Source organism: Brevundimonas lutea (assembly GCF_003704105.1).
Taxonomy (GTDB): domain Bacteria; phylum Pseudomonadota; class Alphaproteobacteria; order Caulobacterales; family Caulobacteraceae; genus Brevundimonas; species Brevundimonas lutea.
The window spans coordinates 1-114,695 of sequence record NZ_QUOQ01000006.1 but is presented as its reverse complement, the minus strand read 5'-3'; the positions used below and the strand labels follow the sequence as shown (position 1 = coordinate 114,695).

At 67.2% G+C, this 114,695-nt stretch carries 103 protein-coding genes, 1 tRNA gene and 1 pseudogene; 58 read left to right on the top strand and 47 right to left on the bottom strand.

All coding sequences use genetic code 11. The features are described from left to right. Positions 1–63 precede the first annotated feature (63 nt). A complete protein-coding gene (gene ligA / locus EES48_RS11945) occupies positions 64–2,379 on the top strand; it encodes an NAD-dependent DNA ligase LigA (protein WP_122467593.1) in 2,316 nt (771 codons plus the stop codon). A 6-nt stretch (positions 2,380–2,385) separates the two neighbouring features. Here ligA and bioB read toward each other — a convergent pair whose 3' ends face one another. Continuing rightward, positions 2,386–3,384: a biotin synthase BioB gene (gene bioB, locus EES48_RS11940; protein ID WP_240623339.1), complete on the bottom strand. Its 999-nt coding sequence runs from the start codon at positions 3,382–3,384 to the stop codon at positions 2,386–2,388. Further along, positions 3,371–5,632 (bottom strand): S9 family peptidase, encoded by a 2,262-nt coding sequence (locus EES48_RS11935; RefSeq protein WP_122467189.1) that lies wholly within the window; start codon positions 5,630–5,632, stop codon positions 3,371–3,373. Before EES48_RS11935 ends, bioB begins: the two co-directional genes overlap by 14 nt. A 147-nt stretch (positions 5,633–5,779) precedes the next feature. Here EES48_RS11935 and efp point away from each other — a divergent pair, with 147 nt between their 5' ends. The 4 genes from efp to EES48_RS11915 all read left to right on the top strand — a co-directional run bounded on the left by efp (position 5,780) and on the right by EES48_RS11915 (position 8,411). Further along, positions 5,780–6,346, top strand: coding sequence for an elongation factor P (gene efp / locus EES48_RS11930; protein ID WP_122467186.1), 567 nt, complete (start codon positions 5,780–5,782; stop codon positions 6,344–6,346). A gap of 93 nt (positions 6,347–6,439) precedes the next feature. Next, positions 6,440–7,243 (top strand): inositol monophosphatase family protein, encoded by an 804-nt coding sequence (locus tag EES48_RS11925; protein ID WP_122467184.1) that lies wholly within the window; start codon positions 6,440–6,442, stop codon positions 7,241–7,243. 80 nt (positions 7,244–7,323) lie between these two features. Continuing rightward, positions 7,324–7,764 carry a VOC family protein gene (locus EES48_RS11920; protein ID WP_122467181.1) on the top strand — a complete coding sequence of 147 codons (441 nt, stop codon included), beginning with the start codon at positions 7,324–7,326 and terminating at the stop codon, positions 7,762–7,764. A 29-nt stretch (positions 7,765–7,793) separates the two neighbouring features. Further along, a complete protein-coding gene (locus EES48_RS11915; protein WP_122467179.1) occupies positions 7,794–8,411 on the top strand; it encodes a DUF6655 family protein in 618 nt (205 codons plus the stop codon). Between the two features lie 39 nt (positions 8,412–8,450). Here EES48_RS11915 and EES48_RS11910 read toward each other — a convergent pair whose 3' ends face one another. Continuing rightward, the gene (locus EES48_RS11910) at positions 8,451–10,607 is read right to left on the bottom strand and encodes a glycoside hydrolase family 97 protein (protein WP_240623338.1); all 2,157 of its coding nucleotides are present in this window, start codon (positions 10,605–10,607) and stop codon (positions 8,451–8,453) included. 140 nt (positions 10,608–10,747) lie between these two features. Here EES48_RS11910 and EES48_RS11905 point away from each other — a divergent pair, with 140 nt between their 5' ends. From EES48_RS11905 to EES48_RS11880, 6 genes are all read left to right on the top strand, one after another. Then, positions 10,748–11,758, top strand: coding sequence for a LacI family DNA-binding transcriptional regulator (locus tag EES48_RS11905; RefSeq protein WP_122467176.1), 1,011 nt, complete (start codon positions 10,748–10,750; stop codon positions 11,756–11,758). An 82-nt stretch (positions 11,759–11,840) separates the two neighbouring features. Continuing rightward, positions 11,841–12,617 (top strand): peroxide stress protein YaaA, encoded by a 777-nt coding sequence (gene yaaA, locus EES48_RS11900; protein ID WP_122467173.1) that lies wholly within the window; start codon positions 11,841–11,843, stop codon positions 12,615–12,617. 74 nt (positions 12,618–12,691) lie between these two features. Then, positions 12,692–13,549, top strand: coding sequence for a 3-hydroxybutyrate dehydrogenase (locus EES48_RS11895; protein WP_122467171.1), 858 nt, complete (start codon positions 12,692–12,694; stop codon positions 13,547–13,549). Positions 13,550–13,558: 9 nt separating this feature from the next. Continuing rightward, positions 13,559–14,521 (top strand): glycosyltransferase family 9 protein, encoded by a 963-nt coding sequence (locus tag EES48_RS11890; RefSeq protein WP_122467168.1) that lies wholly within the window; start codon positions 13,559–13,561, stop codon positions 14,519–14,521. Between the two features lie 149 nt (positions 14,522–14,670). Then, on the top strand, positions 14,671–15,192 hold the full coding sequence (infC, locus tag EES48_RS11885; RefSeq protein ID WP_122467165.1) for a translation initiation factor IF-3: 522 nt from the start codon (positions 14,671–14,673) through the stop codon (positions 15,190–15,192). Positions 15,193–15,280: 88 nt separating this feature from the next. Next, complete coding sequence (locus EES48_RS11880) at positions 15,281–17,206, top strand: alpha/beta hydrolase family protein (RefSeq protein WP_122467163.1); 1,926 nt, start codon at positions 15,281–15,283, stop codon at positions 17,204–17,206. A gap of 68 nt (positions 17,207–17,274) precedes the next feature. Here the strand turns inward: EES48_RS11880 and EES48_RS11875 are convergent, their stop codons facing one another. Then, entirely contained in the window at positions 17,275–18,855 is a 1,581-nt protein-coding gene (locus EES48_RS11875; RefSeq protein WP_122467161.1) for a response regulator, read from the bottom strand. A 312-nt stretch (positions 18,856–19,167) separates the two neighbouring features. Here EES48_RS11875 and rpmI point away from each other — a divergent pair, with 312 nt between their 5' ends. The 8 genes from rpmI to EES48_RS11835 all read left to right on the top strand — a co-directional run bounded on the left by rpmI (position 19,168) and on the right by EES48_RS11835 (position 23,167). After that, positions 19,168–19,365, top strand: a complete 198-nt coding sequence (rpmI, locus tag EES48_RS11870) for a 50S ribosomal protein L35 (RefSeq protein ID WP_029416075.1) — start codon at positions 19,168–19,170, stop codon at positions 19,363–19,365. A 111-nt stretch (positions 19,366–19,476) separates the two neighbouring features. Beyond that, positions 19,477–19,830 carry a 50S ribosomal protein L20 gene (gene rplT, locus EES48_RS11865; RefSeq protein ID WP_122467158.1) on the top strand — a complete coding sequence of 118 codons (354 nt, stop codon included), beginning with the start codon at positions 19,477–19,479 and terminating at the stop codon, positions 19,828–19,830. Between the two features lie 103 nt (positions 19,831–19,933). Next, a complete protein-coding gene (apaG, locus tag EES48_RS11860; protein ID WP_122467155.1) occupies positions 19,934–20,344 on the top strand; it encodes a Co2+/Mg2+ efflux protein ApaG in 411 nt (136 codons plus the stop codon). A 42-nt stretch (positions 20,345–20,386) separates the two neighbouring features. Beyond that, on the top strand, positions 20,387–20,944 hold the full coding sequence (locus tag EES48_RS11855) for a NifU family protein (RefSeq protein ID WP_122467152.1): 558 nt from the start codon (positions 20,387–20,389) through the stop codon (positions 20,942–20,944). Positions 20,945–20,962: 18 nt separating this feature from the next. Beyond that, positions 20,963–21,553 (top strand): helix-turn-helix domain-containing protein, encoded by a 591-nt coding sequence (locus tag EES48_RS11850; RefSeq protein WP_122467149.1) that lies wholly within the window; start codon positions 20,963–20,965, stop codon positions 21,551–21,553. Positions 21,554–21,613: 60 nt separating this feature from the next. Continuing rightward, positions 21,614–22,000 (top strand): helix-turn-helix domain-containing protein, encoded by a 387-nt coding sequence (locus tag EES48_RS11845; RefSeq protein ID WP_122467147.1) that lies wholly within the window; start codon positions 21,614–21,616, stop codon positions 21,998–22,000. Between the two features lie 28 nt (positions 22,001–22,028). Then, a complete protein-coding gene (tsaB, locus tag EES48_RS11840) occupies positions 22,029–22,706 on the top strand; it encodes a tRNA (adenosine(37)-N6)-threonylcarbamoyltransferase complex dimerization subunit type 1 TsaB (protein ID WP_122467144.1) in 678 nt (225 codons plus the stop codon). Further along, positions 22,703–23,167 (top strand): GNAT family N-acetyltransferase, encoded by a 465-nt coding sequence (locus tag EES48_RS11835; protein WP_205679454.1) that lies wholly within the window; start codon positions 22,703–22,705, stop codon positions 23,165–23,167. Before tsaB ends, EES48_RS11835 begins: the two co-directional genes overlap by 4 nt. On the opposite strand, the gene EES48_RS11830 is transcribed toward EES48_RS11835, so the two are convergent. The 5 genes from EES48_RS11830 to sdhC all read right to left on the bottom strand — a co-directional run bounded on the left by EES48_RS11830 (position 23,142) and on the right by sdhC (position 26,986). Then, a complete protein-coding gene (locus EES48_RS11830) occupies positions 23,142–23,462 on the bottom strand; it encodes a 2Fe-2S iron-sulfur cluster-binding protein (RefSeq protein ID WP_122467142.1) in 321 nt (106 codons plus the stop codon). The two genes, EES48_RS11835 and EES48_RS11830, sit on opposite strands and share 26 nt — an antisense overlap. Positions 23,463–23,542: 80 nt before the next feature. Further along, the gene (locus tag EES48_RS11825; RefSeq protein ID WP_122467139.1) at positions 23,543–24,340 is read right to left on the bottom strand and encodes a succinate dehydrogenase iron-sulfur subunit; all 798 of its coding nucleotides are present in this window, start codon (positions 24,338–24,340) and stop codon (positions 23,543–23,545) included. A gap of 2 nt (positions 24,341–24,342) precedes the next feature. Further along, positions 24,343–26,145, bottom strand: coding sequence for a succinate dehydrogenase flavoprotein subunit (gene sdhA, locus EES48_RS11820; protein WP_122467580.1), 1,803 nt, complete (start codon positions 26,143–26,145; stop codon positions 24,343–24,345). Then, positions 26,142–26,543: a succinate dehydrogenase, hydrophobic membrane anchor protein gene (gene sdhD, locus EES48_RS11815; RefSeq protein WP_122467137.1), complete on the bottom strand. Its 402-nt coding sequence runs from the start codon at positions 26,541–26,543 to the stop codon at positions 26,142–26,144. Before sdhD ends, sdhA begins: the two co-directional genes overlap by 4 nt. Then, a complete protein-coding gene (gene sdhC / locus EES48_RS11810) occupies positions 26,540–26,986 on the bottom strand; it encodes a succinate dehydrogenase, cytochrome b556 subunit (protein WP_205679452.1) in 447 nt (148 codons plus the stop codon). The genes sdhD and sdhC overlap by 4 nt, the downstream gene beginning before the upstream one ends. A 197-nt stretch (positions 26,987–27,183) precedes the next feature. Between sdhC and EES48_RS11805 the strand changes: the two genes are divergently transcribed. Continuing rightward, positions 27,184–27,816: a hypothetical protein gene (locus EES48_RS11805; protein ID WP_162998141.1), complete on the top strand. Its 633-nt coding sequence runs from the start codon at positions 27,184–27,186 to the stop codon at positions 27,814–27,816. Here EES48_RS11805 and EES48_RS11800 read toward each other — a convergent pair. Genes EES48_RS11800 through EES48_RS11790 form a run of 3 tightly spaced genes read right to left on the bottom strand, consistent with a single transcriptional unit; the run spans position 27,800 to position 30,032 of the window. Beyond that, positions 27,800–28,225: an HIT domain-containing protein gene (locus EES48_RS11800; protein ID WP_122467132.1), complete on the bottom strand. Its 426-nt coding sequence runs from the start codon at positions 28,223–28,225 to the stop codon at positions 27,800–27,802. The two genes, EES48_RS11805 and EES48_RS11800, sit on opposite strands and share 17 nt — an antisense overlap. Positions 28,226–28,255: 30 nt before the next feature. Further along, on the bottom strand, positions 28,256–28,537 hold the full coding sequence (locus tag EES48_RS11795) for a SemiSWEET family sugar transporter (protein WP_122467129.1): 282 nt from the start codon (positions 28,535–28,537) through the stop codon (positions 28,256–28,258). A 34-nt stretch (positions 28,538–28,571) separates the two neighbouring features. Continuing rightward, positions 28,572–30,032 (bottom strand): amidase, encoded by a 1,461-nt coding sequence (locus EES48_RS11790; RefSeq protein WP_122467126.1) that lies wholly within the window; start codon positions 30,030–30,032, stop codon positions 28,572–28,574. 115 nt (positions 30,033–30,147) lie between these two features. Between EES48_RS11790 and EES48_RS11785 the strand changes: the two genes are divergently transcribed. The 4 genes from EES48_RS11785 to EES48_RS11770 all read left to right on the top strand — a co-directional run bounded on the left by EES48_RS11785 (position 30,148) and on the right by EES48_RS11770 (position 33,288). Further along, complete coding sequence (locus tag EES48_RS11785) at positions 30,148–31,449, top strand: amidohydrolase (RefSeq protein WP_122467571.1); 1,302 nt, start codon at positions 30,148–30,150, stop codon at positions 31,447–31,449. A 374-nt stretch (positions 31,450–31,823) separates the two neighbouring features. Beyond that, complete coding sequence (locus EES48_RS11780; protein WP_122467123.1) at positions 31,824–32,306, top strand: DUF421 domain-containing protein; 483 nt, start codon at positions 31,824–31,826, stop codon at positions 32,304–32,306. Between the two features lie 31 nt (positions 32,307–32,337). Further along, positions 32,338–32,844: a DUF421 domain-containing protein gene (locus EES48_RS11775; RefSeq protein WP_122467121.1), complete on the top strand. Its 507-nt coding sequence runs from the start codon at positions 32,338–32,340 to the stop codon at positions 32,842–32,844. A 60-nt stretch (positions 32,845–32,904) separates the two neighbouring features. Next, entirely contained in the window at positions 32,905–33,288 is a 384-nt protein-coding gene (locus EES48_RS11770; RefSeq protein WP_122467118.1) for a hypothetical protein, read from the top strand. Between the two features lie 422 nt (positions 33,289–33,710). Here the strand turns inward: EES48_RS11770 and EES48_RS14905 are convergent, their stop codons facing one another. From EES48_RS14905 to EES48_RS11760, 4 genes are all read right to left on the bottom strand, one after another. Continuing rightward, positions 33,711–34,088: a hypothetical protein gene (locus EES48_RS14905; RefSeq protein WP_162998140.1), complete on the bottom strand. Its 378-nt coding sequence runs from the start codon at positions 34,086–34,088 to the stop codon at positions 33,711–33,713. Then, positions 34,085–34,723 carry a hypothetical protein gene (locus EES48_RS14900; RefSeq protein WP_162998139.1) on the bottom strand — a complete coding sequence of 213 codons (639 nt, stop codon included), beginning with the start codon at positions 34,721–34,723 and terminating at the stop codon, positions 34,085–34,087. Before EES48_RS14900 ends, EES48_RS14905 begins: the two co-directional genes overlap by 4 nt. 66 nt (positions 34,724–34,789) lie before the next feature. Further along, a complete protein-coding gene (clpB, locus tag EES48_RS11765) occupies positions 34,790–37,381 on the bottom strand; it encodes an ATP-dependent chaperone ClpB (RefSeq protein ID WP_122467115.1) in 2,592 nt (863 codons plus the stop codon). Positions 37,382–37,517: 136 nt separating this feature from the next. Continuing rightward, the gene (locus EES48_RS11760) at positions 37,518–39,851 is read right to left on the bottom strand and encodes an outer membrane beta-barrel family protein (protein ID WP_240623337.1); all 2,334 of its coding nucleotides are present in this window, start codon (positions 39,849–39,851) and stop codon (positions 37,518–37,520) included. Positions 39,852–40,098: 247 nt separating this feature from the next. Here EES48_RS11760 and EES48_RS11755 point away from each other — a divergent pair, with 247 nt between their 5' ends. Beyond that, on the top strand, positions 40,099–41,724 hold the full coding sequence (locus tag EES48_RS11755; RefSeq protein WP_122467112.1) for a serine hydrolase: 1,626 nt from the start codon (positions 40,099–40,101) through the stop codon (positions 41,722–41,724). A gap of 9 nt (positions 41,725–41,733) precedes the next feature. Here EES48_RS11755 and EES48_RS11750 read toward each other — a convergent pair whose 3' ends face one another. Then, positions 41,734–43,050, bottom strand: coding sequence for an ammonium transporter (locus EES48_RS11750; RefSeq protein ID WP_122467109.1), 1,317 nt, complete (start codon positions 43,048–43,050; stop codon positions 41,734–41,736). Positions 43,051–43,177: 127 nt separating this feature from the next. Here EES48_RS11750 and EES48_RS11745 point away from each other — a divergent pair, with 127 nt between their 5' ends. From EES48_RS11745 to truA, 3 genes are read left to right on the top strand one after another with little or no spacing between them, the layout of a single operon-like run. Next, complete coding sequence (locus EES48_RS11745) at positions 43,178–44,059, top strand: alpha/beta fold hydrolase (RefSeq protein ID WP_122467106.1); 882 nt, start codon at positions 43,178–43,180, stop codon at positions 44,057–44,059. A 37-nt stretch (positions 44,060–44,096) separates the two neighbouring features. Next, complete coding sequence (gene fmt / locus EES48_RS11740; RefSeq protein ID WP_122467104.1) at positions 44,097–45,008, top strand: methionyl-tRNA formyltransferase; 912 nt, start codon at positions 44,097–44,099, stop codon at positions 45,006–45,008. After that, the gene (gene truA / locus EES48_RS11735) at positions 45,008–45,760 is read left to right on the top strand and encodes a tRNA pseudouridine(38-40) synthase TruA (RefSeq protein WP_122467101.1); all 753 of its coding nucleotides are present in this window, start codon (positions 45,008–45,010) and stop codon (positions 45,758–45,760) included. Before fmt ends, truA begins: the two co-directional genes overlap by 1 nt. Here truA and EES48_RS11730 read toward each other — a convergent pair. After that, positions 45,745–47,187 (bottom strand): aldehyde dehydrogenase family protein, encoded by a 1,443-nt coding sequence (locus tag EES48_RS11730; RefSeq protein ID WP_122467098.1) that lies wholly within the window; start codon positions 47,185–47,187, stop codon positions 45,745–45,747. The genes truA and EES48_RS11730 overlap by 16 nt on opposite strands. A 250-nt stretch (positions 47,188–47,437) precedes the next feature. Here EES48_RS11730 and EES48_RS11725 point away from each other — a divergent pair, with 250 nt between their 5' ends. Continuing rightward, entirely contained in the window at positions 47,438–48,799 is a 1,362-nt protein-coding gene (locus EES48_RS11725) for a tyrosine-type recombinase/integrase (RefSeq protein WP_122467093.1), read from the top strand. A gap of 1,376 nt (positions 48,800–50,175) precedes the next feature. Here EES48_RS11725 and EES48_RS11715 read toward each other — a convergent pair. Next, positions 50,176–50,403 carry a hypothetical protein gene (locus EES48_RS11715; protein WP_122467088.1) on the bottom strand — a complete coding sequence of 76 codons (228 nt, stop codon included), beginning with the start codon at positions 50,401–50,403 and terminating at the stop codon, positions 50,176–50,178. Between the two features lie 240 nt (positions 50,404–50,643). On the opposite strand from EES48_RS11715, the gene EES48_RS11710 reads away from it, so the two are divergent. Then, a complete protein-coding gene (locus tag EES48_RS11710) occupies positions 50,644–52,584 on the top strand; it encodes a DUF3363 domain-containing protein (RefSeq protein ID WP_122467085.1) in 1,941 nt (646 codons plus the stop codon). A 16-nt stretch (positions 52,585–52,600) separates the two neighbouring features. Here the strand turns inward: EES48_RS11710 and EES48_RS11705 are convergent, their stop codons facing one another. Both EES48_RS11705 and EES48_RS11700 read right to left on the bottom strand, forming a co-directional pair. Next, the gene (locus tag EES48_RS11705) at positions 52,601–52,888 is read right to left on the bottom strand and encodes a hypothetical protein (protein ID WP_122467083.1); all 288 of its coding nucleotides are present in this window, start codon (positions 52,886–52,888) and stop codon (positions 52,601–52,603) included. A 217-nt stretch (positions 52,889–53,105) separates the two neighbouring features. Continuing rightward, the gene (locus tag EES48_RS11700; RefSeq protein WP_240623336.1) at positions 53,106–53,897 is read right to left on the bottom strand and encodes a HEPN domain-containing protein; all 792 of its coding nucleotides are present in this window, start codon (positions 53,895–53,897) and stop codon (positions 53,106–53,108) included. A 322-nt stretch (positions 53,898–54,219) separates the two neighbouring features. Here EES48_RS11700 and EES48_RS14895 point away from each other — a divergent pair, with 322 nt between their 5' ends. After that, positions 54,220–55,593 carry a WD40 repeat domain-containing protein gene (locus EES48_RS14895; protein ID WP_162998138.1) on the top strand — a complete coding sequence of 458 codons (1,374 nt, stop codon included), beginning with the start codon at positions 54,220–54,222 and terminating at the stop codon, positions 55,591–55,593. A 76-nt stretch (positions 55,594–55,669) separates the two neighbouring features. Here EES48_RS14895 and hsdR read toward each other — a convergent pair whose 3' ends face one another. Genes hsdR through EES48_RS11680 form a run of 3 tightly spaced genes read right to left on the bottom strand, consistent with a single transcriptional unit; the run spans position 55,670 to position 60,665 of the window. Further along, positions 55,670–57,982 carry an EcoAI/FtnUII family type I restriction enzme subunit R gene (hsdR, locus tag EES48_RS11690; RefSeq protein WP_122467074.1) on the bottom strand — a complete coding sequence of 771 codons (2,313 nt, stop codon included), beginning with the start codon at positions 57,980–57,982 and terminating at the stop codon, positions 55,670–55,672. Further along, on the bottom strand, positions 57,979–59,172 hold the full coding sequence (locus EES48_RS11685) for a restriction endonuclease subunit S (RefSeq protein ID WP_162998137.1): 1,194 nt from the start codon (positions 59,170–59,172) through the stop codon (positions 57,979–57,981). Before EES48_RS11685 ends, hsdR begins: the two co-directional genes overlap by 4 nt. Beyond that, the gene (locus EES48_RS11680; protein WP_122467070.1) at positions 59,169–60,665 is read right to left on the bottom strand and encodes a class I SAM-dependent DNA methyltransferase; all 1,497 of its coding nucleotides are present in this window, start codon (positions 60,663–60,665) and stop codon (positions 59,169–59,171) included. Before EES48_RS11680 ends, EES48_RS11685 begins: the two co-directional genes overlap by 4 nt. Before the next feature lie 285 nt (positions 60,666–60,950). On the opposite strand from EES48_RS11680, the gene EES48_RS11675 reads away from it, so the two are divergent. The 7 genes and pseudogenes from EES48_RS11675 (at position 60,951) to EES48_RS11645 (ending at position 66,462) form a co-directional block, all read left to right on the top strand. Then, positions 60,951–61,814 (top strand): abortive infection family protein, encoded by an 864-nt coding sequence (locus EES48_RS11675; protein ID WP_122467067.1) that lies wholly within the window; start codon positions 60,951–60,953, stop codon positions 61,812–61,814. 48 nt (positions 61,815–61,862) lie between these two features. After that, positions 61,863–62,555: pseudogene (locus EES48_RS11670) on the top strand (IS6 family transposase). A 146-nt stretch (positions 62,556–62,701) separates the two neighbouring features. Further along, a complete protein-coding gene (locus EES48_RS11665; protein WP_122467065.1) occupies positions 62,702–62,995 on the top strand; it encodes a putative quinol monooxygenase in 294 nt (97 codons plus the stop codon). 109 nt (positions 62,996–63,104) lie between these two features. Continuing rightward, complete coding sequence (locus EES48_RS11660) at positions 63,105–63,524, top strand: GlcG/HbpS family heme-binding protein (protein WP_122467062.1); 420 nt, start codon at positions 63,105–63,107, stop codon at positions 63,522–63,524. Positions 63,525–63,830: 306 nt separating this feature from the next. Continuing rightward, a complete protein-coding gene (locus tag EES48_RS11655; protein ID WP_122467059.1) occupies positions 63,831–64,970 on the top strand; it encodes a glutathione-independent formaldehyde dehydrogenase in 1,140 nt (379 codons plus the stop codon). A gap of 28 nt (positions 64,971–64,998) precedes the next feature. After that, positions 64,999–65,571: a type 1 glutamine amidotransferase domain-containing protein gene (locus EES48_RS11650; RefSeq protein WP_205679451.1), complete on the top strand. Its 573-nt coding sequence runs from the start codon at positions 64,999–65,001 to the stop codon at positions 65,569–65,571. A gap of 198 nt (positions 65,572–65,769) precedes the next feature. Next, the gene (locus tag EES48_RS11645; RefSeq protein ID WP_122467057.1) at positions 65,770–66,462 is read left to right on the top strand and encodes an IS6 family transposase; all 693 of its coding nucleotides are present in this window, start codon (positions 65,770–65,772) and stop codon (positions 66,460–66,462) included. A gap of 171 nt (positions 66,463–66,633) precedes the next feature. On the opposite strand, the gene EES48_RS15315 is transcribed toward EES48_RS11645, so the two are convergent. Further along, the gene (locus EES48_RS15315; protein ID WP_420807951.1) at positions 66,634–66,915 is read right to left on the bottom strand and encodes a 4-fold beta flower protein; all 282 of its coding nucleotides are present in this window, start codon (positions 66,913–66,915) and stop codon (positions 66,634–66,636) included. Positions 66,916–67,183: 268 nt separating this feature from the next. Continuing rightward, positions 67,184–67,260: transfer RNA gene (locus EES48_RS11635), tRNA-Arg, on the bottom strand. A gap of 73 nt (positions 67,261–67,333) precedes the next feature. Between EES48_RS11635 and EES48_RS11630 the strand changes: the two genes are divergently transcribed. Next, positions 67,334–68,659, top strand: coding sequence for a hypothetical protein (locus EES48_RS11630; RefSeq protein WP_240623335.1), 1,326 nt, complete (start codon positions 67,334–67,336; stop codon positions 68,657–68,659). Here EES48_RS11630 and hisN read toward each other — a convergent pair. Together hisN and EES48_RS11620 are read right to left on the bottom strand one after the other, a co-directional pair. Continuing rightward, positions 68,656–69,447, bottom strand: coding sequence for a histidinol-phosphatase (hisN, locus tag EES48_RS11625; protein WP_122467051.1), 792 nt, complete (start codon positions 69,445–69,447; stop codon positions 68,656–68,658). The genes EES48_RS11630 and hisN overlap by 4 nt on opposite strands. A 37-nt stretch (positions 69,448–69,484) precedes the next feature. Further along, positions 69,485–69,865, bottom strand: a complete 381-nt coding sequence (locus EES48_RS11620) for a helix-turn-helix domain-containing protein (protein WP_122467049.1) — start codon at positions 69,863–69,865, stop codon at positions 69,485–69,487. 168 nt (positions 69,866–70,033) lie between these two features. On the opposite strand from EES48_RS11620, the gene EES48_RS11615 reads away from it, so the two are divergent. Continuing rightward, positions 70,034–70,282, top strand: a complete 249-nt coding sequence (locus tag EES48_RS11615; RefSeq protein ID WP_122467047.1) for a GlsB/YeaQ/YmgE family stress response membrane protein — start codon at positions 70,034–70,036, stop codon at positions 70,280–70,282. Positions 70,283–70,355: 73 nt separating this feature from the next. On the opposite strand, the gene EES48_RS11610 is transcribed toward EES48_RS11615, so the two are convergent. The 3 genes from EES48_RS11610 to typA form a co-directional block, all read right to left on the bottom strand. Then, entirely contained in the window at positions 70,356–71,066 is a 711-nt protein-coding gene (locus tag EES48_RS11610; RefSeq protein WP_122467045.1) for a hypothetical protein, read from the bottom strand. Positions 71,067–71,215: 149 nt separating this feature from the next. After that, a complete protein-coding gene (locus EES48_RS11605) occupies positions 71,216–71,734 on the bottom strand; it encodes a hypothetical protein (protein ID WP_122467043.1) in 519 nt (172 codons plus the stop codon). Positions 71,735–71,877: 143 nt separating this feature from the next. Continuing rightward, the gene (typA, locus tag EES48_RS11600; RefSeq protein WP_122467558.1) at positions 71,878–73,710 is read right to left on the bottom strand and encodes a translational GTPase TypA; all 1,833 of its coding nucleotides are present in this window, start codon (positions 73,708–73,710) and stop codon (positions 71,878–71,880) included. 262 nt (positions 73,711–73,972) lie between these two features. On the opposite strand from typA, the gene EES48_RS11595 reads away from it, so the two are divergent. From EES48_RS11595 to EES48_RS11580, 5 genes are all read left to right on the top strand, one after another. Next, positions 73,973–76,255 carry an NADP-dependent malic enzyme gene (locus EES48_RS11595; RefSeq protein ID WP_122467040.1) on the top strand — a complete coding sequence of 761 codons (2,283 nt, stop codon included), beginning with the start codon at positions 73,973–73,975 and terminating at the stop codon, positions 76,253–76,255. 51 nt (positions 76,256–76,306) lie between these two features. Continuing rightward, a complete protein-coding gene (locus tag EES48_RS14890; RefSeq protein ID WP_162998136.1) occupies positions 76,307–76,477 on the top strand; it encodes a hypothetical protein in 171 nt (56 codons plus the stop codon). A 75-nt stretch (positions 76,478–76,552) separates the two neighbouring features. Beyond that, positions 76,553–77,209, top strand: coding sequence for a nicotinate-nucleotide adenylyltransferase (locus tag EES48_RS11590; RefSeq protein ID WP_122467038.1), 657 nt, complete (start codon positions 76,553–76,555; stop codon positions 77,207–77,209). A 118-nt stretch (positions 77,210–77,327) separates the two neighbouring features. Beyond that, positions 77,328–77,744, top strand: a complete 417-nt coding sequence (gene rsfS / locus EES48_RS11585) for a ribosome silencing factor (RefSeq protein WP_122467036.1) — start codon at positions 77,328–77,330, stop codon at positions 77,742–77,744. Positions 77,745–77,757: 13 nt separating this feature from the next. Further along, entirely contained in the window at positions 77,758–78,984 is a 1,227-nt protein-coding gene (locus EES48_RS11580) for an FAD-dependent oxidoreductase (RefSeq protein WP_122467034.1), read from the top strand. On the opposite strand, the gene EES48_RS11575 is transcribed toward EES48_RS11580, so the two are convergent. Beyond that, a complete protein-coding gene (locus tag EES48_RS11575) occupies positions 78,968–79,684 on the bottom strand; it encodes a TetR/AcrR family transcriptional regulator (RefSeq protein WP_122467031.1) in 717 nt (238 codons plus the stop codon). The two genes, EES48_RS11580 and EES48_RS11575, sit on opposite strands and share 17 nt — an antisense overlap. A gap of 200 nt (positions 79,685–79,884) precedes the next feature. Between EES48_RS11575 and EES48_RS11570 the strand changes: the two genes are divergently transcribed. The 8 genes from EES48_RS11570 to EES48_RS11535 all read left to right on the top strand — a co-directional run bounded on the left by EES48_RS11570 (position 79,885) and on the right by EES48_RS11535 (position 89,511). Next, entirely contained in the window at positions 79,885–82,209 is a 2,325-nt protein-coding gene (locus tag EES48_RS11570; RefSeq protein ID WP_122467029.1) for a TonB-dependent receptor, read from the top strand. A gap of 135 nt (positions 82,210–82,344) precedes the next feature. After that, positions 82,345–83,883: a spinster family MFS transporter gene (locus tag EES48_RS11565; protein WP_205679450.1), complete on the top strand. Its 1,539-nt coding sequence runs from the start codon at positions 82,345–82,347 to the stop codon at positions 83,881–83,883. Positions 83,884–83,928: 45 nt separating this feature from the next. Further along, positions 83,929–85,371: a tRNA (N6-isopentenyl adenosine(37)-C2)-methylthiotransferase MiaB gene (gene miaB / locus EES48_RS11560; protein WP_122467027.1), complete on the top strand. Its 1,443-nt coding sequence runs from the start codon at positions 83,929–83,931 to the stop codon at positions 85,369–85,371. A gap of 1 nt (position 85,372) precedes the next feature. Further along, positions 85,373–86,392, top strand: coding sequence for a PhoH family protein (locus EES48_RS11555; RefSeq protein ID WP_122467025.1), 1,020 nt, complete (start codon positions 85,373–85,375; stop codon positions 86,390–86,392). After that, complete coding sequence (ybeY, locus tag EES48_RS11550; protein ID WP_122467023.1) at positions 86,389–86,835, top strand: rRNA maturation RNase YbeY; 447 nt, start codon at positions 86,389–86,391, stop codon at positions 86,833–86,835. The genes EES48_RS11555 and ybeY overlap by 4 nt, the downstream gene beginning before the upstream one ends. Then, positions 86,832–88,418 (top strand): apolipoprotein N-acyltransferase, encoded by a 1,587-nt coding sequence (gene lnt, locus EES48_RS11545; RefSeq protein WP_122467021.1) that lies wholly within the window; start codon positions 86,832–86,834, stop codon positions 88,416–88,418. The genes ybeY and lnt overlap by 4 nt, the downstream gene beginning before the upstream one ends. Positions 88,419–88,443: 25 nt before the next feature. Beyond that, positions 88,444–88,983, top strand: coding sequence for a helix-turn-helix domain-containing protein (locus EES48_RS11540; RefSeq protein WP_162998135.1), 540 nt, complete (start codon positions 88,444–88,446; stop codon positions 88,981–88,983). Between the two features lie 111 nt (positions 88,984–89,094). Continuing rightward, positions 89,095–89,511, top strand: coding sequence for a helix-turn-helix domain-containing protein (locus EES48_RS11535; RefSeq protein WP_122467017.1), 417 nt, complete (start codon positions 89,095–89,097; stop codon positions 89,509–89,511). 4 nt (positions 89,512–89,515) lie between these two features. Here the strand turns inward: EES48_RS11535 and EES48_RS11530 are convergent, their stop codons facing one another. Continuing rightward, positions 89,516–90,028 carry an S-type pyocin family protein gene (locus EES48_RS11530; protein ID WP_122467015.1) on the bottom strand — a complete coding sequence of 171 codons (513 nt, stop codon included), beginning with the start codon at positions 90,026–90,028 and terminating at the stop codon, positions 89,516–89,518. Between the two features lie 103 nt (positions 90,029–90,131). On the opposite strand from EES48_RS11530, the gene dut reads away from it, so the two are divergent. Both dut and EES48_RS11520 read left to right on the top strand, forming a co-directional pair. Next, complete coding sequence (gene dut / locus EES48_RS11525) at positions 90,132–90,584, top strand: dUTP diphosphatase (RefSeq protein ID WP_122467013.1); 453 nt, start codon at positions 90,132–90,134, stop codon at positions 90,582–90,584. 106 nt (positions 90,585–90,690) lie between these two features. Beyond that, the gene (locus EES48_RS11520; RefSeq protein WP_162998134.1) at positions 90,691–92,529 is read left to right on the top strand and encodes a peptide MFS transporter; all 1,839 of its coding nucleotides are present in this window, start codon (positions 90,691–90,693) and stop codon (positions 92,527–92,529) included. Between the two features lie 87 nt (positions 92,530–92,616). On the opposite strand, the gene EES48_RS11515 is transcribed toward EES48_RS11520, so the two are convergent. Further along, on the bottom strand, positions 92,617–94,716 hold the full coding sequence (locus EES48_RS11515) for a TonB-dependent receptor plug domain-containing protein (protein ID WP_122467009.1): 2,100 nt from the start codon (positions 94,714–94,716) through the stop codon (positions 92,617–92,619). Positions 94,717–94,901: 185 nt separating this feature from the next. Between EES48_RS11515 and EES48_RS11510 the strand changes: the two genes are divergently transcribed. Next, a complete protein-coding gene (locus EES48_RS11510; protein WP_240623334.1) occupies positions 94,902–96,344 on the top strand; it encodes a glycoside hydrolase family 125 protein in 1,443 nt (480 codons plus the stop codon). 6 nt (positions 96,345–96,350) lie between these two features. On the opposite strand, the gene EES48_RS11505 is transcribed toward EES48_RS11510, so the two are convergent. The 6 genes from EES48_RS11505 to EES48_RS11480 all read right to left on the bottom strand — a co-directional run bounded on the left by EES48_RS11505 (position 96,351) and on the right by EES48_RS11480 (position 103,742). After that, positions 96,351–97,385: an OmpA family protein gene (locus EES48_RS11505; RefSeq protein WP_122467007.1), complete on the bottom strand. Its 1,035-nt coding sequence runs from the start codon at positions 97,383–97,385 to the stop codon at positions 96,351–96,353. After that, positions 97,382–97,975, bottom strand: a complete 594-nt coding sequence (locus EES48_RS11500) for a hypothetical protein (RefSeq protein ID WP_122467005.1) — start codon at positions 97,973–97,975, stop codon at positions 97,382–97,384. The genes EES48_RS11505 and EES48_RS11500 overlap by 4 nt, the downstream gene beginning before the upstream one ends. A gap of 84 nt (positions 97,976–98,059) precedes the next feature. Next, positions 98,060–99,415 (bottom strand): glutamate--cysteine ligase, encoded by a 1,356-nt coding sequence (locus tag EES48_RS11495; RefSeq protein WP_122467003.1) that lies wholly within the window; start codon positions 99,413–99,415, stop codon positions 98,060–98,062. A gap of 78 nt (positions 99,416–99,493) precedes the next feature. Then, the gene (locus tag EES48_RS11490) at positions 99,494–100,216 is read right to left on the bottom strand and encodes a 16S rRNA (uracil(1498)-N(3))-methyltransferase (protein ID WP_122467001.1); all 723 of its coding nucleotides are present in this window, start codon (positions 100,214–100,216) and stop codon (positions 99,494–99,496) included. Positions 100,217–100,233: 17 nt separating this feature from the next. After that, positions 100,234–102,258 (bottom strand): TonB-dependent receptor, encoded by a 2,025-nt coding sequence (locus EES48_RS11485; RefSeq protein ID WP_122467548.1) that lies wholly within the window; start codon positions 102,256–102,258, stop codon positions 100,234–100,236. A 65-nt stretch (positions 102,259–102,323) separates the two neighbouring features. After that, complete coding sequence (locus EES48_RS11480) at positions 102,324–103,742, bottom strand: UDP-N-acetylmuramate--L-alanine ligase (RefSeq protein WP_122466999.1); 1,419 nt, start codon at positions 103,740–103,742, stop codon at positions 102,324–102,326. 87 nt (positions 103,743–103,829) lie between these two features. Between EES48_RS11480 and EES48_RS11475 the strand changes: the two genes are divergently transcribed. Then, positions 103,830–104,660, top strand: a complete 831-nt coding sequence (locus EES48_RS11475) for an LD-carboxypeptidase (RefSeq protein ID WP_122466997.1) — start codon at positions 103,830–103,832, stop codon at positions 104,658–104,660. A gap of 7 nt (positions 104,661–104,667) precedes the next feature. Here EES48_RS11475 and EES48_RS11470 read toward each other — a convergent pair whose 3' ends face one another. The 7 genes from EES48_RS11470 to EES48_RS11440 form a co-directional block, all read right to left on the bottom strand. Beyond that, a complete protein-coding gene (locus EES48_RS11470) occupies positions 104,668–105,054 on the bottom strand; it encodes a DUF1801 domain-containing protein (RefSeq protein WP_122466995.1) in 387 nt (128 codons plus the stop codon). Next, entirely contained in the window at positions 105,051–105,476 is a 426-nt protein-coding gene (locus tag EES48_RS11465) for a DUF1801 domain-containing protein (protein WP_122466993.1), read from the bottom strand. The genes EES48_RS11470 and EES48_RS11465 overlap by 4 nt, the downstream gene beginning before the upstream one ends. A 34-nt stretch (positions 105,477–105,510) precedes the next feature. Continuing rightward, a complete protein-coding gene (locus EES48_RS11460; RefSeq protein WP_122466990.1) occupies positions 105,511–106,674 on the bottom strand; it encodes a zinc-dependent alcohol dehydrogenase in 1,164 nt (387 codons plus the stop codon). 62 nt (positions 106,675–106,736) lie between these two features. Next, the gene (locus EES48_RS11455) at positions 106,737–108,938 is read right to left on the bottom strand and encodes a histidine kinase dimerization/phosphoacceptor domain -containing protein (RefSeq protein WP_122466988.1); all 2,202 of its coding nucleotides are present in this window, start codon (positions 108,936–108,938) and stop codon (positions 106,737–106,739) included. Next, on the bottom strand, positions 108,935–109,522 hold the full coding sequence (locus EES48_RS11450) for a biliverdin-producing heme oxygenase (RefSeq protein ID WP_162998133.1): 588 nt from the start codon (positions 109,520–109,522) through the stop codon (positions 108,935–108,937). The genes EES48_RS11455 and EES48_RS11450 overlap by 4 nt, the downstream gene beginning before the upstream one ends. After that, the gene (locus EES48_RS11445) at positions 109,519–110,880 is read right to left on the bottom strand and encodes an HlyD family type I secretion periplasmic adaptor subunit (protein ID WP_122466983.1); all 1,362 of its coding nucleotides are present in this window, start codon (positions 110,878–110,880) and stop codon (positions 109,519–109,521) included. The genes EES48_RS11450 and EES48_RS11445 overlap by 4 nt, the downstream gene beginning before the upstream one ends. Continuing rightward, the gene (locus EES48_RS11440; RefSeq protein ID WP_122466981.1) at positions 110,877–112,622 is read right to left on the bottom strand and encodes a type I secretion system permease/ATPase; all 1,746 of its coding nucleotides are present in this window, start codon (positions 112,620–112,622) and stop codon (positions 110,877–110,879) included. Before EES48_RS11440 ends, EES48_RS11445 begins: the two co-directional genes overlap by 4 nt. A gap of 197 nt (positions 112,623–112,819) precedes the next feature. Here EES48_RS11440 and EES48_RS11435 point away from each other — a divergent pair. Further along, positions 112,820–114,695, top strand: a 1,876-nt coding sequence (locus EES48_RS11435; RefSeq protein WP_205679449.1) for a M10 family metallopeptidase C-terminal domain-containing protein, incomplete at its 3' end; no start/stop codon positions are given.

Here is a 114,695-nt window from a genome sequence, read left to right as displayed (position 1 = left end):
CCCGTGCCGAACGACATCCTCTTTGCGCTGGCTCGTGCGGGCGCCGCCGCGCTAGATCGCCACATGGCTGAGCCGAAACCCCTGACCGAGCCCCAGGCCCGCGATCGCCACGCGGAGCTGGCCGCCGAGATCGCCCGCCACGACGCCCTTTATCACGCCGAGGACGCGCCGGAGATTTCCGACGCCGACTACGACGCATTGCGCCGCGAACTGCTCGACCTGGAGGCCGCTCATCCGACCCTGGCGGCGGCCGATGGCCCGGCGAAACAGATCGGCGCCGCGCCCTCGACCCAGTTTGCGCCGGTCCGCCACGGCGTGCCGATGCTGTCGCTCGACAACGCCTTTGACGAGGGCGAGGCGCGTGACTTCGCGGCCCGGGTGGCGCGGTTCCTGAAACTGCCGACCGAGGAGCCGGTGGCCTTCGTGGCCGAGCCCAAGATCGACGGCCTGTCGGCCAGCCTGCGCTATGAGAGCGGCGTGCTGGTGCGCGGCGCAACGCGCGGCGACGGCCGGACCGGCGAGGATGTCACCGCCAATCTGCGCACCCTCGACGAGATTCCCGAACGACTGTCGGGCAAGGGCTGGCCCGAGATGATCGAGGTGCGCGGCGAGGTCTATGTCTCGAACGCCGACTTCGAGGCCTTCAACCAGGCGGCGGTGGAGGCGGGGTCGCGGACCTACGCCAACCCCCGGAACTTCGCAGCCGGGTCGCTGCGCCAGAAGAACCCGGAGATCAGCCGGGCGCGCCCCCTGCGCTTTTTCGCCTACGCTTGGGGCGAATCTTCGGACGATTTCGCTGAGACTCAATGGGGGGCTCTGCAAAAGCTTCGCGACTGGGGTTTCCCGGTCAATGACCGTGCCGAGCGTGTCGAGGACGCGGAAGGGTTGATCGCCATCTATCGCGGACTGGAGCGCGACCGGGCGGCGCTGGGCTATGACATCGACGGGGTGGTCTACAAGGTCGATCGGCTGGACTGGCAGAAGCGCTTGGGCTTTGTCGCCCGCAGCCCGCGCTGGGCCATCGCCCACAAGTTCGCCGCCCAGCAGGCCACCACCGTGCTTGAGGGTATCGACATCCAGGTCGGCCGCACCGGCAGCCTGACGCCGGTGGCGCGGCTGCATCCGGTCACCGTCGGCGGCGTGGTGGTCAGGAACGCCACCCTGCACAATGAGGACGAGATCGCGCGCAAGGACGTCCGCGTCGGCGACACCGTCACCCTGCAACGCGCCGGCGATGTGATTCCGCAGATCGTCGGCGTGGTTGACGCCGACCGCCCGGATCGTGGCCCGGCCTATGTGTTTCCCACTGAATGCCCGGTGTGCGGCTCCGAGGCCGTGCGCGAGGAGGGCGAGGCGCGGCGGCGCTGCACCGGCGGCCTGATCTGCGACGCCCAGATCGTCGAGCGGCTGAAGCATTTCGTGTCTCGCCGCGCCTTCGACATCGAGGGCCTGGGCGAAAAACAACTGATCGCCTTTCACCAGCGCAGCTGGCTCAAGGAGCCGGCCGACATCTTCCGCCTGGCGAAGGACGAGGCGCGGCTGGACGAACTGCGGACCGAGGACGGCTATGGCGACTTGAGCGTCCGTAACCTGGTCGCCGGCATCGAGGCCCGGCGCGTTATCGCCCTGGAACGGCTGATCTTCGCCCTGGGCATTCGCGAGATCGGCGAACAGACCTCGCTGCTGCTGGCCCGCGAATTCGGCGACTGGAAAAGCTTCCATGCCGCCGCGCTGGAGGCGTCCGAGGGCGTGCCGTCGCCCGAATGGTCGCGCCTGTCTGAAACCCATGCGGTGTCGCCGCGCGTCATGGCCATCCTGGCCGAGGCGACGCCGCCCGCGACGGACCCCTGGCCCGACGCGCCGCTGGATCAGAAGATCGCCCTCGCCTTTCCCGGTCTCGCCGCCCCTGCCCGGCGTGGGCTGGCTGCGCTGGCCTCCGAGTGGGCCGGGATCGTCGAGCTGACGCGCGTGGCGCGCGAGGATGGGCCGCACCCGACGTTGAACCGGATCGCCGGAGTGGCTGGGGTCGGCCCGGTGGCCGCACGCGCCATCGCCGAATTCTTCCACGAGCCGCACAACCGCGCGGTGGTCGAGACCCTGGTCGCCGAACTGAAGACCATCGAGGACGCCGAACGCCCCCAGGCCGACAGCCCGGTCAGCGGCAAGACGGTGGTGTTCACCGGCAGTCTGGAGCGCTTCACCAGAGACGAGGCCAAGGCCCGCGCCGAAAGCCTGGGCGCCAAGGTTTCGGGCTCGGTGTCGAAGAAGACCGATTATGTCGTGGCCGGTCCCGGCGCGGGATCTAAACTGGCCGACGCCGAAAAGCACGGCGTCACAGTGCTGACCGAGGAGGCGTGGCTGGACCTGATTGGCGGCTGAGGCCGATCAGGCGGCGGCGTCCTCACGGTCGGCGATCATCGGCCTGAGGTCCAGTTGCGCGAACAGGGCTGTGTCCGCGTCCTCTCCCGCGTTGGGCGCGGTCAGCAACTTGCCGCCGACGAAGATGGAATTGGCACCAGCCAGGAAGCACAGCGCCTGTGTCTCCACGCTCATCGACTCGCGCCCGGCCGACAGCCGAACCACCGAGCGCGGACAGACCAGACGAGCCACCGCCACGGTGCGCACGAACTCGATCGGATCGATGGTGGGGGATGCGCCCGCCCGGTCACCCAGAGGGGTGCCGGCCACGGGCGCCAGGGCGTTGACCGGCAGGCTGTCCGGGTGAACCGGCAAGGTGGCCAGGGCGTGCAGCAGGCCGGCGCGGTCACGGCGACTCTCACCCATGCCGACGATGCCGCCGCAGCAGGTCTTCATCCCCGCCGCCCGGACATGGTCCAGGGTGTCGAGCCGGTCCTGGTAGGTCCGGGTGGTCACCACCTCGGCGTAATATTCCGGTCCGGTGTCGAGGTTGTGGTTGTAGAAGTCGAGGCCGGCGGCTTTCAGCTGCCGCGCCTGATCGGCGGTCAGCATTCCCAGGGTGGCGCAGGTCTCCAGACCCAGGGCCTTCACCCCGGCGATCATGGCCGTCAGCCTGGGTGTGTCGCGATCCTTAAGCTCGCGCCACGCCGCGCCCATGCAGAACCGGTCGGCGCCGCCGTCACGCGCGGCGCGGGCCTCGGCGAGCACCGCCTCGGCGTCCATCAGCTTTTCGGCCTTCACCCCTGTCCTGAAGTGGGCCGACTGGGAGCAGTAGCCGCAATTCTCGGCGCATCCGCCTGTCTTGATCGACAGCAGCTGCGCCTTCTGGATTTCCGATGGGTCGAACCACCGCCGGTGCGTGCTTGCCGCCTCGAACACCAGCTCCATGAAGGGTCGCGCAAACAGACCCTCGACCTCGGCGAGCGTCCAGTCGTGGCGCGGCTGGGCGGGATCAGTCGGCGACACGGCGCTCACCGATCGTGCGGTCCAGGAAGTCGAGATAGGTGCGCCACTGCTGCAGCTGGCGCGGGTTGCCGCGCACGCCGTGCCGCTGGCCGGGATAGAGCATCATCTCGAAAGGCACGGAGTCTTCCTGAAGCGCGTCGATCACGCGAGTGGCGTTCTCGAAGATGACGTTGTCGTCGGCCATGCCGTGCAGCAGCAACAGCCGCCCGGTGAGTTGGTCTAGGCGATCGACCACGTCTGAGCGGGCGTAGCCCTCGGCGTTCTCCTGAGGCTTGCCCATGAACCGTTCGGTGTAGTGGGTGTCATACAGGCTCCAGTCGGTCACCGGCGCGCCCGAGATGGCCGAGGTCAGGGCCATGCCCGGTTCGGTCAGCATGTGCAGGGCCATGAAGCCGCCGTAGCTCCAGCCCATCGCCGACATGCGGCTGTCGTCAACATAGGGCTGGTCACGCAGCCAGTTCGCGGCCAGCACCTGATCCTCGACCTCAGGCACGCCCATGCGGTGATACAGCGCCCGCTTGAAGGCCGCCGAGCGGTAACCTTCGCCGCGATTATCCAAACGGAAGACGACATACCCGGCCTCGGTCAGCAGCTGGGTCGTCGGCGGCAGCCAGGCGTTCTTGACGCCCCCGCCAGACGGCCCCCCATAAACCTGCATCACCACCGGATACTGCCGCGACGGGTCGAAGCCCGGCGGCTTGGCCATCATCCAGACCAGCTCCTCACCGTGGCTCTCCAACGTGCCGAACTCGACGTCGGGCCGACGCGAGACATAGGGCCAGAACGGATGGGTCTCATCCAGCCGGTTCTCCTCGATCCAGCGCACGAAGGTTCCGTCGGCCTGATACAGGCCGGTGCGGGCGGGCGTCTCCAGATCGGTGTAGCCGCCGACGAAGGCGGTGCCCGGCCGGTTCATGCTGGCTGACCACCAGCCGCCCTCCGGCGTCACCGCTACCGGGGCGGCGCGACCTTCCAGTGACACGCGGAACAACTGCTGTTCGGTGGGCATCTCTCGGCCATCGCGCATTGAGGCGGTGAAGAAGACCTCGCCGGTCTCCTCGTTGACGCCTTCCAGCGCCTTGACCGGCCAGTCGCCCTCGGTGATCTGGTGAACCACCCGGCCGTTGGCGTCATGCAGATAGAGGTGACGCCAACCGTCCTCTTCCGACGACCAGATGAACCGGCCATCCTGCAGCGCCTTGAAGTCGTGGGTCAGCTCGACCCAGGCGCGGTCGCGCTGGGTGGCGATGACCCGACCCTGGCCTGTGGTCGGATCGACCGCCAGCAGGTCGAGCCGCTTCTGATCGCGCGACTGGCGCTGGACATAGAGGGTGTCGCCGTCCGCGCTCCAGTCCACCCGGGCCAGATAGATGTCGGTGTTGTCGCCCAGGTCGACCTTGACCCGGTCGCCCGAGCGCAGGTCGCGAACATAGAGCTCGACCACCGCATTGGCCTCTCCGGCGCGGGGATAGCGCTGGTCGATCGTCGTCGATCCCTCACCGGAGATGTCCAGCCGCGGGATGACGGCGACCGGGCTCTCGTCGGTGCGCTGCAGGGCGATGAAGCGCTCGTTGGGGCTCCACCAGTAGCCGGTGTCGCGGTCCATCTCCTCCTGGGCGATGAATTCCGCAGTGGCCCAGGTGATGACGCCATCGCCGTCATTGGTGATCGGGGTCTCGGTTCCAGTCGCCAGGTCGAGCACCACCAGATCCTGGTCGCGGACGAAGCTGACGTAATTGCCCTGGGGCGAGACCTTGGCGTCGATCTCATCGGCCTCGGTCTCGGTCAGGCGCCGCACCGACCCGTCGGCGCGCGTCGCCAGGAAGATGTCACCGCCGATCGGCGCCAGGATGTAGCGGCCCTGCTGGTCCCAGGAATACTCCACCACCCCGCTTTGGGAGATGCGCATGCGCTCACGGCGAGCCGTCTCGGCCTCCGACAGTTCGCCTTCGTCGGGCACCAGGGCGCGGGCGTCGATCAGCTTGGTCGGTTCGCCCTGGCCGGTCGGCGCGGCCCACAGGTCCAGCACATTCACGTCGTCCTCACGCGAGCGGAGGAAGGCGACCAGTTCCCCGTCCGGCGACAGGGTGACGCCCCGCGCCACCGGCCCGGCCAGGCTGGGATCGGCGAAGACGCGTTCAGGGGTCAGGATCGCGGGATCGGCGGCCGTCCCGGTCTGGGCCAAGGCCGACCCGGCGATCAGGGAGAGGGCGGAGGCGGCTGTCAGAGCCGAGGTCATCTTGCGCATGCGGCCAAGCTAGCGAGCCTCCGCGCCGGCGTCACCTGCCGGATCGCCGCGCCTTGCCCGAAGGCCGCTGTTCCTCTAGGGGTCGCGCCCGCAATTCCCTATCCGCGCGCGTGTCGAATAGCGCCCGCGCCAGCCCCCGCGATCCCGATGAAAATCAACGGCAACACCATCAAGCCCGGCATGGTCCTGCAGCACAACGGCGGCCTTTGGGTCGTCACCAAGGCCAGCCACGTCAAGCCCGGCAAGGGCGGCGCCTTCGCCAACGTCGAAGCCAAGAACCTGGAGACGGGCAACAAGCTGGCCGAGCGCTTCCGTTCGGAAGACAAGGTCGAGCGGGTGACGTTGGAGCAGCGGGACTACAGCTATCTGTATGACGGCGGCGACACGCTGGTGTTCATGAACGACGAGAACTACGAGCAGATCGAACTGCAGAAGGACTGGGTAGGCGAAGACCGCATCCCCTATCTGCAGGAGGGCATGAAGGTGGTAATCGAGAGCCACGAGGAGCGCCCGATCGGCCTCAGCCTGCCCGACCAGGTCGTCCTCGAGGTCGCCGAGACCGAGCCGACCGTGAAGGGTCAGACCGCGTCGTCGTCGTACAAGCCGGCGACCGCCTCCAACGGCGTTCGCATCATGATCCCGCCCTATATGTCGGCCGGTGAGAAGATCGTCGTCGACACCTCGACCGGCGAGTACGTCCGCCGCGCCGACTAAGGACACCCTGGCCCGATCCCGGGCGGAAACCGAACTTCTCCGCATGCCCGGGCTATCGGCCTTTCGAGGACATGCGGACCAGGAGATTTGACGATGGCTCTCTCTTCCGCCCTGCTGCAGGTCATGATGGACGCGGTTCGCAAGACCGCGCGGCCTATGATGCGCGACTTCGGCGAGGTCACCGAACTGCAGGTGTCTCGCAAGGGCCCGGCCGATTTCGTGACGGCCGCCGACATCAAGGCCGAGCAGACCCTGTTCGAACTGCTGGCCAAGTCGCGCCCCGGCTATGGCTTCCTGGGCGAGGAGCGCGGCATGGTCGAGGGGACGGACAAGTCACACACCTGGATCGTCGATCCGATCGACGGCACCACCAACTTCATGCACGCCATCCCTCACTTCGCCATCAATCTGGCGCTGGAGCGGCGGGCCCCCGACGGCTCGTCGGAGATCGTCGCCGGGGTGACCTACAATCCCGTCACCAACGAGATGTTCTGGGCCGAGAAGGGCAAGGGCGCCTATCTGAACGACAAGCGCATCCGGGTCTCGGGCCGCAAGGATCTGGCCGACAGTCTGGTGGCGACCGGCCTTCCGTTCCTGGGGAAGACCGGTCATGGCCAAGCCATCAAGGACGTGCACGCCGTGGCCCAGCGCGTCGCCGGGATCCGCCGCTTCGGCTCGGCGTCGCTCGATCTCGCCTGGACCGCCATGGGTCGCTACGACGCCTTCTGGGAACGCAATCTCAATCCCTGGGATGTGGCGGCGGGTCTGCTGATGATCACCGAGGCCGGCGGCGTGGTCTCGACCATCGACCGAGATGGCGACGTCAGAACGGGGGCCCAGATCGTCGTCGGCAATCCCGACATCCAGCCGCTGGTGCGCAAGGCCCTGATCGGCTGAGCCGTGTGGCCATGCTGTGGCCGAAGTCATGCCTCAAGTGAGGCCTCTCGCGGGTCAGGGCCGCGATCACGGAGCCTCCCATGCGCTATCTTCACACCATGGTCCGGGTCTCGGACATCGACGCCTCGTTGCGCTTCTACTGCGACCTGCTGGGGCTGGAAGAAGTCCGTCGTATGGACAATGAGAAGGGTCGGTTCACCCTGATCTTCCTGGCGGCGCCGGCGGACAAGGCGCGTTCGGCCGCCGAGCGATCGCCGGAAGTCGAGTTGACGTACAACTGGGATCCGGAAGCCTACGACGGCGGTCGGAATTTCGGCCACCTCGCCTACAAGGTCGACGACATCTACGCCGCCTGTCGGCGGCTGATGGACGGCGGGGTTGTCATCAGCCGTCCGCCGCGCGACGGTTACATGGCCTTCGTCCGCTCCCCGGACGGCATCTCCATCGAACTGCTCCAGGAAGGCGAGGCCCTGGCCCCGGCCGAACCCTGGGCCTCCATGCCCAACACCGGGGCGTGGTGAGCGAAACCCGAGGACACGCCCCCGCCGTGATGACCCGCGCCTTTCTTCCTCTCGCCGCCGCCGCCGCCGCCGCGACCCTGGCCGCCTGCGCCTCGACCACCGAGACCTATCCGTCGCGCACCGCCACCGAACAGCTGCTGGTCTCGCGCGCGTCCGAGAAGGCCGTCGAGGGGCTGGTCCTGCCGGTCGAGCCGGGCAAGCGGGTGTTCATCGACGACAGCTATTTCCGCGCCGAGGCCTCGCCCTACGCCGTCAGCGCCATTCGAGAGTCCCTGTCCGAGGCCGGTTACCGGCTGGCCCGCGACCGCAACCAGGCCGATGTGATCTTCGAGATCCGAGCCGGCGCCCTTTCGCTGGAGCAGATGCGTCGGTTGGTCGGTCTGCCGGCCATGACCGTGCCGGTCGAGTCGCTGAACTTCGTCAGCATCCCGGAGCTCAGCCTCTACAGCCGCCGCGACCGGGTCGGCGTCGCCGAGTTCTCCGGCTTCGTCTATGACGCCCAGACCGGCGAGCCCCTTGGCGCGGTCGCTCCCATGATCGGCGAATACCGCATCCGCAGCCACCGCATGCTGATGATGGTCACCTGGGGCCAGCAGTCGGCCACCCCCGGCGAACGTGATCCGGGCGACAGCTGGCGCGAGTTCTAAGGAACTGGAGGCGGACCGCAGGCCCGCCTCCTGCTCAGATCACCGCCGCGCGCGGCCTTGCGGCACGAAGCGGATGGCCTGACCGCCACCGGGAGCCAACTGCAGGTCCAGAGTGTCGCCGGCGGTCACCGTGCGCTCCTCGATGACGATGTCATAGGGATTGGCCTGCCAGTCCGCCGTCGGCCCGTCGCGATAGATCTGGGCGGTGTAGCGGCGGCCCTCGTCCAGGAACGACAGACTGGCCGGCAGCACGCGGCCGAACTCGTCCGACACGGCGCCGATGTACCAGTCGTCGCTGTCGCGATCCTTGCGCGCCATGACCACGTAATCGCCGATCTCGCCCGACAGCACCCGCGTGTCGGCCCAGTCGGTCGGCACGTCCTTGATGAACTGGAAGGGCTCCGGATTGGCCTCATAGTGCTCGACCAGATCGGCCAGCATCTGGATGGGGCTGTAGATCACCACATAGTCGGCCAGCTGCTTGGCCAGGGTGGTCTGCACGCCCGAACCCGGATTGGTGTTCATGCGAAAGATGCCGGGCGTGAAGTCGAACGGCCCCGACAGCATGCGGGTGAAGACCAGATTGGCCTCATGCTCGGGCGGGTTGGGCGGCTGGCCCCACGCCGCGTATTCCAGCCCCCGCGCGCCCTCACGCGACACCCAGTTGGGATAGGTCCGGCGCAGGCCGGTGTCCTTGACCGGTTCGTGCGGATTGACCGCGATCTCGTGGCGGGCGGCGACCTCGACCACGCGCAGATGGTGGCGCACCATCTCCTGGCCGTCGTGCCAGCCCCAGGCCACCGTCCCGTCCGAGGTCAACACCTGGGCCTGGCCGGCGTCGGCGACATAACCCGTCTTGACCGCGTCGACGCCGTTCGCCTGGTAATAGGCCATGGCGTCTTCGAGCTGGCGCTCGTAGTGGGCGGCGTTGCCCCCCGTCTCGTGGTGCCCGACCAGCCGCACGCCCCGCTCCTGAGCGTAGTTGGTCAGATACTCCATGTCGAAGTCGGGATAGGGCTGGTCGAAGTCCATATCGGCGCCCGAGCCGAACCAGTCCCCATCCCAGCCGACGTTCCATCCCTCGACAAGCACGCCGCGAATGTCGTGTTTGGCCGCGAAGTCGATGTAGCGCTGGACGTTCTCTGTGGTGGCGCCGTGGATCGGACCGGAGGCCCAGGACCATGTGCCCAGATGCATGCCCCACCAGATGCCGACATATTTGAACGGCTCGACCCAGTCGACGTCGCCCAAGGCGTTGGGCTCGTTCAGGTTCAGGATCAGGTCGGACATGTAGAGTCCGGGGGCGTTGTCGGCGATCTGCAGCGTCCGCCATGGGGTGGTGAAGGGTCCGGTGCGCACCACCGCCGGCGCGCCGTTGGCGCCGGGCGCCAACTGGGCGCGGAAGCCCGTGGTCTCGGTCCGCCGCAGCCACATGCCGGAATAGTCGACCAGCGCCGCCTCATGGAAGGCGATGTGCAGACCGGAGTCGAGCTTGACCGTGATCGGCGTGTGGGCCCGGCCGACGCTGGAGATCGGGGTCTTCTGATACAGGTACTCGTACCGGTTCCATTCCCCGGCCGGGATCCACCAGGCCTCGCCGTCCGAGGCCAGATTGAACTCGGTCAACTCGTCGGCGATGCGCATTTCGCCCTGATTTTCGGTGAATTCGTAGCGGAAGCCGAGGCCGTCGTCATAGAGGCGGAAGACTACGTCGAACTGGCGGCCGCCCGGCGCCTTGGTCTCCGCGAAGGTGACGCGCAGCTCGTTGTAGCGATTGCGCACGAACTGGCGCTCGCCCCAGGGCTGCTCCCAGGTGTCGTCGTGCGAGGAGGTCGCTTGAGCCGCGATGGTGAAGTTGCGCTCCAGCTTGGGCGCGTCGGCCAGCAGGAAGCCCAGGCGGCTGTCGGTCAGCACCGGCGTACCCTGCCGCATCAGGCGATAAAGCGGCCGGCCCTCGCCGGTCAGAGAGGCCTCCAGTGACAGCACGCCATTGGGCGACTGGACGCGGGCCACCGGCGCCGGGGCCGGGGCGGCCGGGGTCTGGCTGACCTCAGACTCGGTGCGCGGCGCGTCGGACTGAACCGTCGTGGTCTGGGTCGTCGTTTCCTGAGCAAGCGCGGGGGCCGCCGACAGCGCCAAGACCCCGGCCAGAGCGGTGGTGAGCCTGAGGCCAGGCGCTGTCATTCTGAAGGTCACGGCGGCGTCTCCCATTGTGTTTTGATTGTGGCTTGAACCCTTCTTGCCAAATCGCGCGGGGCATGGACTAGAGGGTTCGAAACTTTTGCAACAAAATTTGCGCTGGAACCGAGCGGTCCGAGGCGCGAACGGGGACCGGCTTGGCGCGACGCACCACACGACTGGAGGATCTGGCGACGCTCGCGGGCGTGTCGATTTCGACCGTGTCACGCGCGCTGAATGACAGCCCCTCGATCAACCAGCGCACCAAGGAAAAGGTCTGGGCGCTGGCGCGCGAGCACGACTATCCCTTCCGCCGCTACATGGCCGCCGCCCCTAGCGAGACCCCGACCATCGCTGTTGTGGTGCCCCAGCCCCAGGGTCGCGAGGGCTGGCTGTCGGACCCCTTTTTCCTGGAACTGTTCGCCGGCGTCGGCGAGGCGGCGCGCCAGCGCGACTGCGACTTCACCGTCAGCCATGTCGCGCCGATGTCCTATGAGGACCTCAAGGACCTGATGAGCACGCTTCGCGCCGAAGGCGTGATCTTCCTCGGTCAGGCCGACCTGCACCCCCATCTCAACCGTCTGGCCGAAACCGAGCACCGCTTCGCCGTCTGGGGGGCGCAGTTGCCGGGCCAGAACTATTGCTGCATCGGCTCCGACAACCTGCTGGGCGGACGGCGTGCGGCGCTGCATCTGGCGCGTCTCGGCAGAAAGCGCATCGCCTTTCTCGGCGACACCGAACCGCCGGAAGCCGAGCAGCGCTGGCGGGGCTATCAGGCGGGACTGGTCCAGGCCGGCCTGACGCCCGACCCCGACCTGTCGGTCCCGGCCCATTTCGAGGTCGAGAGCGCCGAGGCCTCGGTCGACGCTCTGATCCGCAAGGGGGTTGAGTTCGACGGCGTGGTCGCCGCCTCTGACCTGATTGCGCTAGGCGCTATCCGCGCCCTCAAGCGGTCCGGCCGCAAGGTGCCGAGCGACGTCTCGGTGATCGGCTATGACAACGTGCCCTTCGCCCGCTACTCGAGCCCGGCTCTGACCACGGTCGCCCAAGATGTGTCGCGCGCCGGGCGGCTGCTGGTCTCCAAGCTACTGGATCACGGCGGCGAGGGGGCGATGAGTTCGGAACGCGTGCCCACCGACCTGATCGTACGTGAGAGCTGCGGCGGCTGATCGCACCGCCCTTCATTCCGCCCGCCAATCGCCCTATCTGTCCCCGCCGTAAGCGAGGGGGCCCCAGGTCGGGTATGGTCGATTGCTGTTTGTGATTTCCCCGGCCAAGCGGCTGGACTTCTCTCCGCCGTCCGTCGAGGTCGCCGCCACCCGTCCGCGTTTCGACACGGACACCACCGAACTGGTCGAGGTGGCGCGGCGCCAGACGCGTGCGGATCTGAAGCGGCTGATGTCGATCTCCGACGACCTGGCGGAGCTGAATTTTCAGCGGTTCAAGGCGTTCAACCCGCTGCGCCGCAAGGATCAGATGCCGGCCGCCTTCGCCTTCGCCGGCGACGTCTATCAGGGTCTCGCGGCGCGCGATCTGACCGCCGAGGATCTGGACTGGGCCCAGGGCCGGCTGCGGATTCTGTCGGGTCTCTATGGCCTGCTGCGGCCGCTGGACCGGATCCAGCCCTATCGGCTGGAGATGGGCTCCCGCCTCCGCACCGAGCGCGGCGCCACCCTGTATGATTTCTGGGACGGCAAGATCGCCGAGCGGCTGACTGGCGACGCGCGTGGCCATGCGGACAAGACCCTGGTCAATCTGGCGAGCCAGGAATATTTCGGCGCCGTCGACGCCAGGGCGCTCAAATTGCCGGTGCTGACCATCCAGTTCCGTGAGGCCGACGAGACGGGCGACAGCCGCATCATCTCCTTCTTCGCCAAGAAGGCGCGCGGCCTGATGGCGCGCTGGGCGATCCAGAACCGGGTCGAGGACAGGGACACTCTGAAGGGTTTCGATGTCGACGGCTACGGATTCCAGCCGGACGCCTCCAGCGATCACGAGTGGATCTTCACCCGTCGCGGGAATTCCTGATCGCCCATCTGTCGCCATGACCGGCGGGTCGGGCTAGGGTCGGCGCGACGCCTGATTTCGTGAGACGAGACCCCATGTTCCCCTGGCAGAAAAACGATCCGAAACAGCCCGCCACGGACGACACCCGCCCCGTTCGGCGCGACCCGCAGGACCTGTCCGGCCAGGTGGCGGTGATCTCGGGATCAACCTCCGGCATCGGCCTGGCCCTGGCCAAGGCCACCGCGGCGCGCGGCGCCGATGTGGTGATGAATGGTCTCGGCGACCCGGCCGAGATCGAGCGGGTCCGCGCCGGGCTGGAAGCTTCGTGCGGGGTGCGCGTCCGCTACCACGGCGCCGACATGAGAAACGGCGACGAGGTCGCCGATCTGGTCGCCTTCGCCAAGCATCAGCTCGGCCGGCTGGATATCCTGGTCAACAACGCCGGGGTGCAGCACGTCGAGGCGATCGAGAAATTTCCCACCGACCAGTGGGAGCGGATCATCGCCATCAACCTGTCCTCGGCCTTCTACGCCACCCGCGCGGCGGTGCCGATCATGAAGGCCCAGGGGCGTGGCCGGATCGTCAATGTCGCCTCGGCCCACGGCCTGGTCGCCAGTCCATTCAAGTCGGCCTATGTCGCGGCCAAGCACGGCGTCGTCGGCCTGACCAAGACGGTGGCGCTGGAGCTGGCGCGCGACAACATCACCTGCAACGCCATCTGCCCCGGCTTCGTCGAGACGCCGATCGTGGAGCAGCAGATCGCCGACCAGGCCCGGACGCATGGCATTTCCAAGGAGCGGGTGCTGGACGAAGTCATCCTGAAGAAGCAGCCGACCAAGCGGTTCGTGACCACCGACGAGCTGGCGGGTATCTACCTCTATCTGGTGTCGGACCTCGGCGCTTCGGCCAACGGCGCCTGTTTCTCCATCGACGGCGGCTGGACGGCGGAGTAGGCCCCGGCGATGACCGCGCCAAAGGCCCTGTTCGTCAGCTCCAATCGCATCGGCGACTGCGTCATCTCCTCGGGCGTGATCCGCGAGATCGGCCGCCTCCTCCCCGGCGCCGAGATCACCGTGGCCTGCGGTCGCCCGCCCGCGCCGTTGTTCCGATCCGCACCAGGCGTTGGGCGCGTGATCATCCTCGACAAGAAGAAGCTGGCTGGCCACTGGTTCGACCTGTGGGGTCAGGTGCGAGACACCCGCTGGGACATGGTGGTCGACATCCGCGGCTCGGCCCTGGCCTACGCGCTGCGGGCCCGCGACCGCCGCATCTACAATCGCCGCTGGGAGACGGGCCTGAGGAAGGTCGAGATGGTCTCGCGGCTGATGGGGTCCGAGACGCCCCTCGCGCCCGAAATCTTCCTCGACGATCAGGCTCGCGCCGAGGCGGCCGCCGTGATCGACCCGCAGCTGACGGCCCGCGCCGGGCCCGGACCGATCCTGGCCCTGGCGCCCATCGCCCATCAGCCGGGCAAGAGCTGGCCGGCCGATCGCTGGGGCCAACTGGTCGCGCGGCTGAAGGCCGAGCCGCGCTTCGGGGGCTGGCGGTTCATGCCCGTCGGCGGGCCCGGCGACCGACCGCCGGCGACCCCTGCGCTGGAGGCCGCCGGACTGCGCGGCATCGATTTCGTCGGCAAGGGCGACATACTGGCATCCGCCGCCGCCATTGATCGGGCGGCCCTGTTCGTCGGCAACGACTCCGGCCTGATGCACGTCGCTGCCGCCGCCGGCCGTCCGACACTGGGTCTGTTTGGGCCCACCGAATGGTGGCTCTACGGTCCCTGGGGCCCGAGGACGGCGACCGTCGCTTCCAACGAGACGCGTGGTCAGTTCGCGCCAATCGAGGACCTGACGGTCGACCATGTGTTCGACGCCGTCATCGCCCTTCATGACCGATACGCAGGCGCGACCGCCCGCCCCGCTTGATGTCACGGCCCCGTGAGCGCATATAGTCGGACCTGGAACGCGTCCGGCCGGTCGCGCGCTTTGTCACGCGAAGCGGGTTTCGGCCAGCCCTGTCCCAGCCGACCAGACGACCCATCCACCTGAAGGAAACGACGCCCATTCGCCGTCAGATGAACCAGCCGCCCGTCAAGGACGGGCCGCCCATGAACCAGGATATCCGCGCCCCGCGCGTTCTGCTGATCGATCAGAACGGCGAGAAGCAGGGGGTGATGCCCACCTCCGCAGCGCTTGAGGCCGCCGAGGAGGCAGGCCTGGACCTGGTGGAGATCGTCTCCAATTCCGAGCCGCCCGTCTGCAAGATTCTGGACTACGGTAAATTCCGGTTCCAGGAGCAGAAGAAGAAGGCCGAGCAGCGCAAGCGCCAAAAAATCGTCGAGCTGAAAGAGATCAAGCTCCGTCCGAACATCGACACCCATGACTACGAGGTGAAGGCCAAGGCCATGCACCGCTTCTTCGACGAGGGCGACAAGGTGAAGGTCACCCTGCGCTTCCGCGGTCGCGAGATGGCCCACCCCGAGCTGGGCATGAAGCTGCTGAATAAGGTTCAGGCCGACTTCGACGAGGTCGCCAAGGTCGAATACGCCCCTCGCATGGAAGGGCGGCAGATGATCATGATCCTGGCGCCGAGGTAGACCGCCAGGATAACCTCGGGGGAGGACAATGCCAGGTCACCGTTCCGCGCTGCGTCTGCTCTCCGCGTTAATCGCGGCGACCGTACTCATGGCGCCGGGTCTCGCGACCGCCCAGGCGGTCGAACCGCCTCCCCTCAGAGCCTACGGCGCCCTGCCGTCTTTGGAACTTGTCGAGCTGTCGCCATCCGGCGACCGCGTCGCCTTCATCGGCGTATCCGGCGAGCAGCGACGCCTCGTCTTGGTCGACCTCAAGGCAGGCACTTCACTTAGCAACGTCGATATCGGCGCGATCAAGATGCGCGGTCTCCGTTGGATCGGCGAGGATCGCGTTCTGGTCATCAGCACACAGACAGCTGCGGCGCGCCATCTCGGTATCGACGACAGCGAGATGACTGCGGGTCAGATTTTCGACGTGGGGTCCGGCCGGGTGACGCAGATGCTGGCCAATATGCGCGGCACGCTTCCCGTCCTGATGAGCCGGGTATACGTCAGCACCGCGCAGGGCGATCCTCAACTGCTGGTCCGCGCCTTCTCGACCCAGCATCCCGAGCGGGTCGATCTGTACCGGGTCGATCCTGAGACAGGACGAGGCCGCTTGGCCGAAATCATGTTTCCGGACGTCGATGACTTCGTCTTCGATCCGATGGCTGATCGCACGTCGGCGCGCGGCGAGTACAACAGCCGCAGCGGTGAGTGGACGCTTCGCGTGCGTTCTGACGGCGGCGCGTATCGCCAGGTCTGGCGTACGAACGCGCCAATCGACGTTCCTTCGCTGGTGGGACTTGGCCCCGGCGGCGACAGCGTGATCGTGGCGGCCGATCGCCCAGACCTCGATGACGCCGGCTCGAAAAGCACCCGCGTATTCGATGTCCGCTTGAGCTCAGGCGAGTGGCGACCGCTGGATTTCGAGTTCGAGCCCGACTCTCTCGTCTTCCATCCGCTGACGGGTCGCCTCATCGGCGCTGAGCGGATCGACGACGATCGTCGCAGCTACCTGTTCACAGACACGGACGCCGATCGTCTTTGGAAGCATGCCGAAGGTGTTCTGGCCGACAAGTCGCCGACTATCGTCAGCTGGAGCGACGATCTTCGCCAGGCCATCCTGTTCACCAGCGGGGCGGGCGACTCGGGCACCTATTATCTGCTCGACCTCGACTCCGTCGCCTTGAACGAAATCGGATCGGCCTATCCGGACATCGCCCCCGAGAGCGTGGGGTCGATTCGCTCCTTTAGTTACAATGCGGCCGATGGGCTCGAGATACCGGGCTACCTCACCCTGCCCCCGGGCGAGAGCGGCGCGCGGAACCTGCCGCTTGTGGTGCTCGTGCATGGCGGGCCGGCGTCGCACGACACGCTCAGTTTCGACTGGTGGGCGCAGGCGATCGCCTCACGCGGATACGCGGTGCTTCAGCCAAATTTCCGCGGCTCGACAGGTTATGGCGACGACTTCATGGAGGCGGGCTACGCGGAGTGGGGCCGCAAGATGCAGACCGACCTGTCGGACGGCGTCCGGCGGCTCGCGGCCGACGGTGTGATAGACCCAGCGCGGGTGTGCATCATGGGCGCCAGTTACGGCGGCTACGCGGCCATGGCCGGGCCGACACTGGATCCCGGCGTCTATCGCTGCGCGGTCTCGGTGAACGGGGTGTCCGACCTTCGCCGCATGGTGAACGACGAGGCCCGTGTGCGCGAGCATCGCGACAACGAGACCGTCCGCTATTGGAACCGCTTCATGGGGGCCGAACGGCTGGGCGACCGCTCGCTCGACGCCCGATCGCCGGCGAAGGTGGCGGCCCAGGCCGATGCGCCCATGTTGCTGATCCACGGCCGCGACGACACGGTGGTGCCGATCGAGCAGAGCCGGGTCATGGCCCAGGCCCTGAGGATTGCAGGCAAACCGGTCGAGATCGTGGAGCTGGACGGCGAGGATCACTGGCTGTCGCGCTCGGACACCCGTCTTCGCATGCTGAACGAGACCATAGCGTTTCTCGACCGTTACAACCCACCGAACTGACCGCACGGTCGAGCTCTGTCGGCGGATCGAAGGCTCACTACGGGTCGGCTATGACATGTTTTCCGTTGTCAGGCCGCCGACGCCGCTGCGACGGGGGTCATCGCCCGGCGGATGGCGTCGAGCAGCAGGTCTGGGCGGATGGGCTTGGCGACGACGCTGTCCATGCCGGCTGCCAGATAAGTCCGCTGGTCGGCTTCATCGGCGTTGGCGGTCAGCGCGACGATGGGGCCGGCGTATCCCGCCGCGCGCAGGCATCTCGTGGCCTCGACCCCGCCCATCACCGGCATCTTGATATCCATCAGGATGAGATCGAAGCGGCTTGCCCGCCCCACCTCCACGGCCTCGGCGCCATTCTCGGCGGTCTCGCTGGAGCACCCGAATGTCTCGAGCAGCTTTGCCGCGACAAAGCGGTTCGTCGCGTTGTCGTCGACGACCAGAATATGCAGCGTGTCGTGCGGCGTGGGCTCGGCCATGGTCCGGTCGTGGCCCTCGTCCGCCCGCTCCAGGGTGACGGCAAAGCGAAACACCGCGCCTTGCCCCAGCTCAGGCGGCGCCAGCGCCAGCGTGCCGCCCATGGACTCCACGATCTGCCGACAGATCGCCAGACCCAGGCCGGCGCCGCCACGCTTGGCCTCACCGGTGCGGAATGGCTCGAAGATGTGTTCGACCTGATTCCTGGGAATGCCCGGCCCGGTGTCGGCGACCTCGCCATGGAGACGGATTCCTTCGGCCGTATCCTCGACCCGCAGACGCGCCGTCACCGACCCAGCCATCGTGAACTTCAGGGCGTTGCCGACCAGATTGTTCAATACCTGCTTCAGCCGAACGGCGTCACCGACCAGTCGAGTCTCCTGATCGGACTCGACCCTCACGGACAGGGTGATGTTCTTTTCCTCCGCGCGCGGGCGCCACAGACACTCCAGGTCCCGACCCAGTTCATCAAGCGCGAAGGGCGCGGGGTCCAGTTCGATGCCGCGCGCCTCGGCTCGCGACAGATCGAGCGCGTCGTTCAGGAGGCGTAGCAGGCTCTCGCCGGACTCAATCACCGTCTGGACATAGGGACGAAGCTCGTCCTGCTCGAGCTTCTTTTCGATCAGCTGAGCCACGCCGAGCACGCCGTTCAGGGGCGTGCGGATTTCATGGCTCATGACGGCTAGGAACTCGGACTTGGCCCGGCTTGAAGCGCGGGCCTTGGCCTCGGCCTCGGCCAAGTCGGCGTTCAGTCGGCTCATCGCCTGTACGCGCTGGCGATGAAGAGCGCTGCCGGCCTGGAGGATCTGAAGCGCCGTTCCGATGCCCACATAGCGGCCGTCGCGTACGGCGATGAACCCGTGCAGAAGGTCGGCGAAGTCGGCCTGCCCGCTCTCGTCGAAGAAGAGGTCGGCCTCGGCGTCCGCGTCGGCCAGGGCCGGGGCGTCGTCCATCAGGGTGGCGATCGGCCTGCGAGCGTAAAGGGCGCGTCCGAACTCGGCCGCCATCTTGAGGATGAAGGCGTTGCGCTCGATCAATCCGACCGGCCGCAGGTCGTCGTCGACCACGGCGATGGCCAAGGTGTTGGGCTCGGTCAGAAATCGATCATAGACCTCGGCGCCGGGCGTCGACGGGGTGACCGGCTCCAGACGCGCGATGAATTCCCCGATCTTCGGCACCCCACATCCCCCTAATCGCCTGGTTCGGTGCGATTAGCGGGGTCGGAGCTTAACGACGGCTTTCTCCGCGCGAGACGATTTCGCGAAGTTTCCGTGACGATTCCGCCGGTTACGGATTATTTTGGGCGAAGCGCCGCGGCGGGCCCTGGGTCGGTTCGCGCTTGCCAATTCTCTTCGCTTACTCTAGAAGCCCCGCCTTCGCGTAGACCGGATCGCCGGGCGAACAGGCATGCCTGGGCGATCCTAAACAGCGCTCCGCTCCTCGGGCTCTAGCAGTCCGACAGGACGGTAGCCCACCAGAGAGAGTGAAAAATGCCGAAGCTGAAGACGAAGTCGGGCGCCAAGAAGCGCTTCAAACTGACGGCGACTGGAAAAGTGAAGGCTGGCGTGGCGGGCAAGCGTCACCGCCTGATCAGCCACAATTCCAAGTACATCCGCCAGAACCGCGGCACCTCGGTCATGGCCGACGCCGACGCCAAGAAGATCAAGTCCTACATGCCCTACGCCTGATCGGCGCACGGCAGGATCGATCATCAACCGCACATCAGTTTGAACATCAGCCCCTCATGCAGTGAGCCGCCGCGCGGCGAACGTTAGGGGCTCTTCTCGAAGAGACACATCATGGCTCGCGTCACCCGGGGGGTCACCTCCCACGCCAAGCACAAGAAGGTCCTGAAGCAGGCCAAGGGCTTCTACGGCCGCCGCAAGAACACCATCCGCACCGCCAAGGCCGCCGTCGATCGCGCCGGGCAGTACGCCTATCGCGACCGCCGCGTGAAGAAGCGCAACTTCCGCGCCCTGTGGATCCAGCGCATCAACGCCGCCGCCCGCGCCGAAGGCTTCACCTACTCCCAGTTCATGCACGGCCTGGGCAAGGCCGGCATCGAGCTGGACCGCAAGGTTCTGGCCGCCATCGCCGCCGACGAAACCGGCTTCAAGGCCGTGGCCGACAAGGTTCGCGCCGCCCTGGCCTGATCGCAGGACCAAACGCCTGAACTCAAAACGCCCGTCGGTTTCCGGCGGGCGTTTTCACGTCCGACCCTTGCGACGCACCAACGCCCGTGACACCTCAGCGGCGATGACCGACGCCCGCCCCGATTCCCGATATGAAGCCGAGACCAAGGGCATCCGCGTGCGCGTGCGGCCGCGTTTTCTGGCGGACCGGTCCGGACCGGGGCAGTGGGTCTGGGCCTACCGGGTGGAGATCGAGAACCGGGGCGAAGAGACAGTGCAGCTGGTGTCGCGCCGCTGGATCATCACCGACGCCGCCGGCAAGGTCGAAGAGGTCGCCGGGCCTGGCGTGATCGGCGAGACGCCCGTGCTGGGGCCAGGCCAGAGGTTCGCCTACACCTCGGGCTGCCCGCTCACCACGCCGTCGGGATCGATGCACGGGGCCTATCAGATGAAGGACGCCAAGGGCCGCGCGTTCGAGGTCGAAATTCCAGCCTTCGTGCTGGAAACGCCGGGCCAGCGGCGGGTGCTGAACTAGCCCGGCATTGCATCGGGCCCCGTGAGGTCGCATCTGAGCGCCATGTTCATTCAGACCCAGCCGACGCCCAATCCGAACACGGTCAAGTTCCTGCCGGGCCGCGAGGTCTCGCCCGATCAGCCGCGCGACTTCGCCGACATCGACGCGGCGACCGCCTCGCCCCTGGCCGAAGCCCTGTTCCAGATCGAGGGTGTGACAGGCGTCTTTTTCGGCGAGGACTATGTGTCGGTCAGCCGTCAGGATCACGGGCCTGACTGGAGCGGGCTGAAGCCAGCCATCCTGGGCGTGGTCATGGACCACTTCACATCGGGCCAGGCCCTGATGCGCGCCGGCAGTGAAGCCGAGACGTCGTCCGAGCCCGACAGCGAGGTGGTGGCCGAGATCAAGCAACTGCTCGACACCCGCGTCCGCCCGGCGGTGGCCCAGGACGGCGGCGACATCCAGTTCGACCGCTTCGATGAGGCCGACGGCGCGCTGTATCTGCGCATGCGCGGCGCATGCGCCGGCTGCCCGTCCTCGGCCGCCACGCTCAAGTCGGGTATCGAGACCATGATGCGCCACTATGTTCCCGAGGTGACGCGGGTTGAGCAGACCCTCTGACCGGGGGCGGGAGGGGCCGTGGCGCGGTTCGAGAGCGACGACGACATCCGCCGGCTGGCCGCCGCCTTGGCTCGTCTGCGCCAGGCCGCCGGTCTCAGCCAGGCCGAGGCGGGTCGGCGTGCCGGCATGACCAGCCAAGGCTGGAGCGCCTATGAGTCCGGTCGCCGCGCCGGTCTGTTTCGGCCGGACGTCCAGCGCCGCCTGACCACGGCCCTCGGCGTCGACCCCGAGACTTTGGCGCTGGAGGCGGCGAGTAGCCCGAACGGCGTGGCGACTTCTTCTGCGAGCCCCGGGGGCGTCGAGGGCCGCGGCCGAGATTGGAGCGGCGTCGAGCCCTCCGATATGCATCGCCTCACCCTCGCCGACGATCGGCTCGCACCCTGGGCCGGCCGCGGCGTCGTTCTGGAGTATCGGTTTGGGGTCGAGCCCCGTGCCGGTCAGGGTCTGGTGGCGGTTTTGTCCGATGGCGAACAGGTTGTCGGGATCGTTCAGCACATGCGGGACACCGAGATCGCCATCCGACCATCGACGACGGTGTCCGAAGACCGCCTATTGCAACGCGCCGACATCGTCAGGCTCGGCGCCGTAACCGCGCGCATCGACAAATGAAACATTTTCGTTGCAACACGCGGGGATTGTTGTCTAGGGTTGTCTCAACTCGGAATACGGATGAGGGTGACCATTGTGGACGAAAACGCGATCGACCGGGCGGTGGGCGCCCGCATCGCCCTGAGGCGCCAGGCCCTCGGGCTGACGCAATCGGACCTGGCGCGCGGCGTCGGCATCAGCTTCCAGCAGATTCAGAAGTACGAGCGCGGCGAGAACCGGGTTTCGGCGTCACGCCTCTACGGCATAGCGGCGACCTTGCGCGCCACGCCGGCCGACTTCCTGCCGTCGAAGACCGACCTGGAACTGGGCGAGGACTGGCTTGCCGATCTGCGGGGCCTGACCACCCTGCCCGAGGGACGCGCGATGGCCCTGGCCTTCCCCGCCATCGCGGACGCCGATCTGAGGCGCTGCCTGTCCCGTGTGGTCGAGGCCCTGGCCACACGCTGACCGCCGCCGCAAGCCCGTGGGCGCGTCGATGAAGGTTCTGGTGATCGATACGGCGCTCGGCGCCTGCACGGTTGCGGCCTTCGAGGACGACCGCCCGCTTCTGGTGCGCTCGGAAACGATGGATCGGGGCCATCAGGAACGCCTGGGTGGTCTGGCCCGCGACGTCATGGCCGAGGCCGGCGCCATCGACCGTATCGGCGTCACTGTCGGACCCGGCTCGTTCACCGGCTTGAGGGTCGGCCTGGCCTTCGGCGAGGGACTGGGCATGGCGCTGGATCGCCCGGTGATCGGCCTGTCGACGCTCGACGCCCTGGCCGCTTCAATCCGGGGCGATGGCCCGGTGCTGGCCGCGATCGACGCCCGCCGGGGCCAGGTCTATGCCCGCGCCTTCTTGGACGGCGTCGCTCAGGGCGAGGGCCGAGCCCTGACAATCCCCGACGCCCAGGCCCTGATCCGCGACCTCAGCCGCAGGGGCCGCGTCACCGTGGTCGGATCCGGCGCGACGGTGCTGGCCGAAGGATTTCACCCTGGCGAGTTCGACCTCCATCCCCTGCCTGCCCCCACCGCTGAAGCACTCGCCCGTCTCACACGTGCGGCCGGGGCGCAGGCGACAGCGCGACCGGTCTATCTGCGCGCACCCGACGCCGCCGTGCCGACCCGCAAGCCGGGCCAGCCGCGACCGCTGCGCGACGGCGCGCCCCGGTGAGCATCCTGGAGACGGCGGAGACGCTGGCCAACCTTCACCGCGCCGCCTTTGCCGAGGTCGGCGAGCGGCCTTGGACGACCCCGGAGTTCGCCAGCCTGCTGACCACGCCCGGCATCCGCTTCGGCCTCCGCGAGCAGGGGTTCGTCGCGGTTCGGGTCGCGGCGGACGAGGCCGAAATCCTGACGCTGGCGGTCGATCCAGGAGCGCGTCGTCAGGGCCTGGCCCGCGCCCTGGTCGAGCAGGCTCTGGCCGAAGTGGCGGGCGCCGGCGCTGTTCGCGTGCTGCTGGAGGTGGCGGTCGACAACACCGCCGCGCGAGGCCTGTACGACAGCCTCGGTTTCGTCGAGGCCGGACGGCGGGCGCGCTACTACGGCCGGGCGGACGGCCGCCGGGTCGACGCCCTGGTGCTGGCCCTCGACCTGGTCCCGCCGACCGCTAGTGCTGGTTCTCCGGCAGCCTGACGACCAGGCCGTCCAGGGCGTCGCTCACGCGGATCTGGCACGACAGCCGGCTGTTCGGCTGCACCTCCTCGGCGAAATCCAGCATGGATTCCTCCATGGCCGACTGCCCGCCCGTGGCCTCGCGCCAGGCCTCGTCGACATAGACATGACAGGTGGCGCAGGCGCAGGCGCCGCCGCAGTCGGCGTCGATGCCGGGGACATTGTTGCGGATCGCCCCTTCCATCACCGACAGGCCGGGCTTGACGTCCACGACATGCTCGCGCCCGTCGTGCTCGATGTAGGTGATCTTGGCCATTGAGCCCTCAAGTAGCGAAGCGGTAGGGCGAAGAAACTGAGCGTCAGCCCTCAAGTAGAGAAGCGTTGGGGCACGTTAAATCACGCCGCCGATTTCTTGCGGCTGGGGGCGACCATCAGCTTCTTGGTCTCGGCGATCGCCTTGGCCGGGTTCAATCCCTTCGGGCACACCTGGGCGCAGTTCATGATGGTGTGGCAGCGATAGAGCTTGAAAGGGTCCTCGAGGTCGTCCAGCCGGTCCTGGGTGGCGTCGTCGCGACTGTCGGCGATCCAGCGATAGGACTGAAGCAGCGCCGCCGGGCCCAGATAGGTCTCCTGGTTCCACCAGTAGCTGGGGCAGGAGGTCGAGCAGCAGGCGCACAGGATGCACTCGTAAAGCCCGTCCAGCTTCTCGCGGTCCTCGGGGCTTTGCAGCCGCTCCTTCTCCGGGTCCGGCTCGTCGGACTGGAGCCAGGGCTGAATGGAGTCGTACTGGGCGTAGAACAGCGACAGGTCGGTCACCAGGTCGCGCACCACCGGCTGATGCGGCAGGGGGGAGATGGTGATGTTGGACGACGAGCACTCGTCCCAGCCCTTGGTGCAGGCCAGGGTGTTGCGGCCGTCGATGGTCATCGAGCAGGAGCCGCAGATGCCCTCGCGGCACGAGCGCCGGAACGCCAGGGTCGGGTCGATGGTGTTCTTGATGTGGATCAGGGCGTCCAGCAGCATCGGGCCGTGATCGTCGGCCGAGACCTCATAGACGTCCCAGCGCGGGCTCTCGTCGGTCGTCGGGTCATAGCGATAGACCTTGTAGGTCTTGACGTTCTGGGCGCCGGCCGGGGCCTTGTGGACCTTGCCTTGGGCGGGCTTGGAGCCCTTGGGGAGGGTGAGCTGAACCATGCTCAGTACTTCCGTTCCTTGGGCGGGATGTAATCCACGTCCTCGCTCATGGTGTAGCTGTGAACGGGGCGGTAATCGATTTTCGACCGACCCTTGTCCTCGTCCAGCCACGCCAGGGTGTGTTTCATCCAGTTGGCGTCGTCGCGGTCGGGATAATCTTCCCGCGCATGGGCGCCGCGGCTCTCGGTGCGGTTCAGGGCGCCTTCGATGGTGACCACGGCCTGACCGATCAGGTTGTCGTATTCCAGCGTCTCGACCAGGTCGGTGTTCCAGATCATGCCCCGGTCGGTGGTCTGAATGTCCTTGCCCTTGGCGAAGATGTCGTGGAGGCGATCGACGCCCTTCTGCAGGGTCTCGCCGGTGCGGAAGACGGCGGCGTCCTCCTGCATGGCCTTCTGCATGTCCAGACGCAGTTCGGCGGTCGGGGTCGAGCCCGAGGCGTGGCGGAAGCGGTCCAGCCGCGCCAGATGCGCGTCGGTGGCCGTGGCCGGTGCGTCGGGCACGGCCGCCGCCTTGTCCACCACTTCGCCGCAGCGCAGGCCGGCGGCGCGGCCGAACACCACCAGGTCGATCAGCGAATTGGAGCCCAGGCGGTTGGCCCCGTGCACCGAGACGCAGGCCGCCTCGCCCACCGCCATCAGGCCCGGCACCACGGCGTCGGGGTCGTCGCCGACCTTGGTGAGCACCTCGCCATGATAGTTCGTGGGGATGCCGCCCATGTTGTAGTGGACCGTCGGCAGGACCGGGATCGGCTCCTTGGTGACATCCACCCCGGCGAAGATGCGGGCGCTCTCGGAAATGCCCGGCAGGCGCTGGTGGATGATCTTGGGGTCGAGGTGATCCAGGTGCAGGAAGATGTGGTCCTTGTTCGGGCCCACGCCTCGCCCTTCACGGATCTCGATGGTCATGGATCGGCTGACCATGTCGCGCGGGGCCAGGTCCTTCACGGTCGGGGCATAGCGCTCCATGAACCGCTCGCCCTCGGAATTGGTCAGATAGCCGCCCTCGCCACGCACGCCTTCGGTGATCAGGCAGCCGGCGCCGTAGATGCCGGTGGGGTGGAACTGCACGAACTCCATGTCCTGCAGCGGCAGGCCGGCGCGCAGCACCATGGCGTTGCCGTCGCCGGTGCAGGTGTGGGCCGAGGTGGCCGAGAAATAGGCGCGGCCATAGCCGCCGGTGGCTAGCACCACCATCTTGGCGCGGAACCGGTGCAGGGTGCCGTCGTCCAGCTTCCAGGCCGTGACGCCGGTGCAGACCGGCGGGCCCGAGCCCTGCTCCTGCATGATCAGGTCGAGCGCGAAATACTCGATGAAGAACTCGACGTTCCTGCGCACCGACTGACCGTACAGGGTGTGCAGGATGGCGTGGCCGGTGCGGTCGGCGGCGGCGCAGGTGCGCTGCACCGGGCCTTCGCCGAAGTTCTTGGTCATGCCGCCAAAGGCGCGCTGATAGATCTTGCCCTCATCGGTGCGCGAGAAGGGCACGCCCCAGTGCTCGAGCTCGTAGACCGCCTTGGGGGCGTTGCGGCACAGGTATTCGATGGAGTCCTGATCGCCCAGCCAGTCCGACCCCTTGACGGTGTCGAACATGTGCCAGCGCCAGTCGTCCTCGCCCATGTTGCCGAGCGCGGCCGAGATGCCGCCCTGGGCCGCCACGGTGTGCGAACGTGTCGGGAAGACCTTGGTGACGCAGGCGACCTTCAGCCCCTCGTGCGCCGCGCCCAGCGCCGCGCGCAGGCCGGCGCCGCCGGCGCCGACGACGACGACATCATATTCGTGATCGACGAACGCGTAAGCCATCAGAACCCTAGCCCGGCCGGCAGCGGCGCGGAGCCCAGCGCCAGCCGCACGATGAAGAAGACCCCGGCCGCGGTGGCCAAAAGGCAGACAATGTTGACCAGACCCAGCAGCAGCGCCTTGTTCCCGGCGCGGTGGATATAGTCCTCGATGATCACCTTCCAGGCGATCGAGATGTAGCCGAAGAAGACCACCAGGGTCAGGCCGGCCAGCACCGCGTTCAGGGGGTTGGCGAACCAGTCCATCGCGCCGTCGTAACCGGAACCGGCCAGGGTGAAGGCGCTGGCCGCGACCCACAGGCCCAGCACGACCAGAATGGCCAGGGCGATACGCTCGATCTTCCATTCGCCGGAGCCGTGGCGCTCGGAGACCTTCACGCGGTTCTTGAACCTGGGCTCACTCACAGCACAGCCCTCCCGGTCGCGAACAGGGCAGCCCAGAAGAGGACAGCCAGAACCACCGGCCCCCAGACGCAGAGGCTGGCCAGGGTGTTGGCCGTCTTGAGGCTCAGCCCAACGCCCAGGTCGTTGGTCTCGTGCCGCGCGCCGTTGAGGATGAAGGAGAACAGCACCACCGTCAGGCCGAAGCCGATGAACAGGCCGAACGGCGAGGCGGCGACCGTCAGAAAGCCGGTGTAGGCCTCGGGCCCGAAGGCCAGGGCCGCCAGCCACCCCAGCACGATCAGGGCGCCGACGCTGACGGCGCCGATGGTCACCCGGAACAGGATCGAGGCCAGCATGGTGACATGCCAGCGCCACACCTGCAGATGCGGCGACAGGGGGCGCGGCTTGCCCGGAACGGCGAAGCGACCGGTCTGGTCGTCCTTCGCATCGGCGGCTTGCGACATGCGAACGGTTCTCAGAAAGCCCTTTGAATTCAGGGCGAGACAATAGGTGATCAGGCTTTACGGACGGCCGGGCGGCGGTGTCAACGAAGGCCGGGTCGAAGCGGCCTTGCCGCGCAGCAAATGGCGAGGATTGGCCGGCGGCGTGGTCTTTCGGCGCCGTGGTTGCGCGTCAGGGCTGGCTTGTTAGGCTGTCCTCCATGACCCGTGTTCGACTCACACTCACCGTGATCGCCGGCGTCGGGCTGATGGCCGGACCCGTTCTGGCGCAACAGGGCCCAACGCCCTATGCGGAAGCCTCCGGCGGCGCCGAGCTTTACGCCCCGCCGCCGGTCAGGCCTTTCGAAGCGCCGTCGGATTTCGGCCTGGAGGCCGATCAGGGGGACGCCAAATGGACCGGCCCGCGCCCGCCGCTGATCATTCCCGTGGCCGTTGGGGACTATCGCAGCCAGTACGAGCATCCTCCGGCCAGCGCCGACGTCGCCTACGACCAGGCCGTGGCCGAACATGAACTGCGCGCCGACGGCATGATGGGCTCCCTGGACGGCCGCTGGCTGGCGTCGGATGCCTCGGGGCGGGCCGTGATGGAGCTGGACCTGCGCGATCCCGGCGACGGGCCGCGTATCGAAGGCGCCTGGCGCGACCTGACCGCGCCGGCGGCCACGCCCGGTCGGACCGGGGTGGTGCTCGGGGTGCGCGCCGTCGATGGCGCGGTGAGGGCCGGTCTGGAGGACGGCGCCGCCCTGTCGATCCGGCGCGGCGTCGACGGCGTGACGGCGCGACTGGAACGGGACGGCGCCGAGACGCCCCTGACGCTCAGACCGGCGGGCTGAACCCCGCGATCAGGTCGAGAAGGCGCCGTCGCTCGGCCTGCGGCCACGGCCGCGCGCCCGGTCGGCCCCAGACCGGATCGGGCCACAGGCCATCGTCGCGCCGGCGCCCGACCACATGCAGATGCAGCTGTGAGGTGACGTTGCCGATGGCGGCCGTGTTCAGCTTGTCGATCGGCCGGTCGATAGCCTGACCCAGAGCCCGCGCCAGCCGCCCTGCGGCCACCGCCTCCTCTAGCAGCCGCACCCGGTTGGACGCGGCAAGGTCGTCGATCTCAACCAGCCCCGCTAGGCGCGGGATCAGGATCAGCCAGGGGAAGCGCCCGTCGTCCTGCAGCCGCACGTGGCTGAGCGGCCAGTCGGCTGCCGCCACGGAGCCAGCTTCGAAGGCGGGATCGAGCGCGAAGGTCATGCCCCCGCGTCGCGCGCTGATCGCCTGCGGTCAAGCGGCCCGGCGGCCGCCGCGCGAGAAGCGCCACTTCATGGCCAGCACCCCCGCCGACATCACCAGCGCCAAACTGTTGGCGACCGTCACCGGCCAAGCGCCGCTCATCACCCCATAGACCACCCACAGGGCGAAGCAGCTGACCGTCAGGGAGTAGGTCTTCAGGCTGATGGCGTCGGCGTCCTTCTCCTTCCAGATCTTGATCATCTGGGGGGCGAAGCTGGTCACCGAACAGGCGGCGGCGGCGACCCCGAAGGCGTTGGCGATCATCTGGCTCATGAGCGCGGCAACAGCGCCGCTTGGCGCTTGTTCCTCACTCGGCCCCGGCTACCGCTCCGGCGTAGGCCTCGTCCTCGCCCACGGTGGCGAGGAAGCGCGGCGGGCGGAGGGCTTGGGTGGCCTGTTCGAAGGCGTAGCCGTAACTCAGCACCCGGGCATCCTCCCAGCGGCCGCCGATGAAGCTGATCCCCACCGGCAGGGGGCCGACAAAGCCCATCGGCACGGTCAGGTGCGGATAACCGGCCACCGCCGCCATCTGGCTGGCCGAGCCGCCGAAATGGTCGCCGTTGACCAGATCGGTCGGCCAGGCCGGACCGCCTGTTGGCGCGATCAACACCGTCACTCGGTGCTCGGCCATCAGCGTGTCGATGCCCTGCTCGCGCGCCAGACGACGGCTGGTCGCCAGGGCCTCGCGGTATTCGGGATCGTCGAGACCCTTGGTGGCCTCGGCCATCTCGAAGATGTCCTGATCGAAGATCGCCAGTTCGCGCGGCTCGCCGCGGTTGAAGGCGATGATGTCGGCCAAGCTGCGATACGGGACCTGGGCCGGGTCGGTGGTAGCCAGATAGGCGTTCAGCCCGGCCTTGAACTCGGTCAGCAGCACCTGGAATTCGGCCTGGCCCAGGGCGCCGCGATCCGGACCGCCCTCGGTGATCTCGACGATCTCGGCGCCCTGGGCCCGCAGCGCCGCCAGCGCCTGATCGAAGACGGCGTCGGTCGGGGCGGAATAGCCCATCAGGTAGCGCAGCACGCCGATCCGCGTCCCCCTCAGCGAGCCGGCGTCAAGCGCGGCCGCATAGTCGACCCGGCGGGCGTCGGCTTCGGCGGTGGCGGGGTCGGCGGGGTCGCCGCCGGCGATGGCGGTCAGGACCAGGGCGGCGTCGCGGACCGTGCGGGTCATGGGGCCGGCGGTGTCCTGGCTCTCGGAGATCGGCACCACATGGGTGCGCGACACGAGGCCGACCGTGGGCTTGAAGCCGACGATGCCGTTGGCCGCGGCCGGGCAGGTGATGGAGCCGTCGGTCTCTGTGCCGATCGCGGCCGGGACGATCCCCGCCGCCACGGCCGCCGCGCTGCCGGCCGAGGAGCCGCAGGTGTTGCGATCCAGGGCGTGCGGATTGCGGGTCAGCCCGCCCACCGCGCTCCAGCCGCTGGTCGAGCCGGTCGAGCGGATATTGGCCCATTCCGACAGGTTGGCCTTGCCCGCGATCACCGCCCCGGCTTCGCGTAGCCGGGCCACCAGCGGCGCGTCACGACCGGGGGCGTTGTCGATCAGGGCCAGCGATCCGGCCGTGGTCGGCATGTCGCGAGTCTCGATATTGTCCTTGATCAGGATGGGCATGCCGCTGAGCCCGTCCTCAGGCGACCAGCCGGTGGTCGAGACGCCGGGCGCCCAGGCGATGACGCTGTTCGTGGGATCGCTCGGCGCCGTGGCGCAGGCCCCCAGCAGGAGCGCGGCGCCCGCCGCCGCCAGCCAGCCGTTCAGTCGTGTCATGAGAGCCCTCCCCTGTGTCGCGCCCCACCCTAGCGGCGCGCCCGGCCCTGTCACCCCGGATTGCGCCGGTCGCTCGATCCGGCCCATGATCGCGGTCAGCAGAGGGGACCGCCGCATGAGACACCGCCTGATCGCCGCCGCCGTGATGAGCCTGGCCGCCACACCGGCCTTCACTCAGGACGAGCTGGCCACGCGGGTCGCCGCCGCGGCCGAGGCGGTCAATCCGCAGGTGATCGAATGGCGGCGCGACCTCCACGCCAACCCTGAGCTGGGCTTCGCCGAGACGCGCACCGCCGCCCTGGTGGCCGAGCATCTGCGTGGGCTGGGGATGGAGGTCCGGACCGAGGTCGGCAAGACGGGCGTGGTCGGGGTGCTGACCGGCGGCCGGCCGGGCCGGGTCGTGGCCCTGAGGGCCGACATGGACGCCCTGCCGGTGAAGGAGGCCACGGGGCTGCCCTTCGCCTCGACCGCCACCGGAACCTACATGGACGAGACCGTGCCCGTGGCCCACGCCTGCGGCCACGACGCCCATGTCGCCATGCTGATGGGGGCGGCGACCGTGCTGGCGGGGATGAAGGACCAGCTGGCCGGGACGGTGGTCTTCATCTTCCAGCCGGCCGAGGAGGGCGCGCCTCCCGGAGAGCCGCTGGGCGGCGCCGCTCTGATGATCCAGGAGGGCGCCCTCAAGGACCCGGCGGTCGAGGCCATCTTCGGCCTGCATGTGGTGCCGGGCGCGCCGGGCACGATCTTCTATCGGCCCGAGGGCTTCATGGCGGCGTCGGACCGGGTCGACATCGCCCTGACCGGCCGCCAGACCCACGGCGCCTGGCCGTGGAAGGGCGTGGACCTGAGCGCCACCATCGCCGCCATCATCCAGACCATCAACACCATCACCGCCCGGACGATCGATCCGACCACCACCCCGACGGTCTTCACCATCGCCACGATCGACGCGGGCGTGCGCTACAACATCATCCCCGGCGAGGCCTCGATGAGCGGCACGCTGCGCACCTTCGACACCGATCAGCGGGACGCCCTGGTCGCCCGCGCCCAGCAGGCCGTGCGCGACACCGCCCACGCCCACGGCGCCGAGGCCGAACTGACCGTCCGCCAGAACGCCGCCCTGGTCTATAATGACCCCGAGCTGTCGGCCTGGCTGGCCCCGGTGCTGACCGAGGCGGCCGGCGAGGGCCAGGTCGAGGCGGCCAGCCCGCCGACCACGGTGGCCGAGGACTTCTCCTATTTTCAGGGCGAGATCCCGGGCGTCTTCTATCACCTGGGCGGCTCGAAGGACGGCGTCGATCCGGCGACCTCTCCGCCCAATCACTCGCCCGAGTTCGACGTCAACGAGGCGATCCTGCCCCTGGGTGTGCGCACCCATGTGATGACGGCGGTGCGGTTCTTGGAGCGGGAGTGAGCCGGCCGGCTGGACTCATCGCGGCCGATAAAAAATGAGTCCAGGAGTCCAACGCCTCAGGGTGGGCGTGGCGGGATGTCGAGGAATTTCAAGGCGATGGCGGCCGGGCGCGCGGCGATTGGCGTTGGACTCCGGCCGGCGCGCGAGTCTAGCCGGGGGTCCAGCCCGGGTCGGGCGGCTTCGGAAATGAGGTTGGACGGGACGCGCATCCGGCCATCATGGGGCATCGGGCGGGGGAGCCGGACAATCGGACGCTGCCCCCGCGCGGAGCCCACCACGCGGGCGTGGACGCGGGGCGCATGGGGGATTAGCGCGCGCCTGACGCGGTTTCGGCGCGCGGCGGACCCATCCGCGCCCTGACCCGTTGGCCGGGCATGGATATTTCGCAGATGCTGTTTCAGGGCTGGTCCGGGCTGGCGCGCACGGCGCTGGTCGGGGCGCTGGCCTATGTCGGGCTGGTGGTGTTCCTGCGGCTGTCGGGCAAGCGGACGCTGTCCAAGCTGAACGCCTTTGATCTGGTGGTCACGGTGGCGCTGGGCTCGATCCTGGCGACCATCCTGCTGAACGAGGACGTGGCCCTGGCCGAGGGGATGGTAGCCTTCGCTACCCTGATCGGGCTGCAGTACGCCGTCACCTGGTCGTCGATCCGCTGGGCCTGGGTCAGGCGCGGGGTGCGGGGCGATCCCGCCGTGCTGGTCCGCGACGGCCGGCCGGTGGAGGCGGCCCTGAAACGCGAGCGGGTCACCGAGGACGAGGCGCTGAGCGCCGTGCGCGACGCCGGCGGTCGTGACCTCATGGCGGCCGAGGTGGTGATCCTGGAAAGCGACGGCAGCCTGACGGCGATCCTGCGACGCTGAACCTTCACCGTCCCGGCGGGGTTCACCGGGCATGGATGCTTTCGACCCCCAGACGTTTCACAGCCTGATCGGCGTTCAGGGCGAGGACATCGGCTGGGCGCAGATGTCGCTGCGCGCCGTGGCCATCTTCGTCGTCGGCCTGATCATCATGCGGTTCGCGGCGTCGCGGGCGTTCGGCAAGTGGACGGCGCTGGACATCATCCTGGCGGTGATCGTCGGCTCGAACCTCAGCCGGGCCCTGACCGGCAGCGCGCCGTTCTGGCCGACGGTGGTGGCCACCTTCGTGCTGATCGCCCTGCACGCCGTCCTGATCTGGGCGGTGACCCGCTGGCCGTCCCTGTCGCGGCTGCTGAAGGGGCGTTCGGTGCGGCTGGTGATCGACGGGGCAGTGGACGAGGAGGCCCTGCGCCGCCACGGCATCGGCCCGGGCGACCTGCGCATGGCGCTGCGGGCGCGCGGCCTGGCCGAGGTCGAGGACGCCGAGACCGTGCATCTGGAACGCAACGGCGACATCAGCGTCATCCCCCGCTCGGGCTGAGCCGTCTTGCCGCGCGCCGCCGGACGCGGTGTTGTGGCGCCGGACCCGGAGACCCCGCCCATGGCCGTGACCCACTTTCTGGCGATCTTCACCTCGGACAAGACGGGGCCGAAGTGGCGGGAATGGTATGGGCTGAGCCCGGCCGAACAGGTCCGGCGCGACGAGGCGGGCCTTAACGCCATCGCCGCCTGGGAGGCCGCCCACCGCGACAGCATCGTCTATGGCGGCGGGGCGCTGGGTCCGACCAAGCGGATCGACGACAGCGGGGCGGTGACGGACGTGGTCAATCTGCTGACCGTCTTCCTGGTGGTCCGCGCCGACAGCCCCGAGGCCGCGTGCCGCCTGCTGGAGCACCACCCCCACATCACCCACTTCGTCTGCGACGGCGTGGAGGTGATGCCGGTGCTGGGCGGCGAGGCGGCGGAGCGAGCAGAGGACGGCTAGGCTAGAGCTCTGCCAGGCCTCAGCAGAACTTCCTAAACTCGAACAGGATGACGCCCGCCAGCACCAGCGGCAGTCACCGCATTGTCGCCGAGCGCAGAAGCTTGAACGCCGACACATGGCCCAAAACGATCTGAGTCATCCCCAGCCCCAGCAGGGTCGACAGCACAATGGCGAGCCAGCGGAAGGTATCCATGTGGGGGAGTGCAGCGCGGAAATAGCGGATCGGGGGGCTAGTGGTGTTGTACCGCCTCTGTACCGGGGGGGGGGTGACGATCGACTGAGCAGAACGAGGCCCAGCAGAGTGCCGTTCAGGCCGATCATCAGGATGACGAGCTACTCGGTCTAGTCTGTTGCCCAAAGGTAGATAGATGACACGCTTAAAAACTCAGATTTACTCGTCGCAACATTTGCTGCTTTAATCGCTACAGTTCATCAAGTTCATTCAAAATACTCTCGAGCGCCTTGTCTGCGCCGCTCGTTTGGCGTTGGGCCTTTCTGTATAAGTCCTTCATCAAGGCGTAGTGGTTGCGGAAATCTCCAACAGAGGGTTTGACATCAGGCTCAGAAATTTCCTCATCCCAAAATCTGTCTATCTCTGTGTGTTTCTTGTCAGAAATGACAATTCCATAATCGACCTCATCAAACTCCTTAACGTTAGCCTTTATAGAAACGATATAATTTCCCACAGATGTCTCATAATCTCCTGACCACGTTCCTGTGGTCCAGATCTGATGTTCTGATTCAGTTCTGACATACAAACGTTCAGAAAGTTTTCGGTGACGACTCGTAACGTCGTTCATATTTGTTTCTCCAGAACGAGACTAATTCTAGTAAGGAAAACTTCATAGTCAGACATTGCGATCTGAGCCGGCGCAACCTCAGGAAAATCAATATCTTTCACTAACGATGTTCTAATTCTGCGAAGATACTTATCGATATCGCCAATCATTCTAGCGATCTGAGTTCGGCCGCTCGCGTCTATTTTCGAAGGCAGTCCTTCTAAGCGCGTTAATGAAATTCTAGCCTCAGACATGCTGTCGATAGCATAAGACCAGTTCCCTCCCGACAGATGCCTCTGCGTTTCGCGAAGCGCGGAAGTCGCGCGCGCGACCTCCGACGTTACATCATACGCTGCGAAGCGCGATTTCGCTTTCCGCGAAGCATCGGCGGCAACCTCAGCAAGAGACCCGGCGTGAACAATTTGTCGTATGGCAATGTAAAACCCGACAAATGCGCCGATGAGACCATACGTCGATAGTATCAGCGACAATGCGTTAGATATGCCAACTAAAGCACTCAAGGCAGGCCAAGAGAGATATGTTGCAATCGCGCATGCGACCAACGCCACCGACACGATGATCGCTAGGTGACCGATCTCCTCCTTGGGCAGAAGAAATTTTCGCCCGACGGCGGTAGTGTCGTCTCCAAGCCCCACACCAAACCTCTTATCAAGCTTAGAAAAATTTGAAGTGCTCAGGCTCGAAGGTCAAGTAATCCGTTCCTAATGCACCTGCGCCTTCCCGATCTCCAGCCCGTCCGCGCCCGCTGACACGGCGATCACACTCCCGTCCTCGATCTCGCCCGCCAGCAGCTTCCGTGCGATCGGGTCGACCAGCTCTTTCTGGATGACGCGTTTGAGGGGTCTGGCGCCATAGACCGGGTCGTAGCCCTTGTCGGCGAGCCAGGCGGCGGCGCTGTCGTCGAGGGCTAGGGTCAGTCTTCGGTCGGCCAGCAACCGCTCGAACCGGGCCAGCTGGATGCGGACGATGCCGCTCATCTGGTCGCGGCCGAGGCGGCGGAACAGGATGATCTCGTCGATGCGGTTCAGGAACTCGGGGCGGAAGTGGGCGCGGACGGCGTCCATGACGAAGGGGCGGACGGCCTCGACATCCTCGCCCTCGGACTGATTGGCCAGGGCCTCGGAGCCCAGGTTCGAGGTCATGATGATCAGGGTGTTCTTGAAGTCGATGGTGCGGCCCTGGCTGTCGGTCAGGCGGCCGTCGTCCAGCACCTGGAGCAGGACGTTGAACACGTCCGGGTGGGCCTTTTCGACCTCGTCGAACAGCACGACCTGATAGGGGCGGCGGCGCACCGCCTCGGTCAGGGCGCCGCCCTCGTCATAGCCGACATAGCCGGGAGGGGCGCCGATCAGGCGGCTGACCGAGTGCTTCTCCATGTATTCGCTCATGTCGATGCGGGTGATGGCCGCCTCGTCGTCGAACAGGAATTCGGCCAGGGCCTTGGTCAGCTCGGTCTTGCCGACGCCGGTGGGGCCCAGGAACAGGAAGGAGCCGAGCGGGCGGTTGGGGTCGTTCAGGCCGGCGCGGGCGCGGCGCACGGCGTCCGAGACGGCGATCAGGGCGTCTTCCTGACCGACCACGCGGCCGCGCAGGGCGTCCTCCATGGACAGCAGCTTTTCGCGCTCCCCCTCCAGCATCTTGTCGACGGGCACGCCGGTCCAGCGGCTGACCACGGCGGCGATCTGTTCGGCGTCGACGACTTCGGGAGTGAGCGCGGAGCCTTTCGCGTCATCCTCGGCGGCCTCGGCCTGTTCCAGCTGACGCTCCAGCTGGGGGATCTGGCCATAAGCGATCTCCGACGCGCGGCCGAGGTCGCCGGCGCGCTGGGCGTTGGCCAGTTCGAGGCGCAGGCGGTCCAGGGTCTCGCGCAGCTGGGCGGCCTGGCCGACCTTGTCCTTCTCCGCCTTCCAGCGGGCGGTGAGCTCTTCGGACTGGGCCTCCAGATCGGCGATGTCGGCCTCGAGCTTTTCGAGACGGGCTCTGGAGGCCGAGTCGGTCTCCTTCTTCAGGGCCTCGCGTTCGATCTTGAGCTGGACCAGACGGCGGTCGATCTCGTCCAGCGCCTCGGGCTTGGAATCCACGGCCATGCGCACGCGGCTGGCGGCCTCGTCGATCAGGTCGATGGCCTTGTCGGGCAGGAAGCGGTCGGTGATGTAGCGGTTCGACAGGGTGGCGGCGGCGACGATAGCCGAGTCCGAGATGCGCACGCCGTGGTGGACCTCGTACTTCTCCTTGAGGCCGCGCAGGATCGAGACGGTGTCCTCGACCGAGGGCTCGTCGACGAACACCGGCTGGAAGCGGCGGGCCAGGGCGGCGTCCTTCTCGACGTGCTTCCTGTACTCATCCAGGGTGGTGGCCCCGACGCAGTGAAGCTCGCCGCGCGCCAGGGCGGGCTTCAGCAGGTTGGAGGCGTCCATGGCGCCGTCGCCCTTTCCGGCGCCGACCAGGGTGTGCATCTCGTCGATGAACAGGATGATCTGACCCTCGGCGGCTGTGACCTCGTTCAGCACGGCCTTGAGCCGCTCCTCGAACTCGCCGCGGTATTTCGCGCCGGCGATCAGGCTGCCCATGTCGAGCGCCAGAACCTTCTTGTCCTTGAGGCTTTCGGGCACGTCGCCGTTGACGATGCGGGCGGCCAGGCCTTCGGCGATGGCGGTCTTGCCGACACCGGGCTCGCCGATCAGGACGGGGTTGTTCTTGGTGCGGCGGGCCAGGACCTGGATGGTGCGGCGGATCTCCTCGTCGCGGCCGATGACCGGGTCGATCTTGCCGTCGCGGGCGGCCTGGGTCAGGTCGCGGGCATAGCGTTTCAGGGCGTCATAGCCCTCCTCCGCCGACGCCGAGTCGGCGGTCTTGCCCTTGCGGATATCGAGAATGGCCTCATCCAGCTTGTCGGGGGTGACGCCCGAGGCGGCCAGCACCGTCTTGGCCACCCCGCCCTCGCGGGCCAGGGCCGCCAGCAGCCGCTCGGTGGTGACGAACTGATCGCCGGCCTTCTTGGCGGCCTGTTCGGCGGCGGCGAAGACGCGGGCGGTGTCGCCGTCCAGATAGAGCTGGCCGCTTCCGCCCTCGACCTGGGCGCGCTTGGACAGCGCCGTCTCGATGTCGGTCTCGGCGCGGGCGGGGTCGCCGCCGGCGGTGGTGATGAGGTTACGGGCGAGGCCGTCGCGCGCCTCGAGCAGCACCTTGAGCAGGTGTTCGGGCGCGAACTGCTGGTGACGGCGGGCCAGGGCCAGCGACTGGGCGGCCTGCACCGCCTGTTTGGCGCGGTCGGAATAGAGGTCGAGGTTCATGGTGGGGCCTCCCCTTGGAAAGGCGGATCACCCGGCCCAGCCCCCGACGATCGGCGACCCCAGCCCGGGTCGAGGCGAAAATGGGTGTGGCCGATGAACCACACAAGAGCCCCGCGGCCACCGTGTGGGACCGACGTCAGCCTCCAGGCGCTGTGGAGAAGTCGAACTGTTCCGGCTGGCGGCGGGGCGCCGAGCCGAAGGTCCAGGTCAGGCCGATGTAGAAGGCGCGCAGCTGGATGTCCTGCTCGGACCGCTCGCGGAACTGGGCGGTCTCGAAGGTGGTGACGCTGTTGAAGCTGTTCAGCAGGTCTCGGCCGGTGACGTTGAGCGACAGCTTGTCCGTCAGTTTGCGGCGATAGCCGAAGTTGAGCATGCCGCCGCCCTCGCGCTCGCCCTGGGCCAGCAGGCTGTCGCCCTGCCAGAAGCCCATCAGCTGGACGAAGTCTTTGTCGGTCGGCTGCCAGTTCAGACTGACCCGACCATTGGCGATGGTCGCCTCGCGATCCGCGCCGCCGGTGACGTTCCCGGGGTCGATCTCCTGGCGGAACAGGTTGAGGCCGGCGCTGTAGCGCAGGGTCGAGTGAAGCTGGCCGTTGGCGGAGAGATCGACACCGAGGTCGCGGCGGCCGCCCAGGTTCTCGGGCCGGGTCAGCAGGATGCCGTCGCCGACCTCGATGGCCACGTCGGTGAAGGCGCCGTCGGTGTCGCGCAGATAGGCGGTGGCCTGATAGAAGGTCTGGCCCTGGCGCTTCTGCCACATCACCTCGAAGGCGTCGGTTTCCTGGGGCTCCAGGTCCGGATTGCCGGAGCGCAGGCTGTCGGGACCGGCATAGGCGACGAAGGGATTCAGCTGGCTGGGCTGGGGCCGCTGGATGCGGCGCGAATAGCTGGCGCGCAGGGTCTGGTCGTCGGTCAGCTGGTACTGCAGGTGGGCCGTCGGATAGGCGCGGAAATAGTCCTGGGTCGCCGACAGGCCGCCCGTCAGATCGTCGATCTCGATGTCGGCCTGTTCCAGGCGGAGGCCAGCCTGGGCCGAAAACTTCTCCCCGAACGGACGTTCCCAGGTGCCGTAAAGGGCGTGCACGGTCTGGCGCGCCTCGAAGGCGTTGCTCTGGCCGGCGACAGGCGCCAGCGCGGCCTCGGTCGGGCCGCGGCTGAGCAGGAAATCCTGATCGGGGCGCTGCTCGTTCAGCTCATAGCCCGCGCGGATGCGGCCGCCGTCCGAGGTGGGGCGGACATAGGCGCTGGTGAAAGCCAGGGTCGTCTGATCCGACGCGTTTTCGGTCGCTTCGAAGAAGCCGGGATCGGCGGGCGTCAGGAAGGTGGTCTCGACCAGGGAGCTACTTTCGTTGCTGTTCTGGTCGAAGCGCAGTTCGTTGGTCCACTCGTGGCCCGCGTCGTCGAAGCGATGGACCACACGGCCGGTCGCGCCCCAGTTGACGAAGTCGAAATCGACATCGCCAAACCGCCGGAAGGCGCTGGTCAGATCGCCGTCGCCGTCGCGGTTCTCGAACAGGCTGTCGTTCCAGCCACCGCCCGAGAAGGACACGCCGCGCACCTCGCCGGTGACCTGGGTGCGGTCGGTCAGGCGATACTCGGCGGTGAACCGGCCGACGCCGCCATTCTGGTCGTTGGAGGCCTCGAGCTCGCTGTCGATGGTCCCGACCAGGGCTCCTGTCGCGGGGTCGAACACCTCGCGTTCACGCAGGAAGCCGACCTCGGTGGTGTCCTGGCGATAGTTGAGATCGCCGGACAGGGTCAGTTTGTCCTTCTGCCACGAGCCGCTGAGGCCGCCGTTCCAGCGGCCGTCCTCGCCGACATTGACGCGCAGTGATCCGGTGGTCTGGGTTCCCGACGGCGGCGCATTGCGCTTGGAGATCAGATTGATGACACCGCCCGAGCCCTCGGGGCTGTAGGCGGCGGAGGGATTGGTCATGACCTCGACACGCTCGTAACGGTCGGCCGGCAGCTGCAACAGAGCCTGGCCGCGCCCGGCGCCGCTGAGAATTCCGGAGGGCTGGCCGTCGATCAGGATGGTGACGCCGGGATCGCCGCGCAGGGAGACGTTGCCTTCGGTGTCCACCTCGACCGAGGGGACGTTCCTCAGGGCGTCGGCCAGGCTTCCGGTCGTGGCCTGAAGGTCGTTGGCGAGGCCGTAGCTGATGGAATCGATGGAGGTGCGGATGCCGTCGCGCTGGCCCGTGACGGTGATGGCCTCAAGCTCGGTCGCTTCGTCCGCGGCGTCCTGATCGTCCTCGCTCTCGGAGGGCGGCGGGTCGGCCTGGGCCGGCGCAGTCGGCTGGGCTTGGGTCTGAGCCGGGGTCTGGCTGGAGGCGGACGGGGCGGGCGGCGGAGCGTTCGTCTGGGCGGCGGCCGCGCTCGCCAGGGCCATCACGCCGACACCCGCGAGCAGAGCGGCCCTTACGCCCCGGCCGGACATGGAGGAATGACTTTCGCCGGTCGGGGTCATGGGAAGCAGCCCTGCGCATCTTCGCACCGAAGGCCGGTCGAAACCTTTGCGTGCTCCGTGGCTATCGCTGCAACGCGGCTTGTTCCAGTTACTTCGCGGACAGTTTGTTACAAAGAATTCATGGAGATAGGCGACGCATCACGCTGAGCCGTTCGGGCTGTCCGCGCGACGGCGATCCGTGCTTGGCGCGACGGGTGTGTCGGCCTAGCGTCACCCTCCGGCCAACCGTCCACAATCCGAGTCCGCCATGTCGTTTCGTCTCAGCCGCCGTCACGCCCTGTTCGCCACCGCGGGCGCGGTCGCAGTCCCCGCTCGGGCCCTGGCCCAAGCGCCGGTCGCGGCGAACGACGTGGGGCGCGATCTCGCCGCCGAGGTCGACGCCTATGTGCGGCGTTGCCTGGCCGCCTGGCCGGATCAGCCGGCGCTGGGCGTGGCGGTGGTGGCCGATGGACGCCCGCTGCTGACCCGGGGCTATGGCGTCAGGAAACAGGGCGAGGCGGCGCGGGTGGACGAGCACAGCCTGTTCGCCATCGCCTCCAACACCAAGAACGTCACCGCCGCGGCGATGGCCATGCTGGTCGATGACGGCAAGGTGAAGTGGGACGAGCCGGTCCGGACCTATCTGCCCGGCTTCACCCTGTCGGACCCGGTGATCGGCGAGCGGATCACGGTGCGGGACACGCTCAGCCACCGGGCCGGGTTCGGCCTGGGCGCGGGCGATCTGCTGTTCTGGCCCAATTCGGACCGGACGCGGGCCGAGATCATGGCCGCCGTGCCCCACGTGCCGATCGAGGACCAGTTCCGGGCGCGGTACCACTATTGCAACCTGATGTTCGTGGTCGCCGGCGAGATCATCGCGGCGGTCTCGGGCATGGCGTGGGAGGACTTCGTCCAGAGCCGCATCCTGGACAGGGTCGGCATGGCCGAGACCGTGCCGCTGATGAGCCGGGCCGATCCGGCCAGGTCGGCGCTGCCGCACGGGCGGATCGGTCCGCCGCTGCGCTATCAAGGGCCGATGACCCTGTTGTCGGACACCATCGCCGGCATCTGGGACTGGGACTCGGCCGGGGCGGCGGGGGGCTTCTGCACCACGCCCGCCGACTGGGCCAGGTGGATCGGGGTGTGCCTGGCCGAGGGCGTCCTGCCCGACGGCACGCGGCTGTTCTCGGAAGCCTCGGCGCGCGAACTGTGGCGGCCGAACATCATCGCCGGATCGTCGCCGGGTCCGACGGCCGAACTGCCCGGCCGGTCGATCGCCTCGACCTACGCCCTGGGTTGGCAGGTCCAGGACTATCGCGGCGAGCGGATGGTGACCCACGGCGGCGGCTCGCCCGGCGGCATCTCGGCCACGGTGCTGATCCCGGGCCGCAAGGTCGGCTTCGCCATCTTCTCCAACGCCGAGGAAAGCTATCTGCTGAGAAGCCTGAGGAGCGGCGTGGCCGACATCCTGATGGGCAAGGGCGAGGGCTTCGACTGGATCGCCGACTCTCAGCGGCTGGAGGCGGAGGGGCGCGAGAAATCCCTGGCGGCCGCCGTCGAGATCGACGCCGAACAGGCGGCCGGCGCGGCGCCGTCCCTGCCTCTGTCGGCCTATGCCGGGACGTGGCGCGACCCCTGGTACGGCGACATCGTCATCTCGGAGCGCGACGGCGGCCTCTGGCTGGACTTCACCCGGTCGCTGGCGCTGAAGGGACCGCTGGAGCCCTATGACGGCGACACCCTGCGCACCCGGTTCCCCGACAAGCGCGAGGAAGACACCTTTGTGATGTTCGAACTGGAGGCGGGTCGTCCGGTCCGCGCGACGATGAAGGGGGTCAGCCCCGACATCGACTTCAGCTATGACTATCAGGACTTGAGACTGACCCGGGTCTGACCCCAGCCGTCAGCTGTCGTGCATGGCCTCGCCGTGCTGGGTCAGGTCCAGCCCCTGGCGCTCGTCGCTCTCGGAGACGCGCAGGCCGGTGGTCAGCTTGCAGACCCACAGGATGGCGAAGGTGGCGACGGCCGACCAGGCGATGACGGCCCCCAGGCCCCACAGCTGGCTCAGCACATTGGCGCCCTCGGCCGCCGGGTTCACGGCCGCGCTGGCGAAGACGCCGGTCAGTACCGCCCCGACCAGACCCCCGACACCGTGGATTCCGAAGACGTCCAGGCTGTCGTCATAGCGAAGCCAGCGCTTGATGAAGACCACGGCGAACCAGCAGGCGACGCCCCCGATCAGGCCGATCACGAAGGCCCCCGAAGAATCCACGAACCCCGCCGCCGGGGTCACCGCCACCAGGCCGGCGATGGCGCCCGAGACCAGGCCCAGCAGGGTCGGCTGTTTGCGTGTGATCCATTCGGCGGCGGCCCAGCCGATCCCGCCGGTGGCGGCGGCGACCAGACTGCCCAGCAGGGCCTGGGCGGCGATGGCGTCGGGGGCCCAGGCGCTGCCCGCGTTGAACCCGATCCAGCCAACCCAGAGCAGGGCTGCGCCGATCAGGGTTAGGCCCAGATTGTGCGGCGCCATGTTGTCGCGACCGAAGCCGGTGCGCCGCCCCAACATCACGGCGCAGACCAGTCCAGCGACCCCGGAGTTGACGTGCACCACCGCCCCGCCGGCGAAGTCGAGCACGCCCGCGTCGGACAGGAAGCCGCCCGACCACACCCAGTGGCAGACCGGCGCATAGACGATCAGGTGCCACAGGCCGATGAACAGCAGAAAGGCCGAGAACTTCATCCGCTCGGCCACGGCGCCGGCGATCAGCGCCGGGGTGATGATGGCGAAGGTCAGCTGATAGGCGACCCACAGCGCCTCGGGCAGGCCGGGCGCCCCGGCCCAGGCCGTTTCGACCCCGACGCCTCGCAGAAAGACGCTGTCCAGCGACCCGACGAAACGATTGAGGCCCGCGTCGCCCGCTGTGCCGAAGGCGAGGGAATAGCCGACCGCGAACCACAGGACGGTGATCAGCAGGGCTGCCGCGAAGGACTGGGCCAGGGTGGCCAGCACGTTCTTCTTTCGGACCATGCCGCCGTAGAACAGCGCCAGCCCCGGAACGGTCATCAGCAGCACCAGGGCGGTTGAGGTCAGGATCCAGGCCGTCGCCGCCGGATCCAGCGCCAGCGGCGCCTGATGTCTGAGCAGATCGGGGACGGCGGCCATCGCCGCGCCGGGAAGAGCCAGGGCCGCGAGGCCGATGAGCGTCGCCGAAATCCGCATATCCGATCCCCCGATAGTCTCTCGCGAGACGGGATGCTGCGGGTGCGAAGTGTGACGCGGTTGCGAAGGCTTTGGCAAGCGGCGATGACGGTCGCGCATCCCCACGCACGATGACATAGGGTTACGCATGACCGAGCACACCGACTTGGCCGAGCGCCGCTTCACCTCCTCAGATGGCCTCAGCCTCTTCGCCCGCGACCGGGCAGGCGCGGACGGTCCGGCGCGCCTGCCGGTGATCGCCATCCACGGGCTGACGCGAAACAGCGCCGACTTCGAGGGGGTGGCGCCCCGGATCACAGCTCTGGGGCGGCGGGTGGTTTCGGTCGATGTCCGCGGGCGGGGCCGGTCGGACCGGGCGCCCGATCCCATGACCTATGTGCCGCCGGTCTATGCCCAGGACGTGCTGGCCTTGATGGATCAGGCGGGGATCGGGCGGGCGATCTTGCTCGGCACCTCCATGGGCGGGCTGATCACCATGGTGCTGGCCGCCGTGGCGCCCGACCGGGTGGCGGCCTCGATCCTCAACGACATCGGCCCCGAGGTGGCGCCGGAGGGTCTGGCGCGGATCGCCGCCTATGCCGGGCAGAAGGTCGAGATCACGAGCTGGGATGACGCCGCCGCCTATGCCCGACGCATCAACGAGGGCGCCCTGCCGCACTATGACGAGGCCGACTGGATGGCCTTTGCGCGACGGACGTTCCGCGAGGGCCCGGACGGGGTTCCGGCGCTGGATTATGATCCCGACATCTCCGCGCCGATCCGGGCGGCGGGCAAGGACGCCTTGGTCCCCGACCTTTGGCCGGCGTTCCGCAATCTGGCCGAGGGTCGGCCGACCCTGCTGATCCGGGGCGCGACCTCCGACCTGCTCAGCCCCGCCATCGCCGAGCGGATGCAGGCCGAGGCGCCGGACCTGACGCGTGTCGACATCCCCGCCATCGGTCACGCGCCCATGCTGGACGAACCCGAGGCCTGGGCGGCGATCGAGCGCTTTTTGGCCGAGGCGCCGTAAGCTTGCCCCGGCGGGGACGCTGGGGCATTGCCGCCTCATGCGCCTCGCCTTTCTCGGAACCCCCGACTTTGCTGTGCCGTCCCTGGCCGAGCTGATCGCCTCGGGCCATGAGGTGGTCGCCGCCTATAGCCAGCCTCCGCGCCCGCGCGGCCGGGGCCAGACGCTGCAGCCCTCGCCGGTCCAGGCCTTCGCCGAGAGCATGGGCGTGCCGGTCTTCACCCCCGCCTCGATGAAGACGGAGGAGGCGATCAACACCTTTCGCTCGCTGGATCTCGATGCGGCCGTGGTCGTCGCCTATGGCCAGATCCTGCCGCGCGCCGTGCTGGAGGCGCCGCGCCTGGGGTCGTTCAACCTGCACGGCTCGCTGCTGCCACGCTGGCGCGGGGCGGCGCCGATCCAGCGCGCCGTCATGGCCGGCGACGCCCAGACCGGTGTCCAGATCATGCGCATGACCGAGGGACTGGACGAAGGGCCGGTGATCCTGTCCGAGGTTCTGCCGATCGGGCCGGAGGACACGGCCGGGTCGCTGGGCGAACGCATGGCCCACGTCGGCGCCGGGCTGTGGTCCCGGGCTCTGGCGGCCATCGAGCGCGGCGGCGCGACCGAGACCGAACAGGCGGGCGAACCGACCTACGCCAGAAAGATCACCTCCGCCGAGGCGCGCATCGACTGGTCGCGGCCGGCCCGCGAGGTCGATGGTCTAATCCGGGGCCTGTCCCCCCGGCCCGGCGCCTGGTTCGAGCTGGACGGCGCGCGGGTGAAAGCCTTGCTGTCGCGCGCCGAGTCCGACGACGGCGTTCCGGGCCAGGTACTGGACGACCGGCTGCTGATCGCCTGCGACGAGGGCGCGGTTCGGCTGCTGCGGGTGCAGCGCGAGGGCAAGGCCGTGCAGTCGGCCGAGGACTTCCTGCGGGGCCAGCCGGTCGCGGCGGGCGCGCGGCTGAGCTGATGCCCCGCTATCGGCTGGTCATCGAATACGACGGCTCCGGCTACAACGGCTTTCAGGCCCAGGCCGACCAGCCGACCGTCCAGGGCGCCATCGAGGACGCGGTCGAGGCCTTTTGCGGCCAGCGCCTGCGGCTGGCCGCGGCGGGGCGGACCGACAGCGGCGTCCACGCCACCGGTCAGGTGATCCAGGTGGACCTCGAACGGGACTGGCCGGCGCGTACGGTTATGAACGCCCTGAACGCCCATCTGGCGGCCGAGCCCATCGCGGTGCTGTCGGCCGAGGTCGCCGAGGGCGACTGGCACGCCCGGTTCTCGGCGACGGAGCGGCGCTATCTCTACCGCATCCTGACCCGTCCGGCGCCGCCGGCGCTGGAGCGCGGCCGCGTGTGGCACGTGAAACAGCCGCTGGACGCCGAGGCGATGCACGACGCGGCCCGGGCCCTGACCGGCCTGCACGACTTCACAACCTTCCGCGATGTCGGCTGTCAGGCCAAGTCGCCGACCAAGACCCTGGACGAGGCGACGGTGACGCGGGTGGGAGAGGAGGTCCGCCTGACCTTCCGGGCCCGCAGCTTCCTGCACCGCCAGGTGCGCTCCATGACCGGCAGCCTGGTGCAGGTGGGGCTGGGCCGGTGGACGGCCGACGACCTCCGCGCCGCGCTCGAGGCCCGCGACCGGGCGCGCTGCGGCCCTGTGGCGCCGTCGGACGGTCTCTATCTCGCCGGCGTCGGCTACGATCAGCCGGCGGAATAGCTCGTCTTGGTCTGGGTGAAGAACTCCACCGCCGCAAAGCCCTGCTCGCGCGGCCCATAGCTGGACGACTTCGTGCCGCCGAAGGGCACGTGATAATCAACCCCGGCCGTCGGCAGATTGACCATGGTCATGCCGGCCCGAGCGCGCCGCTGGAAATCCCGCGCATGTTTCAGGCTTGAGGTGACGATGCCCGCGGACAGGCCGAATTCGACCCCGTTGGCGATCGCCAGCGCCTGCTCATAGTCCTTGACCCGGATGGTCGAGGCGACGGGTCCGAACACCTCTTCGGAATTGATCCGCATGCCCGCCTCGGTGTCGGCGATCAGGGTCGGCTGGACGTACCAGCCGGGCAGGTCCAGCTGAAGCCGCTCGCCGCCGGTGACGATCCGGCCGCCCTCCCCTTTGGCGATGTCGATGTAGCGGTAGGAGGTCTCGCGCTGGTCCTCGGACACCGCTGGGCCGATCTTCGTCTCCGGGTCGAGCGCCGACCCCACCTTCAGGCCCCGGACCTTCTCGGCCAGGGCCTCGACGAACCGGTCGTGGATGCCGTCCTGGACGATCAGGCGGCTGGAGGCGGTGCAGCGCTGGCCGGTGGCGAAGAAGGAGCCGTCCAGGGCGATGGTCACGGCCCGCTCCAGATCGGCGTCGTCCAGCACGATCAACGGGTTCTTGCCGCCCATCTCGAGTTGCACCCGGGCCTGGCGGCGGACAGCGCCCTCGGCCACGCCGGCCCCGACCTTCTGGGAGCCGGTGAAGCTGACGCCCGCAATGTCCTTGTGATCGACGATCGCCTGGCCGACACCGCCGCGCCCGATCACCAGATTGAGCACGCCCTTGGGCAGGCCCGCCTCATGCAGGATGGCGACGAGCGCCTCCGCCGTCGCCGGGGTCGGGCCGGCGGGTTTGAGCACCACGGTGTTGCCGAAGGCCAGCGCCGGCGCCGCCTTCCAGGCCGGGATGGCGATCGGGAAGTTCCAGGGCGTGATCAGGCCATAGACCCCGACCGGCTGACGATAGGTCTGAATCTCGACGCCCGGCCGGACGGACGCCAGATTCTGGCCGTGGACGCGCAGCGCCTCTCCGGCGAAGTATTTGAGAATGCGGGCCGCTCGGACGGTTTCGCCGACGCCCTCGGCCAGGGTCTTGCCCTCTTCACGCGACAGCAGACGACCGACGGCGTCCTTGCGCTCCATCAGCAGCTGGCCGGCGCGGTCCAGGATGTCGGAACGGACCTCGGGCGACGCCTCGGCCCAGGCCGGGAAGGCGGCCTTGGCGGCGGCCACGGCCCGATCGACCTCGGGGGCCCCGCCGTCGGGGGTGCGAGCCACAACCTCGCGGGTGTCCGAGGGATTGAGGCTTTCGCCCGGCCGGTCCGCCGCGACGCGCTCGCCGTCGATCCAGTGGGTGAGGTCGAGGGTTTCGGTCATGCCGCCGCCGATATGCAGAGAGGTGGCGCGCCCGACACGAACTCGACCGTGTGACCTTTGCCTTCGGAGCCGCCCCAGCTGCGATTTCTAGCATTTGAGGGTGATTGATTTTCGATACTATGTCGTTGTTCCGAAAGCAAGTTCGCAGTTCAGTCGGTTCCGGCCCTTTTCGTGAAGCGCTGCATTCACTGCCCCATGACTGCCCCACATTTCGGGCGAAAGGCGGTGAGCGGCGCGGGACAGGAGCGACATGCCCAAGCGCCAGACTATCACAACCGACCGCCAGATTTTATCACTCAAGTCGCGAGCGTCGTCGTACGAACTGAGCGTCGCGGACGCACGCGGCCTCGCGCTTCGCGTCCTACCGTCCGGGTCCAAGTCGTTCGAGTTTCGATACGTCAACCTAGCCGGAAGGCGACGTCGCATGGTCCTCGGCGCGTATCCCAGTCTGGGGCTCAGCCAAGCCCGCAACAAGGCCATGGCTCTGCGTGTGGCGGTGGTCGATGGAGCGGACCCGGCCGGTGAGCGGATCGCGGCGCGCGAAGCCGCTCGCACAGGTGAAACATTGTCCGAACTAGCCGAGGCCTACTGGCCAGCGGCAGCCCGAGGCCTCCACGGCGGGCGGCGGCGGCCCAAGACACCGGGCGTGATCCGGGCGGAGCAAAGCCGTTACCGCCTGCACATCGAGCCCAAGCTTGGGTCGCGTGTGTTTACCGAGCTGAAGCGCCGGGACATCCGGATGTTTATGCGAGACCTGGCGGCGGGCAGCGGCCTGTCCCCGAACGGCGTGGCGTCAATCGGCACCTGCCTGTCGTCGATCCTGGCGTTCGCGGTGTTTGAAGACCGGATCGAATTCAATCCCGCGACCGGCCTGACCCGCCCACTAGCGCTTCGCACGCGCGAACGCATGTTCGATGATGAGGGTTTGCGGATCTTGAGGGATGGCCTTGTTCGTTCATCTGTGCGGCGCGTCAGAGGTGAGACCCGCGAGGACATGGCCGCGCGGATCGAGCCGGAGACCGCCCTGGCGCTGCGCTTTCTACTTCTCACTCTAACGCGACGGGGCGAAGTGGCCGGCGCACGGTGGTCCGAAGTCGATAGGGCGGCCCGCATCTGGACCGTGCCCGCCGAGCGGATGAAGGCGCGACGAGCGCATGTGGTGCCGCTCTCCGCTCAGGCGCTGGAGGTCCTGGATCAGGCGCGTTCGGTCTGCGAAGCGTCGCCCTTTATATTTCCATCTGTTGGGAACGCTGCCACGCACCTCCAGGCGGATTTGTTGACGCGTGCCGTTAGCCGGCTGTGCAATCGGCTCAGTATTGCGCCGGGCTCCCCTCACGACTTTCGCCGGAGCGGCGCAACGACGCTAACGACAGAGCGCTATGGCGTGCGCCGCTTCGTGGTTTCCAAGGTTCTGGCCCACACACCCACGGACGGCGCCTCACTCATCACCGCCGTCTACGACCGAAACGACTATCTGCCCGAGAAGAGACAGGCACTGGAGCTCTGGGGAGGCCATGTGGCGCGCCTGGGCCAAAGGGACCCGCGAACCTTGGCGTACCAGCCTCGTCATTCCGTCGGGTGGTTTGCGATGGCGGATGCCGCGATCCAATAGGCTTCTGGAGGGAACTCAAAGCGGCTCTGATACTACCTCGTCGCGCTGTTGAGGTCCGCGCGGTCATGCGGGCCGGAATCGGGAAGTGGCCACCCCACCCGTCTCTTCGCGGCTGGCGTCTCTGACGATGCGTCCATTTGTCACCCTTTTAGGGTTGTGCTGGACAGAGGGTGTCTCATCGGCCTTCGTGTTCAACGGGAGGCGAAGCGTTGATGCTCCTTATGGTAAATGTCATCGGGTGCGGCCGTGTGGCACTTGCATCATGTGGGGTAGCAATAATTGTACTCCTTGGAGGCTGCTCGGCGCAGAATGATGTGACGACCGACGGAGACGGCGCAGCCCTACAAGAACATAGCCAGTCGCAGCCTCGCGGCCTGGTTACCTTACGCGAGGGCGAAGTTCGCGAGTCTGCCCTCCCTCTGAAAACGATATTCCGCCGGATTACGATCGACGACAACTTCCGTCGCGACCATCCGCTGGCCCAGGACATGACCTTCAGCGTCGCGGTCGGACGACCCTTCGCTGTCCTGAGACGTCGACTGGATGGGGACGCGATCAGATTTCGGCGAGGGCCCGAGACGTGCGGTGGGTGCACCGCGGAGGCGACGATCTCCGTCATTATCGAAAAACCGTTCCCCGGAATCTATCGCGTGTCGATGAACGGGAGCACATCGGACGGTCGCTTCAGCATAGTGCGCGAGCGCCCGGAAACCGATCTCTGGTTGTCGCCGCAGGACGGCGAGTTGGACCACAGCGGCCGCGTGGTCGCGTCCGTCCGGCGCGACGTCCGCGACCTAGCTGACGAGGCCTGCCGAGGTCTGGCTGGCCAGCCTTGCATAACGGATCGTGCCGCGGAGGGATTGGAATGGCCTTTGGAACAATCGAAATCGCCCTGAAGCTCGTCGGCCTTTTCCCGGCTCCATCGAGGACATAGCCCTCAGCAAAGATGAGATCGGACCTGTCCCCGCCTTGCAGGACATTGGACAGCGAGTTGCCGACGAGGATGTCGTCGCCGTCGCCCCCCGTGGCGTTGTCGATGAACGCGCTTCATCCACAGACTTGCTGCAGGAGCGAACAAACGACATCGCAAAAGAACAGCAAGGGAAACGAGCCTCAGGTCGGAGGATAGAAGCCGTGGTCGCTTGTCAGATAACGGTGCGCTAGAACGATCAACGGAAGCAGAAGGCCGAGAGCGAAACTTGCCGCAGAAACCCATTCGAGCGTCGTTTCGGCATAGTAGAGGCGGTCCTCAGCGGCCTTGGTGTCCACAGGCTCTTCCAACGGCTTGCCGTCCCGGAATCTCTCCGTGTGACCCTTCCAGACTTTCCAAGCCAACGCGTGACGCTTAGCCGACAGCGGCGCAACCACACCGGCGCTCAGTAGTCCGATAGCCAGCAGCTGGGCATGATTAGTGCCGCCACGGCTTCCGACCCGCCGTCGACAACCTTGGCGGCGAGCGCAGCCAGCGCGGCCCCATTCGCAACCGCCAACCACAAAACCCAGCGCTGGTTCATGGCGATTGCGCGATCGAGCTCAGTTCGTTGGTTGCTGATCAGCTCCTCGACTTGGTGCTGCGCGATCTGTTCCGGCTTTAGGTCTTTCATGTCCGGCCTCCCTTAACCGACAGCCTAGGTCGCTCTGCGGGGTGATCCAACGGTCGCTCTGATGCTTTGGGTGGGGTCGGACAAGGTCATCAGGATCAACAAGCGGAATCGATGCCCACAGCGACAGGGAGGAAGGGCAAGATAAAATCGGCTGTGCGACCCTGAAGGATCGCTCGCCGGTACATCTCTGAGAAGGAGGGTCGGAGGAGAGCCGGGTCCGCGGTCGCGGGAGGCGACGCCGTGGGTGAGTTCGACGAGGACCGGGCCGAGATCAGGGTGACCCTGATGGCCAGCCGCGAGCGGGCGGCGGTGTGGCTGAAGGGTCTGACGTTCGCGGGGCGGGCGACGGCGGCCATGACGCCCCGGCAGCGGGCGCGGCACTTCTCAGGCAAGGGCGGGCCGGCGCGGTTGAGAAACGCTCCGTCGGGCGCCGTTGGCGGGCAGCGCCGGGTGATGGTCAAGGCGCGGGTGGTGCGGATGACGCCGCAGGCGGCCAGGGCGATGCGGACCCACGTCCGATACGTGGCGCGGGATGGCGCGGGCGAGGATGGGGCCGAGGGGCGGTTCTTCGACCGGGGATCCGATCAGGCTGACGCCCGGGCCTTCGTCGGGCGCTGCGAGGGCGACCGGCATCATTTCCGACTGATCGTGAACCCGGAGGATGGGGCCGAGCTTCCGGATCTGAAGTCCTACGCCCGTGAGTTCGTGGGGCGGGTGGAGCGGGACCTGGGGACCTCGGTGGATTGGGTGGCGGGGGCGCACTACGACACCGGGCGACCGCATCTGCATATCCTGATGCGAGGGAAGCGAGACGACGGCCGGGATCTCGTCATGTCGCGGGACTATGTCAGCCACGGACTGAGGAACCGCGCTCAGGAGTTGGCCACCGAGCTGCTGGGGCCGAGGCTGGAGCGGGACGTGGATCGCGGGGTGACCGCCAACCGGGTCACGGGGTTGGACCGGACGCTGGTCGAGGCCACGCGGGACGGCCAGCTGGGGCTCGCCGATCTGCCGGAAGGGTCACGCGAACAGCTGCTCCGGCGTCTGGTCCATCTGGAGACCGAGGGGCTGGTTACGCGGGAACGGGCGGGTCGCTGGTCCGTGCCGGACGACCTTCGCCGGCGGCTCCAGGTGTTGGGGGAGCGCGAAGGAAGGGAGACGGCGGCGGTCGAGGCGGTGCGGAGCTCGGGCGGTCTGTCTGATTTCGGGCGGCTGGAGGCGATGGAGCTCAAGCCGGGCCAGGGCGTGGTGGGGCTCTTTCAGGGGGCGGCGCCGATCGGGACTTATGCAGAGGGTCCGCAGGTGTTGGTGCTGCAGCTGGAGGATGGACGGCTGGGGCATCTGCGGATGCCGGGCCTGCGGTCGGTGGTGGAGCTGGACCGGACGCCGGCGCGGGCCGTGGTCGAGGTGAAGGCGAGACCGGTCGCGCCGAGGCCGTCCGATCTGACCATCGCAGAGGTGGCCGCCGAGCGCGGCGGGGTGTGGTCGCCGGAGGATCACCGGGCGGTCAGGCCCCGGGACTCTTCGGCCTTCATCGAACGGCATCAGCGACGGCTGGAGGCCATGGGACGCGAAGGGGCGTGTCGGTCTCTGAACGGCGGAAAGTTCGAGGTGCCGACGGATTACGTCGGCAAGGCAACGGCGGCGGAGCGGGATCGCCACGGCGGGGCGTCGCTGGAGATGACCGTTCTCGACGGACGATCCGTGGAGCAGCAGGTGACGGCCCGCGCCGAGACCTGGCTCGACGATCAGCTGGGCAAGGATCCGGCGACCCTGGGGTCGGGCCCGTTCGGGGAGCTCGTTCGCGACGCGCTCCCGCGTCGGGCGGCGGCGCTGCGGGCGATGGGCATTCCGGCGGAGCTCGGTCGGCCGCTGACGCGGGAGCAGGGCCACCAGCTGCTGCGAATGGAGATCGAGGATCTGTCGCGGTTCGCGGTCAATGGGCGGAGCGTGAGGCTGGCCGTCGAGGGTCAGAGGTTCACGGGGACCTATCTGCAGAAGATCCAGTTCGGCCGGGTCTCCTTCGCCGTCATCGAAAATCCGGCGGTGGTCACCCTCGCTCCCTGGCGGGCGGCGCTGGAGGCCTGCCGGGGCCAGGCGATGAACGGGGTGATGCTGGGCGGCCAGGTCGACTTCCGGTTCGGACGTCAGGCGTCCGGCCGCGACGGGCTGGAGCTCTGACGTCCGAGGCTGGAGCTCAAAGCGAGGGACGGTCCTCGCGGGCGGACCAGTTGCCGGCCCGAAGCGGCTGGCTCGAGGAGGAGCGCAGCCCCGTGAGCCGGCTGCGGGCCCAGTCGTGGAGCAGGCTTCGGGGATAGTAGGGCGTGCGTCCCAGGTGGGTCACGGGCGGACCGTCCGAACGGGTGCAGAAGATCTTGGCGAGCGTCGCCGGGGAGCGGCGGATGCCCATCTTGAGCAGCTCGCGTGAGGCTTCCTTGCGGTTCAGCAGGACGTCGTTTGAGGCGAGGATATCGAGGTCTGTCATGGCGGGTCTCCCTTTCTGTGGAGACACGCTGGGCTGTGGAGATCGGGAAGCGCAAGAGCCGGCCGAGGTTGCTCCCGGACCGTGAAACACGGTTCAGACGGCGCCGTCGGCGCCCAGGTCTTTCCATCAGAGACCGTCTGAAACGCCCCGAAACGACAGCCCCCTCTCGGGATCGTGATCGCGCGGGATCAGTCGCGAGATTGATGGTGTGTGACGGCTATTGCCCGGCCTGTTTGCGGAGCTCGTCGATCCGCTCGCGGCAGGCCTCGGCTACGAGGTCGCGGAGGCGGGTGGCGGCCTCGGTCAGGGCGGCAAGGCCCTCCGGCGTCACGTCGTACTGGTCGGAATAGCGGGCCTCGACATAGGCGCGCTTCAGCAGCTCGAAGCGGCGGCGGTCGTGACGGGTCTCGCGGGGCCAGGCGGTCGTCAGCCGGCGGTCGACGTCCTCGGCCAGGGAGCGGAGGAATTTGATGTTGTGGGAGCGCGGAAAATAGAAGGTGTGGACGAGCAGGAAGCAGGCATAGGCGGACTCGACGGCTTGGTGGAGATTGAAGGCAGCTTTCCGCCTCCAGCGGGCGACATCAGCTCCTTCACCGAGCGCCAGTTCCGACAGTCGAAGCCAGTCGTCCGCATCTGCTAGCTTTTGGTCGAGGTGCCTCTGAGCAAGGCTCAGCCCATCCGTAGGCGATAGGGTTTTGGGCGTGGCAAGCGCATGCCCCGGTACCTCGTATAGAGCGACACCGTCTTTGACGATGTCGGTCCAGAAGTACTCGCCCCGGCTTAGCGCTGCATTCACCTCGGCCAGGTCGTGGACGATGATGTTGACGGTGCGGCCGATGGAAGGGTCGCGCTGGATGCGGTCTTCTGCGGCCCACCAGTAGTCGGCGATGTCGGTCAGCTTCTCGTGGTTGACGATGACCAGGAGATCGAAGTCCGAGAGGTAGCCGTTCTCCGGCTCATCAACCCAGTCGGTTCGAGCGTAGGAGCCGAACAGGATGATCTTGAGCACCTGACCGTTACGTCGCCAGGGCTGGGTGCCGCCGCCGCCGGAGGTGCGCGCGGCCTCGAAGCCGTCGAGCAGGATTGAGCGAGCCCGATCGAGTTCGGCGCGCTGCTTCTCCGGGAGGTGATGAGGTCGGCTCTCACACCGGGAGTCTAGCCCGATCTCGGCCGTGAGGGCGAGGCCCGCTGGGATCAGTGGTTGTCGGCTACGCGCCAGCAGCGGACATCGGCTCCGACCCGAGAAGCGGACATTCGCAGAGCCGCCCGCTGATCGTCCACTTCCGACCCTTAGCGGCCAATCAGCCTGAAACGGCCAGCAGGGTCAGCACTTGCGCCAGGAGCAGTCCTCTCATGATCGCTTGAAAGCGGTCATTCCTGAGCGCACGCCCCTTTTCAGTCCACAGCTGAAGAAAATCTTCAATTGCGTTGACCTACTGTTGGAGATGGCTGATCGGCGTGAGTTCCTTTTGGGGGCCCTTGGGCATTTCGCTGCTGCGTCTGCCCATCCGGGCGAAGTGACAGCGCCCGAAACGGCAGCTGAACCGATCACTGATATCGGTTGCAAAGAGCCCCGTGATGATTTGGCGGAAGTTCTCTTGGAGGTTCCAGCCCATTCAGTCCAGATCAATCAGCTGAACTCGATCTCTGGGGCGCTCCTATCCCCCGATGGCAAAACTCTCGCGGTTCGCAACTATCGGGAGCTCGCGTTTGTCTCAGTTGCCGATGGAACCACAACGGTCTTCCCTCTAGGGGGGCCTGAGTTCGGTGTGACGCCTGGAGGTCACTCGAATGCGTGGTCGAGCGACAGCGACAGCATCTGGTTTCTAAAAGGCGATCTCACCCGCTCCGGATTTGTTACAAGCCCCCTCCGTTGCGCGCGGCGGCTTCGCGACGGGAGTGTGGTTCTTGCGCCGCCCCTGACCGAACTGCCGGGGCGACTGGATGAGGTGACGTGGGTAGATGGTGGAGGCCTCGGTGTCGCCCACTGCGACACACGCGGGGGGTATAACCGGCCGGAACTTCCGAACAGGTATCCTGCCCTCGCGATCTTTGATGCCGCCAATGGCGCTGTCCGAACCGTGCTCTCTCTACACGAGTCCATTAGGTCGACCTGGGGGGAAGGCGAAGGGTCGATCTACCTTCAGGTCTTGGCTACGGCGCGACTACAAGATGGCCGCGTCAGAGCACTGTTGCGATGCGCTCTAGTTGGTCAAGGCCGCAACAAGCGACTAGGTGGTCTGGCGCTCTGGACCGAGGGGTCGCAGATCCAAGAACTGCCATCGTCACTCAACGAGCCACATTCCACAGCTGTGTTTACTCCCGATGGCGAGGCGCTTCTGGTCAGCTTCCGCCTCTCGGCAGCGGGCGTTATCTATGAGCGCCGGCCATCGCCGCCACCGGTATCCGTTACCGGCCGCTATGTGGCTCTATTCGACCTCAGAGGCAAAGCGATCTGGTTGCGGTCCGGAACAGCCCATCACATGCGGGGCACCAGTCCCCTTGCAGTAAGCCCGGATGGACAGCTCGGGTTGGTGATCCTTCCAGAGAGATGCGGTGGCGATGTCTGGGGTCTGCTAGACCTGAGGGATGGGACGATCGTGCGGCGACTGAGACGCTTCGGACAGAACCGCGTTAACTCAGTGGGATTCGCCGGAGAGCAGACTTGGTTCACCAGCTATCAGACGCTGGAATTTTACGACTGACATGCGCCAAGACCGGACATAGGACCGGTGGCAGAGTTCGGACATTCACACCGCCAAGCGACGATGTCCCAACCACCTAAGGTGTGAATAGCCCGCCTTGGAACCCAAGGAAGGCCTCGCGCACCTTGGCCACCCCGCCAAGACTTTGCGCCCCTTCGCTGACGCTGGCGAAGCGAAGCTCCAGCAGGCGGGGCAGCTTGTCCTGATCCAGCTCCTCGACCCCCTGCTTCACATACTGGCCGAGCACGAAGTCGAGGAAGGCCGAGAGCTGGGCGTCGTAGCCGTCCAGCACCGCGGTCTTGCGGGTCTCGACCCGCTCCGCCCGGCTCAGCGGCGGCAGGGCGAAGGCGACATAGGCCAGCACATCGAAGATATCGCTGTCGGGCGCGTCGATGATCCGCGCCATTTCCTTCAGCGGCTCGACCCCGAACCCCGCCTCCGCCAGGGATGTCAGCAGCGCCTTACGCGTTTCCGGCGCACCCCACAGTCGGCGCAGCTCGTCCTCATCGCGGAACAGCTCCGGTGCCTTTCCGAAGAGGGTCTCGATGAATTCCGCCGCCGACAGCGGCCGCCCGTCCGGCCCCCAGAAGCTGGTCGCGCTGATGTGCTGAATGGTCCGCGCCTTGCCGTCGGCCAGCTTGATGACGACCCTCTCGCGCTTCTCGACCTCTTCGCCGCCACCCGGCTCGTTGGGCTCCGGCGGCTTTCCGGGTCCAGGACCGGGAGGGGCTGCGACCGGGTCCATCGGCTCGCCGTCCCACTCCGGATCGAGGAAGTGCTGATACGCCCCCTCGAAGTCGTGGATGGTGAAATACTCCTTGCCGTCGAACAGCCGCGTCCCGCGTCCCACGATCTGTTTGAACTCTATCATGTTGTTCACGGGCCGGACCAGAACGATGTGCCGGACGTTGCGCGCGTCCACCCCGGTCGACAGCTTCTGTGACGTCGTCAGGATGGTCGGGATGGTCTTCTCGTTGTCCTGGAACTGCCTCAGCCAGGCCTCGCCGATGGCCCCGTCCTCGGCCGTCACCCGGACGCAATAGTTGGGATCGGTGCTGTCTGAGGTCTGGTTGATCAGGTCGCGCACCTGGGCCGCATGGTCCTGGGTGGCGCAGAACACGATCGCCTTCTCGCGCGATCCGATCTCTCGCATGAAGACGCAGACCCGGTACCGTTCACGCGCCTCGATCTCGATGGTCCGGTTGAAATCCTTCGACTTGTACTCCCGGCCCTGCTCGGCGACGCCGCGAACGACCTCGTCGTCCGGCGTCCACACATAGTCATCCAGCGTCGTCTTGTGCTGGCGCACCTTGAACGGCGTCAGGAACCCGTCCTCAATCCCCTCGCGCAGCGAGTATGTGTAAACCGGCTTGCCGAAGTAGGCGTAGGTGTCCCGGTTCTCGTCCTTGCGCAGCGGCGTTGCCGTCAGGCCCAGCTGAACCGCCGGTTCGAAATAGTCGAGGATCGCCCGCCACTCGCCCTCTGCGTTGGCCCCGCCCCGGTGGCATTCGTCGATGACGATGAAGTCGAAGAAGTCGGGCGGATAGTCGCCGAAATAAGCCTCCTCGCGACCGTCCGCGCCGGTCTGGCCGCTGGTGAAGGTCTGGAAGATCGTGAAGAAGACGCTGCCGTTCTTGGGCACCCGCCCCTTCTTGCGGATTGCCTCCGGCTTGACCCGCACCAGCGCATCGTCGGGAAAGGCCGAAAAGGCGTTGTAGGCCTGATCCGCCAGAATGTTCCGGTCGGCCAGGAACAGGATGCGTGGCCGCCGTGTCGGCTCGCCGGTCAGGCTCCACTTCGCGTGAAACAGTTTCCACGCCAGCTGGAAGGCGATGAAGGTCTTGCCCGTCCCGGTGGCCAGCGTCAGCAGGACGCGCTTCTGGCCCTCCGCGATGGCGTCCAGCACCGCCTGCACGGCGTTGACCTGATAGTAGCGCGCGGGCTGCGTCCCGCCCCGGTCCTCGAACGGCACGGCGCCGAACCGGTCGCGCCACACATTCTCCTCGGCGAAGGTCGCGGCCCACAGGGCCCAGGGCGTGGGCCAGTCCGCGACCGGACCCTCCTTCCCCGTCTCCATGTCGACCTGATACTGGCCGGTCCCGTCGGTCGAATAGGCCCACCGGGTCTTCAGCTTGCCGGCGTAGATCTTGGCCTGACCCAGCCCGGCGGTGACGCCCTTGCCGGCGGCCTTGGCCTCCACGGCAGCCAGCTTGTGCCCGCGATAGCTCAGCACATAGTCCGCCGTCGTCGCCTCGCCCCGCTGGCCGGCGCCGAGAATGCGCCCTGGACAGATGACCTCGCGATTGACCTTGCTGCCCTTGACCACGCCCCAACCGGCCGCCTTCAGGGCGGGATCGATCAGCTCGGCGCGGGTCTCGGACTCGTTCATGCGGCGATGGGCTCGTGGGTCAGTTGGCCGGAAAAGGCGCTGGCGAGGAGGGATTGTTTGAGCTCAACGAGAGCGGCGAGCCGCCGCTGTTGAAGGGAGATCAAGGCGTCGGTTTCCTTCGCAATCGCATCGATCCGCCTAGCCACTCCCGCTTTCTCTTCACGGGTGGGAGGAATTCCGGTTTCGAATGCCTCAATCCGCCCAGGAGAAGTATGCCGCACTTTTGTGCCGGTTGCCCCGTCGTGGAGATACCGGCGCAGTGCGGTAGTATTGAACAGGTGATAGAAAAAGCGACTATCCCAACTCGATTCTTCGAGTGGAAGCACGAGACCTAACCTCTGGTTGTGAAGGTAGGTTTCGCCTTCAGGCACGATGAGAGAGCTGCCCAGCAAACCGGCCGCCTGCTCGGTCATCGCGACGAGTAATGCTCCAGACGGTAGGACAAAGTCCGGAGGTGTCGGACCAAGATATCTCTTTTGATCCATCCCCCGATGTCGAAACCCCCCGTGTTCGTAGAAATTGCCTGGGGTCAGCAGTACTTGATCGCCGCTCTGCGTGAAGTAGCGACTTTCAAAGGCAAAACCGTGCTTCACCTTGAGGACATTCCCAAGCGGCTGCTTCGGCCAAGCCGCGTCGCCCTGTAGGACGCTGTCGCGAAAAGTAGAGAATAGTTCGATTGCGCTCGCTAGAGATCGAGTGGCGTTCTCTGTGGCACCGGCAATCCCCGCGAGCATGTCATCAAGCATGACGACGATACGCCGCTGCTCAGCGAGAGGCGGAAGCGGGAGACGGAGGTTCAACACCTCTCGCATATTTGCTCGCGGCATTCTGGCACCTGTGCAGGTCGCCATGATTGCCTCGATGGTTGTCTGTTTAGTGATCCAGTGAAAAAGGTAGCGTCTGTCTAACCCTGCATGGGGACGGATGGGAAAAATCTCCGTCGAGCAATGACCTTTGAACGTCGGCAGGTGCGCCTTATTGAGATAGGGGCGCAGCCGACCGAAAAGCACGTGCCGAGGGTCAAACTCAAAGGTTCCGCTCTCGGCTTCAGATTGACCGACATCGCGCAAGAGGCGGCCGGTGCCGGGCTCAATGTGTTCCAGTCCCACGAACGGTTTGTCGCTCCCGTCATGTCTCCGGGTATCCAAGGTGGCGACATCGCCAAGTGTGACTTCATCCCAACGTGTCACAGCAGCGCTCTCACTCGCGCTAATGCCCGCGCGCTTTCAGCATCCAAGGCAGCGATCACCTCAAGGATAGCGGCCGGCGAGCGGAGCTCCGACACCTCCGGCCTATTTGGATTTTTGACCGTCAGGTCCCAAGTCTGACGATCTAATTCGGCGGCTTGGACGATCCAGCTCTTGGGTCCTTTCGCAAATTTAGTTTGCATGGCTACGAACTCCGCCATGTCGGCATCGCTAAGCGCATTCGTTTTCCCGAGATTCCGCCCGGGATCGAGCTGGTAGAACCACGTCCGCTGGGTCGGCCGGCCCTTTTCGAAGAAGAGCACCACCGTCTTCACGCCCGCGCCCTGGAAGGTCCCACCGGGCATATCAAGCACCGTATGCAGGTCGCAGGTCTCCAATAGTTCCTTGCGCAGCGCTGTCGCCGCCTGATCGATGTTCGACAGAAAGGTGTTCTTGATCACGATGGCCGCGCTCCCGCCGGCGCGCAGCGACCGCATGAAATGCTGCAGGAACAGATAGGCCGTCTCGCCCGAGCGGATCGGGAAGTTCTGCTGCACCTCCGGCCGCTCACCCCCGCCGAACGGCGGATTGGCCAGCACCACGTCGAACCGGTTCTTCTCCTGAATGTCGAGGACGTTCTCGGACAGGGTGTTGGTGTGCAGGATGTTGGGCGTGTCGATCCCGTGCAGGATCATATTCATGATGGCGATGACGTAGGCGAGGCTCTTCTTCTCCTTGCCGTAGAAGGTCCGTTTCCGGAGCGTCTCCAGGTCGGTTGTGCTGCCCTTGGCGGCGGGGAGCATGTGCTCGTAAGCCTCGCACAGGAAGCCGGCCGAGCCGCAGGCGCCGTCATAGATTCGGTCGCCGATCTGCGGCTTCACCACCTGGATCATCGCCCGGATCAGCGGTCGGGGCGTGTAGTATTCGCCGCCGTTCCGTCCGGCGTTGCCCATCCGCTTGATCTTGTCCTCGTAAAGCGACGAGAGCTCGTGCTTCTCGGCCTGCGACCCGAAGCTCAGCCCGTCAATCAGCTCCAGCGCATCGCGCAGCGAATAGCCAGACTGGAACTTCGGCTGGATCTCGGCGAACACCTCGCCGATCTTGTAGTCGATGGTGTCCGGCCCGGCGGCCCGCGTACGGAAGCCGCGCAGGTAGGGCCACAGCGCGGTGTTTACATAGGCGATCAGGTCGGGGCCGGTCAGCGCCCGGTCGTGATCGAACGCGCCGCTCGCCGTCTTCGGCGCCGCCCAGACACCCCAGCGGTGCGCATCATCGATGATCGGCGAATAGGCCTCGTCCTTCAGCTCCGCTTCGACCTGACGCTGGCGCTCCAGATCGTCGAGGTACTTCAGGAACAGCATCCACGACGTCTGCTCCGTATAGTCGAGCTCCGTCGTCTGCCCCGCTTCGTTGCGCAGCACCTTGTCGATGGCGTTGAACGTCTGGTCGAACCCGCCGCTCCGGCCGTTCGATTTCGCCTTGGCTGCACGCGCCATATGCACTCCCCCACCTCGGTCGCTGTCCTATCCGCGAGCCGAGACGAGGACAACGGATTGGCTCTATGCCACCCCTTTGGTGTGAACCGATGATGAGCCTCCTAGCTGACCCTTGTGGAGTCCGCTACGAGTCAGGAAGCGACCTAGACGGCGGCGGCGTGGCCTAGGACCGTTTCTGACTCTAAGCGGCTATTCCGAACGTCCGCTTCCAAGCGGCCCATTCGCGCTGTTAGGGTTGCCGCACCTCAACCGGCATGCGTTGGCCAGAGCGGTCATGGAGAGCCAATGAAGATTTCCGAACGGACGATCAAGCGGCTCGGAGACGTCATCACAGGCGACAAGAAGTTGTCGCCTTACCGTACTGGCCCTGAACTCGTTCGGTTCTTCAACGACTTGGGATTCAACACCCGGTACGACAAAGACTTCGGATCTCGCTGGGCGTTCGCTGAACAGCGCATTCGAGACTGGAACGACACCCCGGAGCTCAAGAAAATCATCGTCTCGGCGTTTGACTTGCGGGACTATATGGATGCGACGGTCTTCGACCCGCAGACTAGCCAACACCATCCAGTCTCGATCGAAGGGGCGGTCTCTTATTTGAACGAGTTCCTCGCCTTCGACGGGTTTGAAGTGGTCCGCAACGGCCGTGTCTATGCCGTCGCGGATCGCCAACGTGGCGAGGTTCTTCTCGATGTCCGGCTTGAGCCGGATCACCTTTCCCATCAGTTCATCGTCGAACAGGTCGAGAAATGCCGAACGAAAATCGGCGGCGGAGATTTCGACGGCGCCATTACCAATGCCCGATCACTCGTCGAGGCGGTCCTCACAGCGATGGAGACCGAGTTCGATCCCGCGCCTCCGGATTACGACGGGGATCTCCAGCGTCTCTACAAGCGCGTGGCCAAACACCTCAATCTGTCGGAGGAAGGCGGTCAGGTGGTCGATGACAACCTTAAACAGATTATGCGCGGCTTTGTGAATATCATCAGCGGTATCGCGGGAATCAGTAACAAGATGGGGGATCGACATGCGCGCCGGTACAAACCAGCGATGCATCACGCCAATCTGATCGTAAACGGTGCTCTCACTCTTTCGAGCTTCGTTTTCGACACGTTCGAATACCAAAAGTCCCGCACCAGCAACGCCTGAGGTGGACCGCGCGACGATTAGCCGAAAGGTGAGGTGGGACAGAGGGTTATGTGCAACATTTGTTTCAAGCGTCATCGGCACAAGCCGGCTACGATCCGCCAAGCGGTCTGGTTATACTTTCGCTTCTCTTTGAGTTTTCGAGACGTCGAGGAGATCCTCGCGGAGCGAGGCGTGGACGTCTCCTACGAGGCCATTCGGAGCTGGACCCGAAAGTTCGGACCTCAGATCGCGAGGAACTTGAAACGGCGGCGGCCGGTGCCTTCACCCTGATGGCATCTCGACAAGATGGTTAGTCGGATTGAGGGCAAACACATGTACCTTCGGCGCGCGGTCGATGACGAGGGCGAGGTCCTCGGCACGACCGTCCATAGGCGACGAGACGCAGCCGCCGCGACTTCATTCTTGGCAAAGCTCTTGCGTGATCAGCCAGTTAAGCCCCAGACGATAACGACCGATGGACTCCGGTCATATGTCGCGGCAGCCGAAAAGTTGGGCGTCGTATGGCTCCACCGACCCGGCCGGCTGCGGGAGAACAACCGCATCGAGAACTCGCATCTGCCGATCCGGCAGCGCGAGCGACAGATGTTGGGTTTCAAGTCGCAAGTGTCGGCGCAGCGGTTCCTGACCACTCACGCCGCCATCTACAACACCTTCTACACCCAGCGTCATCTGACTGCTCGGGCCGCGTTGCGGGAGTTCCGGGCTACCGCTCACCAAGCCTGGCAGGCAGCTGCGTCGTGAGGTCCACGCCGGCGATACTCATCGAGCTACTTGAGTTAAGTTGACAGCACTGGGGCCGCGTATGCTCCGCCTCATGGGAACGTGCCGGCCCGCTCGTCCGTTACTTTGCCGAATAATATGTGTCCGTTTCACTTGAGGAGTGATTTATGCCCAAACTTGCCCTGTATGTTCCGCTGAAGGCCAAGCCCGGAAAAGAGAGCGATGTCGCCAATTTCCTGACCTCGGCATTGCCGCTCGTTCAAGCTGAGGCGGGCACTCTGACCTGGTATGCGATCGAGGAAGGTCCCGGTGCGTACGCGATCTTCGATACGTTTGACACAGAGGAGGATCGGCAGGCCCATCTTGACGGCAAGGTTGCCGCCGCACTGATGGACAAGGCAGAAGAACTGTTTTCCGAACCGCCGCAGATTCACAAGTTCACCCTGCTGGCCGCGAAATAGCGGAGCGATCGGCACCCTAGCTCGTCGCTCTCACCGCCCGGGTTGGGGGGATCCCGGGCGCGGCGGCCTGCGTTGAGCGGTTCTCCATGAACCGGCCAAGAGACACACCATGCGCGCTACCCAAACGCTTGACCTAAACGACGCGCGAACGATCATCGATGCGGGGATCGCGGAGGCCGAGCGGATCGGCAACCCGATGAACATCGCGGTGGTGGACGCGGGCGGCTGTCTCCTAGCGTTTGCGCGGATGGACGATGCGTGGCGCGGCAGCGTTGACATCGCGATCGACAAGGCGTGGACGGCGCGCGCATTCGACGTCGAGACCAAGGCGCTGGCGAAGCTGGCCCAGCCGGGCGCCGACTTCTACGGCATCCATGCCTCCAACGACGGCAAGGTGATGATCTTTGCCGGGGGCGTGCCGATCAAGGAGGGCGAGAAGGTGATCGGCGCGGTGGGCGTGTCAGGCGGCACCGGCAAGCAGGACCAGGGCGTGGCCGAGGCGGCGGCGCAGTCGTTAGTGCGCGGCTGAGCCTTGGAGCGCGGTGCCGGGCGCGGCGGCGCCGGCTCAGTCGACGGCGGAGGGCGCGCCTCGCGCTCGTCGCGGGTCGCGTCCGTTTAGCACGTTATTCGGCCGTTCTGGCCCAGTCATTCAGAAAGACCCCGTGAATCCATTTCAGGATGGCCCTAACGCGAAGGAACCTCTCTGGTGGCGGAAGGTTGAGTAAACTGCAATCACTTGAAAGGTGCCATGTCCTCCGCCGTTGCGATGAACAGGATCATGACCACGCTCTCAATCTGATGACGCGTTGAGAAGAGCTGCGAAAGGAAAAGATCCGTGAAAGCTGTCGTGTACAACGGGCCCAAAGATGTTTCCGTCAATACCATCGACGATCCGAAGATCGAAAAGCAGACCGATGTTATCATCCGGCTGACCACGACCAATATCTGCGGGTCGGACCTTCACATGTATGAAGGCCGTACCAGCTTCGAGAAGGGCAAGGTCTTCGGACACGAAAACCTTGGCGAGGTCATCGAAGTCGGCTCTGCCGTAGATCGCATCAAGAAGGGCGATCGCGTGTGCATGCCGTTCAACGTCGGTTGCGGTTTCTGCGAAAATTGCGAACGCGGTTTGACGGGTTTTTGCCTCACGACCAACCCTGGAACCGCCGGCGCAGCGTATGGGTTTGCCGAGATGGGTCCGTGGCAAGGCGGTCAGGCCGAATTTATGCGCGTTCCTTATGCAGACTTCAATTGTCTGAAGCTGCCTGAGGACGCTGAGGAGAAGGAGGATGACTATGTCATGCTCTCCGACATCTTCCCCACCGGTTGGCATGGCGTCGAACTGTCGGGTTTCCAACCTGGCGAAAGCATCGCGATCTACGGTGCCGGTCCGGTCGGTTTGATGGCCGCGCACTCAGCCGAAATCCGCGGCGCCGCTCAGATCTTCGTGGTCGATTCTCACGATGACCGCCTGAAACTGGCCGAGGCGATGGGCGCTATTCCGATCGACATGCGCAAGGGCGATCCCGCCCAGCAGATCCTTGACGCGACCGGCGGCCTCGGGACCGACCGGGGGGTCGAGGCGGTCGGGTATCAGTGTTGCGATCGCCACGGCAAGGAGCGCAGCAATTACACGATGAACTGCCTCGTCAAAAGCACGAAGGCCACCGGCGGAATCGGCGTCGTCGGCGTGTTCATTCCGGAAGACCCGAACGCGCCCGACGATCTGCAGAAGGAAGGCAAGATGGCGTTCGACTTCGGCAACTTCTGGTTCAAGGGCCAGAAGATCGGCACCGGCCAGTGCAATGTAAAGCACTACAACCGGCGACTGATGAAGCTTATCGAGCAAGACCGGGCCAATCCCGCCCAAATCATCTCGCACCGATTGCCGCTTGATCAGGCGCCAGACGCCTACAAGCATTTCGACGAGCGCGATGCTGGTTGGACCAAGGTCGTGCTCAAGCCGGGCGCCTGACCTAAGCCTTCGACGGAACAGGAAATAGATGATGACTTTGGAAGGCAAATCAGTTGCCATTCTGATCGCACCCCGCGGGACGGAAGAACCAGAATTCTCGAAGCCCAAGCAAGCTGTCGAGGACGCGGGTGGCAAAGTGACCGTGGTCAGTTTTGAACCGGGCGTGGCTCGTACAGTCAATAGCGACCTTGACGAGGGCGGCAGCTATACGATCGACAAGACGTTTTCCGAGGTCAAAGCCGACGATTTCGACGGACTTGTTGTGCCCGGAGGGACTGTCGGTGCCGACAAGCTGCGCGGCAGCGTCGAGGCAATTGGTTTCATCCGGGCTTTCTTCGATCAGAAAAAACCTGTTGCGGCTATATGCCATGCACCCTGGACATTGATCGAGGCGGGCGTGCTTGAGGGTCGCACCTTGACGTCCTACCCGACGCTGAAGGTCGATATCGAGAACGCCGGCGGTGCATGGATCAATGGTGAAGTCGTGGTCGACACCGGCCTTGTTACCAGCCGCGATCCCAATGATTTGCCCGCCTTCTGTGCCAAACTCGTTGAGGAGATCGCAGAAGGTGTGGGCGCGGCGCTCGCAGCAGGGAATTAAGACGGGGCGTTTCGACGAACCATGTGAGGGCCCTCTCTCTGGAGAAGGTCCGCACAAAGCAAGCGTGGCGGATGGCCAGCGATGGCCGTCCGCCACGCCGCGTATCACACGAACACGGCGTACCTGACGGAGGTGCTGTCAGTCCAACGACAACTTGTCTCCAGTGATTAGCCGAAAGGTGAGGTGGGACAGAGGGTTATGGGCAACATTTGTTTCAAGCGTCATCGGCACAAGCCGGCTACGATCCGCCAAGCGGTCTGGTTATACTTTCGCTTCTCTTTGAGTTTTCGAGACGTCGAGGAGATCCTCGCGGAGCGAGGCGTGGACGTCTCCTACGAGGCCATTCGGAGCTGGACCCGAAAGTTCGGACCTCAGATCGCGAGGAACTTGAAACGGCGGCGGCCGGTGCCTTCACCCCGATGGCATCTCGACGAGATGGTTAGTCGGATTGAGGGCAAACACATGTACCTTTGGCGCGCGGTCGATGACGAGGGCGAGGTCCTCGGCACGACCGTCCATAGGCGACGAGACGCAGCCGCCGCGACTTCATTCTTGGCAAAGCTCTCGCGTGATCAGCCAGTTAAGCCCCAGACGATAACGACCGATGGACTCCGGTCATATGTCGCGGCAGCCGAAAAGTTGGGCGTCGTATGGCTCCACCGACCCGGCCGGCTGCGGGAGAACAACCGCATCGAGAACTCGCATCTGCCGATCCGGCAGCGCGAGCGACAGATGTTGGGTTTCAAGTCGCAAGTGTCGGCGCAGCGGTTCCTGACCACTCACGCCGCCATCTACAACACCTTCTACACCCAGCGTCATCTGACTGCTCGGGCCGCGTTGCGGGAGTTCCGGGCTACCGCTCACCAAGCCTGGCAGGCAGCTGCGTCGTGAGGTCCACGCCGGCGATACTCATCGAGCTACTTGAGTTAAGTTGACAGCACTATACGGCTAACTTCTTGCTGTCGCCTGTGAGGCCGCGTGATCACTCAGCGCGCGATCACACCTGGGGCGTTTGCGCTGAGGCATCAATGTCTGCTCATGGCGCAAAGCAGCTTGGACCAGTCACTGCGCCAGCCAAGCCCAGAACGACATTGACGACCAGCCCCCAGCCGGCGTCGCTGGCCGAGCCGGCCTTGCAGGCCTAGCCGGTCGAGCCGGCCTCGCAGGACGCGCCGCCCGCGTAGCTCGCGCTGGACGCGCAGGCCTGCTGGTTCCGACTACACGTTCTTTCGGATTCCACGCGACTGGGATCGACCGGAAGATCGCCGACCTCAAGGCGCTACGCCGTGAGCTCGACACCCTGATCCGCTCTTGTCCTTCCGGCGTGGTTGGCGACTGCCGCATCCTGGACGCGCTAGGGCCGGCCTAGCAGACGACTTGACCGAAACAGCTGGAAAGTCAGCTTCCGGGCGTAACGTAAATGTCCGCTGTTGGCGCAGAGGCGACGTTAGGCCGCGCGCGACAGCCTGAAACTTTTCATCGCGTTTCATGCTGCTTCATTCGGTGCCAAGGCACGCGGCGTAGCCACTGCCCCATAGCTGCCCCACAAACCCAATTCGGCGTGCCCAGCCCGGCGGCCTGACTAGATTCTATTTGAAAAATATGAAAAAAATGGCGCACCCGGCACGATTCGAACGTGCGACCTTTGCCTTCGGAGGGCAACGCTCTATCCAGCTGAGCTACGGGTGCGGACCGCTGGGCCGGCGGTGATTACAGGAAGGGCGGGGCGGGCTCAATCCCCGCGCGCCATGGGAAGCGAAGAATGCGCACAATGTTCAAGGCGCGGATCAGGACGGGCGCGGCTGCGGTCCTTTCGACGGTCCTGCTGGCGGCTTGCGCCACGGCGCCGGTCGGGACCGGTCGATCGGCGATGGTCGAGGGCGACCTGAACGCGCTGGCCGAGGACTATGTGCGGCTGATCCTGGAGATCGGCGAGCGCGAGGAGGGCTATGTCGACGCCTACTACGGCCCGCCGGAGTGGGCGGCGGCGGCGGAGGCGAACCCGCGCAGCGTCGATCAGCTGACCCAGGCGGCGGCGACCCTGACGCGCGATCTGGAGGCGGTCGATCCGGTCGGCGCCGATCCGGCGCTGATCCAACGCCGCAAATATCTGCTGGCGCACGTCTCGGCCGCCGCGCTGCGCCTGCGCATGATCGCGGGCGACAAGCCCGCCTTCGCCGACGAGGCGTTCGGGCTGTTCGGCATCCGTCCCGAAATCCGTCCGCTGGAAAGCTATCAGCCCGTGCTGGCCGAAATGGACGCCCTGCTGCTTGGCGAGGGCTCGCTAGCCGAGCGCGCCGCGACCTTTCGCGCCCGCTACGTGATCCCGCCCGAGCGCGTGGAAGCCGTGATGCAGGCGGCCATCGCCGAGTGCAAGCGCCGAACCGAGGCCCACATCGGCCTGCCGGCAGGTGAGAGCTTTGACCTGGGCTTCGTCACCGACAAGCCGTGGTCGGGGTACAACTACTATCTCGGCAATTCCAAAAGCCGGATCGAGATCAATGTCGAACTGCCGATCGGCATCGACCGGGCCGTCGATCTGGGGTGCCACGAGGGCTATCCGGGTCACCACGTCTACAACGCCCTGCTGGAGCGGACCTTCGTCACCGAGCGAGGCTGGATGGAGATGAGCGTCTATCCGCTGTTCTCGCCGATGAGCTTCGTGGCCGAGGGCAGCGCCAACTACGGCATCGACCTGGCCTTTCCGCCGGCCGAGCTGGACCGGTTCGAAACCGAGGTTCTGTATCCACTGGCGGGCCTGGACCCCGCGGGGCGCGACGACTACGCCCGTTTCATCGCCCTGAGCCGCCGGCTGGCCTCGGCGGAATACGCCGTCGCGGACGCCTATCTGGCCGGGCGGATCGACCGGGCGACGGCGGAGCGCCAGCTGCGCGAGACCATGCTGATGGCGCCGGAGCGGGCCGAGCAGCGCGTCGACTTCATCGACACCTATCGGTCCTATGTCATCAACTATGGCCTGGGGCGCGACACGGTTCAGGCGTGGGTCGAGCGTCAGGGACCGGACCACTGGGAAACGACCGAACGCCTGTTGGGGTCGCAGATCCTGCCGGTCGATCTGCTGGACTAGCCAGCCAGCAGACGCATCGTCTGCGGGATGAGGGTGGGGTCCCCCGCCGCGACGAGGCGTCCAGAAGCCAGATCGTCGCCGCCCGACCAGTCGGTGACCCGCCCGCCCGCACCCTCGACCACCGGGACCAGGGCCGACCAGTCCCAGGGCTTGAGCCCGCTTTCGATCACAAGGTCGATGCGGCCCAGGGCCAGCATGGCGTAGGCGTAGGCGTCGCAGCCGTAGCGGGCCAATCGCGTGGCGGCGCGGACCCGGCGCCACGCGTCGAGCTCCAGGCCAGGGAACTGCGCCTCGTCGGTGCAAGAGATGATCGCCTGGTCGAGACCAAGGCCGCGCCGGGTCGAAAGAGGTCTGTCCGCCGCGCCTGGCCTCACCAGTCGCGCGGCCGCGCGACTCCCGATGAAGACCTCGCCCAGATAGGGCTGGGCGATCAGCCCCAGCACGGGCCGGCCTTCGTGCCGCAGCGCGATCAGGGTGGTCCACAGCGGCAGACCGGCGATGAAGGCGCGGGTGCCGTCTATGGGGTCCAGCATCCAGGTCCACTCGGCGTCGGGCCGGTCCTCGCCGTACTCCTCGCCGATGACGCCGTGATCGGGATGGCGCGCGGCGATCAAACGGCGGATGGCCGCTTCGGCGTCTCGGTCGGCGCGGGTGACGGGATCAAAGCCGGCGGCGCCGCCCTTGTCCTGCTCGCCTAGATCATCGGTGCGGAACAGCGGCAGGGTCACGGCCGCGGCGGCGGCGGCGAGCTCAAGGGCGAAGGCGTCGAAATCTGCAATGTCGGTCATGGCGAGGGCTTAGCGCTCGCCCAGCGACCGGTCACCCTCAGTTGGGCTGTTCGCCCTCGGTGTGGAGCGACTTGGCGAGATCCAGCAGGCGGCGGCGCGGGCGCTCGCCCAGCTGATAATAGGCCTGAATCAGGTCCAGCGTCTCCTTGCGGGAGAAGGACTCGGGCTGGGCGGCCTGAGGCCGGCTGCGCTCCAGCGCCTCGGTCAAGCCGTCGTAGAAATAGTTGACCGGGGTCTCCAGGGCCTCGGCCAGCTCCCACAGACGGGCGGCGGCGATGCGGTTGGCGCCGCACTCGTACTTCTGAATCTGCTGAAAGCGGATGCCGACCTGGCTGGCGAGCTGCTGCTGGGTCAGGCCTAGGAGACGGCGGCGGCGGCGCAGACGCTTGCCCAGGTGCAGATCGATCTCGGAGGCCATGGCCGCGAATTCCTCATCAGGCGATGTGCCGCTTCGGCACGCTCGCCCGTGACGCTTCAAGCCGCGTGCCGCGCTCGCCCGCGAGGGGAGCTGTTACGGTCAAGGCAACCTGCGACGCCTCGACGCATTTAGGGGGACGAGATCAACTCGCTGGAAGGACTGTTCCCCATGGGTATTATCGCTTGGATCGTCATTGGTATCGCCGCCGGCTGGCTGGCCGAACAGGTGATGGGCCGCAACCACGGCCTGCTCACCAATCTGATCGTCGGTGTGGTCGGCGCCTTTCTGGGCGGCTTCATCGGCAGCAGCGTGTTCGGCATCGGCCTGACGGGCTTCAGCTGGCAGTCGCTGATCGTCGCCTTCCTGGGCGCGTGCCTGCTGCTGTTCATCCTGGGCCTGGTCAAGCGTCGCGCCTGATCGGTTTCCGGACCCAAAAGGAAAGGGCGGCTCGCAAGAGCCGCCCTTTTTTCTGTCTGGGTCGCACCCCGGATTACTCCGGGGTGGTTTCCATGCCTTCAGTCCCCGTCGGGTCCGCCGAGTCCATCGCCGGGGCCTCGGTGGGCGCCTCGGCGGGAGCGGCGGCGGACGCCTCGGCCGTGGCGGCCGCATCGACCTGGGCCGCGTCAAATTCCGCCTGGGTCCAGGCGGTGACGATGTTGGCGCCGTTCATGGTCAGACCCTCGGCCGGAACCGGGCGCACCTGACCGTCGGCGGCCCGCACCAGGATGTTGTAGGAGCCGTCCGCGCCCTGGGCCGCGCCGTGCAGCGTACCGAGCGTCGCCCCGCCCGAGCCCACGACGGTAGCGCCGGGCGTCAGGGTCAGTTCGCCGGAGGCGGCCGGAGGGTTCAGCGCCGGGTCGGTCGGGGCTGCGTCGAACTGGGCCTTGGCCCAGGCGGTCACGATGGTCGCGCCATTCATGCTGATGCCTTCGATCGGCACCGCCTTGACCGTGCCGTCCTCGGCCCGGACGTGGAGCACCGTTGACCCGTCGGCGGCCGTTCCCGCGCCGTCGAGGCGCCCGTAGACCACACCGTCGGCGCCGGCGACATCCGCGCCAGGTTGCAGCGCCAGTTGCGCGCCCTGAGTCTGCTCAGCGGGCGCCGGAGCGGCCTGCGGAATGGGGGCGACCTGGGCGACGGCCGGGGCGGCGAAAGCCAGGGCGCCGGCGACGCCGGCGAGAAGAACGGTCTTGCGGATCATGAAAGTCTCCAGATGTGGCGGGATCGAAATCCCTGACGAAAGGTAAGATTATGGGGGCGGCCGTGGCGGATCGCCAAAGCGACGCGTCGCCACGGCCATAGAACGGAACGCCTCGCGGGCGATTTCGACGCACCAAAGTTCGGCGCCGGTCAGCTTTCAGGCGCGTCGTTGAACTGGCTCTGGGTCCAACCGGTGATCACAGCGCCGCCTTCGACGCGGGCGCCGTTAGTCGGGATGGTCTTGGTCGCGCCCTCGGCGGTCTGAACGACAAGACCTTGAGCGCGTCCTGCGCTGTCTCTGGCGGCGCTGGAAACCGTTCCGAGCATCGATCCATCAGAGCCATGCACCATGGCGCCCGCCTGGACATCGAGGTCTGCGTCAGCGCCGTCGGAACCAGCCGCAATGGAGCCATCGGCGTTGGCCTGTCCCTGAGCCGACACCGGCGGGGCAGCATCCTGGACGTCATTGACAGTGTCCCGCGCGGCGTCGCGCGTACGATCGACCGTGTCGCGGGTCAGGCCTGCGGCGTCATTGAGAGTTGAACCGAGCGGCGGCGTGGCCACCTGGCCACCGACCGAACCGCCGACCTGACCGCCCAGAACCTGGGCGGAAGCCGGGGCGGCCATGACCAGCACGGCGGCGCCGGCGAGGAGAGAAAGACGCGTCATCACGAACTCCTGCGGAGTGTTACAAACAGCGTCTAGAAGCCCGGCAACGGCGCCGAGGTTGCGGCGGCCCCGAAATCACCCCGCCCCCGCCCGGAATGGGGCGACGCGGTGAACGGGCGTTCAGCCTTGGCCGCGAGCCGCCATCACTCGGGGCGCACGCGCTTCTTGCGGAACGACGGGTTCAGCACCTGCTTGCGCAGACGGATCGACTTGGGCGTGACCTCGACCAGTTCGTCCTCGTCGATATAGGCGATGGCCTGCTCTAGGCTCATCACCCGGGGCGGGGTCAGGCGCACGGCCTCATCCTTGCCCGAGGCGCGCACGTTGGTCAGCTGCTTGCCCTTGATCGGATTGACATCCAGGTCGTCCCAGCGGGCGTTCTCGCCGATGATCATGCCCTGATAGGTCTTTTCGCCGGCGCCGACGAACATCACGCCGCGATCCTCGAGGTTCCACAGGGCGAAGGCGGCGGTGTCGCCGTCGGAGTTGGAGATCAACACGCCCTTCAGGCGGCCGGCGATCGCGCCCTTGTGCGGCTCATAATGCGAAAAGACCCGGTTCAGCACGCCCGAGCCGCGGGTGTCGGTCAGGAACTCGCCCTGATAGCCGATCAGGCTGCGCGACGGCGCCTTGAGGCTGATGCGGGTCTTGCCGGCGCCCGACGGGCCCATGTCGGACAGTTCGGCCTTGCGGGCCGACAGCTTCTCGATGACCACGCCGGTGAACTCGTCGTCGACGTCGATCATGACGTCCTCGATCGGCTCCAGCCGCTCGCCGTTCTCGCCTTCCTGATAGACGACGCGCGGACGGCTGATGGAGACCTCGAACCCCTCGCGGCGCATGTTCTCGATCAGCACGCCCAGCTGCAGCTCGCCGCGGCCCGCGACCTCATAGGCGTCGCCGCCCGCGGTCGTGGAGACGCGGATGGCGACATTGGCCTCGGCCTCCTTGAGCAGGCGATCGCGGATGACGCGTGACTGGACCTTGTCGCCTTCGCGACCGGCCAGGGGGCTGTCGTTGACCGAAACGGTCATGGAGATGGTCGGCGGATCGATCGGCTGGGCCGGCAGGGCCTCGGTGACCTCCATGGCGCACAGGGTGTCGGCCACGGTGGCCTTGGACATGCCGGCGATGGCGACGATGTCGCCCGCCTCCGAGCCCTCGTCCAGCGCCTGACGCTTCAGGCCGCGGAAGGCCAGCACCTTGGTGATCCGGCCGCGCTCGATTTCCTTGCCGTCGCGGTCCAGGGCGTGGATGGCCATGCCGGGAACGGCCTTGCCGCTCTCGATGCGACCGGTCAGCAGGCGGCCGAGGAACGGATCGCTTTCGATCAGCACGTTCAGCATCTGGAACGGCTTGTCCTTGTTCTCCTGAACCTTGGGCGGCGGGACGTGGCGCACGATCAGGTCGAACAGCGGCGACAGGTCGCCATTGGGCTGGTTCAGGTCCAGCGTCGCCCAGCCGTTGCGGCCCGAGGCGTAGATGTGCGGGAAGTCCAGTTGCTCGTCGGTCGCGCCAATGGCGGCGAACAGGTCGAAGGTCTCGTTGTGGACGCGGTCGGGGTCGGCATGGGCGCGGTCGACCTTGTTGATGCACAGGATGGGACGCAGGCCCATCTTCAGCGCCTTGGTCAGCACGAACTTGGTCTGGGGCATAACGCCCTCTTCGGCGTCGACCAGGATGACGCAGCCGTCCACCATGCCGAGGATCCGCTCCACCTCGCCGCCGAAATCGGCGTGGCCGGGGGTGTCGATGATGTTGATCCGGGTCTCGCCCGCCTCGCCGTTCCAGAGCACCGAGGTGCACTTGGCCAGGATGGTGATGCCGCGCTCCTTCTCCTGATCGTTGGAGTCCATGGCGCGTTCGGTGGTCGCCTCATTGGCTCGGAAGACGCCGGACTGGGCCAGGAGCTGGTCCACCAAGGTGGTCTTGCCGTGGTCGACGTGGGCGATGATGGCGACGTTGCGGAGGTTCATGACAGACAGCCGGGAAGAGGGCGCGGGCGAAACGGCGGGCGGCGACATCGCCGGGCCGGGCGCGTGCGAACGCGAGGGAAGGAGAGGGGCGCCCTCATACAGACAACCGATGACAAACGCCAGACGGCCTCTTCGGCGCCGCACAACGACGCGCCGGGGTCTCGTCGGTTGTCGTGACGGAAACCGCCCTCTAGGACAGAGGCAACGACGGCGGGCCAGCACCTGAGGCCTGTCGCGCCTGGAAGCGCCGCGCGGAAGCCTCATGACCGATCTGACCGAAAAACAGACCTTCACCGCCGAGGAGGCCCTGGATTTCCACCGCGAGCCGACGCCCGGCAAGATCTCTATGGCGCCGACCAAGCCGATGGCGACCCAGCGGGACCTGTCGCTGGCCTACTCGCCGGGGGTGGCCGTGCCGGTGCTGGCCATCGCCGAGGACGCGGACCGCGCCTACGACTACACCTCCAAGGGAAATCTGGTCGCCGTCATCTCCAACGGCACCGCCATCCTGGGTCTGGGCAATCTGGGCCACATGGCCTCCAAGCCGGTGATGGAAGGCAAGTCGGTCCTGTTCAAGCGCTTCGCCGACGTCGACAGTTTCGATGTCGAGGTGAAGACCACCGACCCGGACGAGTTCGTCACCGTGGTCAAGAACATCGGCGACACCTGGGGCGGCATCAATCTGGAGGACATCAAGTCTCCGGAATGTTTCGTCATCGAAAGCGAGCTCCAGGACCTGCTCGACATCCCGGTGTTTCACGACGACCAGCACGGCACGGCCATCATCTCCACGGCCGGTCTGATCAACGCCTGCCACATCGCCGGCAAGAAGCTGGAAGACGTGCGAGTGGTGCTGGTCGGCGCCGGCGCAGCCGGGCTGTCATCGATCGGCCTGATGAAGGCCGCCGGGGTGCGGGCTGAGAACACCGTGATCCTCGATCGCGACGGGGTGGTCTACAAGGGCCGCGACAATGTCGATCAGTGGAAGGCGGCCCACGCCACCGACACGCCGCTGAGGACACTGGAAGAGGCCATGGTCGGCGCCGACGTGGTCATCGGCCTGGCCGCCAAGGGCGCGATCACCAAGGACATGGTGGCGTCGATGGCGCCCAATCCGATCATCTTCGCCATGGCCAATCCGGACCCCGAGATCACGCCCGAGGAGGTCGCCGAAGTGCGTTCCGACGCCATCGTCGCCACCGGCCGGTCGGACTATCCCAACCAGGTCAACAACGTCCTGGGCTTTCCCTACATCTTCCGCGGCGCGCTGGACGTGCGGGCGCGCCAGGTGAACCACGAGATGAAGGTGGCCTGCGCCGAGGCCCTGGCGGCCCTGGCCCGAGAGGACGTGCCCGACGAGGTCGCCGCCGCCTACTCGGGCCGGAAGCTGAAATTCGGCCGCGAGTACATCATCCCCACGCCGTTCGATCCGCGGCTGATCTGGTACATCCCGCCGTTCGTGGCCCAGGCGGCCATGGACACCGGCGTGGCGCGCAAGCCGATCGAGGACATGAACGTCTATCGGGCCGAGCTACGCCAGCGCCTCGATCCGTCGGCGGCCCTGATGCAGAACATCTCCTCTGCGGTGCGGGCCTCGCCCAACAAGCGCATCGTGTTCGCCGAGGGCGAGGAGACCTCGGTCATCCGCGCCGCCTGGGCCTTCAAGCAGCAGGAGCTGGGCACGCCGATCCTGGTCGGACGCGAGGATCTGATCCGCCAGAACGCCGCCGAGGCGGGCCTGCGCTTCGACGAGCTGGGCATCGAGATCGTCAACGCCCGCGTCTCGGACAAGAACGTCGACTACACCGACTTCCTCTATGAGCGGCTGCAGCGGCGCGGCTACCTGCGCCGCGACGTGCAGCGGATGATCAATCAGGACCGCAACTATTTCGGCGCGGCCATGCTGGCCCGGGGCGACGCCGACGCCATGGTCACCGGCACGACCCGCAACTTCAACATGGTGCTGAAGGAGGTCCGCCGCGTCCTGGACGTCAAGGGCGACAGCCTGATCGGCGTGTCGGTCATGCTGGCCAAGGGCCGCACCCTGTTCGTGGCCGACACCTCGATCCACGAGCTTCCGGACGCTCAGGAACTGGCCGACATCGCCATCCAGGCGGCGGCGACGGTGCGCAAGCTGGGACGCAATCCGCGCGTGGCCTTCCTTAGCTATTCGACCTTCGGCAACCCACCGGGCGACCGGGGCGAGAAGGTGCGTGAGGCGATCCGCATCCTCGACGCCAAGGGCGTGGACTTCGAATACGAGGGCGAGATGCCGCCGGAGCTGGCGCTGGATCCCGCCCAACGCTCGGCCTATCCCTTCATGCGGCTGTCGCGCGACGCCAATGTGCTGGTCATGCCGGCGATCCACTCGGCGTCGATCTCGACCCGGCTGGTCCAGGCCCTGGGCGGCGCCACGGTGATCGGACCGCTGCTGGTCGGACTGGAGAAGTCGGTGCAGATCGTGTCCCTGGGCGCCTCGGTCTCGGAGATCATCACCGCCGCCACCTTCGCCGCCTATGAGGAGGGCGCGGCCCAGGAGATCTGAACGGAACCGGCAAGCAGCCGGCCGGTTGGGCTCCAAAGCGAGGAGCCGACCATGGGCGATAACCAGACCAACGGCCGCGAGAAGAACGGCGCCACGCCCGCCGGCAAACCTGATCCGTCCACGTCTCAGACCGATACGGACCGGACAGGCCGCCGTGAGCGGCGTTCGGCGGGGCCCGATGGTCCGGAGGCGGCCGAAATCGGCGACACCTTCAAGCGCTGACAATCCTTCGCGACAGGATTGCGGAGCCGTGTTAGGGCGCGGGTGAGCATAAGTCGTTCCGCGAGCCCTCCCGCCTTGGCCTTCTTCCACGCCGGCCCCGCGCCCCAGGCCTTTGGTCCCGCCTCGGGCGCGCTGCGCGACGGGCTGCGGCTGGCGCCCGGCATGAAGGTCGGGCTGTTCGGCGGCTCCTTCAATCCGGCCCACGCGGGTCATCAGCATGTGGCCGAGACGGCGCTGCAGAGCCTCGACCTTGACCGTGTTGTCTGGCTGGTCTCGCCGCAGAACCCGCTGAAGGACCCCCGCGACAGCGCTCCGCTAGACGAACGAATGGCCTCAGCCCGGAGAGCGGCGCGCGGCCCATCGATGGTGGTGTCGGATTTCGAGAGCCGCGCGGGGGTCCAGCGGACCATCGACACCCTGCGTCTGCTGACGCGCCGCCATCCGGACGTGCGGTTCGTCTGGCTGATGGGCTCGGACAATCTGGCCGGGTTTCACCGCTGGCGCGGCTGGACCGACATCATGCGGCTGATGCCCGTGGCGGTGATCGCCCGGCCGGGCTCGCTGCTGGAGAGCCGCACCGCCCCGGCCGCGGCCCGGTTCGCCTCCGCCCGGGTCCCGTCCGCGCGCGCCGCCCTTCTGCCCTACATGCCGGCGCCGGCCTGGACCTATCTGACCGCCCCACTCAATCACATGTCCTCGACCGCCTTGAGGGCCGACCCGGCGGACCGGTGACCTTTTCCGCCGTCTGTGCTAGGGGTGGCGCCACTTATCCAGATTCCGGAGTTCTCCGCTGACCGCCTCTCCCGCGCACGACGCGCAAGACGACGCCGTCTCCAACACCGCTCAAGAGATGGAGCCCTTCGCGCCCATCCACGACGAAGACGGCGCACCGGCCCCTTCCGACCAGCCTCTCCCGACCGGCTCGACCCCGCTCGAGACTGCGCTGTTGCACCGGCTGGACGAGGACAAGGCCCAGGACATCGTGTTGATCGACCTCAAGGGCAAAAGCCCGATGTCCGACAGCATGATCATCGCCTCGGGCCGCTCACACCGCCACGTCGGCGCCATCGCCGACCACCTGCTGCGCACCCTCAAGGAGCAGGGCATGGGCAAGGCGCGGGTCGAGGGACTGCCGCACTGCGACTGGGTGCTGATCGACGCCGGGGATGTGATCGTTCACCTGTTCCGACCCGAGGTCCGGGCCTTCTACAATATCGAGAAGATCTGGTCGGGCGACAGCGCACACCGCGGCGCCGGCGTGGCCTGATCCTGCATACGCGGTGACGTCCGCGATCCGCGACGTCGCCGTGGTCGGCGCCGGTCCGGCCGGCCTGGCCGCCGCGCTGATGCTGGCTCGCCAAGGGCGTCGCGTCACCATTCTGGAGCGGTTCGAGGCGGCGCGCCCGGTGGGCGCCGGCTTCATGCTGCAACCCACCGGCCTGCATGTGCTGGATTGTTTGGGACTAACCGGCGCCGCTCGCGACCTCGGTCAGCCGCTAAAGCGGATCGTCGGGCGAGAGGCCCGACGTGGCCGGACGGTTCTGGACATGCGCTACGCCGATCTGGCCCGTCCGCGCGCAGACGGACTGGGGGCCCTGGGTCTGCACCGCGCCGCCATCTTTCAAGTGCTGTTCGACGCCTGCCTGGCTGAGAGCGTGGCGATGCAGACTGAACGGGAGGTCGTCGAGGTCGACGACGGCCGTCCCGTCGACGCCGTCGGCCGAAAATTGGGTCGTTTCGATCTGGTCGTCGACGCTTCGGGGGCGCGGTCGCGGATCGCCGAGGCCCTGCCCGGCCACCGAGCGCCGCTCGGTTGGGGCGCCCTGTGGGCCACAGTTCCCTGGCCCGGAGCGCCGTTCGATCCGGCGGCCCTGCAACAGGTGTATCGGGGCGCGGCGAAGATGATCGGGGTGCTTCCGGTCGGTCGACGGCCGGGAGACCCGCACCCCGTCGCCACCTTCTTCTGGAGCCTGAAGCACGGCGACCATGACGCCTGGCGCTCGGCCGGGCTGGCGGCGTGGCGAGACGAGGTGGCGGCTCTGTGGCCCGAGACCCAGCCGATCCTGGATGGGATCGACGATCCCGACGCCCTGACCCTGGCTCGCTATGGCCACCGCACCCTGACGCGGCCGGTCGGACGTCGGTTGGCCGTGATCGGCGACGCGGCCCACGCGACCAGTCCCCAACTTGGGCAGGGGGTGAATATGGGACTACTCGACGCCTTGGCCCTGGCGGAGGCGCTGTCCGCCCATGCCGATCTTGAGGAGGCCCTGTCGGAGTATGCGCGCCGGCGTCGGTGGCATGTGCGGCTGTATCAGACGCTCAGCTGGGTGTTCACACCCTTCTATCAGGCCGATGGTCCGGGGCTGCCGTGGATTCGCGATCATGTGCTGGGACGTATGACGCGATTGCCGCTCGCGGATCGCATCCTGGCGGCGACGGTGTCGGGCCTGCTGCTCGATCCGCGCGGCGGCCGCGCCGCCGCGTCCCTCAGCGATCGACGCTGACGGGACGGTCCGGATCACACACGGCGCGGATGCCGGCGGCGGCGAAGCGGACCATATAGGCGCTGGCCGCCTCCAGGTCGCCCGAACGGCACAGACCTCCGGAAAGGCGGTCGATACGGCCGGTCTCGCCCAAAGTCAGCGTCAGGGCGCCCGACAGATTGTGCCAGGCCCAGTACAGGTCGACGTCGCGCGCGCCCGGGACCAGCGGTCGGATCAGCTCGATCAGCCGCCGGATCGCCGGATCGAAATAGCGCGCCATGGTCTCGCCGCCGAACGCCGGATTGGCGTTGGTCTGGGCGACCAGCACCGAATAGTGTTTCCACCCGGGCCCTCCCCGGAGGGACCGCTCGAACGGCGGTGTCAGAAAGGCTTCCAGCAAACCCTCCAGGCTCATGGTTCCGGCATGGTCGGCGGCGTAGCGGTTGATGGCGTCGATGCGCTCGGCGTTCAGCACCTCGGCGCGTCTGAGAAAGACCGCGTCGAACAGGTCGCGCTTGGCCCCGAAATAATAGTGCACCAGGGCGGTGTCGACGCCCGCCTCTCGCGCCACCTCGCGGATGGCCACGCCGTAAAAGCCGTGTTTGGAAAACAGGTCCTCGGCCGCGTCGAGAATGGCTTCGCGCGTGTCGCCCTGCTGGCGCGTCTTGGACGGGCGGCCGCGCGCGGGCTTGGCCGCTGTCAGCGGGATGGGCGTTGTCATGAGTGAAGGCTTATCCCGGCCTTCCGCACCCGACAATGAGCGCGTCGATGGTGTCGCAACAACCACACGCCCGCGCACTTTGCGTTTCCGCCAAGCGTAACCGTTTGACAGCAGACCCGGTCGACGGCACTTCTCGGAAAAATCATTGAGCGCTGAATAAAAGCGCTTCGGGAAACGTTCAGACGGGGGTCGAAATCGACATGACCAGGCTTGTGAAGTGCGCGCTGCTGTCCAGCGCCGCGTGGGGTGTGCTGGCGGCCGGAGCGGTCGCGCAGGAGGCGGGGGGCGATCCTCAGGCCACCCAGCTCGAGGAAATCGTCGTCACCGCGCGGCGCACCGAGGAATCCCTGCAGCGCACGCCGCTGTCGGTTTCCGCCTTCAGCGAAGCGACCCTGGAGCGCCTGGGCGCCACCGAGGTGACCGACCTTCAGGGGGCAGTCCCCAACCTGAACCTGGTGCAGGGCCGCGGCTCTTCGGACGCCACCAACATCTATATCCGCGGCATCGGCCAGCCCGACGCGCTGCAGACTTTCGATCCGGCCGTCGGCGTCTATGTCGACGACGTCTATTACAGCCGCATCCGGGGCACTCAGCTGGATCTGCTTGATCTGGAGCGCGTCGAGGTGCTGCGCGGTCCGCAGGGCACGCTGTACGGCAAGAACACCATCGGCGGGGCCATGAAGCTGGTCACCCGCCGGCCGGACTCCGGCCCCTATCTCAACGCGTCGGCGACGATCGGCGAATACTCCGAAATGGAGGCGCGCATCTCCGGCGGCGCTCCGATCAGCGACACGTGGGCGCTGGGCGGCGCCTTCATGGTGGCCAAGCGGGACGGCTATGTGTCCGACCCGGTGCTGGACCGCGAGTACAACGACGAGGACACCATCGCCGGCCGGGTCAGCGCCGCCTGGACGCCGTCGGACACGTTCCGCCTCGACCTGACCGCCGACTATACGCGTCAGCGTCCGTCCATGACCGTGGGCCGCTCGGAAAGCGCCGTCTTCACCACCGACCTGGCCCTGGGAACCGTGACCGTGCGCAACCCGGCCCCGGCGCCGGGCAGCGAGTTCGACTACAGCACCCGCACCACGCCGGGTCTGCCCAACGAGACGCCGCTGGATCATTGGGGCCTGTCGGCCATCGCCGAATGGACCCTGTCGGACAGCCTGACTCTGAAGTCGATCACCGCCTATCGCGACCTCGGCTATGACGACTACATCGACATCGACGCCACCCAGTTCGAGATGGGCGATGTTCTGGTCGCCGTCGACCAGGACCAGTTCAGTCAGGAGTTCCAACTGAACTTCGACAACGGCGGGCCGATCACCGGCGTGGCTGGCGTCTATTATCTGGACGAGGGCATCACCTCGCACCAGGAGGCCTATGGCGACGACCTGTTCACCGTGCTGGGCCTGCCGGTCCAGTTCCTGCGGACCATCGACGACGATCTGCAGACCACCAGCTGGGCCGCCTACGCCAACGCCACCTGGGCGGTGACCGACGCCCTGAGGCTTTCCGGCGGGCTGCGCTACACCAAGGAAGAGAAGGACTACGACCGCACGACCACGACCTTCTGGGACATTCCGGCCACCGGCATCCCGGCCCTGGACGCCGCCTTTGCGGGCTTCAACGCCGACCCCAGCTTCGCCTTCCAGGTCCAGGACGACTGGTCCGACGTCTCGCCGATGGCCTCGGTCGACTATCAGATCGACGACAACGCCATGGTCTATGCGCGGGTCGCCAAGGGCTTCAAGTCGGGCGGCTTCAACGGTCGGGCCAACAACCCCGGTGAACAGCAGCCCTATGATCCGGAAACGGTCACCAGCTTCGAGGTCGGGGCCAAGACCGAGTGGTTCGATCGTCGCCTGCGCGCCAACGTCGCGGCCTTCCACAACGACTATCAGGACTTTCAGGCGCGGGTGTCGGACTGCGTCGACGACGCGACTGTTCCGGGCGGGAACTGCACCATCGCCCTGACGGTGCTGAACGCCGGCGAGCTTGAGATTCGCGGCGCCGAGCTGGAGCTTTCGGCCAATCCGACCCCGGCCCTGCAGCTGGACGCCCAGGTCGGCTGGCTGGATGCGGAATACGGCGAGTTCAACGAGGTGCGGGTCATCGGCGGCGTCGAGACCACCATCGACCGCAGCTGGCAGACCCCGGCCTTCTCGCCGGAATGGACCGCCCGCTTCGGCGCCAACTATCTGTTCGACCTCGGCGCCAACGGGCTGCTGACCGTCGGCGGCCAGGCCAACTATCGCTCCCGCATGGCCCTGGCGGTCGACAACGCCGACATCTTCACCCGGGTCGAGTTCCCCGGCATGTTCCAGGATGACTACTGGCTCTACGACGCCCGGGTGGCGTGGGAGACCCAGGACGGCCGCTACGCCGTCACCCTCAACGGCAAGAACCTCGGCGAGGAGGTCTATCGGACCGACGCCCAGGAGTTCTCGGCCGTCGGCGGCATCCGCACCGCCTACTACGGCGCGCCACGCACGGTCAGCCTGACCCTGACCGCGCGGTATTGAGGCACGTGGTCGACTGAACCGGAAGGCGGCGGCTCGAGAGGGTCGCCGCCTTTCGCCTTTCCGGGCCGGGCCGCAATGGCTACGCTCACGTCAGGCCGCGCCAGACGGCCCTGAAGACTGTCGAGGACCTGCTCCGTGACCGACACCGCCACCGCCGCGACCGCTCCGACCCGGCCGGGCTACCGCTTCTACGTCCTGGCGGTGCTGATTCTGGTCTATATGCTGAACTTCCTGGACCGGCAGATCATCGGTATCCTGGCCGCGCCCCTGAAGGCCGAATTCGGGCTGTCGGACAGCCAGTTCGGCCTGCTGGGCGGCATCGCCTTCGCCTCGGTCTATTCGACCTTGGCCATTCCCCTGGCCTGGATGGCCGACCGGTTCAGTCGGGTCACGATCATGACCGGCGCCCTGGCGGTGTGGTCAGGCTTCACCGCCCTGTGCGGCGTGGCCGGCAGCTTCACCCAGCTGTTCATGTTCCGGATGGGCGTGGGTGTGGGCGAGGCCGGTGGCGTGGCCCCGGCCTATTCCCTGATCGCCGACTATTTCCCGCCCCATCAGCGAGCCCGCGCGCTTGCGGCCTTTGCCTTCGGCATCCCGCTGGGCACGGCGGCGGGGACCCTGGTCGGGGGACTCTTGGCCGCCACCTACGGCTGGCGCACCGCCTTCATCGTCGTCGGTCTGCTGGGTCTGTTGGTCGCGCCTCTGATGAAGCTGACCATCAAGGATCCTCAGCGCGGCGGCACGGACGTGGCCAAGCCGACGCCGGCGATCGCGCCGAGTGTGGGGATCGACGGCGCGCCCGCCGACGCTCTGCCGGCCCACGCGTCGGACCGTGTTGGTCGGATCGCCAGTCTGATCATGCTGGGGCTGGGCGGCGGCTGCCTGCTACTGGCGCTGATCGCCTGGCTGAGCAGCCTGGCCGGCCTGAATCCGCTGGTGCTGGGCTTCGGCGGCCTCCTGGCGCTCGTCATCGGCGTATCGCTGATGATCGCGCGAGTCACCGCCTCGGCGGTCATCCCAAAGAAGAGCTTCTGGCTGCTGGCCCTGGGCGCCGCCTCGTCGTCGGTGTGCGGCTATGGCGTGGCGGGATGGCTGCCGCTGTTCTTCATGAGAAGCTTCGACCTGACCCTGGCCCAGACCAGCTGGTACTATGCGGGTATCGCCCTGATCGGCGGCCTCGCCGGCATCTGGGGCGGCGGGATGATCGCCGACAAGCTGTCCCGGCGCGGCAAGGGCGCCTATCCGCTGACGCCGGCCATCGCCTTCCTGATCTCGGCGCCCTGTTTCATCCTGGCCATGAACTCGCCCTGGCTGATCGGCCTGGTGCTGCCCGGCGGCGGCTCGCAGGCGCAGCAGCTGACGCTGGCCTTCCTGATCTTCCTGATTCCGACGGGTCTGAACCTGGCCTGGCTGGGGCCGATCACGGCGGCGGTCCAGCATCTGGTCGCCGCGCCGATGCGCTCGACGGCTTCGGCCCTCTTCCTGCTGATCAACAACCTGCTCGGCATCGCCGTCGGCTTCTACTATTTCGGCTGGATGAGCGATCTCCTGGCGCCGCGCTTCGGCGAGGAGAGCCTGCGCTGGGCCATCTACACCGGCATGGGCTTCTATCTGCTGGCCTCGATGCTGCTGATCGGCGCCTCGCGGACGCTGAAGCGCGACTGGGTGGACTAGGTCGGGCGCCTTGCTTGCGCCGTGCGGGGCTTCCATAACCCGGCGATGACCGCAGCCCCCGGCAAACGCCTGTTCATCAAGACTTACGGGTGCCAGATGAACGTCTATGATTCCGAGCGCATGGCCGATGTCCTGCGCCCGCTCGGCTATGCGCCGACCGAGACGGCCGAGGACGCGGACTTCGTCATCCTCAACACCTGCCACATCCGCGAGAAAGCGGCCGAGAAGGTCTATTCCGAGCTCGGCAAACTGAGGATGCTCAAGGAGGAGCGGGCCTCGGGCGGGGCGGCCATGACCATCGCCGTCGCCGGCTGCGTGGCCCAGGCCGAGGGCGAGGAGATCATGCGTCGTCAGCCGGCGGTGGACCTCGTCGTCGGCCCCCAGGCCTATCACCAGCTGCCCGAGCTCCTGACACGCACGGCGCGGGCGCGCGGCGAGCGGATCGGCGCCGACTTCGCCCCCGACGCCAAGTTCGACGCCATGACCTCCGAGCGGATCGGCGCGCGTGGGGTCGAGGGACCGACGGCCTTCCTGACCGTGCAGGAAGGCTGCGACAAATTCTGCACCTTCTGCGTGGTGCCCTATACGCGCGGCGCCGAATGGTCTCGGCCCGTGGCGGCGATCCTGGCCGAGGCGCGCGAACTGGCGGCGCGAGGCGTGCGCGAAGTCACCCTGCTGGGCCAGAACGTCAACGCCTATGACGGCGAGGGGCCGGACGGCGCGCCCTCGACCCTGGCGCGGCTGGCCTATGCGCTGGCCGAGATCGAGGGGCTGGACCGCATCCGCTACACGACCAGCCACCCCAACGACATGGGCGAGGACCTGATCGCGGCGCATGCCGATCTGGACGCCCTGATGCCCTATCTGCACCTGCCGGTGCAGTCGGGCTCGGACCGCATCCTGCGCCTGATGAACAGGAAGCACGGCCGCCAGAAATATTTCGACCTGATCGACCGCATCCGCACGGCGCGGCCGGACATGGCGATCTCGGGCGATTTCATCGTCGGCTTCCCGGGCGAGACTGACCGCGATTTCGAGGACACGCTCGATCTGGTTCGTCAGGTGAACTACGCCTCGGCCTTCAGCTTCATCTATTCGCCGCGCCCCGGCACCCCGGCGGCGACCATGGCCAAGCCGGTCGAGCCCACGGTCGCGTCGGAACGGCTGCAGGCGTTGCAGGCCTTGCTGCTGGAGCAGCAGGTGGCGTTCAACCGGTCGCAGGCCGGCCGCACCCTGCCGGTGCTGTTCCAGAAACAGGGCCGCCACGGTCGTCAGGCCATCGGCCGCTCGCCGTATCTTCAGTCCGTCCACGTCGAGGACGCCGACCACCTGATCGGCCAGATCGTCGAGATCGAGATCCTGACCGGCCAGCAGAACAGCCTTAGCGGCGCCCTCAAGCAGGCGACCTCCGCGAGGTCGGCGCTAGGGCCGGAAAACACGCCGCTCAAGCAGCGAGGTCCCGCGGACCGAGCGGTACTGGCCCACTAACATGCCCCGATCCCGCGAATTCCTCGCCCTCTCCGATGACGCCCTGCGAGCCGTGGTGGGGCCGTCCAGCCGCCACCTCGCCCTGATCGAGGACGCCTTCAAGGTGCTGATCGAGGCGCCCGGCGGGGGCGTGTCGATCGACGGCGGGACGCGCGACCGCGCCAATGCGCGCCGGGTGATCGAGGCCTTGGCCCAGCGCAGCGATCTGGGGGCCGAGATCTCTGAAGCCGATGTGCGCACCGGCATCGGCGCGATGTTGGGCGGCGGCGCACCGGCCAAGCCGTCCCGGAATTCGGCGGCCGGCCCGCCGACGGCCGGCGGCGTGGCGCTGCCGGTGGGTCGCAAGGGCGCCATCGTGCCCAAGACCCCGGCCCAGGCCCGCTATCTCCAGGCGCTGGGCGAGTGCGAACTGACCTTCGGCGTCGGCCCGGCGGGCACGGGCAAGACCTTCCTCGCCGCCGCCTATGGCGCCAGCCTGCTTCGTCGCGGCCAGGTCGATCGTCTGGTCATCACCCGCCCGGCGGTCGAGGCCGGTGAGAAGCTGGGCTTTCTGCCCGGCGATTTGAACGAGAAGGTCGATCCCTACCTGGCGCCGATCTGGGAGGCGCTGAACGAGATCCTCGGGGCCGAGGACGTGCGTCGCCGCCGAGACAAGGGCGAGATCGAGGCCGCCCCCATCGCCTTCATGCGCGGCCGCACGCTCAGCCACGCCTTCGTCATCGTCGACGAGGCCCAGAACACCTCTCGTCTGCAGATGAAGATGGTGCTCACCCGGCTGGGCGAGGGCGCCCGCATGGTGGTGACCGGCGACCCGTCGCAGATCGACCTGCTGAATCCGCGCGACAGCGGCCTCAGCCACGCCCTTCGAATCCTCGACGGGGTCAAGGGAGTCGGCGTGCTGAAATTCGAGGCGCAGGACGTGGTTCGTCACGCCCTGGTCGAGCGGATCGTGCGCGCCTACGACGCCGACAGCGAGGCGCACCGCGCCCGCCGCGCGCCGGACCTGGAAGAGCCCGCGTGATCGAGGTCGAGGTCGAGGACGGCGCAGACTGGTCGGGCGTCGCTGATCTCGAAGCCGTCGTGATCCGCGCGGCGGAAGCCGCCCTGGGCGACCAGAACGGCGACGTGGTGATCCTGCTGACCGACGACGCGACGGTGACCGATCTCAACAGCCGGTTTCGCGGCAAGGACCGGGCCACCAATGTGCTGAGCTTCCTCGCGCCCGAGAGCGCCCGGCCGCATCTGGGCGATCTGGTGCTGGCGTCGGGCGTCTGTCGCGTCGAGGCCGAGGTCCAGGGCAAGACCCTGGCCGATCACCTCAGCCATCTGGTGGTGCACGGCGTGCTGCACCTGCTGGGTCGCGACCACGAAGACGACGCCGAGGCCGAGACCATGGAGGCCGAAGAGCGCGCCATCCTCGCCGGTCTGGGCGTGGTCGATCCCTATGCGGAGCGCGGCGCTTGACGCCGCCGGACTGGACTCGCAGCGGCGCCGGTCAACGCCTGACGGTGATCGCGGCGTCCTTGGTCGTCGGGGCTCTGGCGGCCCTCGCCCATCCTCCGTTCGGCTTGTTGTTTCCCGGGCTGCTCGCCTATCCGGCCTTGCTGATCCTCGGCGACCGGGCGGGCTCGGTACGCGCCGCCTTCTGGCGCGGTTGGCTGGCGGGGTTCGCCTATTTCTTCATCGGCTGCTGGTGGGTGGCGGAGGCCTTTCTGGTCAATCCCGACCAGGCCTGGATGGCGCCCTTCGCGGCCTGCTTGCTGCCGGCCGGGATGGGTCTGTTCTGGGGCGGGGCGCTGGCGCTGTTCCGGCGGGTGCGGCGGCCGGGCCTGGCTAAGGTCGCCCTGTTTGCGGGCCTCTTTTGCCTGTTCGAGTGGCTGCGCGGCTGGGTATTGACCGGATTTCCGTGGAATCCGGCGGGCGCCAGCTGGGCCGCCGGGTCGGCCGCAAGCCAAACGGCGGCGCTGGTCGGGGTCTATGGGCTGGGCCTGATCACGGTGCTGGGGACGGCCGCGTTCGCCCCGCTGGTCGAGCGTCGGGACCGAAAGGCCATCATCGTCGCCGGCGCCGGCCTGGCCCTGATCGCCGTCACCATCATCGGCGGGGCCGTGCGGCTGGCGCGCGCCGAGCCGACCGACAGCGGGACGGTGATACGCATCGTCCAGGCGAACATCGAACAGCAGGCCAAATGGACGCCCGAAAACTTCGCCGCCATCGTTGAGTCCTATGTGTCGCTGACGGCGGGCCCCGAGAGCGATCTGGGCCGCCCGGACGTCGTGATCTGGCCCGAGGGCGCCCTGCCGACCACCTTCAACGACATCGTCGATCCCCGATCCTGGGTGGCGCCGGCCATGGCCGAGGCTCTGGACGAAGGCCAGGTTCTGATCGTCGGCCTCAGCCGCGCCTATGACCGCGGCGACGGTCAGGCCGCCTACGGCAACAGCGCCTTCGCCATGACCGACATCGGCGCGGGCGGCCTGCGGGTCGACGCCGTCTATGACAAGCATCACCTCGTGCCGTTCGGCGAGTACCTGCCGGCCGGTCCGCTGATGAGCCGGCTGGGCGTGCGCAGCCTGGTGCATGTGCCGTCCGATTTCACCCCGGGACCGGCGCCTCAGCCATTCGACCTGCCGGGTCTGCCGCAGGTCCAGCCGCTGATCTGTTACGAAAGCCTGTTTCCCGGGATGACGCCCGATGGAGCCGAGCGACCGGCCTGGATCGTCAATCCGTCCAACGACGCCTGGTACGGGGCGACCTCCGGGCCGGTGCAGAACTTCAACCTGTCGGCCTACCGCGCCATCGAAGAGGGCCTGCCCATGGCGCGGGCGACACCCACGGGGGTGTCGGCCCTGATCGACCCGTGGGGCCGGCCGGTGGATGAGCGCAAGCTGGAGACGGGCGCGCGCGGCGTGATCGACGCGCGTTTGCCGCAGGCTCTGGAGCCGACACCTTACAGTCGCTGGGGCGACTGGCCGATAGTGCTCGCCGTGGCCGGGCTGATCGGCCTCGGCGCCCTGTCTGGCCGGGGTCGCCGTGAGGCCGCGTAAGCTGGATCCCAGTCGGCTTGACCCTGTGGCGCGACACGTCGCCGATCGGCTGGTCGAACGCCGGACGGCCCTGGGATTGGTGACAGACCATCTGGCCATTCTGCTGGGCGTGTCCCGGAGCACCGCCGGGCGGTACGAGACCGGAGAGACCATGCTGGACGCGGCGACGCTTTATCGAGCGTGTCAGGTCCTGAGGTGCGAGCCCGGCTACTTTTTCGACGGCTTGTTTCTCGAGCCGCTTCCCTTCCCATCGTCCGGCTTGCGGGAAGAGGGTGTCGCTTTTGATCACGACGGCCTGACCGTGCCCGCCATCGCCGAGATGGGGCATCGGGCTCTCAAGGCGCCGGACTCCGACCGGTCAACCTTTCTCCAGGTTGCTGAGCGCCTGCTGGACGAGCGCGGACAGTCGGCGTCCGCCACTGAAAGCCCCTCCGGACCCATCCCCGCACGGGTCGCGCGGCTGTGTGTCGCAGCCGTGGCGGACGAGGGCTATGGGGCGATATTTCTGAGGACCGGCCAGGCCCTGTTGCCCGAGTCATCGATCCGACGACATAAACAAAATTGAGGACAATTTTGCCCGGTTGCGGCAAAGAGGGGCGTGACAAGCACGGACGAACGGCGCATCTGCTCCGGGTCGACGAAAAGTCCGATAACCAACGTTTAGGCATCGAGGGTCATGGCGAGAGGCAGGGGCGAAGACGGTCCGCACGAAGTGGATCGCTGGGTAGGACGCCGGGTGTGCGAGCAGCGTATCCGTCTGGGTTACAGCCAGAGCGATCTGGGCAATGCCTTGGGCGTGTCGTTCCAGCAGGTGCAGAAGTACGAGAAGGGCGCCAACCGCATTTCGGCTTCCAAGCTGTTCGAGATCGCCCAGTTCTTCAAATCCGAAATCGGCTACTTCTTCGACGGGTTCACCGGCGCCCAGGCGGGCGTGGCCGAGCCGGCCTCGGGCTTCAGCCACGACCACCCCTCGACCCGCCAGAGCCTGGAAATTTCCGCCATCGCGCCGCGGCTGCCGGTGCGCCAGCAGAAGATCATCCTGTCGCTGATGCGCGAGATGGATGGCGCTTCAGACGACGACGCCGAAGACTGACCCGTCAGCCGGCCTCTGAGTCCGCAGCGCCGGCGCGCGCCGAGCGCTCCGACTCGCGTGACTTCTGCTCGACCCAGTAGTCCGCGCCGTTGTCCGGCTTGAACATGGTGCGTGGCACGCCGTCGCGATTGGCCACGGCGAAGGTGTTGGTCGCCGCGTGGTAGTAGAGCGTGTCGCCGTTGACGCGACTGATCGTCTCCGTGCCCCCCGGCGGCGCGTCGATGAAGGCCTGGGCCTTGCCGGCGAAGTCTCCGGCGTCCGACGCTCCGAAGGCGGCGCCGTTGCGCTTGTAGATGCGATCCAGATTCTCGGCCGAGCTATTGCTCCGGTTCGACGTCCATATCGGCTTTTCGTCCGCCGCCCGGGGGGACGCCGCCCCTCCAGCCGGCGCCTCCGCGTTGGTCAGAGATGCCGTCTCGCCCGTCCGATCACGCGTCTCCACAGCGCTGGATCCATTATCGCACGCGGCCAGAGCCAAGGCCCCACCGATGACCGCGCCCCAAAGTTGAACCCGCATTCGACCCTCCTCAAACTGTCCCGCCGACCACCATAAGCAAAAGGTTAATGTTCTGGCAATGTTCTTTTTTGCCGCTCGCTGCGCCCCCTGCTAGAGCCGGGGAATGAGCACAGACTTCCGTCTCGTCCGCTTACCGCACGGCCACGGGCTCGACCTGCCGGGTTACGCCACCGAAGGCGCGGCGGGCATGGACCTGCGCGCGGCCGTGTCCGAGGATGCGCCGATCACCCTGGCGCCGGGAGCGCGCGCGTTGGTCCCCACAGGCCTGACGATCGCGCTGCCGCCCGGGTTCGAGGCTCAGGTGCGGCCTCGCTCGGGCCTGGCGCTGAAGCACGGGATCACCTGTCTGAACTCGCCCGGCACGATCGACGCCGATTATCGCGGCGAGGTTGGGGTGATCCTGGCCAATCTCGGCGCCGAAACCTTCGTGGTGACCCGTGGTGAGCGCATCGCCCAGATGGTCATCGCCCGCTACGAGCGGATCGCCTGGGCCGAGGTCGACAGCCTGGACGACACGGCGCGCGGGAGCGGCGGATTCGGCTCGACCGGGCGCTGAAAACCTTACCCTCCGTCGGCCTTTTTGCTTGTGACCAAAAGGCGACCGTGCTGCTTATGCCCGCTCGCGCGTCAGGTGGGGCGCCGGCAATTCGAGGAGTAGGCCGTTGAGCACAACGGACGGGGGAGACGCCGTTATCGGCGATCCGCGTAAGACATTTCTGGGTCACCCGCGGGGGCTGGTGATCCTGTTCTTCACCGAAATGTGGGAGCGCTTTTCCTACTACGGCATGCGGACGCTGCTGACGCTCTATCTGGTTCAGCACTTCCTCTTCAGCCCCAGCGAGGCCACCGGCATCTACGCCGCCTACGGCGCGCTGGTCTATCTGATGCCCGTCATCGGGGGTCTGATCGCCGACAAATATCTGGGTCAGCGCAAGGCGGTTATGATCGGCGCCGTACTGCTGGTGCTCGGTCACTTCACCATGGCCTTTGAGGGTCAGGGCGGCCGCGATCAGATCATCATCGGCGACGCCACCTATCAGGTCGAGGTCGAGGGCCGCGATACGGATCGCCGGCAGTTCGTCGTGGTCGACGGCGAGCGGGTCGAGATCACCATCGCGCCGGAAGGCATCTCCACCGTCGGCGCGGAACCGGCCGCAGCCAATGCCGCCGACGCGGGCGCGGCGGCGGTTGCCGAGAGCCTGGACGCCCCCGTGGCGGCCGTCGAGAGCCCCGCGACCGCAGCCTCCCCCGTTGCGGCGGGCGGATTCCCGGCCTTCGTTGCCGCGGGCGACTACGCCGTGGAAACGACGCGTGACACCGCCTTTGGCGAACCGGTGCTGTTCCTGGCCCTGTCGCTGATCATCGTCGGCGTCGGCTTCCTGAAGGCCAACATTTCGACCGTGGTGGGCTCTCTCTACGACCAGAACGACCCACGACGCGACAGCGGCTTCACCCTGTTCTACGTCGGCATCAACCTGGGCGCGGTGCTGGCCACCGGCCTGTGTTCCTATCTCGGCTTCACCTACGGCTGGGCCTACGGCTTTGGCCTGGCTGGCTTCGGCATGTTGCTGGGTCTCGTCACCTTCATTCTGGGCCAGTCCTGGCTCGAGGGTCGCGGCGGCCCTCCGAACCCCGAGAAACTGGCCGGCACCAAGGTCTTGGGTATTCCGCTTGAGGCCGTGTTCTGGATCGGCGGCCTGGTCGCCGTGTTCCCGACGTGGATCCTCATGCAGCGCCACGAGCTGATTTCAGCCGTGCTGCCTTGGATGGCGGGCCTGATCTTCGCGACCGTCGTGGGCTACACCGTGGTCAAGCTGAAGGGCGCCGAGCGCACCCGGATGCTGGTCGCCCAGGTCCTGATCTTCTTCTCGGTGCTGTTCTGGGCCCTGTTCGAACAGGCGGGATCGTCCCTGACGCTGTTCGCCGACCAGTCAACCGAAATGCCCGGCTGGTTCAACGCCGGCTATACCCAGATGTTCAACCCGGGGATCATCGTCGTCTTCGGTCCGATCATCGCCGCGCTGTGGATCTGGCTGGCCAAGCGCAACATGGAGCCTTCGACCCCGGTCAAGTTCTCCTTCGGCCTGGTGCTGGTGGGCGCGGGATTCCTGGTGCTGTCGTTCGCCGCGGCGAACGCCTTCAACGTCGATTACCGCGTTCCTCTGATCTTCCTGTTCCTGACCTACTTCTTCCACACCATGGGAGAGCTCTGCCTTTCGCCGGTCGGACTTTCGATGATCACCAAGCTGTCGGTCGATCGCGTGGTGGGCATGATGATGGGTGTGTGGTTCATGTCGTCCTCGGTGGCCCACATCGCCGCGGGGGTGATCGCCCAGGCGACCACCACCGACACCGTCGGCGGCGTGGTCACGGATCGGGCCCTGGCGCTGGAGACCTACGGCTCGATCTTCGGCAGCATCGGCTGGACGGGCGTGGGCGTCGGCGTTCTGCTGCTGGTGGCCTCGCCCTTGCTCAAGAAGGGCATGGCCGGGGTTCGCTAAAGCGCGCCTGTCTCAAACGACAAAGGGCCCCGGGAGCGATCCCGGGGCCCTTCTTCTTTCCGGCCTTGGGGGAAGACGAGGGGCCGGTCAGAAGGTCTTGCGCAGTTGCAGGGACACGAAGGTGCGCGGGTCGATGATGCGCTCCTCGACGAAGCGGATCGGACGCGGGTTGGTGCGGGCGTCGAAGACGGTGTGATAGATGCGGAAGTCGTCCCAGATGTTGATCTGGGCGCTGAGGGTCAGGGTCTCGGTCGGCTTGTACTCGATCGCCGCCTCGTAATAGTCCGTCCCCTCGAAGCCGAAGATCTGGTCGGGGCTGTAGGTGTACTGCTTCAGCATGGTCAGCATGGTGAGGCGGTAGTTGATCTTCCAGCTGGGAATGTCCTGGGCCCAGGTAATGCTCGGCTGGCTGGGGCGCAGGCCCGAGATGGCGCGAATCTCGCCCGTGGTCGGGTCGGTGACCTCGGTGTGTTTCCAGTCGTTCTTGAACGACAGCCGGCCGCCCGAGATGCCGAAGCGATCGGTGGGAATGACCACGTTCAGTGACAGCTGGTCCAGCGTGCCGTCGCCGATGTTGCCCACCGCCGACAGGCCGTCCTCCAGCGGGATGACGTCGATGGCGTTCCTGATTTCGTCGTGGCGATAGGCGATGGAGACGATGCCGTCGCCCCAGAAGCGCCGCTCATAGGCGACCTCGGCGACCCAGCGGTCCTCGGGCTCCAGATCGACGTTCCCGCCCAGCACATTATCCTCGCTGAGGCTGGCGCTGGCGGCGAAGTCGCCGAAGTCCAGTTGGCCGACCTCGCGCTCCAGCCTCAGCCGGAACTGGTTGTCGGCCCACGGCGTCCAGGTGGCCTGGAAACGAGGTTTGGCGAAATAGAAGGTCTCTTCCTGATCGGCGTCGCCCGACTGGCTGATGGTTGAGGCTTCCAGCCTGAGACCGCCCTCCAGCGACAGGGTCGGGCTGTAGCGCCAGGTCGATTTTCCGAACACCTCGCCGCGTGTCTCCTCGACCAGGACCTGGTCCGACGGAAGCTCGATCGGCGTTCCTCCGATCGTATAGGCCTGATCGATCTCCAGCATGTTGTAGGCGACCTCGGCCCCGCCCTCGAAAGTGAGATTTTCGCTGCGCTCCCAGCGCAGAAGGCCGCGCAGGATGCTTTCCGACGCCTCGCCGACCGAGGTGAAGGCCTCCAGCGGCTCGGCCGCTCCGCCGAACACGGCGTCATAGGTCGACAGCGAGTCGAACTCGGAGCCCTCGTGGATCAGCCGGGTCTCCAGACTGAGCCGGTCGGTCAGCGGCCGGGTGTAGGTGGCGCCGAACTCGACGTCCTTGCTCTCCTCGCCGAAGGTGCTCTCGCGGCGGCTGTCGGCGCCGGTGAACAGGTCCCAGCCCTGGAAGTCGCTGACGCCCAGCCGGCCGGTCAGGTCGATCTTGCCGCCCATCAGGGGTCCGGCGTAGTTGCCGCGAATGGCCTGGCCGCCGCCGTACTGGTCGTTGACGAAGTCCTCGGTGCGGATCACCTCGCCGGCGGCGTTGCGCCGCGTGACGACGCCGGGACCGTTGGAATCGCTGGTGCCGATGCCGTCGGCCACCACCACGCCCCAGGTCCGCTCGCCCTCGCGGGCGGTGAACTGATAGCGAAAGCCGTAGACGTCCGTGCCGCCCTCGAACAGGTAGGCGTCCGCCTGAAGGATGTGCTCGCGGCTGGACTGGTTCTTGAGGATCACGTTCACGACGACGGGGAAGCCCTGCATGTCGATGCCGGGCGCGCCGCCGCGGATCAACTCGATGCGCTCGACCTGGGCGGCCTGCACACGCGACAGGGCGTTGGAGCCGGTGTCGTTCTTGGAGGCCGGTCGCGCGCCATTGATCAGGCTGTTGCCGACCGCGCCTTCGAAGCCACGCCCGCCTGCGCCGTCGTTCAGCTGAAAGCCCGGCACGCGCTCGACCATGTCCAGCGCCGTGTTCGGCCGCTGGTCGGCAAAGAAGTCGGGGGTGAACACCAGCACCCCGCGCTGGGCGGTGTCGACCAGGGGCGCGTCCTCGGTGGGGCCGGTCGGGATCGGAGCGACAGCGGCTTCCTGATCGTCGGCAGGGGCCGGTTGCGCGAAAGCGGCAGCGGGCGCGCCGAGCGCCGCGACGATGACGGCGGCGGATGCGGTGATGGTGAGCGCTCGGCGCATGAAGTCCTCCCTTGAACAGGGCGGACCATGGCTGACGCTCCCGTGAACAGGCCAGTTACTTCGGAGATACCTAAGTTAAATCGAGGACATAAGATTAATCGAAACTCATGACCTGAAATTCATGTTGATGGCCGGTTTGCGGTCGCAGGATCGACAAGGCGGCGCAGGCTGTCGATCATGGGCCGATGACCACTCTGGATATGCTGAACCGTCGGGTCCTGCTGGGAGCCACCGCGGGCCTGGCCGCTGTCGGGGTCGCTGCGGCGCAGAATCCGGCCCACCCTCTCACAGCCGGTCGGCTCATCCCGACCGCTCGTCGGTTTCACAGCGCCGCCGTGGAACGAGCCATCGCCGAGGTTCAGGCGCATCTCGGCGTGGACGGGACCCGGGGCCGGCTCGGCGCCCTGTTCGCCAACTGCTTTCCCAACACGCTCGACACCACGGTCGAGGTCGGGGAGATCGACGGCAAGCCTGACACCTTCGTCGTCACCGGCGATATTCCGGCCATGTGGCTGAGGGATTCATCGGCCCAGGTGCATCCCTACATCCCGCTGGCCACAGACGACCCAGGCTTGGCGCGGCTATTGGCGGGCGTCATCAATCGCCAGACCTCCCAGATCCTGCTCGACCCCTACGCCAACGCCTTCAACAGGGGGCCGACCGGCTCGCCGCATCAGACGGACGAGACCGAGATGCGGCCCGAGCTGTGGGAACGGAAGTGGGAGCTGGATTCGCTCTGCTACCCGATCCGCCTGGCTCACGATTACTGGAGGGCCACGGGCGACACCGTGCCCTTCGACGACGCCTGGCGCCGGGCCGGGCGGCTGAGTGTCGAGACCATGAAGGTCCAACAGCGCAAGGACGGGCCCGGCCCCTATTCGAACAAGCGCGAAACCAGCTGGAGCCCCGACATGGTCCCGGGCCAGGGGTGGGGCAATCCGATCCGGCCCACCGGACTGATCGCCTCGCTGTTCCGGCCGTCAGACGACGCCGCGATGTTCCTGTTCCTGGTTCCGTCCAACATGTTCGCCGTGGTCTCCTTGCGCCAACTGGCCACGATGCACGAGGCGCTGTTCAACGACGCCGCCTTCGCCGCCGAATGCCGCGCCTTGGCCGACGAGGTGGACGCCGCCCTCATGGCCCATGCCCGGGTTCGCCACCCGGCGCGGGGCTGGGTTTGGGCCTATGAAGTCGATGGTTACGGCAACGCCCTGTTCATGGACGATGCCAACGCGCCCAGCCTGATCAGCGCGCCCTATTTCGGCTACGGCGCGGCCGACGAGCCCACCTATGCGGCCACGCGCGGCCTGATCCTGTCGGACGACAATCCCTATTTCCACAAGGGCGTCTCGGCCGAAGGCGTCGGCAGCCCCCATACGCCCGGAAGGCGGGTCTGGCCGATCGCCATCACCATGCGGGCCCTGACCTCTCGCGACGACGAGGAGATTCTGACCGCGCTGAGGATGTTGGTGGCCACCGACGCCGGGACCGGCTTCATGCATGAAGCCTTCGACGTCGACGATCCGATGCAGTTCAGCCGACCGTGGTTCGCCTGGGCCAACACCCTGTTCGGCGAGCTGGTTCTGACCCTCTACCGCACCCGGCCGGACCTGCTGCTGCGGGTGTGAAGCGCGTCAGGTCGCGGGGGTGGCCGAGGTTTCGGCGCGCTGGCTGTTGGGCAGGATGACCTCGACGCGGCGATTGCGCTGGCGGCCGGCCTCGTCGTCGGAGCCGTCGGGGCTGGCGTTCGGAGCCACGGGCCGCAGCTCGCCTAGGCCGATGGTCGCCAGTCGCGCCTCGTCCACATCCTTGCCGACCAGATAGGCCTTCACCGCGTCGGCCCGGCGTTCGGAGAGGCTCTTGTTGTAGTCGTCGTCGCCGCGCGCGTCGGTGTGGCCCTCGATGGTGATCCGGCCCTCGCCGCCCGCCTGGATCAGCTGCGCGAGTTGGTCCAGCGTGGACTGCGCGTCGTCGCGGATCGTGGCCTGATCGAAGTCGAAGGTGACGTCGCCGGGCAGGGACACCACCGTGCCGCGCTCGGTCTCCACCGCACCCAGTTCGGTCTTCAGCGCCTCAACGGTCCTGAGCGAGCTTTCCGACGCGCCGGCCACACCGAACGACGACCCGCCGCCCGATGCCGCGCCGAGCGTCGACTGAACGTTTTGGCGCATGTTCGACAGGGCCGAGGTTTCCGGCACGCCGCCGCCCCGGAACGCGCCATCCAGCGGCAGGCGCAGCTGGAATTTCGGAGAAGTCGAATATTCGGAATCGGCGCTGCCGTTCTCGTTGATGACCAAGGTCGTGGTCTCGCCGCGCGGCAGATCGCCCAGGAAGACCAGCGCCAGATCCAAGGTCTGGTCCGCCGGAATGGCCAGGTCGTCGTTGCTGGGCGACGGGGCCAGCAGCAGCTTTTCGCCCGCGTCAGTCAGCAGATAGGTGACCTCGTCATTGGCGTTCAGCTCGATCTCGCGGTCGCGCCCGTTGATCACCCGCGCATTGACCAGGGTCCGATCTCCGGCCGAGCGCACGCCCGTCACCTGCACGATAACGCCCGAGGGGTGCAGACCCTGGACGTCGATCTCGGCTCCGCCGCCGGCGCCGCCGCCCTGGCCGCAGGCCCCGAGCATCAGGGCGGACAGGGCGCCGCCCAGCCAGACCGCGCGGCTCATGACGCCGCCGGGGCGGGCGCGGCCGGAGCTGTCGCGGCTCCGGCGCCCGATAGCGGCAGGGTGATGCGGAAGGCCGGGGTGTTTGTATGTTCGCTGTCGGTCTGTCCGTTCTCGTTCAGGATCAGGATGGCGCTGTTGGCTGTCGGGAGCCGACCCAGGAAGACCAGTTCGCCCTCCATGGTCTGGCCGGCCGGCACGGCCAGACGGGGATTGCCGGCCGGGGCGGACAGATACAGCCGCTCTCCGGAATCGACCACGATGTAGCCGTTTCGGTTGCTGTTAAACCGATTCAGCGAGATTTCGCGCTCACGGCCGTTGATCACCCGCATGGCCACCACCGTCTCGGTCGGCCGCGACTGGATGGAGGTCAGCTGCAGAACGGCGCCGCTGGGGTGGGCCACCTGAACATCCAGCGGAACGGCCTCTCCACCACGCCACAGGTTCGCGGTGCTGGAGGAGCCCGCGGATGTCGCCGAGGCCGGCGCCCCTGTTTCGGAAGCGGACAGGGAGGCGTCGTCGCCTCCCTGTCCGCAGGCCGCCAGGGCCAGAACGGCGAACGGTAGGCTGAGCTTGAACATCGTCGGCGACATGCGGCGATCCCTTTACGGTGGTCGCGGCCGAGAACGGCGGCGCTGTCTCCAGAACGCGATGGCTCAGCTTGGGTTCTCTCAGCCTCAGTAGGCGAAGTCGCGATACAGCCGGCTGATGTCGCCGTTCCAGTCGCCGTTGTAGAGCTGCAGCAGCCGGTCGGCCGGGGTCACGCCCGAGTCGGCGATGTCTTCCAGCTCTGAGAGATAGCCCCGCTCATCGACCATGCCGCCCGAGAACTTGGCGCGGTTCTTCAGCCCCTGACGGGCGATGGCGACCAGATCGACGGCGATGTCACGGACGCTGCGCCCCGCTGCGTCGGCCTTGAGACCCAGGCGCGTCACGTCACGTCGCAGCCGCTCGTGATCCTCGATGTCCCAGTCCTTGCAGAGGTCCCAGGCCGCCGCCAGCGACGGCCCGTCGTAGAGCACGCCGGCCCAGAGGGCGGGGAGGGCGCAGATGCGGCTCCACGGCCCGCCGTCGGCGCCGCGCATTTCGAGATACTGTTTGAGCCGGACCTCGGGAAAGAGGGTGGTCAGGTGATCATTCCAGTCGCCGATCGTCGCCCGATCACCCGGCAGGGCCTCCAGGCCGCCGTCCATGAAGGCGCGGAACGACTGACCCGCCAAATCGACATAGCGGCCGCCGCGCTTGGCGAAGTACATCGGCGTATCCAGCGCATAGTCCGCGTAGCGCTCGAAGCCGAAGCCATCCTCGAAGACGAAATCCAGCATGCCGGTGCGGTCGGGATCGGTGTCGGTCCAGACGTTGGCGCGGGCCGACAGAAAGCCGTTGGGCTTTCCTTCCGTGAACGGCGAACAGGCGAACAGGGCGGTGGCGATGGGCTGAAGCGCCAGGGAGGTGCGGAACTTCATCACCATGTCGGCCTCGCTGTCGAAATCGAGGTTGGCCTGGATGGTGCAGGTACGCAGCATCATGTCGAGGCCCAGCGACCCGACCTTGGGCATGTAGGCGCGCATGATGCCGTAGCGGCCCTTGGGCATCACCGGGATGTCTTCGCGCCGCCATTGCGGATCGAAGCCGACGCCGAGGAAGCCCAGGTCCAGCTGGTCGGCCACCTGCTTGACCTCCAGCAGATGCTGGCCGGTCTCGTTGCAGATGTCGTGGATGTCCTTCAGAGGCGCGCCGGACAGTTCGAACTGTCCGCCCGGCTCCAGGCTGATCGAGGCGACATAGCCCTCGGCGTTCTTGCGCTCCAGGGCGATGACGTGGCCGCCTTCCTCGACCGGCGACCAGCCGAAGCGGGTCAGGCCGTCCAGCATGGCGCGGATGCCGCGCTCGCCCTCATAGGCAGGGCGACGCAGGGTCGAACGGTCGAAGCCGAACTTCTCGTGCTCGGCGCCGATGCGCCACTGGTCCTTGGGCTTGATCCCGCGCGCCATGGCGTGGATCAGGGCGTCGCGGCTGAGGGGTTCGGTCATGGGCGGCTTCCGGCCGCGCACGGACTGCGGCGGCTCGCCGCGCTAGATGGCGGCAAACCCATGACGCCTCAAGGGGGATCAGCCGGGATTCCAGTCTCCGATCGCCGCCTGCCACAGGGTCAGCGCCGCGATGGCCGCCGTGTCGGCCCGCAACACCCGCGGCCCCAGCGACACCGCCACCGCGAACGGCAGCGCCCGCAGCTGCTCCCGTTCTTCCGGGGCAAAGCCACCCTCCGGCCCGATCAGGATGGCCCACGGGCCTTGGGGCGCGCCCCGCAACGCCGTCATGACCGGCTCGCCCCCGGTCTCGTCACAGAACATCAGCCGCCGCGCCGGATCCCAGCCGTCCAGCAGGGCGTCGAGCTTTTGGGGCGCGACGATCTCGGGCACGTCCAGCCGGCCGGTCTGTTCGGCCGCTTCCTCGGCGATGGCGTCGAGGCGATCCAGGCGGATGTGATCCAGTTGCGTCCGCCGCGTGGTCACCAGACGCACCCGTCGCGCGCCCAGTTCGGCGGCCTTCTCGACGATGGTTTCGACCCGCGCCTTCTTGACCAGGGCCTGGACCAGCTCGAGGTCGGGGATCGGCGTCTGGGGCCGCGCCGGCGCCTCGGCGCGCAGGATGACGCCCTTTTTCAGAAGCTCGGCCACCGAAGCCCGCCACTCGCCGTCGCGGCCGTTGAAGACGAGCAGCTCGTCGCCGACCTTCAACCGCATCACCTGGGTCAGGTAACGCGACTGGTCCAGCGTCGGGGCGACGGCGGCGCCGGGACCGAGATCGGCGGTGACGTAAAGGCGGATCATGCCGCTGTATCGCTCGCTCAGAACCGCGCCCGCAAGCCCACGCCCAAGGTACGAGGTGGGCCGTAGCCGGGGACATTATCACCGGTACGCGACACCTCGACATCCTCGTCCAGCAGATTGTCGGCGATCAGCTCCAGCGCCAGCCGGTCGGTCATCGCCCACGATGCCCGCGCATCCAGCACCCAGGCGGCGCTCAGTTCGCGGCTGTTCAGATCGTCGTCGAACCGGGCGGATTCGTAGCGAACCCGCGCGAAGACGTTCAACCGCTCCACCGGCGTCCAGTCGGCCGACAACGTCGCCGAGGCGCGCGGCGCCTGGGCGGGTCTGAGGCTGATCAGCTGGGGCGCGGCCGCGCCGCCGTCGACCTCGGCGTCGGTCAGGGCCACGGCGGCGGCCAGGGTCAGGCGATCCGACACGGCGTGGCTGAGCTCGCCCTCGATCCCGACCGCCTCGATCGATCCCGCGTTCTGGCGCTGACGCAGCACGCCGCCGGCGGGGACGAAGCCGGCCACCGGAAAGGTCCCGGGGCCCTCGCCGATCGTGACATTGACGATGGCGTCGTCGATGCGGTTCCAGAACAGGGTGGCGGTCCAGGTCGTGGCGTCGCTCTGGCCCCAGGAGCCGCCAAGGCCGAGTTCGACCCCCGCCAGCCGCTCAGGCTCCAGGGCGGCGTTGGCTTCGGTGATGTCATTGCCGACGCGGAACGGCCGGTGCAACTCGTTCAGGGTCGCGGGGCGGAATCCCGTATAGGCCGCCGCCCGCACGGCCAGGTCAGGCGCGATCGCATACCGGCCGCCCAGCCGGGCGCTGACCACCTCGCCCGAGCGGTCGGGCGCCGGGTTGTCCAGGGTTATGTCCCCGGTGGCGCGGTCCCGCTCGAGCCGACTGCCGTCAGTGCTCTCCCACCGGTCCAGGCGCAGGCCGCCGGCGACCAGCCACGGCCCGGCCGTCCACGAGCCGTCGGCATAGGCGCCGACCACCGAGGCCTCGCCGCCCGCGATGCGGCTGCGGGTGAAGTCGCCCTGCATGAAGCGGAAGCGCTCGCGGGTCTCGCCCTCGAACCACCGACCGTCCGCCCCGATCTCCGCCTCCAGCCCGTCCCGCCGGACGCGCCACGCCGCATTGACGCCCGTGCCCGTGGCCGGGGTTTCATCCTGGCTTGCGGCCGGGCTGGTCGAGGATCGGTCGTCGGCCACCGCGACGAAGCTGTTGGTCAGGTCGCTGGTCCGCCGCCAGGCCTGGACGCGCCAGCCGGCGCGCACCTGGGTCGGCGCCTGGGCCAGGGTGGCGCTGAGCACATCGCCCGAGGCGCTGGCCCGCGACCCGGCCACACCGGAGCCGCGCTCCTCCTCAAAGCTTCCGGCGCGCAGCGACAGCGTCGCTTCGCCAACGGGCGCGTCCAGCCGGATCGCCGCAGCCCGGACGTCGAGGTCCAGCGGCATATCGGCCGCGCCCCGCTCGGGGCCACGCACAGGGACATAACCGTCCGAAACTTCCCGCAGGCCGGAGACGGTCAGACGCGTCTCGCCGACCGTCACCGATCCCGCCCCGGCCAGCCGCGCGCCGCCGTATTCGGACACCGATCCGGCCAGCTCACCGCCATCGCCGTCGCGCAGCTGGATCACCCCGGTCAGGGCGCCGGCGCCATAGGGTCCCGCCCCCGCGCCGCGCACGATGTCAAGGCCCGCCAGGGATTCGGGCGGAACCTGGCTCCAGATGACCCAGCCGCCGAAGGGGTCGTTCAGCGGCACGCCGTCCAGGGTCACAAGTGTCCGCCCCGCTCCCGACGGCGCGATGGCCCTCAGCGAGATGCCCTGGGTGGTCGGATTGGCCGACAGGCTGGTGGTGCGGCGAAACAGGGACACGGCCGGCACGGCGCCCAGGGCCTCGTCCAGCCGCGCGGATCGGCTCAACTCCTCGCCGTCCAGCCGGATCACCGAGAAGGCCGCCTCCGACGCCGCCGGCGGGAGGCGTGCGGCGGTGACCACGACTTCCTCAAGCTGGGTGACGGGCTCGGGCGGGGGCGGCGCGGGCTGGATGATGGCGAAGCTCCCGAGGGCGGTGATCGGTGAAGGGCTGAGAACCCCGGTCAACCGGGGCCGTTCCGTCAGGCGCGCATCATCAGGGCGGACTTAAGGTCGCGGGCGAAGTCGGTCAGGCTGTCATCGCGGGCGCCCATGACAACGATGCGGTCCCCCGGACGGGCCAGCTCAAGCAGTCGACGGCCGCAGGCGGCGCGGTCTGGCAGGGCCTCGGCCTGGCGTCCCAGGGCGACGATGTCGGCGGCGATGTCGGCCGAACCGACGCTGCGATCGGTGGTGCCGCCGTAATAGACCGGCTCGGGCATCACCAGCACATCCGCCTCGCCCAGCTCTTCGGCGAAGGTCTTGGCGAACTCGGCGCGCATCAGCTTCAGGGGGCCGTACCCGTGCGGCTGGAACATCACCAGCAGCCGACCCGGAAAGTCATGAAGCGTCCTGAGGGTGGCGGTGATCTTGTCGGGGTTGTGGGCGAAATCGTCGATGAGGGTCACGCCATCGGCCTGGCCGACCAGTTCAAGCCGCCGCCGGATGCCTGAAAACGTCGCCAGCGCCTCGATCGCCGGCTCCAGCGGCAGACCCAGGGCCCGCACGGCGCCCAGGGCGGCCAGGGCGTTCTGAACATTGTGCGCGCCCGGCACGGCCAGCCGCACGGGGCGGTCGATCATCGCCCCGCGATCGCGCAGCACGAAGTCGACGCCGTCGCCGCGCGGAGCCAGGTCGACGGCGCGCAGGTCGGCCGCCTCGTCGTCCAAGGCGAAAGTCACCTTCCGGGCCCGCTGCAGCCCCCCGGCCAGGGCGGCGGTCTCGGCGTTGTCGAGGTTCAGCACCGCCACGGAAGACCGCTCGACGAAGCCGCCGAACAGGGCGCGCAGCTCCTCCATCGACTTGTGATCCAGGGAGATGTTGCCGACCACCGCCACGGTCGGATCATAGCCGGCGATGGACCCGTCGCTCTCGTCCACTTCGGCGACCATCAGGGCCGCGTCGCCGACCCGGGCGCTGGCGAAGGGGCGACCGGCGCCGACATAGTTGACCATGACCGCGCCGTTGATGACCGAGGGGTCGCGCCCGGCCTGATCCAGCATCCAGGCGATCATGCCGGTCACCGTGGACTTGCCGCTGGTGCCGGCAACCCCGACCCGGATTTCGGCGGCGTTGAACAGTCGAGCCAGCATCTGAGGGCGCGTCATCACCTCCAGCCCCAGGCGACGAGCGGCGGCGATGTCGGGCACGCTGTCCTCCACTGCGCCCGAGGCCACCACAGTCTGGCCAGCGCGGGGACCCGAGCCATCTTGGGGCGACAGCGCAAATCCCTCCGCCGCCAGCCAGGCGAACTTGTCCGGGGTGCGGCCCTGGTCGTGGGCCCGGTCCGAGCCCGCGATGCGCGCGCCCGCCGCCTTGAGGATCAGCGCCAGCGGCAGCATGCCCGATCCGCCCAGACCGCAGAAGAAATAGTCCTGGCCGTCGGACGGGGCTTGATGCATGGGGCGGAAACCGGGCTAGGCTTGGCGGGTGTCAGGGGATCGCCTGACTAGCAACCCGGAGCCCGCGGCGCCAATGAGGATCGGACGATGAAGATCGGCGTGGTCGCCGCCTCCTCGCGCTACGATATCGAGACGGCGCGCAAGGCCAGGACGCGGGTCGCCGAGCTCTATCCGGATGGCTCGGTCCAATTGGAAATCCATCCCGGCGCCTTCGGCAAATGGGGCCATTTCGCCGGCGAGGATCAGGCCCGGGCCGACGCTTTCCTCCAGATCGCCAACGATCCCCGCTATGACGCCCTGTGGTTCGCGCGCGGTGGTTATGGCTCGTGCCGCATCGCCGAAGCGGTGGTGGCGGGGCTGGAGCCGGCGGCGCGGAAGAAGGCCTATCTCGGCTATTCGGATGCGGGCAGCCTGCTGGCCGCGCTGTACCGCCTCGGCTTCCCGGACGTGGCCCACGGCCCGATGACGGGGGATGTCACTCGCGATGATCCGGCCGCCTTCGAGCGGGCGCTGGACTGGCTGGTCCGGCGCGACAAGACGGCGCTGGAGCCCAGCGTGACGATGGGCGGGCGGCCGACCGCGGCCTTCAACCTGACCATCCTTTCGGCCCTGCTTGGCACGTCTCTCGAGCCCGACCTGACGGGGCACGTCCTGATGCTGGAGGAAGTGTCCGAGGCGCTCTACCGGATCGACCGGCTGTTCTTCCACATCACCTCCCAGCCCTCGATCCGCCGCGTCGCTGGAATCCGTCTGGGGCGGTGCAGCGACGTACCCGAGAACGATCCCGCCTTCGACCAGACGCCGGAACAGATCGCCCGCTACTGGTGCGAACGCGCGGGCATCCCGTTCCTGGGCGCCGCCGACATCGGACATGACGCCGCGAACCGGGTCGTTCCCTTCGGGCGCTGGCGCGGCTGACCGCGGATCAGCCCCTGGCGTTCGCCTCGATCGCCTGCCGGATCAGGTCCGTGAACGCCGCCGCGTCGATCTGGTCTCCCTCGCGGATGTCGATGGCGCGGCGCACCCCGGCCCCGGCGTTCAGCAGACCGGTCGGGTCGGCCAGGGCCGAACCCCGGGGAAAAGTCAGCTTGACCTTGTCGCGATAGGTCTCGCCCGTGCACAGAATGCCGCCCCTTTCCCACACCGGCACGCCGGCGGGGTTGGTGGGCTTCCTCCACTTGACCGTCTCGACAATGGTCGGGTCGGCGGCGAGGATCAGCGCGCGCAACCGGGCCAGGGTCTCGCCGCGCCAGTCGCCCAGGCCGGCAATGCGGGCGGTGATCTCTTCGAAAGCAGTGGGGGCGCCGCTCACATCTTCTGTCCGGGCAGGCGGCTTGCCTGAAGGATCCAGTCCGTCACCTGGGCCTCATCAACGGCTTCGTCCTCGTGGATGTGCAGATAGCGCACCCGCGCCTGCTTCGACGCCACCGGCGGCGGCGGGTTCAGCTCGGCGCCGCAGAAAAACGCGACCTTCACATAGCGGTCGAAGCCGTGGAGGCTGAGGAACCAGGTTCCGTCGCCCATGCCATACAGGGGCGAGTTCCACTTCACCGCCCTGGCGACGCCGGGAACCGCTTGGGTCAACAGCTGGTCCAGCCGCCTCACCACCGCCTGCTTCCAGCCGGGCGTCGCTTCGATATAGGCCTGGACCGGCGCGTCGCCGTAGCCCTTGGCGATCTGCGGATTGCCGCCGGACAGCAGCACGGGGTCGGATCTGGCGGGGGCTGGGCTCATGCGCCGAGCGTAGTCCCCCGCCAGCCAATCGTCATCAGCCGCCGGGGTTGATCACCACCTTGATGCAGCCGTCCTTCTTCTCCTGGAACGTCTTATAGGCCTCTGGACCATCCTCCAGCCCGATCCGGTGGGTGATCAGGAAACTGGGGTCGATCTGGCCTTCCTCGATGCGCCGCATCAGGGGCTCCAGATAGCGCTGCACATGGGTCTGGCCGGTCTTGAGCGTCAAAGATTTGGCGATGAAGGCGCCCAGCATGGTCGGCACCGCGCCGACGAAGACGCCGGGAAGGCTGATGATCCCGCCGGGACGGCAGGCCAGGATCGCCTCGTTGAGCGCATAGGGGCGCTCCATGCGTTTGGCGACCGTCTCCTGAACCTTCTCGATCATCGAGCCCGAGCCGTGGCTCTCCAGGCCGACGGCCTCGATCACCGCATCGGGACCCTCGCCGTTGGTCATCTCCTTGATCCGCTCCTGAAGATCGCCTTCGGAGAAGTCGATGACCTCGGCGCCCGCCGCCCGGGCGAGGGCCATGCGCTCTGGCACCTCGTCGATGGCGATGACCCGCTCGGCGCCCATCAGGAAGGCCGAGCGAATGGCGAACTGGCCGACGGGGCCGCAGCCGAACACCAGCACGGTCTGGCCCGGCTGGATGTCGCAGTTCTCGGCCGCCATCCAGCCGGTGGGGAAGATGTCGGACAGGAAAAGCACCTGATCGTCGCTCAGGCCGTCGGGCACCTTGATCGGGCCGACGTCGGCGTAGGGCACGCGAAGATACTCGGCCTGGCCGCCGGCATAGCCGCCGTAGGCATGGCTGTATCCGTACAGGCCGGCGGTCGGATAGCCCGTGGTCTTGGCCTGTTCCTCGCCATTGGGGTTCGATCGCTGGCACAGGGAGAAGAGGCCCTTCTGACAATAGCGGCACTCGCCACAGGAGATGGTGAAAGGCACCACCACCCGGTCGCCGACCTTGAGCTTGGCGTTGTCCTTGCCGACCGCGACCACCTCGCCCATCGTTTCGTGGCCCATGACGTCGCCGGATTTCATGCCGGGAACGAAGCCGCCGTAGAGGTGCAGGTCGCTGCCGCAAATCGCGCAGGAGGTGACGCGGATGATGGCGTCGCGGCCATCTTCGATCTCGGGATCGGGCACCGTTTCGCAGCGGATGTCGCCCTTGCCGTGCCAACAGAGTGCCTTCATGCCCAGTCTCCTCGTGATCGGGGGAATGGGCCGACAAGCGTGGGCGGGCGGGGATGTTCCCCTTACAGTTGGTCGGCGACGCCCAGGGGAAAGCGCACGGTGACCGTCAAGCCGGGCCGGCTGTTCTCGCGGTCGATCGTGCCGCCCAATTGTGTGGCCAGGCTGGAGAGCAGGCGCGAGCCGAAGCCCGTACCCTTGGCCTTTCCGCCTCCGTCGCCATCGCCCTGATCGGACACCGACAGGCAGACCGCGCCCCGATCCTCTACCAAGCGAATAGCGATCGGGCCGGCCTGGCCGCCATAGGCGTATTTCTGGGCATTGATCAGCAGTTCGGTGACGACCAGGCCCAGCGTGACCGCGCGATCGGCCTCGACCGACGCGGGCGCCAGGTCCAGCGAGATGGCCTCGGCCCATTCCGGCCCGGACGATGACACCACCTCCGCGACCAGTTCGTCGATGTAGCGGCTGAGATCGATGGTTTCGATCTGGTCGGCCTGGTGCAGGCGCCGGTGGACCATCGAGACCGCGCCGATGCGACGGCGCGCCTCCTTCAGCGCTCCGATGACCGCCTCGTGCTGCTCCTCGCGCGCCTGCAGGGCAAGGAAGCTGGAGACCAGCGACAGGCTGTTCTGAACCCGGTGATTGACCTCCTTCATAAGGAAGTCCTGCTGACCCAGCAGCCGGTCCTTGTCACCGAGAGCCTGGGACAGGGCCAGGTTCAACTGGGCTTGACGGCGGTTGGCGGCCACTTCGGTGAGGGAGCGACCGACCCGGCCGGCGGACTCGACCTCGGCGGTGGTCCAGCGGCGGGCCTGGCCCTCGACGGTTTCGGCCCAGGCGTCGAACGAAGCGCGGGGCGTCAGCGGCCCCTCGCGCGCGTCCTTGACCCCCGCGTGCGGGTCGCCGGCCCAGCGCACCGTCTCGCGGCGCTCGGCTCGAAACCACAGCAGGGTGAAGGGCTCCGAACCCTCAACCGACGTGGCGACCACGCCCGAGGCCTCGCGTTGCAGGCGCGCGCCCTCCGGCCAGTGGCGCGACAGGGCGTGGGTGAAGAAGACGCCGCGCCGCGGACGCGACCGCACATAGGCCTCCAGCGCCCGGATGTCGGCTGTCGCCGGAGTGACGCCGACCTTGCTCACCCTGCCGCCCCGCACCACGGCCGCGCCGTCGGCCTCCAGCATGCGCCGAAGAGGCTCCAGCCGCTCGGCGACCTCGTCCGACAACGGTAGGTCGGGATCCAGCCGGGCGACCAACTCCTCTTCCAGCCCGCGCAGCCGCAGACGTTCGCGGAAGGCCTCGGACTCCTGTCGTCCCTTGATCTGGCGCGACAGGGCGCCGGCCAGCACCACGGCGGCCGAACGGACCTCGTAGGTCATGGGCGTGGGCAGGGCCGCGTGACAGGCGATCAGCCCCCACAGAGCGCCATCGCGCACGATCGAGATCGACGCCGAAGCCCCCACCTCCATGTTGCGCAGATAGGTCAGATGGATCGGCGAGACGCTGCGCAGCCCGCTGTCCGACAGGTCCACCGGCGGCGCCGCAGGCCGGCTCGGCCGCAGGGGCGCCGGCTCGTAATCAACCTGGGGGATGACCCGCACCCGATTGCGCACATACAGGCCGCGCGCCTGGCGCGGTATGTCGGTTGCAGGGAAATGCTGATTCATGAAGGATCGCGCACCGGGCGCGATGTCCTCGGCCACCACCACGCCGGAGTCGTCCTCCAGGAAGCGATAGACCATGATCCGGTCGTAGCCGGTCAGGCGTCGGAACTCGACGGCGGCGGTCTCGAACAGGGCCTTGAGCGTCGGCGCGCGCTCGAAGGCGGCGCCGGCCCGCTCCAGTTGGGCGAGTCGTTCGGCGCTGGTCATCAGATCGTCGGACGCGGGCTCGATCTCGATCAGCACCGCCTCGGGGCCGAACTGGGCCGAGACGTCCCAGCGGCGCCCGTCCGGAGAGATCCAGCCGCCGATCAGTCCGGGCGATCCCTCGGCCATTCTGTGCAGCAGGCGCGCGCCGAGATCGGCCCCGAGCAGCCGGGCGGGGTTCGACCCCAGCCAGTCATGCGCGCCCAACACCCGCTCGGTATCACCCGCGCTCTGCAACACGTGATCGCCGGCCGCGTCGAGCACCAGCAGCACGCCGTGCGGCTGGATGGCGCCAGGGATGTGAATCGGCTCCCTGTCGCAATCGGTCACGTCCAGAGTCGCGCCGGCACGACCCCGACCGTCCTCCGGGGCCAGATCCTCGAGATCGGACTGGGTCATGCGCGCGCCTCCCCAACCGGAGTTTCCGGGGGAACCAGCCGAGCTTCGGCCAGAGCGAAACCGTCGAGGGCGCCCAGGGTCATCTGTTCTCCCACGGCGTCGCCGCCGTCAGAATACGCGTTCAGTATGGCGACCAGACCCTGCCATCGGTCGCCGGCGAGCCGGCCATATGGATCGAAAAACGACAGTCCGCGCAAGTCCTCGCCCCTGGCGTGCAACGCCTTGGCGATCACCCGGCCGCCCAGGGTCGAGCCCTCGACCACATAGAAGCGCCCCAGGGCTTCGCCCAGAGACGTCGGCGGATGGGGCGTGGGGACCGCAACCTCGCGTCCGCCGAGTTCGGCCAGATCGCGCGCGATGCCGTCGGACCGCAGCCGATCCGCGAAGCCGAGCCCCTTTATCGGCTCTAGCCAGGGAGCCAGATCCGCCTCCTCGGCGCGGTGGTGGGCGAGGAACCGCGCGGCGATGCCGGGCCGCGCCTCCGGACGCGCCAGTGCGGCGAGCAGGTCCAGCCGCGCCTCGAGTCGCTCGTGCGCCTCGCGTGTCGCGTCACGCAGGCGGATCAGGATGGGAGGGGCGGTCACGTGTCGCGGAATGACCGCCACATGTGGCGACTCAAGGGCTCGAGCAGATAATCGAGCGCCGTTCGCTTGCGAAGCGGAATGACGACCTCGACCGGGACGCCGGGCCTCAGGCTTTCGGCCAGGGTCTCGGGCGAACCCAGTTTCGACAGCTCGGCGGCGGGCACGGTGATCTGGCCGCGATAGAAACTCTGCCCGGTCTGTTCGTCCTGGAAGCTGTCGGCCGACAGTCGGGTTAGTCGGCCATCCAGACGCGGCATGTCCTGCTCGCGGAAGGTGGCGAACATCACCTCGGTTGTCTGGCCGACCCGCAGCGCCTCGATGTCGGCCGGCGAGATCAGGGCCTCGACCACCAGATTGGCCTGGGACGGCACGATCTCCATCAGGGTCTGGCCCGGACTGACCACACCGCCGACGGTGAAGATGGTTAGGCCCACCACCTGGCCCGTCGCCGGAGCCCGCACCTGGGCCCGCGCCAGTTCGGCGCGCGTGGCGATCAGGCGGGGCTGCAGCTCGTTCAGCTGAATCTCCACCTGGCGCAGCTGTTCGGCCACCTCCTCGGTGGTTTCGCGATCGACGCCCAGCATCTGCAGCCGGGTCTCGCCGATGGCTTCGCGCGTAGAGGCGACCTGGGCCCGCAGTTCGCCCTGCTCGCCGCGCAGCCGCGCCTCCTCCCGCTCCAGGGCGCGCACCCGGGTCTGGGGCGCGAACCCGCGCGCGGCCAGGGAGCGGATGCCCTCAAGTTCCTCGCCGATCAGCCGGGTCTGCTCCTCATTGGCGATGATCTGACCTTCCAGCCCGCCGATCTGCTCATTCAGCTGGCCGATACGCTGCTGCAGCACGCCCAGTTGCGTGGTGCGGCCGCCGCCTCGGGCCTGAAACTGCAATCGTTGCAGCCTCAGGGCTTCGGCCGCGAGGGGCTGATCCTCCGGGACCAGATCGGCGTATTCGGGCGGAGTCGGCACGGCGGCCAGGCCGTCGCGCTCGGCGATCATGCGGCTGCGCTGGGCCTGAAGCGCCACCACCTGACCGGCCAGGCCGCGCTCCACCGCGCGGAGTTCGCCGACGGAGATTTCGAGCAATACCTGGCCCTGGCGCACCGTGTCGCCCTCACGCACCCGCAGGGCGTCCACCACCCCACCCTCGCGGTGCTGGACCGCCTGGCGGTTGCCCGAAACGACCACCCGACCCTGCGCATAGGCGCCCGCGTCCAGGCGCGCCACGGCCGCCCAGCCCAGCAGGATGACGAAGAACAGCCCGGCCACCCCCAGCCCGATCAGGATGTCGCGGCGCGGCCCGTCGCGTCCGCCCTGCGGGGCGGCGGGCGCGGCGACGGGTGCGGTGTCGACGGCTTCGGTCACGACACGCTCGCGATGCGCGGACCGCCCCGGCCCTGTAGCGCCTGCAGCACCTGGTCGCGCGGACCGAACCGCGACACCGCGCCCTTGTTCATGACCAGCAGAAGATCGGCCGAGGCCAACACCCCGGCGCGATGCGCCACGATGACGATGGCGGCCCCGGCTTCGGCGGCGCGCTTCAGCGCCCGCATCAGGGCGGTCTCGCCGTCCTGATCCAGGTGCGAATTGGGTTCGTCGAGCACCAGCAGGCGGGGCGAACCGTAGAGGGCGCGGGCCAGGGCGACGCGCTGCATCTGGCCGGCCGACAGCCCCCGCCCGCCGGGGCCGATCGGCGTGTCATAGCCCTGGGGCAGGGACTGGATCAGGTCATGGACTTCCGCCGCCTTGGCCGCGGTGACCGCCCTGAGGTCGATGGCGCCTTGATCCGCCGCGGGGTCGGCCGCCCCCTCGAAGCGCGAGATGTTGTCCTTCACCGTGCCGGCGAACAGCACCGAATCCTGCGGCAGATAGCCGATGTGGCGGGCCAGCCGCTCGGGATCCCACTGTCCGTATTCAGACCCGTCCAGCCGCACCGCCCCGAGCTGCGGCCGGTAGGCGCCGGCCACGACGCGGGCCAGGGTGGTCTTGCCAGAGCCCGACGGTCCGATCACGCCCAGCATCTGGCCGGGTTCGAGCGCGAAGCTGACCTGTTTCAGCTGGGGCGTATCCCCGTCGCTCATCCGGACGCTGACCTCCTGGAGATCGAGGCGACCTGCAGGGGCCGGCAGCAGGGTGTGGGCCTCGTCCTGGTCGCCAGTGGCTTCATAGAGGTCCGTCAGGCTCTTCCAGGCCGCACGGGCCTGAACCAGGCCCGGCCAGGCTCCGACCAGCTGTTCAATCGGCTGGACCGCGCGGCTGAGCAACACCGAGGCGGCGATGATGGCGCCGGCGGAGATCTGTTGCTGGACCGCCAGATAGGCGCCCAGGCCGAGCGCCAGAGACTGCAGCATCAGCCTCAGAAACTTGATCGCGCCGGAATAGCGCCCGCCGGTGAACTGGGCCTCGGACTGGGCCCCGGTCGCCTCGGCGCGCGCCGTCAGTTGTCTGGCCACCAGACCGCGGCGCATGCCCAGCGCCCGGACCACTTCGGAGCGGGTCGAGACCTGCTCCTGAGCGGCATAGGCTCGGGCGGAGGCCTCATGCGCCTTCAGCAGCCGCGTCTTGGTCGATCGTTCGTTCAGCACCGCCAGCCCGAACAGCATCAGGGCTCCGACCAAGGTTAACAATCCCAGCAACGGGTGCAGCAGGAAACAGAACAGCAGGTAGATCGGCGTCCAGGGCGCATCGAGAATGGCCAGCGCGCCCTGACCGCCGATCGCGGATCGGACCTGGTCGAATTCGCGCATCACCTGGCCGGCGCGCGCGCTGGTCTCATGCGACCCCATGGCGCGACCGAGGGTCCGTCCGGCCAATTGCTGGTCCAGCCTCAGGCCGGCGCGCACCAGCAAGCGCGTTCGGATCACATCCAGTCCCGCCAGCGTCCCCAGAGCCAGGAAGACGACGATGGTCACCAGCACCAGGGTGATGATCCCCCCGGTCGGCACGACGCGGTCATAGACCTGCATCATGTACAGGGTCGGCGCGAGATACAGGATGTTGACGAGCGCGCTGAAGCCAGCCGCCGCCAGCAGGTGCCAGCGGCAGGCGCGGATGGCCTCGGCGAGCGGACGCGCCCCGGGCTTGTCTGACAGCAGCGACTTCAGCACGGCGTCGTCTCTGGCTCCTTCAGCCGTTCAACTTAGCGACCCATGGTCGCAATCGCCAAAACAATTGCCGGAAAACCCTGACCGTTTGGCGCCCGGTCACGAGAAAATCAGCACTAGGTGGTTGGCGTTCGCCGAAAAGGCGAGCTATCGGTTGCATCCAGAGGCAGTCTCGGAGCGTGTCTTCGGGTCAATCACGGTTGTCGGCGCTCAGCCGCACGTCTTTCGGGGGAGTAGGTAACATGTGCATCGCTTGCGCTGGCGGCTTGTCAGGATCTGGCTCGGGCATAGGCGGTCCCGCCGCTCCCAGCTTCAACATCGAGCAGATCATCGCTCAGCTGGATCGGAACAACATCGGCTGGGCCAACGGCATCGTCACCTACGCGTTCTTCGAAGCCTTGAACGAAGACAACCTTCTTGATGAAAACTATCAAGGATTTCAGGCGTTTAATGCGATGCAGCGTCAAGCTACGCGGGACGCCTTCGCCCTTCTCGCCGATGTCGCCAACCTGACCTTCATCGAGGCGGCCGACAACGGCGCCTCGGACAACCGTATGACCTTCGCCAACTCCAGCACGATGCCGGACTATGTCTGGGGCTGGGCCGGCGGTCGCTTCTACGATCTCCCGGAGGGTCAGCGTGACCAATGGTTCTCCAGCGAAATCTGGGTGAATTCGGATGGTGGGCTCGGGTCGTACGGGCTGGGGACATACAATTTCACCGCGCTGATGCACGAAATCATGCATGGCCTGGGCGTCCCTCACCCTGGCGATTACAACGCCGCCGAAGGGGTTGATATCACCTACGCGGGCTTTGCTGAGTACGCTCAAGATTCGCGCCAATACACGATCATGTCGTATTTTGACGCGCGCGAGACCGGGGCCCAGCATGGCTTTAGCTACGGCGCGACCCCCCTCCTGCATGACATCCTCATCCTGCAGCACATCTACGGGGCGAACATGTCGACCCGCGCGGGAGACACGGTTTACGGCTTCAACTCGAACGCCGGTCGCGACGCGTTCGATTTCTCGATCAACCAGGAACCGATCGTCGCCATCTGGGACGGCGCCGGAAACGACACGATCGATCTGTCCTTCTACGTGAGCAACAGCGTGATCGATTTGAGGGAGGGCGGCTTCTCGAGTTTCGCGGGCCTTACCCACAATATGGCTATCGCCTATGGCGCTGTGATCGAAAACGCCATTGGCGGTTCCGGCAACGACACACTGATCGGCAACGCGGCCAACAATCTGCTCAACGGCGGCGCGGGCGCTGATCGGATGACCGGCGGAGCGGGCGACGACATCTACATCGTCGATCATGTCGGAGACGTGGTGGTCGAGCTTGATGGAGGGGGCTTTGATGAGATCCGCTCGTCACTGAGTTTCAACCTTGCGGGCATCTATGCGGAGCGTCTCGTGCTCACCGGCTCTGCTGACATCGATGCGATCGGCAATTCTCTCCAGAACAGGCTGGTCGGAAACAGCGGCGCCAACGTCCTCAATGGGATGGGCGGGGCCGATGAGATGGCGGGTGGCAAGGGAGACGACATCTATTTCGTCGATCACGCGGGAGATCGTGTTTACGAGAACGCCGGCGAAGGCTTTGACGAAGTCCGCTCTTCGGTGAGCTTCGATCTGGCCGGGACCTATGTCGAGCGCCTGGTCCTTACCGGAACTGGCAACATCAACGCCGTCGGCAACAGCCTGGCCAATCGGCTGGTCGGCAACGACGGGGCCAATCTGCTGAACGGCCTGGGCGGCGCCGACGACATGGCGGGCGGCAAGGGCGATGACATCTACATCGTCGATAACGCCAATGACCGGGTCTATGAAAACAACCGCGAGGGCTTTGACGAGATCCAGTCCTCGGTCAGCTACAATCTGGCGGGCATCTATGTTGAGCGCCTGGTGCTGACGGGCTCGGGTGATCTGAACGCGGTCGGCAACTCGCTGGACAACCGTCTCGTCGGCAACGCCGGCGACAATGTGCTGAACGGCATGGGCGGCGCCGACCAGATGGCGGGCGGACTGGGCGACGACACCTATCACGTCGACAATGCGCGCGACCGGGTCT

Excerpts from the sequence above, each read along its gene's own strand:
- ligA (WP_122467593.1), top strand. The coding sequence starts at position 64 with ATGGCTGAGCCGAAACCCCTGACCGAGCCCCAGGCCCGCGATCGCCAC.
- EES48_RS11935 (WP_122467189.1), bottom strand. The coding sequence starts at position 5,632 with ATGCGCAAGATGACCTCGGCTCTGACAGCCGCCTCCGCCCTCTCCCTG.
- efp (WP_122467186.1), top strand. The coding sequence starts at position 5,780 with ATGAAAATCAACGGCAACACCATCAAGCCCGGCATGGTCCTGCAGCAC.
- EES48_RS11925 (WP_122467184.1), top strand. The coding sequence starts at position 6,440 with ATGGCTCTCTCTTCCGCCCTGCTGCAGGTCATGATGGACGCGGTTCGC.
- EES48_RS11920 (WP_122467181.1), top strand. The coding sequence starts at position 7,324 with ATGCGCTATCTTCACACCATGGTCCGGGTCTCGGACATCGACGCCTCG.
- EES48_RS11915 (WP_122467179.1), top strand. The coding sequence starts at position 7,794 with ATGACCCGCGCCTTTCTTCCTCTCGCCGCCGCCGCCGCCGCCGCGACC.
- EES48_RS11895 (WP_122467171.1), top strand. The coding sequence starts at position 12,692 with ATGTTCCCCTGGCAGAAAAACGATCCGAAACAGCCCGCCACGGACGAC.
- EES48_RS11890 (WP_122467168.1), top strand. The coding sequence starts at position 13,559 with ATGACCGCGCCAAAGGCCCTGTTCGTCAGCTCCAATCGCATCGGCGAC.
- infC (WP_122467165.1), top strand. The coding sequence starts at position 14,671 with ATGAACCAGCCGCCCGTCAAGGACGGGCCGCCCATGAACCAGGATATC.
- EES48_RS11880 (WP_122467163.1), top strand. The coding sequence starts at position 15,281 with ATGGCGCCGGGTCTCGCGACCGCCCAGGCGGTCGAACCGCCTCCCCTC.
- rpmI (WP_029416075.1), top strand. The coding sequence starts at position 19,168 with ATGCCGAAGCTGAAGACGAAGTCGGGCGCCAAGAAGCGCTTCAAACTG.
- rplT (WP_122467158.1), top strand. The coding sequence starts at position 19,477 with ATGGCTCGCGTCACCCGGGGGGTCACCTCCCACGCCAAGCACAAGAAG.
- apaG (WP_122467155.1), top strand. The coding sequence starts at position 19,934 with ATGACCGACGCCCGCCCCGATTCCCGATATGAAGCCGAGACCAAGGGC.
- EES48_RS11855 (WP_122467152.1), top strand. The coding sequence starts at position 20,387 with ATGTTCATTCAGACCCAGCCGACGCCCAATCCGAACACGGTCAAGTTC.
- EES48_RS11845 (WP_122467147.1), top strand. The coding sequence starts at position 21,614 with ATGAGGGTGACCATTGTGGACGAAAACGCGATCGACCGGGCGGTGGGC.
- tsaB (WP_122467144.1), top strand. The coding sequence starts at position 22,029 with ATGAAGGTTCTGGTGATCGATACGGCGCTCGGCGCCTGCACGGTTGCG.
- EES48_RS11830 (WP_122467142.1), bottom strand. The coding sequence starts at position 23,462 with ATGGCCAAGATCACCTACATCGAGCACGACGGGCGCGAGCATGTCGTG.
- EES48_RS11825 (WP_122467139.1), bottom strand. The coding sequence starts at position 24,340 with ATGGTTCAGCTCACCCTCCCCAAGGGCTCCAAGCCCGCCCAAGGCAAG.
- sdhC (WP_205679452.1), bottom strand. The coding sequence starts at position 26,986 with ATGTCGCAAGCCGCCGATGCGAAGGACGACCAGACCGGTCGCTTCGCC.
- EES48_RS11805 (WP_162998141.1), top strand. The coding sequence starts at position 27,184 with ATGACCCGTGTTCGACTCACACTCACCGTGATCGCCGGCGTCGGGCTG.
- EES48_RS11800 (WP_122467132.1), bottom strand. The coding sequence starts at position 28,225 with ATGACCTTCGCGCTCGATCCCGCCTTCGAAGCTGGCTCCGTGGCGGCA.
- EES48_RS11795 (WP_122467129.1), bottom strand. The coding sequence starts at position 28,537 with ATGAGCCAGATGATCGCCAACGCCTTCGGGGTCGCCGCCGCCGCCTGT.
- EES48_RS11790 (WP_122467126.1), bottom strand. The coding sequence starts at position 30,032 with ATGACACGACTGAACGGCTGGCTGGCGGCGGCGGGCGCCGCGCTCCTG.
- EES48_RS11785 (WP_122467571.1), top strand. The coding sequence starts at position 30,148 with ATGAGACACCGCCTGATCGCCGCCGCCGTGATGAGCCTGGCCGCCACA.
- EES48_RS11780 (WP_122467123.1), top strand. The coding sequence starts at position 31,824 with ATGGATATTTCGCAGATGCTGTTTCAGGGCTGGTCCGGGCTGGCGCGC.
- EES48_RS11775 (WP_122467121.1), top strand. The coding sequence starts at position 32,338 with ATGGATGCTTTCGACCCCCAGACGTTTCACAGCCTGATCGGCGTTCAG.
- EES48_RS11770 (WP_122467118.1), top strand. The coding sequence starts at position 32,905 with ATGGCCGTGACCCACTTTCTGGCGATCTTCACCTCGGACAAGACGGGG.
- EES48_RS14905 (WP_162998140.1), bottom strand. The coding sequence starts at position 34,088 with ATGAACGACGTTACGAGTCGTCACCGAAAACTTTCTGAACGTTTGTAT.
- clpB (WP_122467115.1), bottom strand. The coding sequence starts at position 37,381 with ATGAACCTCGACCTCTATTCCGACCGCGCCAAACAGGCGGTGCAGGCC.
- EES48_RS11760 (WP_240623337.1), bottom strand. The coding sequence starts at position 39,851 with ATGACCCCGACCGGCGAAAGTCATTCCTCCATGTCCGGCCGGGGCGTA.
- EES48_RS11755 (WP_122467112.1), top strand. The coding sequence starts at position 40,099 with ATGTCGTTTCGTCTCAGCCGCCGTCACGCCCTGTTCGCCACCGCGGGC.
- EES48_RS11750 (WP_122467109.1), bottom strand. The coding sequence starts at position 43,050 with ATGCGGATTTCGGCGACGCTCATCGGCCTCGCGGCCCTGGCTCTTCCC.
- EES48_RS11745 (WP_122467106.1), top strand. The coding sequence starts at position 43,178 with ATGACCGAGCACACCGACTTGGCCGAGCGCCGCTTCACCTCCTCAGAT.
- fmt (WP_122467104.1), top strand. The coding sequence starts at position 44,097 with ATGCGCCTCGCCTTTCTCGGAACCCCCGACTTTGCTGTGCCGTCCCTG.
- truA (WP_122467101.1), top strand. The coding sequence starts at position 45,008 with ATGCCCCGCTATCGGCTGGTCATCGAATACGACGGCTCCGGCTACAAC.
- EES48_RS11730 (WP_122467098.1), bottom strand. The coding sequence starts at position 47,187 with ATGACCGAAACCCTCGACCTCACCCACTGGATCGACGGCGAGCGCGTC.
- EES48_RS11725 (WP_122467093.1), top strand. The coding sequence starts at position 47,438 with ATGCCCAAGCGCCAGACTATCACAACCGACCGCCAGATTTTATCACTC.
- EES48_RS11715 (WP_122467088.1), bottom strand. The coding sequence starts at position 50,403 with ATGAAAGACCTAAAGCCGGAACAGATCGCGCAGCACCAAGTCGAGGAG.
- EES48_RS11705 (WP_122467083.1), bottom strand. The coding sequence starts at position 52,888 with ATGACAGACCTCGATATCCTCGCCTCAAACGACGTCCTGCTGAACCGC.
- hsdR (WP_122467074.1), bottom strand. The coding sequence starts at position 57,982 with ATGAACGAGTCCGAGACCCGCGCCGAGCTGATCGATCCCGCCCTGAAG.
- EES48_RS11680 (WP_122467070.1), bottom strand. The coding sequence starts at position 60,665 with ATGGCGCGTGCAGCCAAGGCGAAATCGAACGGCCGGAGCGGCGGGTTC.
- EES48_RS11675 (WP_122467067.1), top strand. The coding sequence starts at position 60,951 with ATGAAGATTTCCGAACGGACGATCAAGCGGCTCGGAGACGTCATCACA.
- EES48_RS11665 (WP_122467065.1), top strand. The coding sequence starts at position 62,702 with ATGCCCAAACTTGCCCTGTATGTTCCGCTGAAGGCCAAGCCCGGAAAA.
- EES48_RS11660 (WP_122467062.1), top strand. The coding sequence starts at position 63,105 with ATGCGCGCTACCCAAACGCTTGACCTAAACGACGCGCGAACGATCATC.
- EES48_RS11650 (WP_205679451.1), top strand. The coding sequence starts at position 64,999 with ATGATGACTTTGGAAGGCAAATCAGTTGCCATTCTGATCGCACCCCGC.
- EES48_RS11645 (WP_122467057.1), top strand. The coding sequence starts at position 65,770 with ATGGGCAACATTTGTTTCAAGCGTCATCGGCACAAGCCGGCTACGATC.
- EES48_RS15315 (WP_420807951.1), bottom strand. The coding sequence starts at position 66,915 with ATGCGGCAGTCGCCAACCACGCCGGAAGGACAAGAGCGGATCAGGGTG.
- EES48_RS11630 (WP_240623335.1), top strand. The coding sequence starts at position 67,334 with ATGCGCACAATGTTCAAGGCGCGGATCAGGACGGGCGCGGCTGCGGTC.
- hisN (WP_122467051.1), bottom strand. The coding sequence starts at position 69,447 with ATGACCGACATTGCAGATTTCGACGCCTTCGCCCTTGAGCTCGCCGCC.
- EES48_RS11620 (WP_122467049.1), bottom strand. The coding sequence starts at position 69,865 with ATGGCCTCCGAGATCGATCTGCACCTGGGCAAGCGTCTGCGCCGCCGC.
- EES48_RS11615 (WP_122467047.1), top strand. The coding sequence starts at position 70,034 with ATGGGTATTATCGCTTGGATCGTCATTGGTATCGCCGCCGGCTGGCTG.
- EES48_RS11610 (WP_122467045.1), bottom strand. The coding sequence starts at position 71,066 with ATGATCCGCAAGACCGTTCTTCTCGCCGGCGTCGCCGGCGCCCTGGCT.
- EES48_RS11605 (WP_122467043.1), bottom strand. The coding sequence starts at position 71,734 with ATGACGCGTCTTTCTCTCCTCGCCGGCGCCGCCGTGCTGGTCATGGCC.
- typA (WP_122467558.1), bottom strand. The coding sequence starts at position 73,710 with ATGAACCTCCGCAACGTCGCCATCATCGCCCACGTCGACCACGGCAAG.
- EES48_RS11595 (WP_122467040.1), top strand. The coding sequence starts at position 73,973 with ATGACCGATCTGACCGAAAAACAGACCTTCACCGCCGAGGAGGCCCTG.
- EES48_RS14890 (WP_162998136.1), top strand. The coding sequence starts at position 76,307 with ATGGGCGATAACCAGACCAACGGCCGCGAGAAGAACGGCGCCACGCCC.
- rsfS (WP_122467036.1), top strand. The coding sequence starts at position 77,328 with ATGGAGCCCTTCGCGCCCATCCACGACGAAGACGGCGCACCGGCCCCT.
- EES48_RS11575 (WP_122467031.1), bottom strand. The coding sequence starts at position 79,684 with ATGACAACGCCCATCCCGCTGACAGCGGCCAAGCCCGCGCGCGGCCGC.
- EES48_RS11570 (WP_122467029.1), top strand. The coding sequence starts at position 79,885 with ATGACCAGGCTTGTGAAGTGCGCGCTGCTGTCCAGCGCCGCGTGGGGT.
- miaB (WP_122467027.1), top strand. The coding sequence starts at position 83,929 with ATGACCGCAGCCCCCGGCAAACGCCTGTTCATCAAGACTTACGGGTGC.
- EES48_RS11555 (WP_122467025.1), top strand. The coding sequence starts at position 85,373 with ATGCCCCGATCCCGCGAATTCCTCGCCCTCTCCGATGACGCCCTGCGA.
- EES48_RS11535 (WP_122467017.1), top strand. The coding sequence starts at position 89,095 with ATGGCGAGAGGCAGGGGCGAAGACGGTCCGCACGAAGTGGATCGCTGG.
- EES48_RS11530 (WP_122467015.1), bottom strand. The coding sequence starts at position 90,028 with ATGCGGGTTCAACTTTGGGGCGCGGTCATCGGTGGGGCCTTGGCTCTG.
- dut (WP_122467013.1), top strand. The coding sequence starts at position 90,132 with ATGAGCACAGACTTCCGTCTCGTCCGCTTACCGCACGGCCACGGGCTC.
- EES48_RS11515 (WP_122467009.1), bottom strand. The coding sequence starts at position 94,716 with ATGCGCCGAGCGCTCACCATCACCGCATCCGCCGCCGTCATCGTCGCG.
- EES48_RS11510 (WP_240623334.1), top strand. The coding sequence starts at position 94,902 with ATGACCACTCTGGATATGCTGAACCGTCGGGTCCTGCTGGGAGCCACC.
- EES48_RS11505 (WP_122467007.1), bottom strand. The coding sequence starts at position 97,385 with ATGAGCCGCGCGGTCTGGCTGGGCGGCGCCCTGTCCGCCCTGATGCTC.
- EES48_RS11500 (WP_122467005.1), bottom strand. The coding sequence starts at position 97,975 with ATGTCGCCGACGATGTTCAAGCTCAGCCTACCGTTCGCCGTTCTGGCC.
- EES48_RS11495 (WP_122467003.1), bottom strand. The coding sequence starts at position 99,415 with ATGACCGAACCCCTCAGCCGCGACGCCCTGATCCACGCCATGGCGCGC.
- EES48_RS11490 (WP_122467001.1), bottom strand. The coding sequence starts at position 100,216 with ATGATCCGCCTTTACGTCACCGCCGATCTCGGTCCCGGCGCCGCCGTC.
- EES48_RS11480 (WP_122466999.1), bottom strand. The coding sequence starts at position 103,742 with ATGCATCAAGCCCCGTCCGACGGCCAGGACTATTTCTTCTGCGGTCTG.
- EES48_RS11475 (WP_122466997.1), top strand. The coding sequence starts at position 103,830 with ATGAAGATCGGCGTGGTCGCCGCCTCCTCGCGCTACGATATCGAGACG.
- EES48_RS11465 (WP_122466993.1), bottom strand. The coding sequence starts at position 105,476 with ATGAGCCCAGCCCCCGCCAGATCCGACCCCGTGCTGCTGTCCGGCGGC.
- EES48_RS11460 (WP_122466990.1), bottom strand. The coding sequence starts at position 106,674 with ATGAAGGCACTCTGTTGGCACGGCAAGGGCGACATCCGCTGCGAAACG.
- EES48_RS11455 (WP_122466988.1), bottom strand. The coding sequence starts at position 108,938 with ATGACCCAGTCCGATCTCGAGGATCTGGCCCCGGAGGACGGTCGGGGT.